This is a genomic window from Nocardia sp. NPDC004573, assembly GCF_053602135.1.
Window position 1 is genome coordinate 113,313 of record NZ_JBSGDA010000007.1, and the last position, 113,624, is coordinate 226,936.

Genomic DNA, 113,624 nt, shown 5'->3' on the forward strand with positions numbered 1-113,624 from the left:
CAACTGCTGCCCGCCCTGGTGCGCGCGGGCTCGGTGCGCGGCTCGGATGTCGCCCGGCAACTCGGGATCCCGGCGCCGCGGCTGTCGCATCTGTTCACCGAGCAGATGGGAATCCCGTTGCGCCGCTACATCCTCTGGCTGCGATTGCACATCGCACGCACCCGCGCGCTGGCCGGTGACGATCTCACGGCAGCCGCACATGCGGCAGGTTTCTCCGACGGGGCCGACCTGACCCGCACCTGCCGCCGGACCTTCGGGTTACCGCCCTCGGTACTGAGCCGCACGGTCCAGTCGGTGCAAGGCGCGTAGTCCGTCCGACGCGCGGTTCACCCCGCCGGATGGGACTCCACGTAGTACTCCGCCGAGATCGTCTTCAGTACCTGCCGCACCCCCACCGGCGCCCACGCCGCGGTCGGATCGTGCCGCACGACCGGGTCGGTCAGCTCGACGACGCGACCGTGGGTCTCCAGCGCGAAGCCGTCCGCCGCGCGAATGTTCTTGACCCAGTCGACATCACGGCCGTACGTCAGCGCGATCCGGTAGGCGCCGTCCTGTTCGAAGACCATCACCGGTGTGCGGTAGGACCGTCCCGACTTCCTGCCCTTGTGCAGCACGATGCCGAAGCCGGGCGCGCGCCCCGCGACCAGGCCCGCGGTCGGATTGGTGACATGCCGGTTGAACTTCGCCAGTGCGTGCGGAAGCACCATGGGCGGCGATCCTCTCTCCCTGTGGCGTGCGGTGTTCACGTTACTCTCGATCCATGTCCGCTCCCCCGCAGCACGGGTCGCCCCACGCCGGAGATCCGGGGGCGGAACTGATCGCGGTCTACGATCCGGCGGGCAACCCGGTGGGCGCGGCCGAGCGGGCCACGGTCTATCGCGACGGATTGTGGCACGCCAGTGCCGGTGTTCTCCTGCGGTCCGGGGACGGCCTGCGCGTTTACGTGCACCGCCGCACCGATACCAAACTCGTTTTCGCGAGGATGCACGACTGTCTGGCCGGTGGTGTGGTCGCGCCCGGCGAAGCGCCGCGCGAGACAGCGCTGCGGGAGGTCGCCGAAGAACTGGGCGTCATTCCGGACCCTGCCGATCTCCCACCGCAACCACGGGCGAGGGTCTCTTGGGACGGCGAATGGAACGGCCTGCCGATGCGCTGCCACCTGTTCGCGTACGAATTGCGCTACGACGGGCCGGTGCGCCACCAACCCGACGAGATCGCCGAGGGCTGGTGGTGGACCGATGCCGAGTTGCTTGCGCACCTGGCCGACCCGGACTGGCCATTCGTCCCGGATACCCGCCTGCTAGTCACCGACCTGCTGGCCGGTGCCGGTTACCCGGGGGACGGATGACCACGATCAACTGGACGACGCGGACGATCCGGCCCAAGCGGCGAACGCGCCGGGATTGCGCGTCTGCAACAGCACCCGGCCGGGGCCGGTGAAGTCGAAGACGAAGCCCTCACCGGACTTCAAGGACTGGATCGACCGGCCCGAGACTGCCCGCCGGATGCCGAAATTCATCGTCAGGTCATAGGCGACGACGTGCCCGGTGTCGATCGTGATCGGCTCTCCCGGCTGCAGGTCGATCACATCGATCGCACCGAATACGCCCACCACGATCTCGCCCTCGCCGTGCGCGCGCAGACCGAACCCGCCCTCGCCGCCGAACAGATTGGCGAAGCCGCCCCATTTGCTCTCCACCTGCACGCCGTGCGAATTGGCGATCCAGCCCCCGCGGCTGATGAAGAACGGCCGATCCGGGGTGATCTGCAGGTTGAGCACATCGCCGGGAAGCGCGGGCGCCACATCGACCCACCCGCCCTGCGGCGGCGCGGTGAAGGTCGAGACGAAGAACGATTCCCCCGCCAGCACCGACCGCTTCAACCCGGCCAGGATGCCGCCTTCGGCCTTGGCCTGCAACATGACTCCCGCCGAGTGCGCCACCATGGCGCCGCTCTCGACCCGCATCGGCTCGCCGCCGGCGAGAAAACACCGCGCGATGGCGGCGGCCGGGCTGTGGCGCAGTTGTACCTTCATGCCCGCCGACCCTACCGCCGAGTCCGGCTCGGTGGGATCGGCCGTTGGGCGGCGGTCAGAGCAGATCGCGCAGAGCGGCCTCGTCGCGGGCCACCACTGCTCCGCCGTCGGCGGTGAGCACGATCGGCCGCTGGATCAGTGCCGGATGTTCGACCAGCGCGTCGATCCAGCGGTCCCGGTCCGTGTCGGTCCGCGGCCAGTTCGCCATCCCGAGGTCCTTGGCGACCTGCTCACCGGTGCGGGTGATGTCCCACGGTTCGGCCTCCAGCCGCCGCAACACCTCCCGCAACTCGTCGGCCGTCGGCGGTTGGTCCAGATACTTCCGCACGGTGTAGCCGACACCGGCCTCGTTCAGGAAAGCCGTGGCGTTGCGGCTCTTGCTGCACCGCGGGTTGTGCCAGATCTCTGTCTGTCCGGAAGTCATGCACGCAGGGTACCGAGGCCGCGCGCCGCGCCCGTCCGGTGCCCGTTGGCGGATCTCGGACGTCGTACCGCACGGCGCGACGCGAACTCCGATACTGGGAGCATGAGTGAGCACGCGTCGTCCGAAAACCCTTACGGCACACCGACCACGTCCGGCCCCGAACCCATCCCGTCGTATCAGGCCGTGATGAACGGAGTCGTGCGCACCCTGCTGCGGGTGCCCGGCCTGTCCGGCGTCGTCGGCAAGCGGCTGATGATCCTGCACGTCGTCGGGCGCAAGTCGGGGAAGATCTACGACGTACCGCTGGCCTACACCAGGCACGGCGACAATCTGCTGATCGGCACCGCCCTGCGGCCGTGGGTGAAGAACCTGCGGGCGGGCGCTCCTGTGCAGGCGTCCTTCGGCGGCAAGCCGCGCACCTTCGACCCGGTCGTACACACCACCGAGGCCGATGTGCTGCGGCTCTACGAGATCGTCGCGCGGGACAACAAGCAGAACGCGAAGTACAACGGCATCGGCTTCACCGCCGACGGCGCACCCTCGAAGGCCGACATCTACCAGACCTGGCAGCAGGGCGGCGTCGTGGTGGAGCTGACGCCGCACTGAGCGGGTGTCAGCTCGTCCGGACGTAGCCGTCGGCGACGTCGAGCACTTCGTCGACGATTTCCAGACCGGTCCGCAGTTCGTCGGCGGTCGTGGTCAGCGGCGGTGCGATCTGGAAGCGGTTGCCCGCGTTGAACGGCCACAGCCCGCGCGCCTTGGCGGCCGCGGTGACCGCGAGCATCGGTTCGGCGTCCGTGCCTGTCGCCGCGAACGGGATCAGCGGTTCTCTGCTGCGCTGATCCCGGACCAGTTCCAGCGCCCAGAAGAAGCCCCTGCCCCGCACCTCACCGACGCTCGGATGCCGGCCAGCCAGCTCCCGCAACCCTTTTCCGAGCACATCGGCGCCCACCGACCGCACGTGATCGAGGATGCCCTCCCGCTCGAACACCGCGATCGACGCGACGCCCGCGGCGCAGGCCAGGGGGTGCCCCGCGTAGGTGAGACCGCCCGGATACGCCACGTGGTCATAGCGCTGGGCGATGCGTTCGGCCATCAGCACGCCGCCGAGCGGGACATAGCCGGAGTTCACCCCTTTGGCGAAGGTGATGATGTCCGGCTCGACGCCGTAGGCCTGCACCGCGAACCATTCGCCCACCCGGCCGAACCCGACCATCACCTCGTCGGCGATGTAGACGATGCCGAACTCGTCGCACAGCGCTCGCACGCCCGCGAGGTAGCCGGGCGGCGGGACCAGCACACCATTGGTGCCGACCACGGTCTCGAGGATCAGCCCCGCGATGTGCTGCGGCCCCTCCAGCTCGATCACCTGCCGCAGGTGCGCCAGCGCGGCGGCTGTCTCTTCCTCCGGACCGGCCGTGCCCCACGGCGACCGATACGGGTAGGGCCCGAAGAACCGGACCACGTCGACGTTGGTGGGTTCCGCGCCCCACCGCCGCGGTTCCCCGGTCAGGCCGATCGCGACACCGGTGCCGCCGTGGTAGGAGCGGTAGGCCGCCAGCATTTTCGTGCGCCCGGTGTAGCTGCGCGCCAACCGCACCGCGTGCTCCACGGCCTCCGCGCCACCCGTGGTGAACAGGATGCGATTCAGCTCGCCGGGAGCCCGCTCGACGATCAGCCGCGCCAGTTCGCTGCGCACGTCGTTGCCGACCGTCGGCGAGATGGTCGCCAACCGCTGCGCCTGCGCGACGATCGCGGCGACGATGTCCGGGTGCTGATGGCCGATGTTGACGTTGACCAGCTGGGAGGAGAAGTCGAGGTAGCGCTTGCCCGCGTCGTCCCAGAAGTAGGAGCCGAACGCGCCGGTGATCGGAGCCGGGTGCAACTCGGCCTGCGCGCTCCAGGGGTAGAAGACGTGGTCGACCACGCTAGACACCCCCTTCGGTCGGCTGGGTCGCGGTCAGGAGGGGATCGAGACGAGGCAGCACCGATTCACCGTACGCCTCCAGCGTCGCGATTTTCGCGTCGTGCTGGAGGTAGAGGGCGAATTGGTCGACGCCGAGCCCCGCCAGCTCGCGTAAGCGGATCAATTGATCGTCGGGCGTGCCCAGCAGACAGAAGCGGTCCACGATCGCATCGGGCACGAATTCGGCGTGCACATTGCCCGCGCGTCCGTGCTGGCTGTAGTCGTAGCCGCGCCTGCCTGCGATGTAGTCGGTGAGAGCCGCCGGAATCTCGCTGTGCGTGCCGTATTTCGCGACGATCTCCGCCACGTGATTGCCGACCATCCCACCGAACCATCGGCACTGCTGCCGTGCGTGCACCAGCGCCGCGTCCGTTCCGTCGGTGACATAGGCGGGTGCGGCGACGCAGATCCGCACCGCTGCCGGGTCCCGGCCCGCGCGCTCGGCGGCCGTGCGCACCCGCGCGATGGTCCAGGCGGTGATGTCCGGGTCGGCCAGTTGGAGGATGAATCCGTCCGCAACCGCACCGGTCAGGTCGAGAGCACGCGGCCCGTAGCCCGCTACCCATACCTCCAGCCGCGAGTCGGCCGCCCACGGCAGCCGGACCACGGTGTCGTCTATCCGCGCGCCGCGCCCGTTGCCCAGTTCCCGGATCACCTCCACCGCTTGCCGCAGCGTAGCCAGAGTGGCGGGCTTGCCGCCCTGCGTGCGGACAGCCGAGTCGCCGCGGCCGATCCCGCACACCGTGCGGTTGCCGAACATCTCGTTGAGCGTGGCGAAAGCCGAGGCGGTCACCGTCCAGTCCCGGGTGGCCGGGTTGGTCACCATCGGACCGACCATCACCTTGCGGGTAGCGGCCAGGATCTGGCTGTAGATGACGTAGGGCTCCTGCCAGAGCAGATGCGAGTCGAAGGTCCAGACGTGAGAGAACCCGTAGGTCTCCGCGAGCCTGGCCAGTTCGATCACCCGCGCGGCCGGGGGCGTGCATTGCAGCACCAGACCGATGTCCATGCGCCACTCTCCGTTCGAGGATGCGGATGCGTCGTCAGATCAGGTTCTGTGAGAGTTCACGCTTGACGAACCGGCCGTGCCCGGCATGCCCCAGATAGACGCCGTCGTCGACGACCACCCGGCCCCGGGACAGCACCGTGTCGACATGCCCGTCTATCTCGAATCCTTCGTAGGCCGAGTAGTCCATATTCATGTGATGGGTCTTGCCGACACCGATGCTGGTGTGGCCGTCCGGGTCGTAGACAACGATGTCGGCGTCCGCCCCCGGGCTGATCACCCCTTTGCGGGGATACATGCCGAACATCCGGGCTGGGGTGGTGCAGCACGCGTCGACCCAGCGTTCCAGCGGGATCCGGCCGGATCGGACGCCCTGAAAGATCAGGTCCATCCGATGCTCGACGCCGCCGATACCGTTGGGAATCTTGCTGAAATCCCCGAGACCCAATGCTTTCTGGTCCTTCATGCAGAACGGGCAGTGGTCGGTGCCGACCGTCGTGACATCGCCGGTGCGCAGGTAGCGCCACAGCTCCTCCTGATGTCCCTCGGCCTTCGCCCGCAGCGGCGTCGAGCACACCCATTTCGCGCCCTCGAAACCCGGTGCGCCCAACTGGTCTTCGAGCGAGAGGTACAGGTATTGGGGACACGTCTCGCCGAATACGTTGCGTCCCGCGTCGCGGGCGGCGGCGATCCGGGCCAGCGCCTGCTTGGCCGACACGTGCACGATGTACAGCGGCACACCGGTCAGCTCGGCCAGCATGATCGCGCGGTGGGTGGCCTCCTCCTCCAGCTGCCACGGTCTGGTCGTGCCGTGGAAATACGGCGCGGTCTCCCCACGCGCGAGCGCCTGCTCGACCAGCACGTCGATGGCGATCCCGTTCTCGGCGTGCATCATCAGCAGCGCGCCCAGATCCGCCGCGGACTGCATGGCGCGCAGGATCTGCCCGTCGGTGGAGTAGAAGACACCGGGGTAGGCCATGAAGAGTTTGAAGCTGGTGACGCCCTCGGCCACCAATTCGCTCATGCCTTTCAGGGATTCGTCGTCGACCGCCCCGATGATCTGATGGAAGCCGTAGTCGATCGCGCACTGTCCGGCGGCCTTCGCATGCCAGGCGGCCAGGGTGTCCTGGACCCGCTCCCCGGGCCGCTGGACGACGAAGTCGACGATGGTGGTGGTGCCGCCCCACGCGGCCGCGCGGGTGCCGGTCTCGAAAGTGTCGGAGGCTTCGGTCCCGCCGAAGGGCATCTGCATGTGGGTGTGGCCGTCCACGCCGCCGGGGATCACGTATCTGCCGGTCGCGTCGAGCACCCGATCTGCGGAGGCGGCGAGGTCCGCACCCAGCGCGGCGGAGCCCGGCTGGAGGACGGCGACAATGGTCTCGCCGTCGATGAGCACATCGAGCAGCTGCGATCCGGTGGCGGAGACGACCGTGCCGCCGTGGATGAATGTGCGCGCCATCGTCGTTCTCCCCGGTCTCAGGGGGCCACCAGTGGCCCGTAGGCGTCCGGCCTGCGATCGCGGTAGAAGGCCCAGCGGTCGCGCACCACCTTGATCAAATCCATGTCCAGGTCGCGGACGACCAGTTCCGGGTCGGTGTCGGAGGCGACCTCCCCGACGAACTGTCCTTCGGGGTCGACGAAATAGCTCGTGCCGTAGAAGTCGTCGTCGCCGTACTCTTCGGCGCCGACCCGGTTGATGGCGCCGATGAAATACTCGTTGGCCACCGCGGCTGCCGGTTGCTCCAGTCTCCAGAGATAACCGGACAGGCCTCGCGACGTGGCCGACGGGTTGAACACGATCTCCGCCCCGGCGAGCGCCAGCGCCCGCCAGCCCTCCGGAAAGTGCCGGTCGTAGCAGATGTACACGCCGACCTTGCCGACCGCCGTATCGAACACCGGCCAGCCGAGGTTGCCCGGCCGGAAGTAGAACTTCTCCCAGAATCCGTGCACGTGCGGCAGATGATGTTTACGGTATTTGCCGAGATAACTGCCGTCGGCGTCGATCACCGCGGCCGTGTTGTACAGCAGGCCCGGCTGTTCCTGCTCGTACACCGGCAGGACCATCACCAGGCGCAATTCCTTCGCCAGTGCGGCGAACCGCTCTGTCGTCGGGCCCGGGACCGACTCGGCGTAGCCGTAGAACTCCGCATCCTGCCGCTGACAGAAATAGGGCGCATAGAACAGCTCTTGGAAACAGATCACCGCGGCCCCCTCCGCCGCGGCCCGGCGCGCGTAGGCCTCGTGCACCTTCAGCATCGACTCTTTTTCGCCGGTCCAGTTCGTTTGGACCAGCGCCGCTCGAACGATTCCCATGCTTTGTTATACGTCACCGGGGACAGTTCTGTCGTGCGACGGGATTTCGGAAACGTTTTCGTAGCCGCTCGGCACATCGGACGCACTCGACCCGACGGCGACAGCGGCGATCAGGTCGCGTCACCGCTGCCCGTTTGGCGGGCCTCGATCGCGGCGCACCGCATCAAGTCGCTCAAACCATCCCGGCGAAGCACTACGCATCGCGACGGGCATGGGCAATCGGGCCGTACTCCCCCGCCGGATCGGACGAGATGGAATGATTCGCGCTGCATCGTCCGGTGCGCAACCCCGAGTGAAGGAGATTTTCAGCGGTGAGCAGCGAAGTGCAAGCGCGAGAACTCGTCAACGGCCGGCGCGCGGGGCGCCGGGGCGTACCGTGGCGATCGCTGCGGATCCTCGGGGTCCTCGCCGTCGGTGTGACGTTGGTGGCGTCTGCGGCGGGTGTCGTCTCGGCGGCCCCGGCGGCGGCCGGCTGCGGCGCACCGGCCGCTGGTCAGCCGAACGGCAAACAATGGCCCGCCGAACCAGGCATGAGCATCGACACCAACGCCGGATACACGGCGACGCTGGCCACCAATTGCGGCGCCGTCACCATCGCCTTGGACGCGGCCCGGGCGCCGCGCACGGTCAACTCCTTCGTGTTCTTGGCCGGGGAACAGTACTTCGACCACACCAAGTGCCACCGGATCACCACCGAAGGCATCTACGTGCTGCAGTGCGGCGACCCGACCGCGACCGGCATGGGCGGCCCCGGCTACCAGTTCCCCGACGAGAACCTGGCGGGCGCGACCTATCCGGCCGGCACGATCGCGATGGCGAACGCCGGTCCCGGCACCAACGGCAGTCAGTTCTTCGTCGTCTACCGCGACGCGCCGCTGCCGCCGAGCTACACCCCGTTCGGGCGGGTCACCGCGGGCATGGACGTGCTGACGTCCATCGCCGCCGCGGGCGTCAAGGACGGCTCGTCCGATGGCGAGCCGACCGCGGGCGTGGTACTCGATTCCGTCTCCACCGGGCGCAACTGAATCCGTCGCGGTGGCGGTGCCGCTGCGGCCCCGCCACCGCCGACTCGGCGCGCCGTCAGGACACCCCGGCGCGCCGCCGCAGCACCAGCGCCAAGACCGGTTCGACGAACCGGCTGGCGATCGGGCCGAGCACCGCCATCAGCAGCACATACGTGGTGGCCAGCGCGGCGAATTCCGCGGGAACCGCGCCCGCCGCGACGGCGAGTCCCGCGATGACGATCGAGAACTCGCCGTGGGCGACCAAGGCGGTGCCCGCGCGTGCCCGGCCCAAGCGGCCTGCACCGGCCCGCTTGGCCGCCCACCATCCGGTGGCGATCTTGCTGGCGGTGGTGACCAGCGCCAGCAGGCACGCCCAGCCCAGCACCGGCGGGATGCTCGCCGGATCGGTGCTCAAGCCGAACAGCACGAAGAACAGCGCGGCGAACAGATCCCGCAGCGGCTCCAGGAGCTTGGTCGCGTTGTGCGCGGTCGAGTCGGAGATGGCGATGCCCAGCAGGAACGCGCCGACCGCGGCGGACACCTGAACCGCCGAGGCCGCGCCCGCCACCAGCAAGGCGGAACCGAGCAGCTTCAACAGGAAGATCTCGCGGTCGGAACTGTCGACGATCGCCGAGACGTAGCGGCCGTAGCGCAGTGCGACGATCAGCACGACGGTGACCGCCACCAAGGCGATGGCCAGCGTCTTCAGCCCGGCCAGGAAGCCGACACCGGCCAGCACCGCGGTCAGGACCGGCAGGTATCCGGCCATCACCAGGTCCTCGAACACCAGGATGGACAGGATCACCGGCGTTTCGCGGTTGCCGAGCCTGCCCAGATCATTGAGCACCTTCGCGACGATGCCCGAGGACGAGATATAGGTGACCCCGGCCATGGCGATGGCGCCGGTGAACCCCCAGCCGAGCCCCAGCGCGACGAGCACGCCCGGCGTCGCGTTGAGCACGATGTCCACGACACCCGCGGCCCACGACCGGCGCATGCCCGTGACCAATTCCGGCGCGCTGTATTCCAGGCCGAGCAGCAACAGCAGCAGCACGACGCCGATTTCGCTGGCGAGGTGGATGAAGTCGTCCACTTGCCGCAGCTCGACCAGGCCGCCGGTGCCGAAGACCAGTCCGCCGATCAGGTACAGCGGAATGGGCGACATGCCGATGCGCGCGGCGATCCGCCCGAGCAGGCCGAGGCCGAAAAATACCGCGCCCAGCTGGATCAGCGCGAGCGCGGTCTCATGTGCCACCATGCCGCTCAGCCGTCTAACAGGATCTTGGCGGCGGCCTCGAGGCCCTCCGCGGTGCCGACGACGACGAGGACGTCTCCGGCGGTGAAGGTGAAGTCCGGCCCCGGCGAGGGAATCGGCTGCCCGCTGCGCACCACGGCGACGATGGAGGCCTTCGTCCGGGTACGCATCTGGGTCTCCCCCAGCCTGCGCCCGTCGAACCGAGACCGGTCCGGGATGGACAATTGACGGGTGGTCAAACCGGTGAACGCCCGGTGCTCCTCACGGAGTTGTTCGACCAGTTGCGGCGCACCTAGCAGACTGGCCAGCACGGCCGCCTCCTTGCCCGTCAGCGGTACCTGTTCGGTCTCGTCGGGGTCGTCGGATTTGCTCACGATGAGGTCCATCGTGCCGTCGCGGTGGTCGATCACGCCGATCCGGCGTCGGCCAGTGGTCAGCGGGAAGTCCTTACGCACACCGATACCGGGCAGGGGTGTCACCTCAACGTTCACGCCTCCACCCTAACGACCGGCGGCAGCAGCCCGGTCGACAGGCGACCGATTTGCCCGAATTCCCGGGTCGTTTCCGCACCCCATCGCCGCCGTGCGAGTTGGACCGGCGTTCCCCGTGCGTGATAAGAGAGATGACGTGTCCCGTACATCGCCCCGTCGCCCAGCCGTTGCCTTCCGTTCCCGCAGCGACCGCGCCATGCGGGTCCGGTGACAGTCGCCCGAGCGGTGCATCGATTCCTCGCACCGGGTGCGATCGCCCCCGCGGCAGCGCCGCCGCGGCCGGCCGGAGCGTACCGGCGCGACCTGGACGGCCTGCGTGGCGTGGCGATCGCGCTGGTCGTGGCGTTCCATATCTGGTTCGGCCGGGTGTCGGGCGGCGTGGACGTGTTCCTGGTGCTGTCCGGCTTCTTCTTCACCGGCTCACTGCTGCGCGGCGCGGAGTCCGCGGGCACGGTCCGCATCGCGCACACCGCGCGCAGGCTCGCCCGCAGACTGCTCCCCGCACTGGTGACGCTCCTCTCCGCCGTTGTCGCGGCGACCGTGCTGCTGCGCCCGTTCACCCAATGGGACGAGATGGCCGCGCAGACCCTGGCATCGCTGCTGTACTACCAGAACTGGTACCTGGCGCTGTCCTGGTCGGACTACCTGGCCGCCGATCCGTCGGTGAGCCCGCTCCAGCATCTGTGGTCGATGGCGGTGCAGTCGCAGTTCTACCTCCTGGCGCTGCTCGGCGTGGCGTCGGCAGCGGGCCTGTGCCGGCGTTTCGCGCGCCCCGGGGCGCTGCGTCCCGTGTCGGCCGTCGCGCTGGCCGCGGGCGCCGCGGCCTCCTTCTGCTACGCCGCGCACGGCGCCGCGGTCCATCAGGGCTGGAATTACTACGACAGTTTCGCCCGTGCCTGGGAACTGCTGGCCGGAGCGCTGCTTGCGGTCGTGGCGCCCTGGCTGTCCCCGCCGCGCGCCGTCCGGGTCGCGGCGGCCGTGCTCGGCGCCGTCGCGGTCCTCACCTGCGGGTGGTGGATCGACGGCGCCGACCGATTTCCCGGTCCGGCGGCTCTGGTGCCGGTCGGCGCGGCGCTGGCGTTGATCGTCTCGGGCGCCGGCCTGCCCGCCGACCGGCAACCGCTGCCCAATCGGCTGCTCGGCGCGCCGGCCGCGGTGCGGCTCGGCGAACTGTCCTACGCGCTGTACCTGTGGCATTGGCCGATCCTGATCTTCGTGCTGGCGCGGACCGGAGCCGCGACCGCAGGACTGGGGGTCGGCCTGGGCGTCATCGCGGCGTCGCTGGCGCTCGCCCACCTGACGAACCGTTTCATCGAGGAGCCGCTGCGGATGCGGTCCGGCCGTCCGACCCCGCGGACGCCTGCCCGCGCCGCGCGCACCGGCCGGGTGGTCGCGGCGCTCGGCATCGCGGTGCTCGCGGCGTCGGTGGGCGAGCGGGTGGTCACCGGAGCGAATCCGCCTCGGGCGGTGGCGTCGCTGGACTCGATGCGTTATCCCGGTGCGGAGGCGCTGGTCGGCGGCGCGAGCACGCCCGAGGCCGCGATGCGTCCGTCCGTGTACGAAGCGCCCGCGGATGCCGCCTACCCGTCGCGCGACGGTTGCATCGCGGACTGGGACACCCGCGACGTCGTCACCTGCACCTACGGGGACGCGGGGGCGCAGCGCACCGTCGCGGTGGTGGGCAGTTCGCATGCCGAGCACTGGGTGCCCGCCCTCGATCTGCTCGCCCGTGAGCACGCGTTCCGGGTCGAGGTCTATCTGAAGATGGGCTGCCCGCTGACCGTGGCGGCGGAACCGATGTACAAGGGCGAGGCCAACCCGGATTGCCGTGACTGGTCCGTGGAGGTGATCGACCGCTTGGGCGTCGAACGCCCGGAGTGGGTCTTCACCACGGCGACCCGTCCGCGCGACGGCGCGGGCGACGAGACACCGGCCGACTATCTGGACGTCTGGACCCGGCTGTCCGACCGCGGCCTCAACGTGCTCGCCATCCGCGACACGCCATGGCTGCGCCGCGACGGCGTGCGGTACCGGGCCATCGATTGCCTCGCCCAACAGGGCGATCGGATCAGTTGCGGAATGCCGCGCGCGGAGGCGCTGGACGTGGTCAACCCGGCACTGGAGTTCGCCGCCGCGTTCCCCAACGTATTCCCGTTGGATCTATCCGACGCGCTGTGCGAACGCGACGTATGCGCGGTCGCGGAGGGCAACGTCCTGATCTATCACGACGAGCACCACCTCACCGCCAGCTATTCACGCTCGCTCGCGCCGGAGCTCGGCAGGCACTTGTCGCCGATCCTGGGCTGGTGGTGAACCGCGGCATCAGTTCAGCCGCAGCATGTCCGGCCAGGATCGCGACCACGGCGCACGTGGTCGCGCGCAGCGCCAGATGGTGACGCCACGGGTGACACCGGGATATCCGAGCCGGGCGTCGACCTGCCCCGCCGCGGTGACCTCGACGCAGTGCACGCGCACGTCGGCCTCGGCGCCGCCCACCCAGAGCACTGTCGTGGCCGTATCGGGCGGGGTGCCGAAGTAGCCGAAACCACGATTCGGACTGTAGACGGCGGGCAGTCCGTACTCGGCCCGATGGACGTCCAAAGCGCTTGCCTGCCAATATGAATCGGTGATCACCACAGCGGACGATCGCTCCGGCTCCGGCAACGCACGGTAGGCCGCCGCTGTCCCCGCCGCGAGTTCCGACCAGCCGAATCGCCCATAAAGCGCGATCTCCAAGCCTGCCTGAGCCTGCGTGTCGACCGGCTCGACCGCGGACTCCGGGCGCAGTGGCAGGGAAAACGTCACCAGGGCGACGGACAGCGCGAGCAACGGCACGGTGATGATCGTGCGCGAGCGACGCCGGTTCTCCGTCCACCGCACCGCCCCCGCCGCGATCAGCACTCCGTAGCAGCCCGCCGCGTAGTACGGACGTCCGTTCGTCGCGATGAAGACCACGACCAGCACTATCGGCAGCAGCGCGAGGAACCGGTAGGGCCGCCAGGACTCCGCCCGCCACAGCGTCCACACTCCGTAGACCAGCAGCAGACCGCCGATCAGACCGGCGGCGGCGAGCGCCAGCGGCAGCCAGACGGAGCGACCGCCGATCGTGGCCTGCTCGGCGGCGACCGCCCCACCAAGGCGCAGTTGCGGCCACCCGTGCGCCGCCTGCCACGCCAGTCCGGGCGCGGAGGTCAGCACGACTACGGCGCCGCCGCACCACAGTGCGGGGCGGCGCAGCAGCTCACGCGGTCCGTAGACCGCCACCCCGATCGCGAGGGCGATCCAGAAGAACGGGATCAGCCACTTGACCTGCATGTCGACCGCGGTGACCAGCGCAGCCGCCACCAGCAGGCCGTCGTGGCGGGTGCGCACCCAGCGGACCACCAGCCAGCTCACCACCACCCAGAGTGCGGTATCGATCGTGTTGGTGGCCAGTTGGTCGCCTTGTACCAGCAGGAACGGCGAGGTGGCGTAGGCCGCCGCGGCCAGCACCTGGGCCGCGCGGCCACCACCGAACTCCCTGGCGATCGAGGCGGTGATCACCACCGCGGCCACGGTGGCGAGCACAGCCGGAAGTCGGAGCGCCACCAGGGAGCCCGGGGCGAGCAGATCCATCATCCGGGCGATCGCCGGCAGCACCGGCCCCTGATCGGCATAGCCGACGGTGAGTCTGCGCCCCGCGGCAACGAAATACAGCTCGTCACCGAAGAATCCATACCGCCCGATCGAGACCAGCAGCGCCAGCGCGCCGAGCGCCGCCACCGCGCCCACTCCGCCGAGGGCGAACGGAGGCAGTGGTTCGCCGGGATCCACCTGCCGCCGTATGCGATTCAGCACTTCAGTCATGCTCGCCCGCCTTGCGCGTCGCCGTGTCGAACAACCTGCACAGATGCGCCGAGTAGGCGTCCATCGCGAAGTCCGGCTCCCGCACGGCGCGTCCCGCCGCGCCGTCGATGGCGTCGCGGATCGACTTGGCCATCAACAGTGGATCGAACTCGCCGAACTCCCCGGTGCGCTGCCCGTCGGTCATGATGTCGACCAGCGGCGCGATGATGTCGCGCTCCCCGTCGGCGGAAGCGAATTTCGGGTTGCCCTCCGCGTCGCGCAGATTCGTCACGACCTCCACCAGCGCGGCCACGTAAGTCGTATTCGCTTCGATGAAGCCGAGGTTCGATGCGAGATAGGCCAGCAGGCTCTCGCGCGCGCCGACCGCCGCAGCCACTCGTGGCGCGATGTACTCCGCCGCCGAGACGTACAGCTGGACCACCAGCTGCGTCATCAGGTCGTCCTTGCCCTCGAAGTGGTAGGAGATGACTCCTTTGGAGATACCCGCGTGCTCGGCGATCCGTGCCAGCGAGGCATTGGCGTACCCGACTCGAGAGATCACCTCCACCGCCGCGGCGATGATCTGCCGTCGCCGCGCCTCTTCGATGAACGACCTGCGTTGTCCGGTTGTACTATTTTCTGGCCGCATGGACAAATGCTAGCACGAGCGGACTAGGCTGATTCAGCGCGCGGCGGCCCGAGCCGCGTCGAACGGCGCACGGTCGAAGATGATCCGGACATACGTGATCCGTCCGTCGACCACCTTGTGCCACTCCGCGCCGGGCGCGTTCGGAATCGGAACGGTCACCGTGTCGTACATCAGCAGCGCGGTGCGGTCGTCACCGAACGAGGCGAGCAAGGTCGAATCGGTGACGATCCGGCTGAACGGTTCGAGGAAATCGCGGAACGCCGCGGCTCCGGCGATCCGCCCGGCGGGGGCGTCGCAGACGATGTCGTCGGCGACGTAGGTCATGGCGTCGTCGAAATCGTGACCGGTCCAGGCGCGATAGAACGCGAGCGAAGTCCGCAGAGCGATGGGTTCGGACATGGTGTCTCCTTCCGGTGAGCATCGGCGCTTCGCCGTGCTGTAGGTAGTGACACCGGGAACGGGCCCGATGGAACGCTCGACGGCGAACTGGCACCATCGACGGCGTGCAGCAGACGACCCTGGAACGGGCACGCGCGGGCGACGAGTCGGCGTTTCGGGTCCTCACCGACCCCTACCGGCGCGAGTTGGAACTGCACTGCTACCGCCTGCTCGGTTCGATGACCGATGCCGAGGACATGGTGCAGGAGACCTTGCTGGCGGCTTGGCGCGGACTGCCCGGCTTCCGGCAACGGTCGTCGCTGCGCTCGTGGCTGTACCGCATCGCCACCAACCGGTGCCTCAACGCGCTGCGGGACGCCCGTCGTCGCGTGCCGACCGAGCCGGTGCCGCCGTTCTCGCCGCCCGAACCCACCCGCCGGGACGAAGTGCGCTGGTTGCAGCCATACCCCGACAGCAAGCTCGACATTGCCGATCCCGCGCCCGGCCCGGAGGCCCGCTACGCGGCCACCGAAGCGGTCGAGTTGGCCTTCGTCATGGGGTTGCAGCGGCTACCGCCGCGCCAAGCCGCGATCCTGGTGCTGCGCGACGTCCTCGGCTTCCCCGTCGCCGAGGTGGCCGACATCCTCGGCGTCACGCCCACCATGGTCAAGGGACACCTGCAACGCGCACGAGCGTCGCTCGACCGGCATCGGGGTCGGACGTTTCCGCACCGGGCCGCTCCCGAAGAACGTGCTCTCGCAAGCCGTTTCGCCGCAGCGTACCTCTCCGGCGACGTCGAAGGCGTGATCGCGCTGCTCACCGACGACGCGTGGCTTTCGATGCCGCCCGCGCCACACGAGTACCACGGTCCGGCCGCGATCGCGGAATTCCTGTCCGCTTCCTTCACCTACAGTGGCGAGCGACGCCTCCACTTGGTGCCGACGGGAGCCAACGGCCTGCCCGCGTTCGGCGCCTACCTCGACGACGCGGTGCGCCCGGTCGCGACTCCGGCCGGCCTGATCGTGCTCACACCAGCGGGCGACCGCATCGGCAGGATCACCCGTTTCCACCTCGACGCTCTCTATCCGCGGTTCGGCCTGCCCGACCGGCTGCCGGACGGCCCGCAGCCCGCGTGACCGGCGCGAGGCGGCGGCGACTTCGCTGTTGCACGAACAGTGAAGGGCCGCGCCTCCGTAGAGACGCGGCCCTGCGTGGTCCGGCGGAACCTTACAGGTACTGACCGGTGTTCGACTCGGTGTCGATGGCGCGGCTGGCACTGGCGTTCTTGCCGGTGACCAGCGTGCGGATGTAGACGATCCGCTCGCCCTTCTTACCCGAGATGCGCGCCCAGTCATCCGGATTCGTGGTGTTGGGCAAGTCCTCGTTCTCGGAGAACTCGTCGACGATCGAATCGTAGAGATGCTGGATCCGCAGACCCGGATTGCCGGTGTCGAGCACCGCCTTGATGGCGTACTTCTTCGAGCGGTCCACGATGTTCTGGATCATGGCGCCGGAGTTGAAGTCCTTGAAGTACAGAACCTCTTTGTCACCGTTGGCGTAGGTGACCTCCAGGAAGCGGTTGTCCTCGCTCTCGGCGTACATCCGGTCGACGACCCGTTCGATCATCGCGCGGATGCACAGGCCCTTGTCGCCGCCGAACTCGGCCAGATCGTCGTCGTGCAGCGGCAGCTGCTCGGTGAGGTACTTCGAGAAGATGTCCTGCGCCGACTCCGCGTCGGGACGCTCGATCTTGATCTTCACGTCCAAGCGGCCCGGCCGCAGGATCGCCGGATCGATCATGTCCTCACGGTTGGAGGCGCCGATCACGATGACGTTCTCCAAGCCCTCGACGCCATCGATCTCCGACAGCAGCTGGGGCACCACGGTGGTCTCCACGTCGGAGGAGACACCCGAGCCGCGGGTGCGGAAGATCGAGTCCATCTCGTCGAAGAACACGATCACCGGCGTGCCCTCGGACGCCTTCTCACGCGCCCGCTGGAAGATGATCCGGATGTGGCGCTCGGTCTCGCCCACGAACTTGTTGAGCAGCTCGGGACCCTTGATGTTCAGGAAGTACGACTTGGCTTCCTTGGCATCCTCACCGCGCGCCTCGGCGATCTTCTTGGCCAGCGAGTTGGCCACCGCCTTGGCGATCAGCGTCTTGCCGCAACCGGGCGGACCGTAGAGCAGCACGCCCTTCGGCGGGCGCAGCGCGTACTCGCGGAACAGGTCCTTGTGCAGGAACGGCAGCTCCACCGCGTCGCGGATCTGCTCGATCTGCCTGCCGAGACCGCCGATGTCGCTGTAGTCGACGTCGGGCACCTCTTCCAGCACCAGGTCCTCGACCTCGGCCTTGGGGATGCGCTCGAAGGCGAAACCGGCCTTCGAGTCCACCAGCAGCGAGTCGCCCGGCCGCAACTTGCGAATGGGGGAATCAGGGTCGTCCAGGTCGTCCATCTCGGCGACCTTCGCCAGCGGGCCGGCCAGCCACACCACGCGCTCCTCGTCGGCATGGCCGACGACCAGGGCGCGACGTCCGTCATCGAGGATCTCCCGGAGGGTGCCGATCTCGCCGACCGCGTCGTAGTGCCCTGCCTCGACGACTGTGAGCGCCTCGTTGAGGCGGACGGTCTGACCGTATTCGAGCGTCGAGGTCTCGATGTTCGGTGAACACGTCAACCGCATCTTGCGACCCGAAGTGAACACGTCGACCGTCTGATCGTCGTACACACCGATCAGGATGCCGTATCCGCTCGGCGGCTGACCCAGCCGATCGACCTCCTCACGCAGCGCCACCAACTGCTGGCGCGCTTCCTTGAGGGTGTCCATCAGCTTCGTGTTGCGAATGGTCAGCGAATCGATGCGGGCTTCCAATTCCCGTGTGCGATCTGGCGAGTCGGCGAGTTGCCTTCGGAGTGCAGCCGCCTCGGCGCGTACCGCCTCGAGCTCTCTCCAGGCCGCCGAATCCGAATTCTCGATGGGGCTCATGTGCTGCTCCTCCCAGTCCCGGTCTATCAACGCTACCGGGCGCGACCCGTTCTCGCTTTCCGACATGGTTTCGTGGTGATCACATCTGGGCCGCGATCGGCGGCCGGACCACCATGTTAGCCTGCCCTAACCCGACCCTGGCGAGCCCGCTCGCCGCCCGAGCCGAAAGGTTGCCGACCATGCTCCTTCCCGCGAGAACCCTGCGTGTTTCCCTTGCCACCGCCGCCGCGGCGGTGGCCATCTCCGGCGCACTGGCGGCCTGCGGCTCCGACGACGACTCCGCTACCGCTGCGACGACCTCGGCCACCACCAGCGCCGCCGCCTCGGTTACCCACGATCACGGCGACCATGCGACCGCCGCGCCGACCGCCGAGAACTTGCAGGCGATGCTGGGCAAGCTCGCCGATCCGAATGTACCAACCGCGGAGAAGTCCGCGCTGATCGTCAACGGTGAGCAGCGCACCGCGAACATCGACCAGATGAACAAGGGCCTGCAGGGCTACACGCTCACCTTCACCGTCGCCGACCTCACCGTCCAGGGCAATACCGCGAACGCGCAGGTGACCATCACCTCCCCGCACGGCGCGGCGCCCGCCGTGCCGCTGAGCTGGGAGAACGTCGACGGCACCTGGAAGCTGTCGGACGCCGCCGGCTGCCTGCTGCTCGGCTTCGCGCAGGCGCCCTGCGTCCCGGCCTGAGCGCGCCGAGCGGCTCGCACCCGCCCCGGCCGCGCTCAGCCCTTCGACGGCCTGCGCTGCGGCTTGGGCGTGACGGTGCCCTCGGCGAGCCTGCGGGCGCTGACCAGGAAGGCGGTGTGACCTTGCATGCGATGTTCGGGCCGCACGGCGAGGCCGACGACATGCCACGGGCGCACCAGCGACTCCCACGATCGCGGCTCGGTCCAGCACTCCTGCTCGCGCAGCGCTTCGACCACCTTCGACAACTGCGTGACGGTGGCGACGTAGACGATCAGCACGCCGCCAGGCACCAGCGCCTCGGACACGACCGGGAGCGCGTCCCACGGCGCGAGCATGTCCAGCACGGCACGATCCACCGGCTCTCCGGTGTAACCGGCGACATCGCCGACAGTCAGCGACCAGTTCGCAGGTCGTTCACCGAAGAACGTCTCCACGTTGCGGACCGCGTGCTCGGCGTGGTCGGCGCGGATCTCGTAGGACACGACCTGCCCCTGCGGCCCGACCGCCCGCAGCAGCGAGCAGGTCAGCGCGCCGGATCCCGCGCCGGCTTCGAGCACGCGCGCGCCGGGGAACATGTCACCCTCGTGCACGATCTGCGCGGCGTCCTTGGGATAGATCACCGCCGCGCCGCGCGGCATGGACAGCACGTAGTCGATCAGCAGCGGACGCAGCGCGAGGTAGGGCGTGCCGTTGGTGGAGTGCACCACGCTGCCCTCGTCGGCGCCGATCAGGCTGTCATGCTTGATCCCGCCACGATGGGTGTGGAACTCCTTGCCCGGCTCCAAGACCACCGTGTACAGGCGCCCTTTGGCATCGGTCAGCTGCACCCGGTCACCGATGGTGAATGGCCCGGTCCGTCTGGCCGTCATGAATCTCCGTTCCGCTGGTTGGAATCCGTGCTGTCGCGCACCGGCGTGTCGGTGCCGCGGGATAGCCTGCCAGGTATGTGCTCGCCCGTGTCCACGCCCCCTGCCGACGGCGCGCGCGCCCCGGAGCTCGCCGCGACCGCGAGCCGCGCCCGGCCCGCGCTGTCGCCTTCCCGGGCAACGGATTTCAAGCAGTGCCCGCTGAAATATCGGTTCCGTGCGATCGATCGGATACCGGAGCGGCCATCAATACACGCGGTGCGCGGCACGGTGGTGCACGCGGTGCTCGAGGACCTCTACGGGCTGCCCGCCGCGGAGCGGGTGCCCGAGCGCGCCGACGCCCTGGTGCCGTCGGCGTGGGCGCGGGTACGGGGCGAGCAGCCGGAGGTGGCGGAGCTGATCGCCGGCGAGCGGCTCGACGCGTTCCTCGGCGAGGTGCGCGCGCTGGTGCGCCGCTACTACCGGCTGGAGGACCCCACCCGGTTCGACCCGGAATCTCGCGAAGCGCGGGTGGAGGTCGAACTGGACGACGGCGCGCTGCTGCGCGGGTTCGTCGACCGGATCGACGTCGCACCGAGCGGCGCCCTGCGCGTCGTGGACTACAAGACCGGCCGTGTGCCGGGGCTCACGCAAGAGACCACAGCGCTGTTCCAGTTGAAGTTCTACGCCTTGGTGGTCCTGCGCACCCGCGGGCTCGTGCCCGCCCAGCTGCGGCTGCTCTACTTGGCCGACGAGCAGATCCTCACCTACGCCCCCGACGAACAGGAGTTGCTGCGCTTCGAGCGCACGCTCTCGGCCCTGTGGGCGGCGATCCGCGAGGCAGGCCGGACGGGGGACTTCCCACCGAACCCCAGCCGGATGTGCTCGTACTGCGACTACAAGCCGTTGTGCCCGGCGTACGGCGGCACGCCGCCGCCCTACCCCGGCTGGCCGAGCGGCGACGCGGCCGAATCCCCGGACGAAACCCTGGCCGAAGCCGTATCGGACTGACGGGCCGTGGCCTCGCGCGGCCACCAGGAAGTCCATGCCCGGCGGCCCGATCCCGGCGTCCAGGATCGGGCGGCACCGAATGCCGGTTTCGGCCGCCCGTCGGCGAGCGGCAGCCTCAGACGGTGAAATTCTGGAACAACAGCACCGAAAGTCCGAGGCCGACAGCGAGATTCACCACCGCCGCCGAGCCGAACACCAGGACCGGTCGCCAGCCGGCTTCCCGTAGCCCGCGCAGCGAGAACTCCAAACCGATCGAGACGAACGCGAAGATCAGGAACCAGGTGCGCAGATCGTTGACGATCGCGATGTGTGCGGCGCCGGACTTCTTGCCCGCCGACTGCAGGTACAGCGTGCCGATGATCGAGGCGGCGACGAAGCCGAGCACGAACTTCGGGAATCGCTCCCAGAACTGCCGGGCCGACGGCCGCGCCGCTCCCGGTGTCCGCTCGACGCGCAGCGTGAAGTAGGCGGTCAGCGCGATCGCGACGACACCGATCAGGGCGTTCTGCGTGGTCTTGACGATGGTGGCGATCTGCAGCGCCTTCTCCCCCGCGATCGCGCCGGACGCCGCGACCGCCGCGGTGGTGTCGATGTTGCCGCCGATCCAGGCCCCCGCGACCGCGTCCGGCAACCCGAGCACCCCGGCCAGCCAGGGCAGCAGGAAGATCGAGGGCAGCGCGAAGACGATCACCAGCGAGGCCGCGTAGGCGATCTGCTCGCGCCGGGCCTGCACCGCGCCCGCCGCGGCGATCGCCGCGCTGACGCCGCAGATCGACACCGCCGAGGACAGCAGCGCGCGCAGTTTGTCGTCCAGCCCCAGGCGCCCGCCCAGCCACCAGGTGAAGCCGAACACGGCCGTGATCAACAGCAGTGCTTGCAGGATCGACGGGCCCGCCGCGGTGACCAGGATCTTCAGATTGATCGACGCGCCGAGCAGCACCACGCCGGTCTTGATGAAGAACTCGGTGCGGAACCCAGCCGAAAGCCGTTCGCGCAGAGCTAGTTTGGTCAGCACCACATTGCCGATCAACCCGAGCGCGATGGCGTACACCGGGAATTCGATCGACTTGGCGACCCGCTGGAACGGAGTGTCCACCGACCACCGCGGGACGTGCGTTTCGAAGTACCGCGTGAGAGCCCCGAGCACGATCACGACGGCGATACCGGCCGCGGCGGCACCGGCGGTCGGACGGGATATCGCTTGCAGCGCCTCGGTTTCCGAGGAGGGAACCTCGGCGCGCCCCGTCCCGGTCCTGCTCTCGGTCAGGGCGTTCGGTTCGTTCGCCGCTGCGGCGCCGGTCTCGGCCATCACGGCACCAGCCAGTCCGGAATCACGCCGAGCAGGACCAGCGCGATCAGGATCAGCCCGGCGATCGCCGCCAGCCAATCCTCGTTCCAAGTGAACGTGCTGCCCGACTGTTCCTCGGGTGGTGACTGTGACACGGGGGCTCCTTGCGTTCCTCATCGAGAGGCCGCACGGTAGCAACACCCGGTCACAGCGCACACCGATTGCGCTCAGCGTGAACGGATCAAGCGAATCGAACGAACCCGGCGTTCAGAATGCGCGGCAGGAGCGAATGTCGGTGGCCAGGATCGCTTTCGCACCCAGGTCGGCCAGCTTGTCCATCAGCTCGTTGCTCTGCTTGCGCGGCACCAGTGCCCGCACGGCCACCCAGCCGGTATCGGCCAGCGGCGCCACCGTGGGCGACTCCAAGCCGGGGGTGATGACGAACGCCTCGTCGAGCAGGTCCTTCGGGCAGTCGTAGTCCAGCATGACGTACTGCTGGGCGAAGACGACACCCTGGACCCGGGCGACGAGCTGGTTGCGCGCCCGGTCGCCCTGATCGGCGTCTTTTCGCTCGACCAGCACCCCCTCGGAATCGCACAGCGATTCACCGAAGGCCACCAGATTGTGCTGGCGCAGCGTGCGCCCCGAGCCGACGACATCGGCGATGGCGTCGGCGACGCCGAGCTGGATGGAGATCTCCACCGCGCCGTCGAGACGGATCACCTCGGCCTCGATGCCCCGGTGGCGCAGGTCGTTCAGCACCAGGTTCGGGTAGGAGGTGGCGATCCGCTTGTCGTAGAGGTCCTCCACCTTCCACTCCCGCCCGGCCGGGGCGGCGTAGCGGAAGGTGGAGCGGCCGAACCCGAGGGCGAGGCGTTCCTGCACCGGGGCGCCGGAATCCCACGCCAGATCACGCCCGGTGATGCCGAGATCGAGTTCCCCCGAGCCGACGTAGATCGCGATGTCCTTGGGTCGCAGGAAGAAGAACTCGACCTGGTTGGCCGGGTCGAGGACGGTCAGGTCACGGGAATCGGTGCGCTTGCGGTAGCCCGCCTCGGAGAGGATCGAGACGGCGGATTCGGAGAGGGCGCCTTTGTTGGGGACTGCGACGCGCAGCATGGGAAAGTCCTTTCGGGAGGAGATACCGGGTGTCGGACGGCCGTCACAGATGTCGGTACACGTCCTCGAGCTTCAGCCCACGACCCACCATCAGCACCTGCACCCAGTACAGCAGCTGGGAGATCTCCTCGGCGAGCGACTCGTCGCTCTCGTGTTCGGCGGCCAGCCACACCTCACCGGCCTCCTCGAGCACCTTCTTACCCTGGGTATGCACGCCTGCGTCCAGCGCGGCAACGGTTCCGGACCCCTCGGGGCGGTTGACCGCACGATCCTGGAGCTCGGCGAACAGGGATTCGAAGTTCTTCACGATGAGCCATTGTTTCAGACCCGGATGCGGGCCCGTTGCTCCGGCCCACGATGGCGCGGAACGGCGTCCGCCCGGCTCTCCCGCACCCGGCAGGGGCGGAAGAACCGGGCGGAGGGCGCCTAGTTCCCGGCGAGCAACGCTCGCAGATCGGCGACCGCCGTACGGAGGTGGTCGGCGAACGCGTACATCTGGGCGGCGACCGGCTTCGGGGTGGCCAGGTAGAGATTCCAGCGGTCCGGGAGCAGGACGTAGGCGATGCCGATGCAGCGGGAGCTGGTGGAGCCGAAACCGAAGTAGCGGATGTTGACCGACGGCGCCGAACTGGTGCTCAGGTAATCGTCGCGCATGATCGTCCAGCCCGGGCTGTCGTAGAGCGGGATGGGGTCGGTGACGCCCAGTTCCGCGCCGCGCCTGCGCTGGATCCACTGCAGCTCCCACAGGTGCTGTTCGGGCGCGTCTCCGGCCTGACACTGCTTGGCCCGTTCCACGTGCGCCGCCGCGGCCGTCCGCGCCGCGGCCAGCTTCGTGTCGACGTCGGCGTCCGGGTCCTGCATCGCGTCCACGAAGGCGATCATCTCCGGGGTGACCACCCGCATGGCCTCGGTGCGGCCGTTGCGGTACTGCCTGGTCGCGATGGACTCGTAGGTGGCGCCGGTGAGCCCCTTGCTGCGCCGGTGGGCCAGCTGGTAGCTCAGCTGGGCGAAGGCGTCCGGCGAGATGCCCAGCTGCTTGGCCGCGGCGGTGCCGAAGTCCGGGAACGAAACCGTCTGGGTGGCGTTCTCGGCGGCATAGCGGGCGAAGGCGGCGCCGGCCGCGGCGATGTCGCCGCGTTGCGCCTCGTCCAGCACGAACTCGATCGGCTCGACCGAGGGCAGTCCCTGCGCCTGAGCGCCGGAGCGGGCGGCGTGAGCGGGCACCGTCGTCTCCAGCAGGGTGTCCACGAACGAGAGGATGGTGGTGCCGTCGAGTCCGCAGTGTTCGACGTTGATGCCCGCCTGCCCGTCACCGAAGACGATGAACGAGACCGACTTGTCGAACCACCGGTTGGCGCTGTCGCCGTGCAGCAGCTCGTCGCAGGCGTGCTGCTCGTCGCGCGGAGCGAAGTCCTCGAGACAGACGGCGAACAGCGCGGTCTCGATGGCGTCCAGCGCGGCGGCGTTCGCGGGCTCGGCCAGCAGCCGCTGCCTGCTCTCCGCCCATTCCGCACGAGCCTTGGTGGTGAGGTGCCCCACCGCGGTGTCGGTGCGGGCCGGGCGTGCGCCCGCCTTGAGCACCGCGCGCAATCCGTCGGCGAGATCCTCCGGCGAGTACGGCGCTCCGTTCGGGCCGACGACGTCCATCCGGAACGGGCTGCCGTGGAAGAACACCACGATGTGCCGGGCCTGCGAGGGACCCGGCCATTCCGCGCTGTAGGGGACCCGCACCGTGTCCTGCTCCACGCCGGGGATCCTGGTCTCGGAGAACAGGTACTTGTTCTGCCACATGGACAGCTGCTGCCCCCGCTGGGTCACCGGCGGGACGGCCTCCTGGTCCAGCGCCAGCTTGTAGTCGACGGCCGCGGAGATGATGCCCGCGGCGCGGTCCACCTGCGTGGCGGCGGTGGAGGCGGCCAGCGGCGTGTCGTCCCGGAACAGGAAGAAGAAGTTCGCGTTCAGCGCGATCCGGTCCCGCCTGCCCAGGTAGCGCGACGGCCAGAACAGGTCCAGCCAGCTGCCGACGCCGGGCGTCGCGTCGTATTCCGCGAGCGCCGCGTGCAGCGTGCGCCCCGGCCCGTCGGGTCGCAGCAGGTCCTCGACCGCCGCCCGGGTGGCGGCGAGTTCGTCGGCGGTCAGCAGCGGCTCGCACCACTGCAGGAATCGGCCACAGCTGTCCTCCAGCGTCGGCAGGGGCACCCGGGGTAGGTGGTCGTCGGCGGCGAAGGTGCGTTCGGTCAATGCGAGTCCTCGGTGTCGGCGTGATGTTTCGGCAGCGGCCTGGACACATACAGGGTCGCATACAGCCATCCCCGATCTTCCCGGCCGGTCGTGTCGATTCCCTTGGCGGACAGGGTGTTCAGCACCTGCGCCTGTTCGGCCGCGGAGGCGAACCTGCGTTGCTCGTACAACCCTGGCGCCTGCTCGGTCCGGTAGCCGAGCGCGGCGAGTTCCGCCTCGATCGGTGCGAAGTCGAACATGCGCAGTACGAAGTGTGCCATCCACGGCCGCCTGCGCGGGTGCGCCGTGGCCACGCGCGTCAAGGTCTTCTCGGTGACGTAGCCGACGCAGCCGGTGGAGACGACCAGATCGGCGGTCGCCAGCAGGGCGCGCTGCTCGTCGGTCGGTTCGCCGGACTCCAGGTCGGCGTGCACCACACCGTGCAGGAGCCCGGCCTCCCGCGCGTAGTCGAGGGCGGGGCGGGAGGCGTCCATACCCAGGAAGCGGACGTCGTCGGCCGCGGTCCCCGCCGTGGCCCGGGCGCGGTCGCGCCGGATCAGTCCGGCCCGATCGATGTCGGTGACGGCGTAATGCCCGGCCAGTTCGCCGATCGTGGTGTCGAAACGCAACAGCGCGGCGTTCACGCCGTAGGAACAGCCGATGTCGAGCACCGTCGGCACGCTGACCCGCGCGGAGGCGCGGAATTCCCGAATCTGCTGCTGGAAGAACGGTTTTGCCAGTTCCGGAATGCGGTAGTCCAGTTCGGACATGCGCGTGTAGTACGCCCGCGGATCGGGGCGGTCGTAGATGTCGTCGAAAGACGCTTTCCCGGTCGTGTGTAACGGCACTGGCACTGTCGGTCCTCTCGGGTCGAGCTCGGTCAGTCGAGCCGTTCGGCTCAGTCGAGCAGTCGATCGCCCCGGACGGCGTCGGCCGCGGCGGCTAGATGGTCGGGGAGCACGCGGCCGAACAATTGCCGGGTCCGCTCCACCGTGCCGACCATTCCGGGACGATCGGTGTAGGCGAAAATGGCCGAATGGCGCTGACGCGCACCGCTGACGGGTGAGACGCGGTGCAACGAGAAGCGACCCTGGAACAGCTGCAGGTCGCCCGGACGCAGTTCGAGCCGTTGGACGAAACGCTCGCCGGTACCGGTGAGCACGGCGCGGACGTCGTCGAGGTGTTCCGCCTCGGGTGTGCGGATGTTGGGGCAGTACTCGAAGACGCCACCGTCCTCGGCGGGCTGGGTCAGCATCGAGACGGTGAATTCGTTGGTGTCGAAATGCCAGGGATGCGACATACCCGGCGCGACGACGTTGAGGCACAGTCCGGCGAGAGGATCGGCGAACTCGTGCAATTCGGTCAAACCGAAACAGTCGGCGACGAACCGCTGGAACAGCTCGTCGGTGTACAGGCGGTGGATCAGCGCGTCGGCGGGGATGCGGTCGCGGGGCACGAAGGCGTTGCCGCGCTCCAGCACGATCCGGCCCGGGTGGTCTTCCGGCAGGTCCGCGTCCAGCGGGATGTTGTAGGCGTTGACCTGCTCGACCTCGTAGTGCGCGTGCGGGGCCATCCGCTCCCCCTGCGCCCGAAGGGTGTCGGTCAGCTCGGGGCGGATGAAACCACGCAGCACCGTGCATCCGGTGTCGGCCAGTTCCGCGCGGGCGCGCCGCACCGTATCGCGCAGCGCCGGCCCTTCCGGATCCACCAGGGGATACCGTGCGGTATCTACGATTTCGCCGAGGACGCCCAACGCTGCCATGGCGTCATTTTGGTGGAGCGCTCGCCGACACGCCCGGGATTCGGCGAGATTGCCGGTGATCACAGTCACACCTACCATCTGCGCGCACTCCCGTTGCGGGACAGTAACTCTCGTCCCGGCGGAGCACGGCGGCCGCGCGCGCCGCGGTCGCCAGGCCACTCAATCGCGTAGGCGTAGCGCCTGTTCCAGATCCGCGGCGGTCAGCCCGACGAGTGAATCACGGAACACCCGTCCCGGCGCGTCCGGCACGGGAATCTCGCACGGGACGACCACCAGTGCGCAGCCCGCCGCCTGCGCCGCACGGGCACCGGTGGGCGAGTCCTCCACCGCCACGCAGTGTTCCGGAGCGAGCCCGAGCAACTCGGCGGCGCGCAGATAGACATCCGGCTCCGGCTTGCCGTGCGCCACCTCGTCGCCGCAGACCGAGACGTCGAAGAAGTCGCGCCCCAGGGTGTCGAGACCGAACTCCGTGAGCGACCGCTTGGTATTGGTGACGAGCGCACTGGACAGACCCGCGGCGCGGACCATGGCCAGCGCGTCCTTCGCGCCCGGCCGCCACGGAATGGGGCCGGTCATCAATTCGGTCACCCGTCGTTCCAGGAACTCCCCCGCTGCCCGCAGCGAGGCGGGCGTCGGCTCGATGCCCAGGCCGGTGAACATGATGCGCAGGGCGTTCGGGCCCGATGCCCCGATCAGGGCGTGCCGGATCGCGTCGGTCATCTCGTGACCGTGCTCGCGCGCCAACTCCCGCACCGCCACGTCCCAGAGTTTCTCCGAGTCGAGCAGCGTGCCGTCCATGTCCCAGAGCACCCCAGCCAGTCGCGCTGTCACGTTTCGGTCCTTCTCCTAGATCGCGTCCATGTCCTCGGCAGTGCTCGGCGTGCCCGCGATCACCGGCCGAGACGCCCGCACGAACCGTATCGCCGGACGGAGCACGCCGCTGCCCCACCCAGCCGAGGCGGCCGGATCCAACGGCCCACGCCGGAGCCCATCGCGCCGGGCGGGGCGAGGTCGCCCAGCAGGCGACCATGCTGCCGCGCCGGACGCGTGCGGCCGAGACTGCGCCTGAACGCACCGCCGCGGACCGGGCGGAAGCGAACGGCGACTACGTGCCCGACGCTGCTATCTGCAGCTTGGCGCTGTCGCCGACGACCTCGATCCAGCGGTTCTCGGAGGTCGTCGTCCCGTTCTTCAAGATATAGGTGAGCGCGACCACCGCCCGGTTACCGCCGTTCTGCGTGACCGAGCCGACGCTCACCGAACGGATGGTGCCCCAGAATTTCACATAGGAGTCGTAGCCGGTCTGCGCCTGGTATCCGGGCGCCAGCTGCGTCCAGGCGCCGGACACGTTGGTGGGCAGCATGCCGTAGTAGCCCTGGATGAACGCGGCGATCCGGTCGGAGGTCGGCGGCCCGGACGGCGTCGTCGTCGCCGTGGTGGCCGGCCCGGTGGTGGTCGGGGCAGGGCTCGACGTGGTGGGCTGAGGCGTGGTGCTGAGCGGCGGCGGGGTGGTGCTCGGGGCGGGATTCGTCGTCTGCGCCGGAGGGGTGGTTCCCGGGGCGGGCGGGGGCGGCGGAGCACCCGCCGACGTGGGCGCGGGCCCCGGCACCGGCCCGGACGTGGGCGCGGGCGATGCGGCGGAGGTTTGCGCCGGAGCTTGGCCGGGAGCTTGCGCCGGAGCCTGCCGCGGCTCGGCTCCGGCCGCGTCGCCCGGTGACGGCGCGTTCTCGGGCGCCACAGCGGCCGGAGGTACGGCCGACGAGGTCGGCGCGGCTCCGCCCTCGCCGTCCGCTCCGGCCAGCATCGCGATGATGCCGACCAGGATCAGCACCCCGACGACCGCGGCGACTTCCACGGCGATCAGCCGGCCTCGCTGCCGGCCACGCAGCACGCCCGGCAAGGTCGCCGCCATCCCGGCCCGACGCGGCGCCGGCGTGACCGGTTGCGGCACGGACGGACCCGACTCCGCGGGTACGACCGCGGTCACTCCGGTGTCGCCCGGCTGCTCCGGCGAGAGCACAGCGGGGTGGTTCGGCAGCACGGTGGTCGCGGCGGCAGCCGTGGCGGGTGCGGGAATCACTTTGGTCACCGCCGCGGGCAACTGCGGATCCCGGCCCGCGGCAACGGCTTCCAGGAGCGTTCTCGCCTCCCGCATGGTCGGGCGGTCGGCGACGGCCGGAGCGAGCAGGTACATCAGTACCGGCCCCAGCGAAGCCGCGGCCTCGGGCGGCGGGATCTCGCCTCGCGCGACCGAATGCAGTAAGGCCAGCGGGTTGTCCCCCTCGCCGAACGGCGGGGTGCCCTGCACTGCCGCGTACAGCGTCGAACCGAGGGCGAAGACGTCGGAAGCCGGTTCGGGATCCTCGCCGCGAGCCACCTCCGGCGACAGATAGGCCGGCGTCCCGGCGAGAAATCCGGTGGCCGTGACCGTTACGTCGCCGACCGCGCGAGAGATGCCGAAGTCGGTGATCTTGACCGTGCCGTCGTCGGCGACGAGCAGGTTCGCCGGCTTCACGTCCCGGTGCATGATGCCCGCGTCGTGTGCGGCCGCCAGGGCGCTCGCCGCCTGCGCGCCGATCCGGGCGACCTCGAGCGGCGGCAGGGTGCGAGCGCCCGACAGTTTGGCCGCCAGGCTCGGCGCGTCCAGATACTCCATGACCAGCCAGGGCTGGCCGTCCTCCTCCGCCACGTCGAACACGGTGATGGCGTTCGGATGATGCAGGCGCGCGGCGATCCGCCCCTCCCGCATGGCACGCCGTTTCGCCTCCACCGCCGCGGACCCGGTCAGTCCGGGACCCAGGAGCACCTGTTTGACCGCGACGGTGCGCTGCAACCGCTCGTCGGTCGCCCGCCAGACCACGCCCATGGCGCCGGTGCCGATCGGATCCGTGAGCCGATACCGTCCCGCGATCAATCGATCCGCCGTCATGGTGGTGTGCCTCTCCTACTTACGCGCCTAGCCGTTTCGCACTCCACGCGCAAGCCCGGAAAGACTCCGAAGGCGTACGCGCCGAGGTGCTTCGCACCACTGAGCAGGGACGCGAACGCATCCGCCGACTGCCCCGGATGCAGTTACAACGCCTTCGACAATGGCACATCTACCCGACAGACATCCACCTCCCGGCACGGGGATGGTCGATCGCCCAGGTAAACCGCGCGCGCCCACCCCTGGGACGCGCCGCCGAACGCGCCGAGGCCAGCGCGCCACGACATCCGGGCAGGTAGCAAAGGCCCTTGGCGCGACAGCATTTCGCTATGGTTCGTCGGCCACCAGTATTCGTTGCCCGACCGCGACGCCACGCTACGTTCGCGGCGGACCACGCACGGACGCAAAGGCGAGAACTGCGCCGCCGTCCGCCGGACTACCCGCGGCCATGCGATCGGCGAGGTGAACGTGGCGCGCCACATCCCCACTGCTACGCGTTGAAGTACTTCGCCTCCGGATGCACCAGGACGAAGGCATCCGTCGACTGTTCCGGATGCAGCTGCAACTCTTCCGACAGCGTGACGCCGATGCGGTCGGCCTCGAGGAGATCGACCAGCTTGGCGCGATCCTCCAACTCGGGGCAGGCGCCGTAACCGAAGGAGTAGCGTGCGCCGCGATAGCCGAGTTTGAAGTAGTCCAGCACGTCCGCCGGGTCCGAGTCGGCGACCGCGTGGCCGTCGAGGACGAGTTCCTCGCGGATGCGGCGGTGCCAGTACTCGGCCAGCGCCTCGGTGAGCTGGACGCCGATGCCGTGCACCTCGAGGTAGTCGCGGTAGCTGTCGCCCGCGAACAGCTCGTTGGCGAAATCGGCGATCGGCTGACCCATGGTGACCAGCTGGAACGGCAGGACGTCGACCTGACCGGCCGTTCGGGCGTACGCCCGCGAGCGGATGAAGTCGGCGATGCACAGGAACCGGTCGCGCTGCTGACGCGGGAAGGTGAACCGATACCGTTCCGGCGCGTCGGGTTCCGGCTCGGTGAGCACGATGACATCGTCGCCTTCGGACACCGCGGGAAAATAGCCGTATACGACCGCGGCGTGCTGCAGGACGCCTTCCGTGCTCAGCCGGTCCAGCCAGGCGCGCAGGCGCGGCCTGCCCTCGGCCTCCACCAGTTCCTCGTAGCTGGGCCCGTCACCACCGCGCTGCCCACGCAGACCCCACTGCCCGAGGAACAGGGCCCGCTCGTCCAGCAGACCCGAGTATTCGTGCAGCGCGAGACCTTTCACTACGCGGGTGCCCCAGAACGGCGGCACCGGCACCGGCAGCTCGGCCGCGACGTCGGAGCGTTCGGGCACCACGACGGGCACCTCGGCCGCCCGGCGCTCCGCGGCGATCCGCTTGGAGCGCTCGTGCCGCGCTCGGCGCTCGGCGGCCTTCTCCCGCTCGGCGACGGCCTCCGGGCTGTCCGGGTCGAGTTCGCCACCGCGCTTGCGGGTCATGATGTCGTCCATCAGCCGCAGGCCCTCGAACGCGTCTCGCGCGTAATGCACGTCGCCCTCGTACACCGCGGTCAGGTCGTTCTCCACGTACGACCGGGTGAGGGCCGCGCCGCCGAGCAGCACCGGGAACTGCTCGGCCACGCCCTTGGCGTTGAGCTCCTCGAGGTTCTCCTTCATCACCACGGTCGACTTCACCAGCAGGCCGGACATGCCGATGACGTCGGCCTTCTTGTCCACCGCCGCGTCCAGGATGGTGGCGATCGGCTGCTTGATGCCGAGATTGACCACCTCGTAGCCGTTGTTCGACAGGATGATGTCCACCAGGTTCTTGCCGATGTCGTGCACGTCGCCCTTCACGGTGGCCAGCACGATGCGGCCCTTGCCGCTGTCGTCGGTGGCCTCCATGTGCGGCTCGAGGTAGGCGACGGCGGCCTTCATCACCTCGGCGGACTGCAGCACGAACGGCAGCTGCATCTGGCCGGACCCGAAGAGCTCACCGACCGTCTTCATCCCCGCCAGCAGAGTCTCGTTGATGATCTGCAGCGGCGGCACCTCGGTCATGGCCGCGTCCAGGTCGGCCTCCATGCCCGCTCGCTCGCCGTCGACGATCCGCCGCTCCAGCCGCTCGAACAGTGGCAGCGCGGCCAGCTCCTCCGCCCGCGACTCCTTCGACGAGGACGTGGACACGCCTTCGAACAGCTCCATCAGCTTCTGCAGCGGGTCATAGCCCTCGGCGCGGCGGTCGTACACCAGGTCCAGCGCGGCCTCGCGCTGCTCGTCCGGGATCCGGCTGATCGGCAGGATCTTGGAGGCGTGCACGATCGCGGAATCCAGGCCGGCCTCCACGCATTCGTGCATGAAGACCGAGTTGAGCACCTGGCGGGCCGCGGGATTGAGGCCGAAGGAGATGTTGGACAGGCCCAAGGTGGTCTGCACGCGCGGATGGCGGCGCTTGAGCTCGCGGATCGCCTCGATGGTCTCCAGACCGTCGCGGCGGGACTCCTCTTGACCGGTGCCCAGGGTGAAGGTGAGCGTGTCGATGATGATGTCGCTCTCCGACAGCCCCCAGTTGCCGGTGATGTCGGCGATCAGCCGCTCGGCGATTTCGACCTTCTTCGCCGCCGTGCGGGCCTGGCCCTCCTCGTCGATGGTCAGCGCGACCACCGCGGCGCCGTGCTCGGCGACCAGCCGCATGGTCTGCTGGAACCGCGAATCGGGGCCCGCGCCGTCCTCGTAGTTGACCGAGTTGACCGCGCACCGCCCGCCGAGGTGTTCCAGCCCGGCCTGCAGCACCGGGGCCTCGGTGGAGTCGAGCATGATCGGCAGCGTCGAGGCGGTGGCCAGCCGTCCGGCCAGCTCCGCCATGTCGCGGGTGCCGTCCCGGCCGACGTAGTCGACGCACAGGTCGAGCATGTGCGCGCCGTCGCGGGTCTGGTCCTTGGCGATGTCCAGGCACTTCTGCCAGTCCCCGGCCAGCATGGCCTCCCGGAACGCCTTGGAACCGTTGGCGTTCGTCCGCTCGCCGATCATCAGGACCGAGGCGTCCTGGTCGAACGGCACCGCGGTGTACATGCTGGACACGCTGGGCTCGTGCACCGGCGCGCGCCGCTCGGCGATCGGCGGCAGGGTCGGCTCGACCTCGCGCACCGCGGCGGTGACCTGGCGGATGTGCTCCGGCGTGGTCCCGCAGCAGCCGCCCACCAGGGCCAGCCCGAACTCGGTGACGAACCCGCGCAGGGCGACGGCCAGCTCCTCGGGGGTGAGCGGGTACACCGCCCCGTCGGCTCCCAGCACCGGCAGCCCGGCGTTCGGCATCACCGAGACCGGCACCTGCGCGTGCCGCGACAGGTGGCGCAGGTGCTCGCTCATCTCGTCCGGACCGGTCGCGCAATTCAGGCCGATCATGTCGATGCCGAGCGGCTCCAGCGCGGTGAGCGCCGCGCCGATCTCGCTGCCGACCAGCATGGTGCCGGTGGTCTCCACCGTGACGTGCGTGATGATCGGGATCCGGCGGCCCAGCTTCGCCATCGCGCGGCGGCTTCCGGTCACCGCCGCCTTCACCTGCAACAGGTCCTGGCAGGTTTCGATGAGAATGGCGTCGGCGCCGCCGTCGAGCATGCCGAGGGCTGCCTCGGTGTAGGCGTCGCGCAGCGCGGCGAACGCGGCGTGACCGAGCGTGGGCAGCTTGGTGCCGGGACCCATCGAGCCGAGGACGTACCGTGGCGTACCGTCGGCGGCCGGGCCCATCTCGTCGGCGACCTCGCGGGCCAGCCGGGTACCCCGCTCGGAGAGGTCGCGGATCCGGTCGGCGATGTCGTAGTCGGCAAGGTTGGGCAGGTTGCAGCCGAAGGTGTTGGTCTCGACCGCGTCGGCGCCCGCCTCGAAATAGGCGCGGTGGATACCACGCAGAACGTCGGGACGGGTGTCGTTGAGGATCTCGTTACAGCCCTCCAGCCCGCGGAAATCGTCCAGGGTCAGATCAGCCGCTTGCAGCATGGTGCCCATCGCACCGTCGCCGATGACGACACGGCGGCGCAGCGTGTCGAGTAGCGTGGTGTCGAACTCGGCGGGGATGGACGCAGACATGCGCTCCAGCGTAGTGGGCGGGGTGGACGTTCCAGGCCACCGCGTCGAGGCTCGGTGTCCTGGGCCACACGCCCGGCCCGGCGCCGCCGCCGGCACGCGGAAACACGCCACCCGGTCCGGCCGTCAGAGGACACGCCATATCGCCACACACCGTAGGCTGACCGAGTGAACGCCAGTGAAACTCCCGATCCGGAACTGCCGACGTTGCGGGATCCGGTACTGGTCGCCGCCTTCGAGGGGTGGAACGACGCCGGTGACGCGGCCAGCGGCGCCGTCGAGCATCTGGAACTGATCTGGGACGCCGAGCCGTTGGCCGAACTCGACTCCGAGGACTACTACGACTATCAGGTCAACCGGCCGACGGTGCGTCAGGTGGACGGGGTGACCAGGGAAATCCAGTGGCCGTCGACGATGTTGTCGGTCTGCTCGCCGCCCGGCAGCGACCGCGACGTGGTGCTGCTGCGCGGCATCGAACCGAACATGCGCTGGCGCAGTTTCTGCGGCGACCTGCTGGAGTTCATCGAGCAACTCGGGGTGCAGACGGTCGTGATCCTCGGCGCCCTGCTCGCGGACACCCCGCACACCAGGCCGGTGCCGGTGACCGGCTCGGCCTACAGCAAGGAGGCGGCCGAGCGGTTCAACCTGGAGCAGACCCGCTACGAGGGACCGACCGGCATCACCGGCGTGCTACAGGACCAGTGCGTGAAGGCGGGCGTCCCGGCGGTGTCGTTCTGGGCCGCGGTCCCGCACTATGTCTCCCAGCCGCCGAATCCGAAGGCGACCATCGCGCTGCTGCACCGGGTCGAGGACGTGCTCGACATCGAGGTGCCGCTGGGTGAGCTGCCCAAGCAGGCCGAGGATTGGGAGACCGCGGTCAACGAGATGACCGTGGGCGACGAGGAGATCAGCGAGTACGTGCGCTCGCTGGAGGAGCGCGGGGACGCGGCGGTCGACGTCAACGAGGCGATGGCCAAGATCGATGGCGACGCCATCGCAGCCGAATTCGAGAAGTACCTGCGCAGGCGGGGTCCGGGCAGCTTCGGTCTCTGATCGGTTGCGCGACGGGGCGTTCGGTGCGGGCGCCCGCCCGCCGCCGGGTTCGCCGAAAGTTCGCCGGGGGGCACCTCAGGGCCGTCCAAAGGCCGCCTCCTACACTTTCGCCGGTGACCGTCCATCCGATCGTCGAGCGTCTGCGCACCTTCGACGAGCGGATCGCCGTCCATTGCCCCGACCTTGCGGGCGCGGACGGCGGTGCCGGGTGCGCGCCCGGCCGGCAGGTGACCTACGCTCGGCTTGCGGCGCTCGTCGAGGCTTACGCGACCGAGCTGGGCCCGGCCCGGCGCCTTGTCGCGCTCGCCGCGCGCAATGATCTCGCCTCGCTCGTCGCGTATCTCGGAGCGCTCAGTGCCGGGTGCGTCGTCTTGCTCGCCGAGCGGATCACTGCGGAGTTGCGGGATACTTATGACCCGGACATTGTCATCGAAGACGGCCGCGCCCGCGTGGTCCGGGAACGCTCGGCGCATCGTCTGCATCCGGATCTCGCGCTGCTGCTGAGCACGTCGGGGTCGACCGGGTCGCCGAAGCTGGTCCGGCTCTCCGCGGAGAACCTGCGGTCGAACGCCGCCGCCATCGCCGACTACCTGGCCATCGGGCCGGACGACTGCGCGGCCACCACCTTGCCGATGTTCTACTGCTACGGGCTGTCGGTGGTGCACAGTCACCTGGTGCGCGGAGCGAGCCTCCTGCTCACCGACCGGTCGGTACTCGACGTGGAATTCTGGCAGGCCTTCCGGGACTGCCGGGCAACGTCTTTCGCCGCGGTGCCCTACACCATCGATCTCCTGGACCGGATCGGTTTCGCCCGCAAGCCCCTGCCGCACCTGCGCTACATCACGCAAGCGGGCGGCAGGCTCGCTCCGGAGCGGGTGCGCGAATTCGCCGAGCTCGGCCGGGAACGCGGCTGGGACTTCGTGGTGATGTATGGCCAGACCGAGGCCACCGCCCGGATGGCGTATCTGCCCCCACATCTGGCGAGCGCGCATCCCGACTGTATCGGGATCCCCATTCCCGGTGGCGAATTCACCCTCGAGCCGGTCGAGGATGCCGGCGACGAAGAGGACGAACCGCGCGAACTGGTCTATCACGGGCCCAATGTGATGATGGGCTACGCGAAGTCGGCGGGGGATCTCGCCCTCGGCCGTACGCTCGGGGCACTGCGCACCGGCGACCTGGCCCGGCGCACACCGGAGGGCCTGTATCGGGTGGTCGGCAGGCGCAGCCGGTTCGCCAAGATCTTCGGATTGCGCATCGACCTGGAACGGCTCGAATCCGGGCTGGCGGAGGCCGGATTCACGGCTTGTTGTGCCGACGACGACGCGCATCTGATCATCGCGGTGGAGAACCCCCGGCCGGATCCGACCGAGCACGCCGCGCAGCTGTCCGGTCTGCCCGCCGCCGCGGTTCGAGTCCACGCGGTCGAACGGATGCCTCGGCTACCCAATGGCAAACCCGACTACCCCGCTATCCGCCGCCTGGCCGGGCCCGCGGCGCAAGGACGTGACATCCGCGCTCTCTACGCCGCCACCCTCGGCATCGACCCCGCGCGGATCCACGCGGACAGCACCTTCGTCGATCTCGGCGGTAACTCGCTCACCTACGTGACCACCGCGGCGCGACTGGAGCGGGCACTCGGCGGCCTCCCCGCCGACTGGCCGAACACGCCCGTAGCGGATCTGGAGCGGACACCCGGGAGCCGCAGGCGCTTCGGACGGACGCTCGACACCGCGACACTGCTACGCGCTGTCGGCATCGTGCTCATCGTGAGCGCGCACGCGGGAGTGTTCGTGCGGTGGGGGGCGGCACACGTGCTGCTCGGGGTGGCCGGATTCAACTTCGCGCGGTTCGCCGTGACCGCGGCGCCACCCGCCAAGCGATGGCGGCACACACTGCGCGCCGTGGGATTCATCGCGGTGCCGACGGCGCTCTGGGTGGCGCTGACACTGCCGTTCAGCGACTACTACGGTTGGCAGAATGTCCTGTTGCTGAACAAGATCCTCGGCCCGCACGACAGCGCCACCGCCGGGCACCTGTGGTTTCTCGAGGTGCTCCTGTACTTCATGCTGGTCGCGGCGCTGCTGATCCGGATCCCCGCGGTGGACCGGTGGCAACGCGCCGAGCCGTTCCGGTTCGCGATGGCGCTGGTCGCGCTGACCCTCGTTTTCCGATACCAGGCGTTCGGTCTGTATTCGGCGAAGGACATCCCGTTCTCTCCGCTGGCGGTCTGGCTCTTCGCGCTCGGCTGGGCGGCGGCGAAGGCGACGTCGATGTGGCAGCGGATGACGGTGAGTGCCGTCGTACTGATCGCGGTGCCTGGTTATTTCGGCGTTCCCGAGCGGGAACGACTGATCATGGCGGGTTTGCTCGCACTGGTGTGGTTGTCCGCGGTCCGGGCCCCCGCTGTCGTCGCCGTCTGCGCGGCGGTGCTGGCAGACGGTTCCCTGTTCGTCTATCTGCTGCACTGGCAGGTGTACCCGCTGTTCGAACAGCACCGGCTCGCGGGGCTGCTCGCTTCCCTGGCAGCGGGTGTGATCGCGACCGGTGCGGCGACCTGGCTGCGACGGTGGGGATCGGTGCGGTACCGGACATTCCGGTCGCGGCGGTCAGCTCTCCACGGTCCACACCCGCGCCGCCGCGTCCTGAGCCAATTTGGCGATCAGGATGTCGCGCGGAATCGTCTGACCGGCAAAGTGATCGAGTGAGGGAACCACCACATGATGCGCGTCGGCGCGCTTGAGTTCCGCCGTGAGCTCGGCGAAAGCCGTCCCGTCACCGCCGGTCGATTCATGGAACGTTGCGGCGAAGCACAGCCCTTCCTCGCGGGCGAGGCTGCTCATCGCGGCCTCGAGCTCTTTGCTATGGCCATCGGCCAGATCGTCACGCAAGTATCCATAGATCAACGCTTCCACCCGAACCTCCGTTGGATTGGGATCGCTGTTCTCTTATGTGGATCCACCCGTTTTACGGGGTATTTGCGCTTCGTGCAAGAGCAGATGTACTTGCAACTGCTCTTACAGGAGGGGTTGGCAAACATCTGGCGCCATGTCCAGGATGCACAACGCGGCGGCCCGAATGTAGCTGGCAACACACGGACATCTGCCTGCCCTCTTAGGGCCACCAAACGTTAACTGGTGCGATACTACAGACGTGGCCGCTACCGACGATCGACCCGTCTGGGCTGTCCGAATGCGTTCCGAGCGTGACGCGAGGGGGTGGTCGCAAGCCGACGCTGTTCGCGTGATGCGTGGAAAGTCTTCGCACAACCTGCCGACCGACAGTACGCTCCTACGCAACTGGCGCCGTTGGGAATCGGGCGAATCACGCCCCGACGATTTCTACGCGCCCATCATCGCCGCGACCTTCGACACGGTGGCCGCGGCGTTCTTCCCGAAGGCGAGACCCAACCGGGACGACGAATTGCTCTCGGCGACGGGCATGGATACGCTCGAGTTCCTCGGGCGACTGCGCATGTCCGACGTGTCCTCGGTGACGCTGGAGGCCATCCGCATCACCGCCGAGCGCCTGTGCTGCGAATACTCCTACGCCGACCCGCACGACCTGCACGCCGAGGGCACGGCCTGGCTGCGCAGGATCACATCGTTGCTGGATGGTCGCCTGACCCTCGCACAACACCGCGAAATCCTCGTTCTCGCTGGATGGGTCGCTTTGCTGGTTGGTTGCGTGGATTACGATCTCGGCCGGCGCACCGCCGCGGAGGCGACTCGCCGCGCCGCACAATCGCTGGCGCGCGAGGCGGAGCATCTCGAGATCGCCGCGTGGGCAGCGGAAATGACCGCGTGGTTCGCGCTGACCCAGGGCAACTACCGCGGCGTCATCGAGACCGTGCAGCCGACGCTGGAAGTAAGCCAGCACCTGCGCGTCGGCGTTCAGCTCGCCGCCCAACGCGCCAAAGCCTGGGCCAGACTGGGTGACCCACGGGAGGTTGATGCCGCCCTCGACGACGGCCGAGCTATCTTGGAGCGACTCGAACATCCGGCGAATCTGGACAACCATTTCGTCATCGACGCGAACAAGTTCGACTTCTACGCGATGGACTGCTGCCGGGTGGCGGGCGAGGATCGGCTCGCCGAAACCTACGCGCGCGAGGTGATCCGCAACGCCACCCGCCCCGACGGCACGGTCCGCAACCCGATGCGCGTCTCCGAGGCGCACCTGACGCTGGCCGTGGTCGCGGTGCGCGACCGTGACCTGGAACTGGCGGTGGCCGAGGGCAAGCGCGCGTTCGCGGGCAGCAGGCGGTCGCTGCCGTCGCTGATGTGGATCGCGGGCGAAGTCGCGCGCGAGATCATCGAGCGATTCCCCGGCGACCCACGCACCCGCGCGTATCTGGACCAGATGCGTGCGTTGTCCGTCGAGTGAGCCGCACCGCTGCGCAGCCGCGGCGAATGGTGACGAACCGGACCCGGCCACGCCGAACAGCGGAACATCGTGCAGGTGGCGATCGGCCCGCTACTACCCTGTTCCCGGTGACCGACTCCGATGACGGCTGTGCCGACACCCCCTGGGACGACCGGCTGCGGCTGTTCTCTTTCGCCACCGCCGAGCGGCGCGCGGACTACCTCCGGGTGCTGCGGGCGTTCGACAGTGCGCGAGCGGCGTACGTGGTGCTGCTGCACGCCGACGACGTCGCGGAGTGGATCGAACGCCACGGGAGCCTGCTGCGCGGGCCGGATTCGACTATTTCGGACCGACCGGTCGCAATGGCCGGGGATGCGAAGCGCACCACGGAATCACGCACGCTTCCTACCGGTTCGCGTGAGGACGAGCGATGGAAGCAGGAAACCGGTGCGCCGGAACTGCCCCGGGATGGAACCGACCCAGCCGCCGCACGCCTGACCGCGGCCGAGATCGGTCCGCTGCTCGACCAACTGCACCACTGGGGGGTGCTGGAACGCAGTTACGACGGAACCCGCGCCGCGACACTGGCCGAATACCGCAACCGGCACTACGTATACCAGTTCTCCCAGGCAGGATTCCAGGCATACCGGGCGGTCGCCGGTGTGCTCAGCGCGCGCCTCGACGACGCCTCGCTGTCGCGCCTCGTGCTGCCGGAGTTGCTGGCCGATCTGCACACCCTGGCCGAGGCCAATCGGGCGGGCGACGCCGAACGCGTCTACCGCACACTGCGTCGTCTCGACACCGCCCTGTCCGACCTGGCCGCCCGCGCGGCGCACTTCTATCTGGGGCTCGGCGACCTGGTGCGCACCACCGAGATCACCCCGGAATCGTTTCTCGCGCACAAGGACGCGCTGCTGGCGCACATGCGGGAGTTCAGCCTGGACCTGGCCCGATTCACCCCGCGGCTGGCGGCGGCGATCGCCGAGATCGAGGAAACCGGAGCCGACGACCTGATCGTCCGGGCGGCGCGCTGCGACGAACGAGTGCTGCTGAGCATCGAGGAACGCCGCGCCGATTGGCAGGCCAGATGGGACGGACTGCGGACCTGGTTCGTGGCGTCCGCCGGTGTGGCGGACGGCCCGACGGAGGCCGAGCGGCTGCGCGAGGCCACCATGAGCGCCATCGCCGCGGTGCTCTCGCTGCTGCGGCGGGTCACCGAGACACGACGCGGCGGGGTCAGCCGGGAATCGGCGCTGCGGCATCTGGCCGGTTGGTTCACCGCGGCGCCGACCGTGGACAGCGCCCACGCGCTGTTCGACGCCGTGTTCGGGCTGGGCAAACCACGGCACCTGGCGATGGAGCACCCGGACGCCGACGTGATTCCGGCGATCCGGTCCTGGTGGGACGCACCGCCGTTGGAGATCTCCCGCACGCTGGCCGAGACCGGGCGTCCGCCTTCGGCCGGTGCGCCCGCCCGCATCCACCGCAACGACGCCGGTATCCGGCGCCTGCGCGAGGCCCAGTTGGACGCACAGCGGGCCCGCGCCGAGGCCGCCAGGTCGCTGGCCGCGGGGGACGTGCACGAACGGGTCCTGGACGACCGGGAGACAGAAGTGCTGCTGCGGCTGCTGGACGCCGCGTCCACCGCGTGGGTTCCGGTGCGCGGCCGGGTGGCGGGCACCACCGGCTCCGACAGCGGCGTCACCCTCACGGTGTCCGAACACGACGGCCCGACGGTGGTGCGCACAACCCGGGGGCTGCTGCGCTTGAACAACCGGACACTGAAGATCGAGCAGACGACCAAAGCACGGTCGCACCCGCGCGGGGAGCGCCGCTGATGCACGGACGCACCATCGATGCGCTCGCGCTCGACAACTATCAACGCGCCGCGCGGGTCGTCCTGGCCAACCACCTGGTGACCCGCAGCTACCCGGACCGGATCGCACTGCCGCTGATCCGGCGCTGGGCCACCGAGTTGCGCGAGGACCTCGCCGAATTGTTCGGCTACCGGCTCGAAGTCACCGAGACCACCGCGCGGGTCTTCCCGGTGCTCGACCACCTGGACTCGGGCAGGCCCGCGCGCACCGCCGCCGAGCGCGTCTTCGACCGCCGCCGCTATGCCTATCTCGCCCTCGCGCTCGCCGCGCTGGGACGCGCGGGAGACCAGATCACGCTCTCCGAGCTGGCCGAACAGGTCGCCGCCTACGCGAGCCGGGTGGACGGACTCGAACTCGCCACCGACCGGGCCGCCGACCGCGACGCCTTCGTCGACGCGGTGGGCTGGCTGACCCTACGCGGCGCGCTCACCTTGGCCGACGGCGACGCGGGCGGCTGGGCCAGTGATCCGGAAGCCGGTGAGGCGCTCTACGACATCGACCGGCCGGTGGTCTTCGCACTGTTCCGGCCGCCACGGGCGCTGCAGCATCTGCACAGCGTGCGGGGTCTGCTGACCGAAGACGCCACGGTTGCCGGTCTTTCGGCGCACACGACCGGCACCGCCGGGATCGCGCGCCGGGTGCGCAGGGCGCTGGTCGAACAACCGGTGGTCTACGCCGAGGATCTCGCGCCGGAGGAGCGGCCTGTCCTCGCCCAGGAGCGGGTGGTGGCGGAGGTGGAGCTGTTCACCGGATTGCGCGCCGAACGCCGGGCGGAGGGCGTCGCGCTGATCGACACCTCGGGGCGGCTGTCGGACGTCCGCTTCCCCGGGACCGGCACGCTCGCGCAGGTCGCCCTGCTACTGGCCGGCGAGATCGCCGACCGGGTAGTGGATATCGACCACCCGCTGCCGCGGCGCACCGGCGCGGCGGACCACGGCGAGGCACTGGCCGCCCAGCTCGACGAAGCCATCCCCGAATCCACCGTGTTCACCCCGCTCGCGGAATCCGGCGCACCGGATGCACTTGCCTGCGACGTCGATCCGCCGGAGGACCCGCGGGCCCAGGAGGATTTGCCGGCTTCGCCCGGCTATCCGCTGATCGACCGGACTTGGCTGCGCGAGACGGTCCAGGCGCTGGCCGACCGTTACGGTACGACGTTCGCCGCGCAGTGGCAGGCCGACGTCGCGCGCCTCACCACCGAGGTGGTGGCATTGCTGGAGCGGCTGAGCCTGGTCCGCGTGGTGGACGACGGGCTGCTCGTGCTGCCCGCGTTGGCCCGCTACCGTGGCGCGGTCGTCACGGTACGCAGCAAGCGGGCCGCGGAACTGTTCGTCACGGCGGCCGACACCTACGGGCCCGACGGCACCGGTACGGAAGGGAACTGACGGATGTCGCTCATTCACGGCGGAGTGCGGTTCACCCCGACCCGCGCCGGGATCGTCAACCTATGGGATTACCGCGACCAGGAGTTCTGTTTCGCCGACGGCAGATTGGTCCTGCGCGGACCGAACGGGTCGGGCAAGACGAAGGCGCTGGAAGTGCTGTTCCCCTTCGTCTTGGACGGACGGATCGAGCCGCGCAGGCTCAACCCGTTCGCCGGCGAGGAACGCACGATGAAGTCGAACCTGCTCTACCGCAAGCAGGACTCGGCCTACTCCTATGTCTGGATGGAGTTCGCGCGCGGCCGCTGGGAGGACCCCGAGACGGTCACCGTCGGCATCGGTATGCGCGCCACTCGATCCTCGGACAAGGTGACCCGCTGGTATTTCGTCGCCGACGGCCGGGTCGGTGTGGACTTCTCGTTGATCGGACCGGACGACCGTCCGTTCACCCGCAAACAGCTCGCCGAGCAGATCGGCACCGATTCGATCGTCGACCGGCCCCTCGACTACCGCAACGCCATCGACGCGCGCATGTTCGGTCTCGGGTCGCAGCGCTATGACCAGCTGATCAATCTGATTCTCACGCTTCGCCGTCCGCAGTTGGCCAAGAACCTGGACCCGCGCGGCCTGTCGCAGGCGCTCGCCGACGGCCTGCGCCCGCTCGACGAGCAGCTGATCCTGGACGCCGCCCGCTCGTTCAGCGACATGGAGGAGGTCGGTCGCACCCTGGAGGGCCTGGTGCACGCCGACACGGCGACGCGGGCGTTCGTCGCGGTGTATCGCAAATATCTCGCCGTGCAGGCGAAGACGGACGTCGACCAGGTGCGCGCGCGGCTCGATGCGGTCACCCACGCGAGTACCGCGCTGTTCGCCGCGACCGCCCTGCGCGAGCGCAGGGAGACCGAGCGCACCGCCGCCGAGGCCAGGGCCGAGGAAGCCGACCGCGCCTACGAGCAAGCCCTCACCGACCGGGAGAACCTCCAGCGTTCCAGCGCCTACGAGGGCAAACAGCAGCTCGACGACCTGGCCGACGCGGTGCGGCGCCTGGAGACCTCGGCGGGCGTGCACGCCGACAAGGCGCTCAAGTCCCGCCAGACCCTGGACCAGCGGACCCAGGAGGCCGAGCGCGCGCGCACCGCGGTGCGCACCGCCGCCGCCGCGCTCGCTCGTGGTGAGGACGACCTGCGCGCCGCGGCCGAGGAGGCGGGAATCGCCTGGACGCCGCTTCCGGAGGCGACACGGGCCGAGCAGCTCACCACCGCCGTGCGCGGGCACGCCGAGGAACGCGACGCCGACGTGCGCGCGGTCCGCAAGGCGGTCGCCGCGGTGGAGACCGCTGCCGCCGAACGCACCAGGGCCGAGCGGCTGGCCGAGCGCGCGCGGGAACTGCGCGACGCGGCCGCCGCGGAAGTCGCGCACGCCGAAGCGGCGGTCGCCTTGACCCGCTCCGAGGTCACGGCCGCGTTGCGGACCTGGTGGGACGAGCACCGCGAGATCTACTCCCCCGTACGCGCCGGATTGTTCGAGGCGTTGAGTTCGGCACTGGACGAGACGGATTCGGATGCCGCATCGGTCGTCGAAGTCCTGGCCGAGCGCGCCGAACCCCTGCTCGACGAGGTCCGTACCCGCCGTCAGGAGGCACGAGCCCGCGTCGCCGCGGCCACGGCGCGCCACGATGAGCTGACCACCGAACTGGAACGCGTCACCACCCGCCGGGACGACGCGCCACCGGAATTCGCGGGCCGCTCCGGCCGGACCGGCAACCGGCCCGGTGCCGCGCTGTGGCGGCTGGTGCGTTTCGCGGACGACGTGCCGCCCGAGGCCGCGGCGGGCATCGAGGCCGCGCTGCACGCCGCGAACCTGCTGGACGCCTGGGTCTGCCCGAACGGCGAGTTGCCGAGCGACTACGACTCCGATCAGTTCCTGGTGCCGCTGCCCGCATCGGACCGCCCGACCGGTCGCACGCTCGCCGACGTGCTCGTCGTAGAAGACGATTCGGACACCCTGACGGTGCCGCGGCAGGTCGTCGCCGACGTGCTCGCCTCCGTCGCCCTGCGCGAGGGCGCGGGTGAGCCCGGCGACGTGGTGACGATCGGAACGAACGGCGCGTTCCGGCAAGGCGTGCAGATCGGCAGGCACCGCAAGACCGACGCCGAGTTCATCGGCGCCACCGCGCGTGCCAGGCGACGCGAGATCCGCTCGGCCGAGCTGACCGCCGCCGCGGCCGCCGCGGACGAGGACCGGCGCGCCGCCGAACAGCAGGAAGCCGCCGCCACCGCCGAACTCGCGCGAATCTCCGCCGCGGCCAGAACACTTCCGCGCCCGACCGCGGTGAGCACGGCCTTGCGTGCGGTGTCGGAGGCCGCGGGCGTGCTTCGCTCGCGCGCGGAGGCGGCCGCCCACGCCGAGCGCGACCTCGACCGAGCGGTCGCGGAACTGTCCGCCGCGGAGAAGAAACTGCGCGCGGCCGCCGCCGCCCATCGCACACCGCGCACGGCCCGCGAGCTCGACGCCCTCGCCGCCGCCATCCGGCACTTCGAGAACACCGGAACGGGACTGCTGCGGCTGCGCGGCGACCACGAACGCGAACGGGAACGCGCACGCGAGGCCGAGGACCGTTCGACCGAGGCCGCCGACCTTGCCGAGGCGTTCGCGGAAGAAGCCGAGGCCGCGCGCACCGGCTATCAGGAACAACTGCGCAAGCTGGAGACCTTGCGGGAGGCCCTCGGCGCGGGTGCGGCCGACGTCGACCGCGAATTGGAACGGGCACGGCAGCGGATCGAGGCGACCAAGGCCGAGCAGAAAGCCGCGCGCAAGGCCGCCAACCAGGCCATCGAGGCGGTCGGTGACGCCGAGGCCGCCTACCGCACCGCGCACGAGTCCCTCGCCACCGCGCTCACCGAAGTGCTGGCGGAGGTGAAATCCCTTGCGCCGTATGCTCGGCCGGATCTGCTCACGCTGCTCGGCGCGCCCGCCGACGGACGCTGGCCCAGCAGCGAGGCCGCGTGGTCGACGCCCGAGCAATTGCTGTACCGGATAGCGACGGCCGGGCCGCAGGCGCAGGCGCGGGTGCTGCCCGACGAAGTCGCCGCGCTGTTCGACAGTCTCGCCGCGGCCACGTCGTCGGTGCGCGCAGGCGAGGCGACCCGCAAGTCCACGCGCTCGGCGGTGACCGCGGCGTTGCAGGAATTCGATGCCGCGCTCGCCGCTTCGGGCCGCGATTACCGGTTGCAATGGGACGCCGCCGACGGCCTCACCGTCGTCCAGGTGCACGACGAGCACGGCGTCTCCGCGCTGGCCGACTTCGCCGGCCGCATCGACGCCGCTCGCCGTGACCAGGAATTGCTGCTCACCGACGCCGAGCGGCGCATCCTGGAAGACGCGCTGTTGACCGGTCTGGCCCAGCAGATCCACGAACGCACCAGCGACGCCCGCGATCTCATCGGCCGGATGGGCGCGGAGATGAAGCAGCGCCGGATGTCCTCGGGCAACACCATCGGCGTGCACTGGGTGCTGGCCGACAGCTTGTCCGACGCGGCGCGGGCGATGTGCAAGCTGCTCGACCGGGATGCCTCGGCACTGACGGCGGAGGACCTGGCGGCGATCCGGGCGCATTTCGCGTCCGAGATCCGCGCGGCGCGGGCCGCGCACCCGGAACGCTCCTACCCCGAGATCCTGGCCGCGACGCTGGACTACCGCAGCTGGCGGGTGTTCTCGTTCACCTTGATCTCCGCCGACGGCAGCGAGGACAAGCTCACCGTGGCCAGGCACAGCGCGCTGTCGGGCGGGGAGCAGTCGGTCTCGCTGCACCTGCCGCTGTTCGCCGCGGCCCACGTCATGCTCGATTCGGCCGACCCGCAGGCCCCGCGCCTGCTCGCGCTGGACGAGGCGTTCGCGGGCGTCGACGACAACGGCCGCAGCGAATTGCTCGGTTTGAGCGTGCAATTCGACCTTGACTTGTTCATGACCGGCTACGACCTGTGGATCACCTATCCGCATGTCCCGGCGTGCGCGCACTACGACCTGGCGCACTCGGCGGCCGAGAACACCGTCAGCGCGACACTGCTGGTGTGGGACAGCGGGGACCTGCTCGCCGAACACGACGGAACGGATCTCACCGCCGCGCTCGGGTCCCCCGATCGTCGCCGGGTCCCCAGCACGATCGAGGGCGGCCTGGAACTCACGCCGATGACCTAGCCGGCCGGCTCATCCCGGAGCATCGCGTCGAGCAAGGTGTCCAGCGAACCGGCGGTGGATCAGCGCACGCTCGCGTCCGGGGTCATCGGCGGACAGTTCGTGCCCGGCACGGTGGCCAGCTCGAAATGCCACCACTCGTTCTGGAACATCCGGCACAGGCCCCATCGGTAACCGTTCGCCTCCAGCCACCGTGCGCCCTGCTGCGGACCGACATCGATCGCGTCGCCGGAGACGTGGGTGGACTCCTCCGGCGGCAGCACCCAGCGGCGCGCGTCCTCGGGGCCGTAGGTCGCCACGCCGTCCTCCCACAGCGCCTGCTGCTCGGCAGGCGTCCGATATCCGGACGTGATGGACAAGGGCACCCCCTGGGCGTGCGCCTCCCGCTCGGCCAGGGTGTACGCCAACGCCAGCTTGGGATCGAGCCCCTCGGTTCCCGTCGCCGAGCCCACCGACTCCCGCTGCTCGACGGCGACGGCGGTGTCGGCCTGCGCCTGCCCCGCCCACGCCCCGGTCGCGACCAGCGCCGGAAGCACCGCCACCGATAGCCCGACCGCCACCCGACTCCGCACGAAATTCCCGAGCACCATGCGCCGATGCTATCGTCCACGGTCTCCTATGCCGCATATGCCCCGATCGGAGGCATACGAGGAGGTCTTCCACGGTGCGGGACCGCGCCCGCTTCGACTCTCCGTTCGAAGCTCGGCTCTCCGCCCCCGCGGCCCCCGATGCGGCTCGCCTGCTCCACGCGGCCCACCTTCGTTCCACAGGAGAGACCGTCGATCATGTGGACAACATTCAGCGAATTCCACAGAGAACTCCACAACTTGGGATAATGCAGATCTGATATGCCCGTTATGTACCCAATTACGGTGCAATAGCTAACTTTTCGACAGCCGTGGAAAACCGACTGTCCACAATCTATTCCAGTGTTGTGGATCACAACTCGAGCCTCGTGGCTACCACTACCGAAATGCCGGAATCGACGGGGCTTTCGAACCCTTTGCGGCGATTTCCTGATGCACCGATCGCCGAGTTCGCCCGAAATGGAGCGGATTCGGCCGCCCCCGGAACGCGAACCACGCCGGGTCCCATACGGACCGCGGGCGGCTGCCGGCTCATGCCGTCAGCCGCCCGCAGATCGCGCGGTCGATATTCAGAAGATCGGGCGCCCCGGACGAACCGGCCCGATCACGCGGACGGTTGGCCGTCCGGGTTGCTCGGCGGCAACGACGCCGCGGCAACCCGTACGCCACGGCGGTGAATGGATTCCGCCGCTTGCTTGTTGCGCGCGATCCGCTCCAGGATCTCGCCGTCGTGCGCTCGTGCGTAGGCGAGCGCCAGCCTGATCTTGCTCGTGTTCAGGTCCGACTTCGCGCTGAGGGCGGCGATCCGGCGTTCCACGGGTCCGTCCAGTTCCCGCAGGCGCGCAACGACTTCCCAGACCTCCGGTCCGGCAGACAGCGCCGCTCGGCGATCGTGCAGCGGACCGCGGAACACGATCCCGGGGTGATCGAGTTGATCGACGCCTTCGCGAATGAGCCGATCGAGCAGTGCGGTGCTGCTGGTGCCCTCCCGGGCAGCGCGATCGGCCAGCCGGAGGGCGGCCGACTCGGTGATACACAACGCCGTCGGTACTGGCCTGGACGTGCTCATAGCTCTCCTCGACCTGCATCGGTGCCGAATCAACGATGTACTTCGCCAAGCCTGCCCGCTGCGACGACGCCGAGAACCCGGTGATCGGCAGGACATCGGTGTGTCCGCGTCCTGCCGCATGCCGGTCGAGGGTGAGTCAGACGCGCTCTTTGGAGCGGGTGCGCACGCGCAGCGCGATCGGCTTCTGCGTCTCGGCGAAGAAGTCGTTGCCCTTGTCGTCGACGACGATGAACGCCGGGAAGTCCTCGACCTCGATCTTCCAGACGGCTTCCATGCCCAGTTCGGGGTACTCGAGCACCTCGACGGACTTGATGCAGTCCAGTGCCAGCCGGGCGGCCGGTCCGCCGATCGAACCGAGGTAGAAGCCGCCGTGCTCCTTGCACGCCTTGGTGACCTGCGCGGACCGATTGCCCTTGGCGAGCATGACGAACGAGCCGCCCGCGGCCTGGAACTGGTCGACATAGGAATCCATCCGGCCCGCGGTGGTCGGGCCGAAGGAACCGGACGCGTAACCTTCCGGCGTCTTGGCCGGGCCCGCGTAGTAGACGGCCATGTCGCGCAGGTAGTCCGGCATCGGCTCGCCCGCGTCCAGCCGCTCCTTGATCTTGGCGTGCGCGATGTCCCGTGCGACGACCAGCGGACCGCTCAGCGAAAGCCTGGTCTTCACCGGATATTTGGACAATTCGGCGCGGATCTCGTCCATCGGGCGGTTGAGGTCGACGCGCACGACGTCGCCGCCCAGAATGGCGTCGGTCTGCTCGGGCAGGTACTGCGCGGGCTCGCGCTCGAGTTGTTCCAGGAACACGCCCTCGGCGGTGATCTTGGCCAGGGCCTGCCGGTCCGCCGAGCAGGACACGGCGATGGCGACCGGGCAGCTGGCGCCGTGCCGGGGCAGGCGCACCACCCGCACGTCGTGGCAGAAGTACTTGCCGCCGAACTGCGCACCGATGCCGAAGGACTGGGTCAGCTCGAAGACCTTTTCCTCCAGCTCCAGATCACGGAAGGCGTGTGCGGACAGCGATCCCTCGGTGGGCAGATTGTCCAGGTAATGCGCGGACGCGTATTTCGCCGTCTTCAGGGCGAACTCGGCGCTGGTGCCGCCGATGACGACCGCGAGGTGGTACGGCGGGCAGGCCGCGGTACCGAGCGAGCGAATCTTCTCGTCCAGGAACTCCAGCATGCGCGTGGGGTTCAGGATGGCCTTGGTCTCCTGGTACAGGAACGACTTGTTCGCCGAGCCGCCGCCCTTGGCCATGAACAGGAACTTGTAGGCGGGGTTCGCCGGATCGCCCGCGGTGGAGTACAGCTCGACCTGCGCGGGCAGGTTGGAGCCGGTGTTCTTCTCCTCCCACATGGTGATCGGCGCCAGCTGCGAGTACCGCAGATTCAGCTTGGTGTAGGCGTCGAACACACCGCGGCTGATCCATTCCGCGTCGTCGACGCCGGTGAGTACGCCCTCGGACTTCTTGCCCATCACGATCGCCGTACCCGTGTCCTGGCACATCGGCAGGACGCCGCCGGCGGAGATGTTGACGTTCTTGAGCAGATCGAGCGCGACGAAGCGATCGTTTCCGCTGGACTCCGGGTCGTCGATGATCTTGCGCAACTGCCCCAGATGCGCCGGGCGCAGGAAGTGACTGATGTCGTGCATCGCCGTTTCGGTGAGCAGCCGCAACGCTTCCGGCTCGACCTGCAGGAAAGTGCGCCCGTTGTGCTCGAACGTGCTGACGCCTTCGGTCGTCAGCAGCCGATAGGGGGTCTCGTCCGCGCCGATCGGCAGCAGGTCTGAATAGCGGAAGTCCGGCGCGGTCACCAGTCGCACTCCTTTGGGTGGGCCCGAGCGCCGCGAACGGCCGGGCTGGTCACGAGCAGAGCGAGCCTAGCCACCACCGCCTGGGCCACTCCGGGTTAGGCAACCCTATCCCGGACAGTTGCCCGGGAAAGGTTGCACGTTCAACCCCGGTGATGCTACCTCTCATGGAGACACGTCAGAGTTTGGAGCGCTATCGTGACCGATCCCCCTTGGCTCGATGACGTCGAGATGCGCGCCTGGCTGGGTTTCGTGCGCACCCGCGACCTCATCGCCGCGGCGGTCGGGCGGGACTCCACCAAGGAGTCCAACCTCACCTACGTCGAATACTCGGTGCTGGCCTATCTGGCCGAGGCGCCCGATCACCGGCTCACCTTCGCCGACCTCGCGGCCAAGCTGGAATGGTCGCAGAGCAGGTTGTCCCACCAGATCACCCGGATGGAGAAACGGGAGCTGGTCGTCCGCGAGCCGATCCCCGACGACGCCCGCCGCACCGCCGCCAAGCTCACTCCGCGCGGCGCCGACGTCCTGACCGGCGCCGCGCCCGCGCACGTGCAGAGCGTGCGCAAGCACATGATCGACATCCTCGATCGCCAGCAGCTGGTCGCCTTGGCCGACATCTACGACACCTTGCTCGCGCACCACCGCCGGGCGGCGGCCGAAAGTTGACCGTTCAGGCGGGCGTAGCCGCGTGATCGGCGGGCGCGCTTGCCGCGGCGGGCGTTTCCGGCAGCCCGAGCGCTCGCTCGAACCCGGCGGGCACCACCACGTCCGAGCGGTCCAGATCGGTGACGCGTGTCTTGCGCAAACCCAGCAGCGCCGAGTCGATGCCGCCGCGCAGGACGTCCAGCACGTTCTCCACGCCGGCCTGCCCGTTCGCGGCCAGCCCCCAGAGGTAGGCGCGCCCGATCAGCACCGCCCGCGCGCCCAGCGCCACGGCCTTCACCACGTCGCTGCCGCGCCGGATGCCACCGTCGAGCAGCACCTCGATCTGCGAGCCCACCGCGTCCGCCAGCACCGGCAGCGCCCGGATCGCGGCGGGGGTGCCGTCGAGATTGTTGCCACCGTGGTTGGACACCGAGATCCCCGCCACACCCGCGTCGACGGCGCGCAGCGCGTCGTCCACCCGCATGACGCCCTTGAGCAGCACCGGACCTTCCCACTGCTCGCAGATCCACCGCACATCCGCCCAGTCCGGCGGGGGCGTGCCCATCCATTCGCCGTAGGCGCCGAAGAAGCCCGGCGCGGGCGCGTCACCGACGGCCATGTTCGGCGCGGTCAGGTCCGGGATGCTGCCCGATCGCACGTACGTCGCCAACCAGCGCGGACGCGCCAGGGTCTGCGGCGCGAACTTCAGCATGGTGCGCAGATCCAGCTTCTCCGGGATGACCGGGCTGCCCCAGTCCCGCCCGTGCGAGAACGACCAGTCCAGCGTCAGGATCAAACCGACCGCACCCGCGTCCTTCGCCCGCCGCATCCGCTGCAGGATCTCGTCCTTGCCGCCGCACCAGTACAACTGGAAGAACGTCGCCGGGTTGGCCGCGATCACCTCTTCGATCGGCTTGCTGGCGAACGAACTCAGGCCCATCGCGATGCCGCGCGCCGCGGCTGCCCGGGCGACGGCCACCTCGCCGTCGGGGTGCACCGCCTGCACACCGGTCGGCGAGATCAGCACCGGCATCGAAAGATGCTGTCCCAGTACGGTCGTCGACTGGTCACGCGCGCCGATCGGCCCGGCCACGTGCGGCGCGAAACCCAGTTCGGTGAACGCCCGCTGGTTGTCCTCGATGGTCTGGCCGCGCTCCGAGCCGGCGATCAACGCTCCGTACACCGATTTCGGCAGCCGCTTCTTCGCCCGCCGCTGCGCTTCGGCGACGGTCTCGAACCACGGGTTCATGTTCCGGTCCTTTCCGGGGGATTCTCCGGCCACCAGAGCCGGGTTCGGTCGATCAGGTCGGTGCTCAGGTGCGCGAGCAGGGCCGCGCCCTCGGCGGCGGTCGCGCCCGCCGGGTCGCCGAGCACGCCGTTGGCGCTCACCGCGCGTACTCCGCCGCGACGCAGCAGCGGCAGCAGTTCGGCCAATGGGCGGGTGTCCCCCGCTGCGGCACGGTCGTCGCGTACGCGCGCGGGCGCCAGCGCCAGTTGCAGCGCCGTCTCCGACCGGCCCGCGTGCGGGTCGCCGTCGAAGCGCGGCAAGAACAGCCGCACGTCGCGTGACTCGGCGCGCAGCAGTTCCGTCGCCCGGCGCAACGCTTCGATGTTGCCGCCGTGCCAGTTGACCAGCAGGACGCGGTCGAAGGTGTCGGTCGCGGAGCGGCACAGCTCGACCACCAGCAGTTCCAGCGCCGCCTGCCCGATCGACAGCGTGCCGGGGAAGCCGGCGTGCTCGCCGCTGGCGCCGTACGGGATCGCGGGGCCGACGAGCACGTCCGCGCGCGCGGCGGCCAGCCGGGCGCACAGCGCCGCGGCGACGTCGGTGTCGGTGGACAGCGGCAGATGCGGGCCATGCTGCTCGGTCGCCCCGACCGCCACGGCGAGGATCGCACCCGCGGCGGCGCGCGCGCCCGCCTCGGGCCAGGTGAGATCCGCCAACATGTCGCGAGATTATCGTCAGTCACTGACATAATCAATAGTTCCGGTGGGCGAGCACAATCGAACGATGCTGGAGAACCGGCCCACGCGCGGCCGCCCACGAGGCACCACCAAGCGCGAACTCGAAGTGATCGCCATGCGGCTGTTCAGTGAACAGGGCTTCGACGAGACCACCGTCGAGCAGATCGCGGCCGCCGCGGGCATCAGCGGACGCACCTTCTTCCGGTACTTCCCCACCAAGGCGGAGGTGCTGTGGTGGCAGTTCGACGACGAGGTCGCCGCCCTGCGCGCCGCGTTCGCGACGGTGCCGGACGACGTGCCGATGATGACCGCCGTGCGCCGAATCGTAGTGAGCGCCAACCAATATCGTGCCGAAGACGTTCCGGAACTGCGCACCCGTATGCAACTGGTCGCCACCGTCCCCGCGCTCGCCGCCACCGCCGGTGCGCACTACGACGCCTGGGAGCGCGCCGTGAGCGCGTTCGCGGCGAGCCGGCTCGGCGAACCGGAGGACGGGCTCATCCCGCTCGCCGTCGGACGGACCACGCTGGCGGCGGCGCGCGCCGCGTTCGACGCCTGGCTGGCCCGTGCCGACGCCGACCTCACCGTGTATTTGGACGAGGCGCTCGCAGCGCTGGAACGCGGGTTCGCTACGGTGCCGTAAGGCCCGTCACACTCGAACATCCGGCGAACAAGCGGTAGGTTTCGCCGGTGACGCGGGTGGGGTATGACTAGGCTCGGAATCGGCTAGCGCCGAATGCACGAAGATCCCGACTAACCCGTCGAAAGGGGCAGGAGTTTCCATGTCCGAGGTGTCCATGAGCCTTTCGGCGGATTCCCTGACCGCGGGACCGGTCGACAACCTGCTCCCGCAGCTGGTCGAGCACCTGCGCCAGAACCGCACCGCGCTGCGTGAGGAATGGGCCCGGCGCATCACCGACGCGCAATTGCTGACCGCGATGACGCCCGAAGAAATCTTCTCCGAGGCCACCTCGGTCTACGACAACTACGTCGAGGTGCTCGAGACCGGTAGCGTCGAGGCGCTGCAGGCCTACGCGCGCGACCTGTCCGAGCGCATCATTCCGCGTGGCGTCGAGACCGACGAGGTGCTCGGCATCGTGCTGCTGCTGCGCGACGTGCTGGCCCGGTCGCTGTTCGAGAAGTACCAGGCGGACTTCGAACTGCTCAACGCGGTGCTCGACGCCTACGAACCGGCCGCCAACCGCATCGCCAACACCGTGGGCGTGTCCTTCGTCCAGGAGCGCGAGCGCGTCATCCGCCAGCAGCAGGAAGCGATCCGCGAGCTGTCCACCCCGGTGCTCCAGGTGCGTGAGCAGCTGCTGATCCTTCCCATCATCGGCGTGCTGGACAGCCAGCGCGCCCGCCAGCTCACCGAGCAGCTGCTGCGCGCGATCCGGGCCAACCGCGCGAAGGTGGTCGTCATCGACATCACCGGTGTGCCGCAGATCGACTCCACCGTCGCCAACCACTTGGTGCAGACCGTCGACGCGTCCGGGCTGATGGGCGCGAACGTGATCATCACCGGCTTGTCCTCGGAGATCGCGCTCACCCTGGTCACCATCGGTTTGGATCTGTCGAAGATGAACGCGGTCGGCGACCTGCAAGGCGGTATCGAGGAGGCGGAACGGCTGCTGGGCTACGAGGTTTCCCGCGTCACCGAACGGGTGACCGAACGCGACGGCCGCTGATCAGGCGCATCACATGCCGGTTCCGATTCTCAAACAGGGGACATATCTCATCGCGTCGGTGCAGTCCGCGCTGACCGATGCCGATACCGAACGCCTACAGGACGACCTGATGAAACAGGTCAGCAAGTATCGGGCCCACGGCATCATCGTCGATGTCACCGCCATCGACGTGATGGATTCGTTCGCCGCGAGATCGTTGCGTACCATCGCGCACATGACGCAGCTGCGCGGCGCCGAAACGGTGATCGTCGGTCTGCAACCGGAAGTCGCGTTCGCCATGGTGCAGCTCGGGCTCACCTTCGAGGACATGCACACCGCCCTCGATCTGGAAGAGGGACTCGCCTGGTTGGACCGCAAGATCCCAGCCCGTCGCCAGCGAGACGGTCGTGACAGTGGCCGCTGAGAACGTGGTGATCGCGGTCAGGGTGTCCGGGGACATCGTGACCGCACGTCAAGCCGGACGCGAACTGGCAGCAAAACTCGGATTCACCCTGACCGACCGCACGATGATCTCGACGGCGATCTCCGAGATCGCCCGCAACATCACCAGTTACGCGGGCAGCGGCGAGATCCGCCTGCTCGTCGACGACCGGGAGGGTCGGCAAGCCCTGGTGGTGCAGGCCGAGGATCAGGGGCCCGGCATCCTCGACATCGCCAGGGCGCTGGAGGACGGCTATTCCACCGGACGCGGGCTCGGCCTCGGTCTCCCCGGTGCCCGGCGATTGATGGACCGGCTGACCGTGGATTCGGCGCCGGGCCGCGGCACGCTGGTGGAAATGTGGAAGTGGGTGCCGAACGGTGCATGAGGACGGGCTCATCGGCCGGATCGAGTGGGCGGTGGCCGGTCGTGCACTGCCTGGTCAACAGGTCTCCGGTGACCGCGGCGTCGTCCTCGACGCCGGCGGCGGCACCGTTCTGTTCGCGGTCCTGGATGGGCTCGGCCACGGCGCCGCCGCGGCGGACGCGGCCGATCGCGCCGCGCGGGTGCTGTCGGAGAACCGCGCCGAACCGCTGGACGTGCTGATGGTGCTGTGCCACCGCGCGATGGCCGACACCCGGGGAGCGGCGATCTCGCTCGCCCTGTTCGACGAGGGCGACACGGTGCGCTGGCTCGGGGTCGGCAATGTCGAGTCCCAGGTGCTGACCGCGGGCCCCGCGGGTCTGCGGGTGCACGCGACCGTCCTGCTGACCGCGGGCATCGTCGGCTATCGGCTCCCGGCCACGCTTCAGCCGCAGTCCATCGCGGTCCGTCCCGGCGACCTGCTGCTGATGTCCACCGACGGCATCGTCACCGAATCCACCAGCGACATCGACCTTTCCAAGTCCACCGCCGACATCACCGCCGAGATGCTCGCCCGGCACGCCAAGGACACCGACGACGCGCTGGTGCTCGCCGCGCGGCACCGCGGTGCGAGAGGGGCGGCCAGATGAGCGCCCTGCTGGCCGACTTCCTCGACGACTACGCCGATGCGCTACGGCGGCACGTCGCTTCGCCCACCCAGGCCGGCCTCGCCGAGGGGTACGAACTGGGCAGGCGTGCCCTGGTCGAAGGCATCAGCCTGCTCGATCTCACCGAGAACCACTTCCGGGTCGTGCAGGACGTGGAGGAACGGCGGCAGCAGGACAGTTCCGCCGAGGGCGGCGAATCCCGGTCCCGCCTGCCGGAGACCGCGCTGGAATTCCTGTTGCAGACCCTCGTTCCGCTGGACATCGCCACCCGTGGCTACCTCGACGGCACCCGCCGCTACGAACAGCAGCGTTCCCGCGCCGACGACCTCGCCGGACGCGACGCCTTCCGGACCGCGCTGGTGGAATCGCTGCAGGACGGCTTCTTCGTCGCCGACGCGCAGGGCACCATCATCGAGGTCAACACCGCCTTCGGCGCGTTGACCGGCTACGGCGCCGCGGGCCTCCCCTACGCGCTGCCGCATCCGTGGTCGAGCCCGGAGGGTCCGCGCTATCCCGACCTGGGCACCGAGGCGCAGCGCTTCGTCATCCCGATCCGCCACCGCGACGGCCGCAACGTGTGGCTCGCGGTGAGCACCAGCGCGCTGATCAAGCCGGAGGGCAACGAGCGGATCTTCGTCGGCACGCTCCGCGATATCACCGCCGAACACGATGCGCAGGCGCGTGACCAGGCCGCCTCCCGCCTCGCCACCGCTGTCGGTGCGGCCACCAGTGTGGTGGAAGTCCTCGCCGTCGGGCTCGACGAGGTGCGCCGCACGGTGGGGGCGGAGACCGCGGTGGTGGCCGTGTGGCCGAGCCGCAACGCCGTGCCGGAGGTGTACGTCTCCGGGGTGGGCGCCGACGGCGCGTCGCACGACGGCGCCGCGTCCCTCGACGACCGGTCGCGCGCGCTGCTGGATCGGGCCAGGCGCAGGCCACCGCGCAGCCTGCTCGCCATTCCGGACGGCGCCGAGAGCTCCGAGGGCATCGTCGCGCCGCTCGGCGAGACCGGCGACGCGGCGATGTGGTTGCGCTTCGCCGCGCCGCGGGCGATCAGCGCCGCGGACTGGACGCTGTTCTCCCTGTTGATCGGCCATCTCAGTCTCGCCGTTCAGCGGGCCCGCAACTTCGACCAGGCCCGCGCCACCTCGCTGACCCTGCAGCGCGCCATGCTCGGCCCGATCGATCTGCCGCCGCGTTTCTCGGTGCACTACGAACCCGCGCTGCCGCCGCTGGAGATCGGCGGCGACTGGTACGACGTGGTGCCGCTGCGCGACGGCACCATCGGCGTGGTGGTCGGCGACTGCGTCGGGCGTGGTCTGTCCGCCGCGGTGGTGATGGGCCAGTTGCGCACCGCCGCCCGTGCGCTGCTGCTGCGCGGTGCTGGGCCGGCGCAGTTGCTCGCCGAACTCGACACCGTCGCCGCGCGCATCCCCGGCGCCATGTGCACCACGGTCTGCGCCGCCGTGCTGGACCCGGTGCGCGGACTGGTCCGCTACAGCAACGCCGGTCACATGCCACCGATCCTCGCCGACGTCGGCAAGACCGGCCGGATGCTGGAAGGCGGACGCGCGGTGCCGCTGGCGACCTTCGATACGCCGCGCCGGCCGGAGGCCACCACGGCGCTGACGCCGGGTTCCACTCTGGTGCTGTTCACCGACGGCTTGGTCGAACAGCGCGGCGTCGACATCGACGAAGGATTCGCCAAGATCGCCGCCGTCCTGGCCGAGACCTCGGGGCGGCTGCCGCGCGAGGTGGCCGACGCGGTGCTCTCGCGGCTTCGGCCGGATGCGGGCTACGACGACGACGTGGCCATGGTGGTCTACCGCCAGCCGCCCGCGCCGCTGCGGCTGGACGTGCCCGCGCGCGCGGACGAACTCGCGGCGCTGCGGCGCACGCTGAAGGGGTGGCTGGCCGCCGCGGCGGTGCCGCACGATCTGGCCGCCGATCTGGTCGCCGCGGCCAACGAGGCGTGCAGCAACAGCATCGAGCACGCCTACCGCAACGACGACAACGGCCGGGTGCGGATGTCGGCCACCTGCGACATCGACACCGTCGTCATCGTGGTCACCGACACCGGCGACTGGAAGCCACGGGCGTCCGATCCCGGCTATCGTGGCCGTGGCATCGACATGATGCGCGCGCTGACCGAGCAACTCGACATCGACAACTCGGAAGCGGGTACGACCGTGCGCATGTCGGTGACACTGCCCGCGATCACGTTCCCGGTGGCCAATCCGTTGCGCGGGACGAACCGCCGCGTGGCCGGCTGATGACTCGTGCCGCAGTGATCGGAGCGACCGACCGGACCCCGTAGATCCGGAATTGCATACCGCGATATGGCATTCCGGATTCCGCCCATTCGCTGACGATCAGGCAGAATGCACCGTCGAATCTACTGTCCGGGTGGACATAGCAGCCATAGAGACGCGGCACGATGTCCGGCCCGCCCGGTGCCCAGAAAGACCCTTTCACGGGACGGTAGGTCGGGGCCGTGCGCCAGTTGTCGGTGATTCTCGCGGCGACTTTGACGAAAGCGCCGTAAGCCCCGGCGTCGAAGCCGGACATCACCCAATTCCCCTGAACCCGCCGCAATCCGATTTCGCCGAGCTTTGTGCCGTCGGCCAGGATGCCGAAACGTGGATCGCTGCCGGGATCGCGGCCCCATCCCCAGTCCCAGCCGTTCCACCCCCATCCCTGCCAGGCCGCCGGATCGGTGAGCGCCGTATGACTTTCCCGCACCCGCCACAGCAGCATGTTCTTGTTGCGGGCGAGTCCGCCGGTGGAGATGACGTAAACGAAGCCGTCGCCGCCGCGTTCCCAGGAAATCATGGTGCGTTTTCCACCGTAGGCGCTGGTCGACCACCGGACTGCGGTGTCGGTCCAGCTCTCGCCGTTGTCGTCGGAGTAACGGATCTCGCACCAGCGCTCGTTCGCCAATCCCTGGGTGACCATCACCCACAGATAGATTCGGCCGCCGATGGTGAGGGCGTCACAAGGCAGGATCGTGGAGTACTCCGGGTTGTCGTGCACATAATCCCAGAGTTGTCGAGCGCCCCGCGCGGCCGAGCCGAATTCGATCGGCACCGACATGTCGTGGGTACTGCTGCGCAGCAGCATCGGGGAACGCCAATTCGGGCCACCCACTCTCGGTTCGGTTCCGGAGAACGTGTCACCGAGCAGGTATCCGATTTCTCCACTCGGCATTCGGAAGGGGATGAACAGATCCGAGCCGCCGATGTCGGCCATGGGGAGCGGGTTCAAATTCTTGATCTTGGGCATCGCCGGATCCTGTCGATTCTCGGAGCGTCGCTTACCAGATCGGCTCGTAGGGATCACCGCGAAGTGCGGAGAAGTTGCTCGTCCAGTATCAGGCGACGATGGCTGTGCCGTTGCTGGTTCCGGTGAACGAAGGCAGGTGAAAATGCGGAAACCGACTGCACAGCTTGTGTTTCGGCAGCTGAGCGGGCTGGATTCCTGGATACGACCGGTGCCCGAGAGTCGATGCCGAGTGCGGCATCGGATGTGCACGATGTTCGCCGCTGACGCTCCCTCGCGACGATGCGATCACATAGCCGTCTTCATCTTCCGGCGCGTATCGGCCGGGGCGGTGTCATCGCATCCGGCGGAGCATACGGATTACGGCGCTGTCGATGATCGCCCGCTCCGCATCGGCCGACTCGGCTCGCCTCGCGCGCCGCAGTGCCGCGGCGACGGTCGTGCCGTTCTCGAATGCCGTCACGACCCGTGGGTCGACATAGGAGGCCTGGGCGACCGCGGGGGTATTGCCGAGAGCGGCGGCGACCTCGTCCATGACTTCCCGCACCGCGGTCCTGCGCGCCCGGCGTGCGGGTGGGCGTTCGATCGAACCGAACGCGGCAGCCGCGAGGACGGTGGCCTGCCAGGTGCGCAGATCTTTGACGCTGCACTCGCAGGCGGCTAGTTCGCGGAAGCGCGAGTTGATGTCGTCGGCGCGCAGTTCGCCGTAACGGCTACCGTACCGGTACACCAAGAACCGATCGGAATCCGCTTTGCTGCGCAGCAGCAATCGAACCGCTTTGGCGAGCAGCGGATCTCGGACGCTCACGCGGCGCCGGATGCCGCCCTTGGCGAGATAGTCGAAAAGCATGCGATCCCCGGACACCTCGACCTGCTCGCGTAGCAGCGTCGCGACGCCCCGGGTGCCGTGCTCCTCGGCGTACTCCTCGCCTCCGACCCGGAACACTCCGCGATCGACCAAGTCTACCGCCACCGCCTCCACCCGCCGCCGGGCGAGGCCACGCAACGCGAGGTCTTCCCGCACCTGGGCGCGGATCTCCGGCAAGCGCCCGGCCAGGGCCAGGACCCGGTCGAACTTCTCCTCGTCGCGCTCTTTGCGCCACTGTTCGTGGTACAGGTACTGACGCCGCCCCGCGGCGTCGACGCCGACGGCCTGGATGTGGCCGTTGTCGTGTGGGCAGATCCACACCTTGCGCCAGGCCGGTGGGATCGCCAGCCCGCGGATGCGCTCCAACGTCTCCTCGTGCACGGGTGCGCCCTGCGGGGTGCGGTAACTGAATCCGCGCCCGCGCCGGACGCGCTCGACTCCGCCGTCGTACGGTCGGCTACGGCGCAGTCGCATTCAGTCACCGCCGGTGACCGCGGTCCGGTCCCCACGCGGTCGCTCGTGTTCTGTCCTCACATCAGATAGCTGCCCCGTCCGGCACCGGTGAAACAACCCGAGCCGCCAGGACCCGGCAGTTCGGCCTGGCGGCGCGCTGGGCGAGAGTTCACCGGCGAGCTATTTGGCCGGCGGGACGAAGGGCTGATTGATCGTGGTGAAGTACTGCACCAGCGCGGCGACGGCCACGGGTGCGGTGACGAAGAGCTGACCGGCGAGCGTGCCCAGTGCGCCCACGGCCAGGATGCCGCCCAGGCAGCCGACGGCGGCGGCCGGGATGAACGGCCCGAACATGCCGACGATCGTCGCGGCGGCGACCGTGGCGCCTGCGATGCCGCCCAGCACGCAACCGACCAGGCCGCCGCCGAGCCCGCCGACGACGGTGCCGATCGCGGCGCCGCTGGCGATGGTGTCCTTGAGCCGGGTGAAGGCCGCGACTTCACGCTCGTACGGCGTTCGCCAATGCGCCGAGTCTTCGAACGGCAGAGCGACCGGGCGGTACTGGGCGTGGGCGATGTCGAAGCGTGGTGTGAGCGTCGCCGTTCGGCCGCTGATATCGGCCGCGATGGGGAAGACGAAGTCGTCGACCCGGAACTCGAGGGGCGTGCCCGCGAGTACGGTGCCGTCGGTCGCCTCGATCGCGAATATCCCGTTCTCGGCCCGCATCGAGCCCGAGTCGATCCGGACGACGACGTGCTCGGCGGAGGTGGTGGCGGTGTAGTTGACGACTTGGGCACCGGCATCCTGCGGTGCGGCGCCCGCGTTGCCGGCCGAGATGCCGGTCAGCGCGACAGCGAGCGTCGATATCGTGGCGATCTTGCGCAGATTCATGTCTTCGGAAACCTTGACCTTCGTTGTGTCGCTGTCAGTCCTGGCGCACGGTGCCGAGCACGGCCCCGCTGGTCGCGTCGATCGTCACCTCGTGCTCCACGCCGTCGGGTGTCCGGAGTTCGACATCCCACACCGTCGTCCTTCCCTCGTCGTCGAGTTCGGCGGAGACCACGGTGCTCCCCGGCACGGCTTCGCGCGCTTTGTCGCCGGCTTGCTCCCTGCCGATCGCGGGCGCCGCGGTGAGGGCCCACTCGTGGTCCGGTACGGCGGCGGCGACGGCCTGCCGGGCGGGCGATTGCGGACTCGCGGCAGCGTACAGCGCCACGGGGCCACCGACGAGGAGCGCGGCGGCAACGGCGCCCGCGAGCAGTCCGCGCCGACCGGACAGGCTACGGCGAAGAGTGGCTTTCATAGCGAACCTCCTGTGGGAATTGTGATCTCGAAGCTGAAGATCACCTTCGCAGCAGGGGGCTTAAGGCAGCCTGAAGGCGCCTGAAATCCGCTTCAGGAATGGCGAATTGCGATTTCTCCCGCCATTGCCGGGCCGCGGGAGTTAAGGTCGGTCACGGGTCGGGGGTTTCCGGGGGTTTTCGCATCGTCTCCGTCGGTCAGTCCCGACGCTGCCCGCGTCGGCCGTGCCCGCTGCTCGGTTGTCGCCGAGGCGCGAGGGTGGGTGTGCTCGATCCCCTCCGACTGCACCCACCTTCCCGGATCGCTGCGAGCGGCGTCGGTCGGTAGTGGCCCGACGATCAAGTGGCGTCGAGCCCGATACGCCGGGCGAGAAGGGAGATTCGGTATGCGAAGTGTTCGAGGACTCCCCCGATCTGCGCATGGCCGGACGGATATTCGGCGATGCCGGCTGATCGGCATCGGCGGCGCGCGAAATCATTCGGCGACGAACTCCGCCTCGCGCTCCACCGCCTCGATGGCCGGTCGCGGCACCCGAATCGGACCCGGCGTGTAGGTGATCGCGCGCAGCGCGCCGGTGTAGCGGAATGTACCGCGGCGTTCCCGCAGGTCCCAGGACACCGGGCCGCGGGCGTCGACGCCGACGGAGATCCCGGTCCACGGTGACATGCCGACCAGCTGCACCTGATCGAGCAGCCGCGCGAGGGGCGCGCCGTCGACCTCGAGAGTGAAATCCCATCGCAGCCGGGGTCGCACGATCGCGCGCACGGTGATCTGCCGCGCGCCGGCCGGGAGGGGTGATGTGGTGACGCTGTCGTAGCGGCCGTAGCTGTTGAGTACGAAGGTCGCCCGGCCGTCCTCGACGGAGAGGACATAACCACCCAGCGGATCACCGTGTGCGACCAGAACCCCTTCGTCACCGGAGGCGTAACCGGCGAGTTCCGCCTCGATGGCGAAGTCCCGGTAGGCGATCAGTCGCTGCGAGCGATACCGTTCCAGGGTCGGCGTGCCGGGCAGCAGCCGGACGGGAGCCGAGAAGCGTTCTTCTCCTGGCCGCCGCCGTGCCAGATGTTCGCGGGTCAGCAGCGGAAACACGGTGTTCGCCCAGGCGGATTCGTCCCATGCGGCGGCCAGTTCCGCGACCTTCTCCGGGAACCGCTCGGCGAGGTCGTGTAGCTCCGTCGGATCGGTGCGGACGTCGAACAACTGCCACTTCGGCTCGTCGATGTCGGTCCCCGGCTCGTACAGCGACAGCAGCTTCCATCCGTCGCGATAGAAGCCCCGGTTGCCGACCATCTCCGAGTACTGCTCGATGTGCTCGGACTCCGCCCGCGGATCACGCAGCGTCCGCACCGCCGAGACGCCGTCGAAATCCTTGGCCGGCAGCCCGTTGCGCACACTCGGCCGCCGCAATCCGGCCAGCTCCAGCAATGTCGGCGCGAGATCGGTGACGTAGGTGTACTCGTGGCGGATACCGTCGTCGCCCTCGCCGCGCGGCAGCCCCTCGGGCCAAGAGATCACGAATGGCACGCGCACACCACCTGCGAAAGTTTGGCCTTTGTAGAAACGGAACGGCGTATTCGATGCCTGGCCCCACCCGCGCGGATAGTGCACGCCCAGCTTCGCGGTGCCGATCAACTCCTCGTCGTGCGGGACGTCGCCGATCCAATCCGGATCCGTGATGTGGGCGAATTCCGCGAAATAGGTGCGGGTGCCCTCCGGCCCGCCCTCGGCGGTGCCGCCGTTGTCCGAGGTGAACACCACGATGGTGTTGTCGAGTTCGCCGAGTTGCTCGAGCGTGTCGACGATGCGCCCCAGGCTCTGGTCGATGCTGTCCACCATGCCCGCGTACACCTCCATGTACCGGGCGAAGCGGCGCTGCTGCGCGGGAGTCAGCGAATCCCACTCCGCGGCCTCGTAACCGGGTTCGGTGTTGCGGGGTTTCTGCTGCGTACCGGCGGGGAAGAGGCCCTGGGCGAGTTGCGCGGCGAACCGGCTGCGCCGCAGTTCGTCCCATCCCTTCGCGTAGCGACCGCGGTACTTGGCCAGGTCCGCGGGTTTCGCCTGCAGGGGGCCGTGCATGGCCACGTGGGCGAAGTACAGGAAGAACGGTTTGGCTGCGTCGTGCGCGCGGAGATCCTTGATGTAGGCGATGGCCTTGTCGGTCAGGTCGTCGGTGAGGTAATACCCCGGCGGATACTCCTCGATGTCGACGACCGAGGAGTCCGAGATCAGCTGATTCGGATAGTAGAAAGAGTTCAGCCCCTCGAGCGAGCCGTAGTAGCGGTCGAACCCACGCTGAGTCGGCCAGCAATCCCGAGGTGCGGCGGGGTTCATCGTGGCGTCGCGCACGAGGTGCCACTTGCCGACCGCGTAGGTGGCGTAACCATTGCCGCGCAAGATTTCCGGCAGGGTCAGCACATCGTCCGCGAGTTCCAGGCGCAGACCGGGATAGCCTGGGTCGGCGTTGGCGACGAAGCCGAACCCGGCGCGGTGGGCATTGATCCCGGTGAGCAGCGATGCCCGCGACGGCGAGCACAGCGGGGTCGTGTGGTAGTTGGTCAGCCGAAGTCCGTCGGCGGCCAGCCGGTCCAGCGTCGGCGTCTCGATCTCCGAGCCGAACGGGCCGATGTCGCTGTATCCCATGTCGTCGATCAGCACCACGACGATGTTCGGAGCACCCTCGGGGGCGGTGGGCGGGAAGCGCCAATCCGGCGTCGAATCGGCCGTGGTGCGACCGACGGAGCCGCCGAAGTCCTCGTAGCCGCGAGCATGGGGTGGAACAGGCATCTGTGCAGTCAAGCCAGCCGATCCCCTGCTCACTACTCTTTCGCGCACCCTGCGCCGAACGAGTGACCGGGTGATCCGGTGTCGCTACCGTCGCGGGCGAACCTTGCCGCCGCGCACCCCGGTCGGCGCGGTTGCGTCCCGGCGCTCGTGCAACGCGTCCACCAAGTCGGCGACATCCGCCATATCCGGCGGGTAGCCAGGGAAATAGCAGCACACCTCCTCGATGCCGACGCCGAAGCGGGTGGCGATCTGTGTCGCGCACTCTTCCGGAGTCCCGACCACTCCGATCATGCGGACCATCTCGTCGGTGACCAACGCCCGCATCTCGGCGAAGCCGCCCGCCTTCAACGCGTTGAGCCGGGAGTGCACCTGCGCCCATCCCTCGACCTCGGGAACCGGACGATACGCGGGGGTCGACCCGTAGAACGCGATCAGGGCGCCCACCCCACCGATCGCGGCAGACAGCGCTTCCTCGGTGCGTCCGAGTGCGACCATGACCTGAGCGATCACCGGGAAATCGTCCGCGGTCCGGCCGGAACGGCGCAGACCGTCGGTGAGCGCGGGCAGCGTGCGCTCGGTGAAGTGGCGAGCGCTGTCGAACGGCATCACCAGCAGCCCATCGGCGACCTCGGCGGCCTTGCGGGTCATCACCGGTCCGAGCGCGCGCCCATCGGCACCGGCGGTGGCCCGAACGGGTTCGGGCCGGGATCGAAAGTGGGCGGCATCAGGGTGTGTGTGAAGTACTCCGTCGGCCCCTCGGTGCGTCACGCCTTCCGCGACACGACCCATCGTATGGACAGCACTCCGTGCACTTGTCCAGTACGACCGGATTCCGCTCGTGCGTCCCGCGAATTCGCTGCACGGTCCGGCACTTCGGATGATTACGGCCCCCGGGTCGGCCGCACCTGCCCCGAAGTACTGGTTCGCCCCTCGGCAGCCGGGCCGGGGCCGAGGGCGAGCCGTGACGCGACGTTGATCGGAGCGCGAACTCACAGGCCGAGAACCCGGTTTTCGTGGACCGTGACCACGACCACGATGTCGCCATAGGGAGCCGCACCCATGGCCAATCGGTGGGTCAGCCGCGCCAAGCCGACCCGTTTGCCATATTTGACCTGCATACCGGTTCGCACCTGGTCGAACAGCGCCCCGGTCCGCAGCAATTCGGCGGTGCCTTGATGCTGTCGCGACCCGAGGGCCGGCTCGCCCCGCCAGTCCGCGGCTTGCACGATGACCCGGCGGTCGCCCTCCAGATGCCGAGCTTCGCTCGAATGTGACGAGATCCGGAAGGCCAGACGCCCGTGACCGACCGGCAACACCAGGTGCGGCACGGTGTTCCAGTATCCGCCGGCCTGCGGCTGCGGATATGTCACCAGAACTGTGCCGGCGTCCCACCACAGCATCCCCGGGTGCCATTCGCTGGGACGGTCCGGTACGGCGAGACCGCGGTGCGCCGCCGCGCGTGTACTGTCGTGCAGCGGGGTGTGACCGTGGACTCCGCCACCGAGCGGCGAAACACCGTGCGCGGGGTATGTCATTGCGTGGAACCTCCAGGCCAGTTGCTACTTCAGGGATTACCGATTCGATCTCCGTACTGCGATCGGCGCTGCGGCGCCGCGGATCCGGCAGCTGGGTGCACACCCGGATGCCGTTTTCTCGGGAGGAAATCTAACTAAGTTGTCATAGATTTTGTGTACCACCGGGCTCATACCGGTGCAAGGACATGGTCGTGTCGCCGCGCAATGGAGAGCGAATCGTCACGCTCCGCGCCCGGCCGGGGAGGCGCGGCGACCGTCCGGCTGCGCAAGGCGTGCGCGCACCGCGTTCGCGGCCGCGAACAGCACGCCGAAGCCGATCAGGATCGAACCGCGCAACCACACCTCCGCGTCGATCCGGGTGAACAGGAACAGGCAGGAGACCAGACCCAGCCACGGCGCCACGACGGGCACGCGGAAATGTTCCCCTTCGTGCGGCTCCCGCCGCAGGATCAACACCGACACGTTGACCGCCGCGAAGACGACCAGCAACAACAGCACCAACGTCTCGGCCAGTGCGGCCACCTCACCGGTCAGTGCGAGCAGCAACGACACGACCGTTGTCACCACGATCGCCACCCACGGCGTCCGGCGGCCCGGCAAGACCCGGCTCAGCACCCGCGGCAGCAGTCCCTCGCGAGCCATGCCGTAGGCCAACCGCGAGGACATGATCCCGGTCAGCAGGGCTCCGTTCGCCACGGCGACCAAGGCGACCACCGCGAACAACTCGTCCGGAACGCCTCCGGCCGAGCGCACTACTTCCAGGAGCGGACCGCTCGAGTTCGCCAGCCGCTCGGTGGGCACCACCGCACCGGCCACCGACCCGATGAGCAGATACACGCCACCGGCGGTGAGCAGCGCCGCGAAGAGCGCGCGCGGATAGGACCTGCGCGGCTCGGTGACTTCCTCCGCCAGATTCACCGAGGTCTCGAACCCGACGAAGGAGTAGAAGGCCAAGACGGCGCCCGCGAGGGTCGCGCCGACAACGCCGTGCTCCGCCGTCCCCACCTCGGTGAGCCGGCCCGGGTCGGCGTCTCCCCGGAAGATCACCCACGCTCCGAGCCCGATCACGACGACGAGCCCGCCGACTTCGACCAGTGTCGCGGCCACGTTGGCGCGCAGCGACTCCTTGATCCCGTAGACGTTGAGCAATGCCAGCGTGGTGAGGAACACCACGACAACGACCGCGGTCGGCAACGTCACCAAGGCGCGTAGGTAGTCCGCGGCGAAAGCCCTGCTCAGCGCCGCTACCGACACGACACCGGCGGCGAGCATGCAGAAACCGACGAGCGATCCGGCCGCGGGCCCGAGCGCACGGCTCGCGTAGTGGGCCGAGCCGCCTGTCTTGGGGTACTTGGTCGCCAACTCGGCATAGGAGCCTGCGGTGAGGCAGGCGAGACCGAGCGCCACCAGCAGCGGCAACCAGACCGCGCCGCCCGACTCCCCCGCGATGGAGCCGACCAGCACATAGATGCCCGCGCCCAGGATGTCACCGAGGATGAAGAAATACAGCAGGGGCGTGCTCACGGCCCGTCGCAGAGAATCCACCACGAAGCGGCGGATACCCGCGTGATCGGCGCCGAAGCTGTCGGCGACCGCACCCCCGGTTGCGATCATCCTCACGTCGGTGCCGGGGCGATCGCCCGCACGGCACCGTGAGAGAAGTAACGGCCGAGTCCGACGGTGAAGACGAGAATCCCGTAGACCGAGCGCTCCACCGAAGCGGTGAACAGCGACCGGGGCCGCAGATACCGGGATGCGAAGATCCAGGCGCACACCGTCGGCGACGACCGAAAACCAACTGCCGAAGACGATGTGCGCGAAGCCGAAGGGGCCCGCTGGGTAGCCTCGGGGCGACGCCGCGGACACCGCTCCCCGCCGCGATGTTCGCAGCGGGAGTGCGGGAGCGGCTCGGTGAGGCGGTTCACGGCCACCGGTGCGGTGATGGCGCATACCGGCCCGGCGGCGGGGAATGCAGAGGCCGTGAACGACAACGCGCCATCGGGACCGGCGCCCACGGTCCCACTCTCGAAGCGGACCGGACGTTTCCAGTTCTGGTTCGCCGATCAACGCTGGGAATGGTCGCACGAGGTCGCGGCCGTGCATGGTTACGCGCCGGGCGAGGTGACGCCGACGACGGAGTTGCTGTTGGCGCACAAACATCCCGACGATCGAGCCGAGGTCGCCGACACCCTGGCCACGACGGTGCGGACCGGGCTGCCTTTCAGCGGCCGCCATCGCATCATCGATACCGAAGGGGTGGTGCACCACGTGCTGGTGGTGAGCGACCAGATGCGTGATTCCACCGGGGCGGTGGTCGGCACGGCGGGCTTCTATATCGATGTCACCGATACCGTCGATGAGGAGCGCCAGGAAACCATCGATGAGACGCTGCCGGAAATGGTCGCTGCGCGTGAGGTGATCGAGCAGGCGAAGGGCGCTTTGATGCTGGTGTACGGAATCTCGGCCGATCAAGCTTTTCGTGTGCTGATTTGGCGCTCGCAAGAAACGAACACGAAATTGCGTGTCTTGGCCGAGGAATTGGTGGCGGCACTGACCGATTTCGGCGGCGCCGGAGTGCACACGCGCACCCGCTTCGACCACGTACTGCTCACCTTGCACGAACGTCGCCGTTGACCGGCCACGCCGGTCTGTTATCCCGCGACCACGGTGACCGCGACGAAGCGGACGACGTGTGAAGTGGACCGCGGCGGGTAGATCGAAGCCACAAGAAAGGGGTTTGCCATGGCACGCGAGAAAGACAGGGACGAGAAGACCGACGAGCCCAAGGGAGGCAGGCCGGGCCCGACCGATCAAGACCGCCACGGCGGAATGGCGACCCGGGAGATAGCTCCCGAACTGACCACCGACGAGGCGCAGGAACCACCGGACTGATTCGTTCGGCCACTCCTCCGGCACGGGAACGGGCGGTCATACCAGACACGATGACGGCGGCTCGACAGCGTTGGGGCCATCACCCGCGCACGCCCGGAGCACCCGAAGACCACAGGAACCAACCGAGCCCCGAACCGGTCTGCATCGGTTCGGGGCTCGCTCGGGGGTATTCGTGCCTGTCCACCGATCGCTCGGTAGCTTGACAAGACGAATGTACCGGGTGGCGCGCGAAATCGCCAAATCCCAGTCCCGCAGTGGCCGAACGGTATAGCGAGCAACTGCTCAGATCAGGTTTTTCTGCTTCCGGATGCGCCGTCGCAGGTCGACCATCAGCGCGTGCGATCCGCCATGACGAACGAAGCGCGGAATGAAGCGGTTGACGAAGGAGACGAACACGAAAAGATGCTCGAAACGCCGCTGGTCGGCGGCGGTCCACTCGACCCGGAGTTGTTCCCGGAAGATCGGGGCCAGGAATCCGATGGTGAGGAATCGCAGCAGGTTCCGGAAAGGCAGCCGCAGGTACCAGTGGATCATACGAAGCTCGAGCAAGGCTTCGAGGTAGCCTCGGACGTAGTCGTCCAGCACGACCTGCCCGCAGGCGGCGTTCCAATATTCGTCGAATTCGGCTCGGGTGGCGGGCCACATGTCCTCGGTGACCTGCAGGGTGGTGCCCAGTGTGGACGAGGAGGTGTAGAACGCCTCGGCCTGCGCGTCGTTCATTCTTCCGTGCAGCAGCTGATAGGTGTCTTCGAATCCGATGTACAGGCAGGCGGCGACCCACAATTGGAGATTGCGGTCGAAGGCGTTGTACTTGACCGGGGCGCCCGGGGCCGAATGCACCTGCCGGTGCGCCACATTCACCGCCTCGCGATATGCCTTGCGCTCATCGTCGGTGCCGAGGATGGCGACCGCGAGATATTGCGTGGTGGTACGCGCGCGTTTCCACGGATGCTTCATCAGCGAGCCCGATTCCACCTTGCTTTCGGCCACACCGTAACCGACGCCGGGCCGGGCCATCTGCATGACCACGTTCGCCGCGGCGCCGGCGAACGACCAGAAATCCAGCGCGTCGGTCAGTTCGATCGGCCGCTTGGTGAACGGCCGATGCGTGACGCTGATACCGATGCGGGTGCGATCCTTGGTCAGCGGCACTTCGTGGCCGGGCTCGGGTTGATGAGCGACTGCGGTCATCGGGATGTCCTTCCATCTGCGTGCACACGTCGAACGACGGGGCGAATCAGCCGGGTCGACGCCAGCCGGACGCCGCCTTCTCCGGAGTCTCCCGCGTTCGATGACCGGGTGGACCACCTCGGATTTATGTTAATGCCTATTCTAGTCAAATTGCCGAGTTGGGCAAGGCATTTTCATGACTTTACACCGCATAAGGCTTGATATCGACCGTAAGATGTTGTTTACAATTCTTTCTAGTTGGCGTTGGTGGCGGCCTGCCCCGCAGAGCATCCGGCGACACGACGAACGATCAGTCCGATCCACGCCCCGGAAGTAGAAGACGCGAGGCGGGCAGCGCGGTCACGCCATGCCGAACGCCGGGCGAACCGCATACGCGCTCAGGGCTGCGCGGGCAACGTCAACGGTGAGTTCACCTTGTTCACCAGCCACCGGTCCCCGACCTTCTCCAAGCGCATCACCATCGACAGCTGCCCCGGCGCGGGCTTGCCCTTGGTGCCGAGACTGGTGATGGTCTGGCCGATGACCACGATCGCTTCGGCGGAGTGCTCGTCACCGGCGCGGATCGCGCATTGCACGTCGCGCGCGGCCGAGGTGACCTGCCCCTCCCCGAGCACGGCACGCAGCTCGGTGCTGGTGGACTCGAACTGTTTCTTCCAGTCGCCGGTGGCGCCGTCACCGACAGCGGCGAAGTACGCGTCGAGGTTCTTCGAGTCGTAGTTCGCCAGAATGGGCGCGTAGCGGCAGGCCGCGGTGCGTGCATCCTCGTGGGCCGCCAGCAGATCCTCGCTGTTGGCGTTCTGCGCATACCAGTAACCGGCCGACGCCACCGATACGCCCACAAGGACCGCTGCCGCCGAGCGCAGCACGATCGGCGCGGGGCGTCCGATCGGCAGGCGGCGCAGCCTTTCAGACCAGCCGGGGATTCTCACGGCTTCGGAGCCGGCGGTCACGCCGGGATCCGCACCGCCGTCCCCGTCCCCGTCCACGGGCGCCGGGGCGCCGGAGCCGGCTTGCACCGGGACGGTCTGCTCTTCCGGTCGTGTTGCGGACGAGTCGGTTTCAGCGGCCGGATCGACGTCTTCACTCTTCATCGGAATCTCCTAGTTGCCGGGGACCGGGCGAGACAGCTCATCGCCACCGACGCCCGGAGGTCGGGTGGACCCGTTGTCCGGGATGTCGGGGCGCGGCGCATTCGCCGAACCGCGCACCTGCAGAGCTGGATCGTTGGTGACGCAGTAGTTGTAGAGCCGGACCCGGGTGTCGGTCATCTTGTCCGTAGGCACCAGCGGGATGGTGTCGTATTCACAGGTGGGCCGCGGCCAGATGTCGACCAGTGTGTGGAAGGCGTCGTCGTGGGCGGGTATCCCCAGCGCCTGCGACCCGACCCGCAATGCCGGGAACAGCGCCGCGATCGCCGGTGCGCGCAGCTTGGCGGCCTTGGTGATGGCGACGAAGTTCGTGACCAGGTTGGTCAGCGGGTCTTCGGTGCGGGACACGAAGCCGCCGAGGGTGCGGAGCTGGACCCGCCCTTCGTCCAGGAGATGACGGAGTTCCCGGTCCGCCGCGGTCAGCTGCTCGAACAACACCCCGCCGGTGCGGGTGAGTGTCGCGAGGTCCGGCTGTGCGTGCGATGTCGTCTCCGCGATCACTCCGAGGTTCTCGATCAGTTGCCGTGTCTGGGGAAGCAAGTCACTCAGCCCGGCCATGGCGCGGCTGATGCCCGACACCATGTTCCGCAGCTGGTCCGGGCCGCCGGCCAGGGCCTTGTCGAGTTCGTCGACGATGACGTTCAACCGGTCCGGGTTCAGGCCCCCGATGAAGCCGCTGAGGTTGGTCAGCACCGACTGCACCGTGACCGGGACGGTGGTCTGGGACCGTTCCACCAGCGCCCCGTCGGTGAGGTAGGGACCGGTGTCGGAATTCGGACGGAAGTCGAGATATTGCTCGCCCGCTGCCGACAACCGGCCCACGGCGACCGTCCCGCCCACCGGGATCTTCGCCGACGAGTCGATCTCGGCGACGGCCGCGACGCCGCTGCCCGCCACCTTCACTTCGCGGACCTTGCCCACCCGGGTACCCCGGAATGTGACGTCGTTGCCCGCCGACAGTCCGCCCGAGGACTGGAGCTCCACCGTCACCGAGTAATTGGTGGGCAAGGGATTGATGCGCAGGACTTCGGCTCCGAGATAGGCCGCGCCGACGATCAGCACGACGACCAATCCGAAGTTCGCGACCACGATGCGGCGGCGCACCAGCCATTGCCACAGCGGAGGATTCACCGGTCCCCTCCTTGCTGCTGGGGTTGCTGCGGTTGCTGGGGCGGACTGGTGACCCGGCCGATCACCTTCTCGATGACCTGCGCCAAGCTGCCGACGAACGCGGGCACGTCACCGAGTTCGGGCGGCCTGCTGCCGCTGGGATCGGTCAAGGCGCCGACGCTGAGGTAGGACACCGTCGCCGCGACGGCCAGGGTGGGGCCGTCCAGGCTCGCCATCAGCCCGGGGTAAATGGTGTGCAGACCGTTCAACGTCCCGCCCAGGTCGTCGCCCATGCGGGTGAAGCCCGCCATCAACCGCTGGATGCTGTCGAACAGGCTGACCGCCTGCGGCCCGGTCGTCTCGGTGAAATCACCGAGTGCGGTCATCGTGGTCGCGACCTTGTCGAGCAGGTCGACGATGGACTGGTTGTTCTCGGCCAACAGCGCCAGCAGCGCCGGAAAGGTGTCCGCGGCGTCGCCGAGTTCGGCTTTGCGCCGGGCCAATTCGCCGGTCAGCACGTTGAGGCCGGTCAGCACGTTGTCGATGTCGCCGGTGCGCTGGTTGAGCGCGGCGATGACTTGGGTGAGCTCGCTGAGCAGGTGTGCCAGTTGCGGCGCGCGCCCGGCGAACATCGAATCGAGTTCGGAGGTGATCTTCGCGGCCTGATTGATGCCACCGCCGTTGATCAGCATCGAGACCGACATCATCAGCTGCTCGACGGACGCGGCGGCCGACGTGTGCTCGGTGTCGATGACGTCCCCCGCGCGCAGATTCACTGCGCCCGGTGCGGTCGCGGGCAAGGTCATCGCCACGAAGATGTCTCCCAGCGGCGTCGCCTGGCGCAGTTCCGCGGTGGTGCCCCGGGGCAACTGGATGTCTTCCCTGATCAGCATGTCCACTTCCGCGATGAAGTTGGTCGTGCTGATCGCGGTGACGACGCCGATATCGGTGCCGCCGATCTTCACGTGCGCGTGATCGGGCAGATTGAGCGCGTCACGGAAGGCCGCGCGGATGGTGTAGCCGGGGGCTCCGATGCCGGGTTTCGGCATCGGCAGATTCGCCACCGTCACACTGCAGCCGGTCGCGGTGCTCATCGCCGCGACCAGCGCGGCCGCCACCGTCGTGCGCCGAAGCGCTTTCGTGCCGGTCATTTCGTGATCCCCAGTAGTGCCGCGGTCAGACCGAAGTCGGGCCCGAAATCCTGCGGTTTCCCGGTGCGGCAACCATCGAGGCGCATCTGGATGCGTTCGCAGAACTGCGACACGACCTCGTTGTCGAGCAGGACCTTGTCGGTGAGCGCGTGCAGCCGCAGCGCTTGATGTTCCCGGCTGACGGCGTTGGACAGGTTCTCGAACAGCAGCGGCCCGACGTCGACGATCTCGGTGAGGCCGCGGGAGTTGGCCCGCATCTGTTCGGTGATGGTCGTGAATCGCTCCAGCGCGCCCGCGAGCTGATCGGAGTTCTCGCCGACCAGCGTGCCGGTATTGGTGACGAACTGGTCCAGCTGCTGCAGCACCGCTTGCAGGCCGGGCGCCTGGTCACCCATCAGTTGCACCAATTCGGTGAGGCGGCCGCTGAAATCGCGCACCGTCTGGTCGTTCTGGGCGATGATCTGGGTGATCTCGTTGAGTTCGATGATGGTGTTCGAGATCTGGTCCTTGTTGGCGAGAGTCACTTCGAAGGCCGAGGACAAGGCGTCCAATGTCGCGCGCAGCCGGTCGCCGTTGCCGTCCAGCAGCGGGAACAGCACGCGGCTGGCCATCGGCCCGTTCTGGTCGTCGCCTTTGAGCGCGGCTCCGAGCTGGTCGAAATTCTCCAGAATGCGGTCGAGTTCGACCGGTGTCCGCGTCCTGGACAGCGGAATGTGCATTCCGTCGGTGAGAACGGGCCCGTCGCCGCTGTAGGCGGGGGCGAGTTCGACATGGCGGTTGGTGATCAGCTGCGGCGACACCAGGGCGGCGACCGCATCGGCCGGGACCTTGGTCCCCTTCTCCAAGCTCATGGTGACCTGGACGTAACTGCCCTTGGCCGCCACGGTGTCGACCTGGCCGACCGGGACGCCCAGCACCGCCACCTCGTTGCCCGCGTAGAGCCCCGCGACGTTCTCGAAATCGGCGCTGATGCGAATGTGCTCGCCGAGGTACTGCCGCGGCAGCGCGGTCAGGCTGTCGGGCACGAGCGCGCAGCTCGCGGTGACCAGCGCGGCCACGATCAGGCCGCCGACCTGCGCGAATCGTCGTGTTCTCATCAGTTGCACCCCTGTACGGCTCGGGCGGAACACAGCCAGTTGTCCGGGATGAACCAGGGCGCCCACACGTCGCCGTACGGCCCGTTGCCGACGGCGTTGTTGAACTGCCGCAACGCGATCGGCATGCTCTCGTAGAGCCGGTCCAGATTGTCGCGATTCTTCTGCAAACCCTCCGACATGGTGTTCAGATCGTGGATCAACGGCGCGAGCCGACCGTTGTTCTCCACTCCCATCTCCTGTAGCAGTCGCGACAGGGCCGCGACGTTGTCGAGCAGCTGCTGCAGCAGATCCTGCCGCTGCCGCACCGCGTTGCCGATCGCTTCGCCGCGGGTCAGCAACAGCAGCACGCTGTTCTGATTGTCGGAGACGAGCCGGGATACCTGATCCATGCTCTTCAGCAGCGCGTCCACCTCGTCCCGGCGATCGGTGACCACTTCGGCGAGCGCGCCGATGCTGTCGAGCGCCTGGACCGCCAGCTGCGGGGAATCCCCCAGCTGCTGGTCGACCAGATCCAGCGCTTGGCGCAGTTTCTGCGGGTCGAGGCGTTCGATGCGTTCGAAGGAGTTCTTGTACTTCGGGTCCTGGATGACCTTGCTCAGGTTGTACGGCACCGAGGTGTTCTCCAGCCGGATGCGGTTGCCCGGCAGTCCCTTGCCGTCGCCGGGGGCGAGGTCGACGTGCAATCGGCCGAGGATCGTCGACATCTCGATCGCGGCACGCGCGTCCGCGCCCAAGCGAAGATCGCGCCGAACCTTCAGATCCACCAGGACTTTGGTGCCCTCGAGGCGCACGGAGTGCACCTCGCCGACTTCGATCCCGGAGACGTCCACCGTCGCGCCGGGACGGAGACCGGCCGCTTGGGCGAATTCGGCGTGAATCGTCTTGTCGCCCAGACGTGCCTGGGTCAGGACACTCGAACCGATCAGCAGAGCCGCCACCGAGGCGGCCGCGGTCATGCCGAGCCGCAGGTACCGATTCCGCAGGAAGCCCAGGGTCGGAAGGCGCCCGATCACCGGCACACCTCCGAGTGCGAATTGCCGCCCACCTGGGAGAACAATCCCGGCGGCAACACCACGCCCCACAACGACACGTCCAGGCTGCACAGGTACGCGTTTCCGTAGGCGCCGTTGCTGGTGAAGCGGGCGACGCCGTTGAGGACGGCGGGCAGTTCGACCGCGGCCCGATCCAGGGACGCGCCGTTGAGCAGCAGCAACGCGACGCCCGTGGTGGCGTCGTGCTGCGCCCCCGCCAGGCCCGGCTTGACCTGCATGATCAACCGGGTCAGCGAGTCGGTCGTGTCGGCCACCCGGTCGACCGAGTGCTTCAAGCTCTCTCCTTGCGAGTAGAGGGCCTCCACCAGCGCCCTGGCCTGCGTGATCAACGTTTCCAGCTCGCCGCTGCGGTGAGCCAGACCGCTGACCACCGAGCTGAGATTGCCCAGTACCTCCCCCAGGATCTCGTCGCGCTGCCCGAAGGTGCCCGCGAGCTCGGAGGCTTGCACGATGAGGCTGCGCAGGGACACCTGATTGCCCTGCAGCGCCTGGATCAACGTCTCCGACAGCGAATTGACCTGATCCGGCTGCAGCACGCTGAACAGCGGTTCGAATCCGGACAGCAACGCGGACACGTCGAACGACGGCTCGGTGCGCTCCAGGGGGATCTGCGAACCGGCTTCGACGACGGCGCCCGCCTCCTTGCCCGGCGCCAGGGCGATATAGCGCTGGCCGATCAGGTTCTGGTAGCGCACCAGCGCCTTCGTCGTCGTGGTGAGATGCTGGCGTTCGTCGATCCGGAAATCGACCCTGGCCCGGTAGCCGTCGGTGAAATCGATCTCGTCCACGCGTCCGACCCGCACGCCCGCCATCCGCACGTCGTCCCCGACCCGCAGGCCGAGCACATCGGAGAAGATCGCCGAATAGCGGTGGGTGTCCCCGTCGACCGACCGTTGCAGCGTGGACCAGATCGTGAAGGTGAGCGCGACCGCCACCACCGCGAAGAAGCTGAAGCCCGCCAGCGCCTTTCCCGATTTCATTCGCCCCGCCCTTCGTCGTGGGCGGACACGGTGACCGATCCGCCCGCCAGTACCGGACTCAACAGCAGGTACTGCGCCACGGTGGGTCTCGTTCCCACGATCGCCGCGACGGCATCGGATCCGCGCAGCGCGATCGGCTGGACCTCGGCGCCGGGGTTCTTCGGGCCGGGCTCCGCCGGCGCGACGGCGTCCGGCGTCGGCGCAAGGCCGGGGACGGCCGGCAGGCCCGGGATGAAGGGAAGACCCGGAATCGCCGGTAGCCCAGGAAGCACCAGGCCCATCGCACCGAGGGGTGTGGGCGCCGCCGGTACCGGCGGCGGTCCTGCCGCGTCGAGCCACTTCGGCATCAGTTGCGGCGGATAGTTCTGCTCCGGAGCCACCTCGGGCACCGTGGCGCCGCCGCACCTAGGGCCGTATTGATCGCCGTAGTGCGGGCAGTCCTTCGCCGTGTACTGCTGGAACGGCGTGAACGACACGTCCATCTTCCACACCATCTGTTCGGCCGGTCCGTAGCGGAACGTCGTGGCCAGCCGTTGCAGCGCCACGTTCAGGTTCGCGGCCGTGTAGGGGATGGCATCCGGGTCTTCGGCCAGACCACCGAACAGATCGTCCAGCCCGGCGACGAGGAACTTCCCCGCGTCCGGATTGCGGGCGAACAGGGCGTTGACCGTATCGACCGTGGCGTTCCCGGTGGCCAGCAGATCGATGAGTTTCGCTCGTCGTTCGGCCAGGGTGCGCGCCGTGGTCACCGACTCCGACAGCACCCCGACCAGCTCCGGCGCCGACTGGCTCAGCGCGATCGAGGCCCGCCCCAGATCGCCGAGCAGCGTGTCGACACCGGGTGTCCCCCGAATCTCCGTCAGCCAGACGTCCAGGCGCTCCACCGTCGAGCCGGGCGCGCGGGCAGCGGGATCCAGCGCCGCCGCCAGGGTGGCCAGCACCCGGCCCAATTTCTCGGGCTGGATGTTGTCGAGCACGTTGCGCAGGACGTTCAACGTGGTCTGCAACGCCACCGTCTCGCTGCCGGTGTCCTCCGGGATGGTCGCACCGGCGCGCAGGGTCGTCGCTTCCGGCCCGTTGTCGACGAGTTCGATCGCGGTGACGCCGAACAGATTGTTCGGGATCACCCGGGCGGTCACGTTCACCGGAATGGTCGAGGCCACCTCCGGTCTCAAGTCCACGTGCGCTTCCTGGCGGGCGCCGCGCGCCACCACGTCCACCGCGGCCACCCGGCCCACGACCATGCCGCGGAACTTGACGTCCGCCCGTCCGGGCAAGCCGTCGCCGGTGCCGGTGAGCACGACGGTCACCGGGACCTTGTCCTCGAAATAGCCGGTGTAGCGCAGCGCCAGCAGGTACAGCAGCACCGCGATCGTGGTCAGCACGGCAAGCCCGGCGAAGGTCGACTGCCTGGCGCTCGGTCCACGGCCACTGGGGTCAAGAATCATCGTCGGCCCTACCCCGAAATCCGGAATCCGGGATCGATGCCCCAGATGCTCAGGGTCAGAAAGAGATTCGCGAAGACCATCACGACGATCACCATCTTGATGGCACGCCCGGCCGCGACTCCGACGCCTTCCGGGCCACCGGTGGCGACATAGCCGTAGTAGCACTGGATGAACGTCGAGAGCATTACGAACACCACGACTTTGAGCAAAGAGAAGAAGACGTCCGTGCCGACCAGGAACTGGAAGAAGTAGTGGTCGTAGGTGCCCGCCGCCGTTCCGCCCAGGAACAGCACCGTGATCTCGGTGGTCAGATACGCGGTGGCGAGGCCGATGCTGTACAGCGGGATGATCGTCAGGGTCGAGACGATCATGCGCGTGCTGATCAGGTACGGAAGCGGGCGGATGGCGATGGACTCCAGCGCGTCGATCTCCTCGGAGATCCGCATCGCGCCCAGTTGCGCGGTGAACCGGCAACCCGCCTGGATCGCGAATGCCAAAGTCGCCAGGATCGGAGCGAGTTCCCTGGTGGTGGCGAATCCGGAGATCGCGCCGGTGAGCGGAGACATCGTGAGGAGGTTCAGCGCCGTGAACGACTCCATCCCGACGATGATGCCGCCGAACGCGCACAAGATGACGACGACGCCGATAGTGCCGCCGCCGACGATGAGCGAGCCGTTGCCCCAGCCGACGTCGGCCGTCAACCGCGCCACCTCACGGCGGTAATGCCGCAGCACGAACGGGATGGCGCCGAGAGCCTGGAAGAACGTGATGGCCTGATGCCCGAGGCGCTGGTTGGCGTGCACCGGCGCCAGCGCGGTTTTTCCGACACTGCGCAGCGGCTTCAGCGCCGGAGGTGTGTAGGTGCTCGCCATCTTCACACCACCTTCGCCGGGAACACGGTGTTGTACAGCTGGGTGAGGATGATGTTGGTGGCGAACAACATCAGCGCGGAACTGACCACCGCCGAGTTGACCGCGTTCGCCACACCGCCCGGGCCACCGTGCGCGTGCAAGCCGATGTCACAGGCGATCACCGCGGTGAGCACGCCGAAGATCGCGGCCTTGACCAAGGCGATGAGCAGGTCGTTCGCCACCGCGAAGGAGGCGAACGAGCTGATGAACGAGCCCGGCGTCCCGGATTGCGCGTACACGTTGAACATGTACGCGGTCGCGAATCCGACGAAGACGACGAAACCGCAGAGCAAGACGCTCACCAGCACCGCCGCCGCCAGCCGCGGCGCGACCAGGCGGCGCACCGGATCGACGCCCATCACCATCATCGCGTCGATCTCTTCCCGGATGGTCCGCGATCCCAGATCGGCGCAGATCGCCGACCCGACCGCACCGGCCACCATCAACGCCGACACCAAGGGCGCACCCTGGCGGATGATGCCCAATCCCGCCACCGCGCCGATGAATGTCGTCGCGCCCACTTGGTTCACCAGAGCGCCGACCTGAATGGAGACCACGACGGCGATCGGAATGGCCACGAACACGGTCGGCGCTGCCGACACGTTCGCCATGAACGCGCACTGCTTGATGAACTCCTGATAGGGAAAGCGCCCCCGCACCAGCGAGACGACGAGTTGGACGATCGCTTCGCGGCCCAAAGTGACCTGCCGGCCGAGGGTTTCCAGTGACCGCTGGGGGTGGCGCCGCCACAACCCCGAAGCGCCGGCGATCATCTTCTCGACTTCGCCCGGTTCCGGTGTCGGTTGCTTGTCGGCCGGCGTTCGCAGCGAGGCAGTCACTGGTGGCCGTTCCTTTCGATTTCTCGTCCGCCGCGCCGGCGGCCGCCCCTTCGATGGCGCGGAGCGTGTGCAGTGTTGCACACCTCACAGACGTCATACAAGAGACAAGTGATTGACAATTATTTCGCTTTAGCGAAGCGGCGAGCCTCGCCTCGACCTCAGCGATCCCTCCGTTTACCCGTGTTGAAGTGCTCATATGGGTCAATAGGCAGGTCGACACCGCTAGACAATCGAGCTCATGATGCAGACATGTAACTCACTATTCCGATCCTCATGAACCTGTTGCGAGACGGTCAGGCGAGAGCTTCCAGCCACCGTTGCAGCAACACCACGAGCGCGACGAGCCCCGCACACCCGGCCAGGAACAGACTCAGCACAGCCACCCACAACCCGGCACGAAGTACGGGATTCACGTTCATCTGCCCACCGAGGATCTTGACCACGATCACGAGAACGTCGATGAGCCACACCAGCGCCATCATCAGGTCATGCACACGTTCGAGAAGGTGAGCACCGGCCAGCACACGATCGATCCCAGGAACGAGATCACCAGATCGATGCCGTGCATGTCGCGCAGATGACCGGTGTGCGTGAGGGTCCAGACCACCCCGGCCAGCCCGTAGGGAACGCCGATGATGACGAGGGTGCCGAGGAACTCGGAGACCGTCATCTCATAACCGAGTATTCGGTCGAGTCTCTTGAGCATGCGTCGATGCATCCTTTCGCTTCGATCCACGCGCCGCGTATCGATCGGCACCCGCGCCGGGCAGGCGCCCAGCCGCACGGGTCTGCCGAGGGAATCCGAGCGATATGTTAGTCACTATTCTCCCAAGAATGGAAGACTTCTCGGCGAACACATCCTGAACCACGCAATATGAGCAGGAGATCGACTCATCGCGTCGAGGTATTCACCGTGTCATGTTGACGGCTATTCTCACGTAGATCTCATGGCAACCGGTCACCCGACTATCCCCGTCTTCCCGCCCTCGCCGACCGCACCCGGAGCTGGTTCGCGAACCGTCACAACCGTTGCGAGACCGATCCGGCCGCCAACCCCGCTATGGCTCGATTGGCAGCGCAGTCCTTGCCCGGCGCTTCCTCTCCGGCGTGGGACCGCCTCGCCCGACTCGTGCAGGGCTGACTTGCGCCGTTCGCCGCGGGATGTGCCGCAGACCCACGATCGAGGTCCCGGTCCGTGCGGTGGCCGCTAGGCTGACGCCAGCCCAGGCGAGCGTTTCCGGTTCGGCGCCGGTGGCCGGGTGCGGAAGCAGTGAGGTATGCGCGATGCGGAAAAGTCGGTGGGCAAGGACGATTGCGGCCGTCGTGTGCGGAATCGGGCTGTCGGCGGGCTCGTCGGTGAGCGCGGCGGCGGACCCGCTCGACGACGTCGGCGTCGTCTGGTTGTGCCGACCGGATCGACCCGATGATCCGTGCCGAGTGAGCTCGGCGACGACAGTGCGGCGGGCCGGGCAACCCGATGCGCGCGAAGACCCCGCTGTCCCCACGGATTCCGGCGTGGACTGCTTCTATGTCTACCCGACGGCGTCCTTGGAGCCGACGCCCAACTCCGGCACCGCGGTGACGCCGGAAGTGCGGGCCGTCGCCGAACAGCAGGCCGCCCGATTCTCGCAAGTGTGTCAGGTCTTCGCGCCGGTGTATCGGCAGCGGACCCTGACCGCGTTGGCGGCCGAGCGGATGTACACCCCCGAGCAGCGCGCGGAGATGGCGCGAATCGCCTACGGGGACGTGCTGCGGGCGTGGCGTCAGTTCCTCGCGGAGCGCGAGAGCGGAAGGCCGGTCGTGCTGATCGGGCATTCGCAGGGTGCGCGCATGCTGCGCCAATTGATCCGGGAGGAGATCGAACCGCAGCAGGCGGTGCGCGACCGGATCCTGTCGGCGATCCTGCTCGGCGGCAATGTGGTGGTGCCCAGAGACGGCGACGTCGGCGGCGACTTCCGGTATCTGCCGCTGTGCCGCAGCCGGCTGCAGACGCGATGCGTGCTCGCGTGGCAGACTTTCGGCGCGACCCCGCCGCCGGACAGCCGATTCGGCCGCAACCCGGCGACCCCCGAACCGCTGCCGCGGCCGTACGGTCCGGACTACAAGATCGCCTGCACCAACCCTGCTTCGCTGGACCGCAACGAAGCGCGCGTCGCGGCGACCGTACTTCGTACGGGCCCCGTGCCCAGTCCGCTGGGCGTCGAAGTGGCGCTGCGCCGAGGACCGTCCGCCGTCGCCGCCCCGACCCCATGGCTGATTCCCGCCGAGCGGTACCGGCTCCAGTGCGTGCGCGACGGGGGTGTGACGGCACTGATGGCGACGCCGGAACCGGGCAGCCCGCAGCTGTATCCCGTCCCGGATGCCACGTGGGGCCTGCACTTGACCGACGTGGAGATCGCACTGGGCGATCTCGTGCGCATCGTGGCATCCCAGAGCAGCGTCCATCGGGCAGCGCACCGCTGAACCGAGCGATACCCCTGCGATCCGAGCAGCCCGGAATGCGGGTGGGTCTACCGCGGGCCCCTGGTGTGCAGGTAGAGATCGCGCAGCAGGCAGACCTCGGACAGGTGGTGGATCAGCTCACGGTGGATGTGCAGCACCAGATCGGCCATCGGCGCCTCGGGGAAGGGCTCCTTCGGTCCGATCGGGACACGGAGTCCGTCCTCGCCGAGCCCCCGCACTCCGGCCAGCCAGGCGTCGAGCTGCCCCTCCAGCTGTTCCAGCGCGGTGGCCGCGTCACCGGCGTATTCCCAGGTCTCGTACGACGCGACGGGCCCGCCGAAGTGGGCCGCGTTGCGCGCGGCCAGCACGCCGACGATGACGTGACCGAGCCGCCAGGCGATCGTGGTGAACGGCGCGGGCACCGGCGTCGGGAAGGCGTAATCGATCGTGAATTTCCCCGACCCGGCCTGCATCTGCGCCGTCGAGCTGCCGCGCGGCCGCACGCTCCATGTGTCCGGCACGGGCTCCCAGAAGTACTCGTCGTCGGTGAGGCCGCGCAGCCGGTCCCGCAGCTGACGGTTCCAGTGCGCCTCCCACTGCTCGCGCAGCGTCCTGTTCCAGTCGAGCTGGTCTGTGTCCATGCCGTCACCCTGACATACCGAGCGGACAGAATCGGTCCGCTATTTCTGGCAGGCTGACGACATGGGCGCAGCGGGCGGCGAGGAGCGGGGCACCACCGAACGGGTGCTGACCCTGCTCGGGCTGCTCCAGCAACGCCAGGTCTGGACCGGTCCCGAACTCGCCGAACGGCTCGGCGTCACCGCGCGTACGGTACGCCGTGATGTCGAGCGCCTGCGCGCTCTCGGTTATCCCGTGCACGCCTGTCAAGGCGTCGGCGGCGGCTACCACCTCGGCCCCGGGCAGGACCTGCCGCCCCTGCTGCTCGACGACGAGGAGGCGATCGTCACCGCGGTCTCGCTGCTGGTGGGCGCGGGTGGTGCGGTCGCGGGCGCAGGCGACGCCGCACTCCGGGCGCTGGCCAAACTGGACCGGGTACTGCCCATCCGCTTGCGGCACGAAGTGCACGCCCTCTCCGGCTCGGTGGAGTCCTTCGGCGCGGGACGAACCCCGGTCGATCCCGATGTCCTCATGACGCTGGCCAGAGCCTGCCGCGACGAGGTCGAGGCCGGCTTCGGCTACCCCGCGGGGAGCACGGTGCGACCGCGGCGAGTCGAGCCCTACCGTCTGGTCGCCTCCGACCGGCGCTGGTATCTGCTGGCCTTCGATCTCGATCGCGACGATTGGCGCAGCTTCCGCGTCGACCGGATGACCGACGTGTCGGCCAGGACGTGGCGCTTCCGCCCACGCACGGCGCCCGAGGCGGCGGCGTACGTGCAGGAGGGTGTGGCGAGCCGGGTCTATCCGAACCGGGCCCGCTTCCTGGTGCACGCTTCCGCCGACACGGTGCGCGCGCAGATCCCCGCCTCGGCCGCCGTCGTACGACCGCGAGGCGGTGACCGATGCGAGGTCCTCAGCGGCGCCGCCGACAGCCTCGACTTCGTACTCATGCACATGGCGCTGCTGGGGCACGACTTCGAGATACTCGAACCTCCCGAACTCGGGCCGCGCAGTCGCGCGCTGGCACGGCGACTGCTGTCGGCCGGTGCGACGATCGCACCGTCACCGGACCTCGAGAAGTCGTGAACTCTTCATCGCCGGACGAGCGCATCCGGCTCGCCGCCGGAACTCGCCGGTGTCCCGGTACACGCGGCCGGTAAGTCCGTGCGCGGCACCGGCCGCGAGCTGTAGGCGACGCATGCCGCCGATGCCTCGTCCACGGCCGCGAAGACCATGGTGGTATCGGGATCGAAGCCGCTGTCCAGTGCGTGCAGATAGGCATGCACCGGAGCCGCGGTGTACGGGTCTCCGACGGAGGCGTCGAAACCCACGACCGACCGCGTCGGCAAGGCCAGCGCGCCCGCCAATCGGGCGCGGAATCCGGCGGCCGGATCCGGCGCCAGCAGCAGCGCCTCCCCTGCGGCGAAGCGACCGCCGTCGAGCCCTTCCTCGGCCAGACACGCACGCACAACCGCGGCCGCCGCATCCACTCGGTCCCCCGCGCCGGTGCGGACGCACATGGCGTTGCGGCCGCCGGCCCCCGCTTCGTCCAGCGCGACCCAGGCGATCGGATCGGCCGAGCCGGTGGTGTCGCGGGTGTGCAGCCGCCCGAATCCTGCTGCGGTGGGCGAAGTTCCGAGCAACAGGGCGGCGCCGCTGGCGCTGTAGGGAAAGTCGGCGACGTCACGCTCGGTCGACGGGTGGGCGTCGCCCGCGACGAGCAATGCGTACTTCACCATGCCGGTGGCGAGAAAGGCGTCGGCGGTCGCGATGGCGTGCAGCAGACCGGAGGCGCCGTGCATCAGGTCGAAGGACAGGACCGGGGTACGCCCGGGCGCATAGGACAGCCCGAGACCGATCCGCTTCTGCAGGAGCGCGGCCACCGCAGGCTCGGAGATATTGCTGTCCCGGAAGACGCCCGCGTTGATCAGCATCCCGATCTCGTCGAGGCCGACCTCCGCGCGCTCGACGCAGGTCCGCGCTGCCCGCGCGGCCAGTTCGAGGTAGCTGCCGGTGTCGAGATCGCGGTTCGTCGCGGCCGCGACGATCGTCGTCGCCATGCTCATGCCTCCAAACGCGAGACGGTGGCGGCCAGATACCCCGAGACGATGCCCGATGCCGCCGGGATCATGAGGATCTTCGATCCGCGCGGGATCTTCTGTTGGGCGAGGTGCTCGTGCAGGACCAGGAAGTGGGAGGTCGAGGCGGTGTTGCCGTAGTCGCGCAGGACGTTGAGCGCTTGTGGCATCGGCGTGCCGAAATGCCGTTCGGTCAGGTCCGAGATGTACTCGATGGCGGGCGCGCTGAACTGGTGGTGGATCCAGTAGTCGTATTTCTCGCTCTCCCAGGTCCGTCCGGTCTCGGCGAGGAAGTCGGCCATGCGGTTGATGCCCTGCCGGTAGCGGGCTTCGTTCTGCATCGCCCGGTTGTCGGTGTACATCGCGATCCCGCCGGTACGGTCGCTGGGCATGCCGAGGCAGTGCTCGGCCCCGTCGGCCGCGGTCATCAGCTCGACGTAGTGCAGTTCGTCGTTGTCGTCGCCACGGTCATCGAGCACGACCGCGACCGCCGCGTCCCCCACCGTCAGCGCCGCGAACTGCGGGTCGTAGGGCTCGCTGATCTCGCGCAGCGCTGTCTCGGCGATCGGCGTGATCTGCTCGCCGCTGACCACCATGCCGTTGCGCACGGCACCGGCCTTGATCATGCGGTCGAGCACCATCACGCCGGTGATCATCCCGGCGCAGGCGTTGGAGACGTCGAAGTGCCTGGCCGCCTTCGTGCCGATCGCGTTACCCAGCATGAGCGCGAAAGACGGTGCGTAACAGAAGATTCCTGCGCCGCGGGTGCGCGTGATGGAGGCCGATATGACGACGTCCAGCTCGTCGGCCCGGTAGCCGGAATGCCGCAGGCAGTCCTCGATCGCGCGCAACGCCAGCTCGAACGACGATTCGTACCGGTCCGGATTCGAGTCGTACACCCGCCGATTCTCGATGCCGGTGATGCGCTGCAGATCGAGTGATCTCGGCACCGCCAGCGCGGCGATCAGATCTTCGGTGGAGCGGGCGGTCGTCGGCGTGTACGCGCCGATCGACTCGAAACGAGTACGAAGCATGGTCCCCTGCTTTCCGCTTCAGTCGGCGACGATGGTCGTGTGGTGCGCCGCGGCTACGCTGTCGCGGGTCCTGTGTGCGCCCTACCCGGTCAGCCCGACCAGACCGGCGCTGACCTCACACAGCTGCTGTCCGAGTGCGTCGTCCTGCGCCAGACGCGACGGGGTCTTGACGCGGTTCTTCTGGAAGTAGCAGCCGCTGACCTCGGCGACTTCGGGATCGGTGGCCAAGTACGTCAGCGCCCGGCCGCCGTCCGCGGCGGAGATCATGAACAGCCGCTTGGCGAGCGCTACGAAAGGTCGGCCGAACCACGGCATGGCATCCCAGATTCCGGTCGCCACGGCGCCCGGATGGAAGGCGTTGACCGTTACTCCGGTTCCTTCCAGACGCCGTGCCAGTGCCCGGGCGTAGAGGACATTCGCCAGTTTGGAGCGGCTGTAGGCCTTCTCTCCCGAATACCCCTGCCGGAACTGCACATCGGTGAGATCCATGGTGGCGCCGAACTGCATCACCGACGAGGTGAACACGATGCGCGACGGGGCGCTGCGCACCATCAGATCCGTCAGCAGTTCGGTGAGCAGGAATCCACCGAGGTGGTTGACCGCGAACGTGGCCTCGATGCCGTCCACGGTCTCCGTCCGGGTCTCGTGGTAACCGCCGGCGTTGTTGGCCAGCACGTCCAACCGGTCGTACCCGGCCAGCACCTCCTTCGCCAGCTGCCGGACCGAGGCCTGCGACGCGAAGTCGCACTCCAGGGTGTCCACCCCCGCCGCCCCCGCGCACCGCACCAGCTCCGCCGCCTCGGCGAGCTTCCGCGGATTGCGTCCGACCAGGACGAGCCGGTTGCCCTGCGCCGCCAGCTGCCGAGCCGATTCGAGACCGATACCCGATGTCGCCCCCGTGATCAGGATTGTCCGCACAGCCGAACACCCTGCCACAGAAGTTTCCTCGCAGATTGCTGACACGAGCCACCCGGACCGAGATTTCCCCTGTTCGAGCAGGCGTAACCCGAGCTACGGAGGGCGGGGATACCCAGCGAGGATCAGGAGCCGCTACCGCTCGAGCCTCGATCTGGCAATCTTCGGGCCACTCTCGCCGAGGCGCTCGTACCGCGGACGGCGCGACACCCGCACCGGCCGGCGAGGCGGGATCCGCCCCCACGTGAGCGGCGTCATCCGGTACACCGCGCGTGCCGCGACCTCCGCTCGGTTCACGTCCCGGAGGTATTGTTCGAGTCTGTGAACACTACGAGGTTGCGGATTCTTGGCTATTTGTGTGGGGTGGTGGGGTGACCAATACTTCCGGAGACGCGTATCCCCTCGCGGACACGATGACCACCACGGTCGCGGCGCACGACGGCGCGACTGTGCTGACGGTGGCCGGCGAGGTCGACCTGGCGACCGCCCCTGCGCTGGAGAACGCGATCGATGCCATCCTCAGCGGCAAACCCGCGGCGCTGATCATCGACCTCACCTCGGTGAGCTTCCTCGCCTCGGCGGGCATGGCGACGCTCGTGGCGGCCCACCAGCGCGCGGGCTCGACCACCGCGATCGCCGTCGTGGCCGAGGGCCCGGCGACCAGCAGGCAGCTGAAGATGACCAGCTTGGATCAGGTGTTCGCGCTGCATTCGACGCTGGACGCCGCGCTGGCGGCGCTCCGCCAGAGATGACCCGTGCCGCTGCCGCCGTCGCACCCGCCGACGGCGGCAGCGCCGTGTCTCACACCAGTTCGCGCAGCTGTTCGATCAGCTTGACGCGCTCGGCGGCGGTCGCCGCCATCGGCACCACGTTCAGCACCGTGACGCCCGCTTCGCGGAAGGCCGCGATCCGCTCCTTGACGTAGCCGGCCGGCCCGACCAGGGAGATGTCCCGGACGAGCTGGTCCGGCACCGCTTTGGTCGCGGCCTCCTTCTCGCCCGCCAGGTACAGCTCCTGGATGCGATCGGCCTCGGCGCCGTAGCCGTACTTCGTGGCCAGGGTGTGGTAGAAGTTCTTGCCTTTGGCGCCCATGCCGCCGATGTACAACGCCAGATGCGGCTTCACGAACTCCAGCAGCGGTTCGACGTTGTCCCCGATGGCCAGGGCCGGGCCCGCGTACACGTCCAAGTCGCCGAGGGCGGGGTCGCGCTTGGCGAGCCCGGCGGCGAGCGAGTCCGCCCACACGTCGTTCGCCTTCTCGGGCAGGAAGAAGATCGGCTGCCAGCCCTCCGCGATCTCGGCGGCCAGTTCCACGTTCTTCGGTCCGAGCGCGGCAAGCAAGACCGGGATCCGCTCGCGCACCGGGTGATTGATCAGCTTCAGCGGCTTGCCCAGGCCGGTGCCCTGCCCGGCGGGCAGTGGGATCTGGTAGTACTTGCCCTGGTACTCCAGGCGCTCGCGCCGCCAGACCTTCCGGCAGATCTCCACCAGTTCCCGGGTGCGGCCGATCGGCGCGTCGTAGGGCACGCCGTGGAAGCCCTCGATCACCTGCGGACCCGACGCGCCCAGCCCGAGCACGTAGCGTCCGTCGGAGACGAAGTCCAGGCCCGCCGCGGTCATGGCGGTCAGGCTCGGGGTGCGCGTGTAGAGCTGCAGGATGCCGGAGGCCAGCTGCAGGCGCGTGGTCTTGGCGGCCAGGTAGCCGAGCGCGCTCACCGCGTCGAACGAGTACGCCTCGGGCACGAACACGATGTCCAGGCCCGCCCGCTCGAGGTCGGCGACTTCGGTCGCCGCCTCTTTGAAGCCCCCCGAGTAGTTGATGCTCAATCCGATCCGCATGGCACTCAACATAACGGCGGGTACGTTCGGGGCGCGCACCGGCCACCTGGGGAACGCCCCGGCACGGCATGGTCGCGGCCAGGTGCCGGGCGCCACGGGGTAGCGTCTACTCGTAGTCCTCCTCGCCGATGAACGAAAGGCAACATCCTCGTGTCGCAGCCCAGCTCGTCGTCCACGGAAACTGCGCCGTCCTTCGGCGGGGCCGCCCTGGCGCAGTACCTGAGCGATCTGGCCGCCAAGATTCCCGCACCCGGCGGCGGTGCGGTGGCCGCGCTGCACGCCGCCCAGGCCGCCGCGCTCGTCGCGATGGTCGCGCGTTACACCACTCGCGCCAAGGATGCCGAGAACCGGCCGGTCGTCGATCGGATCATCGAGGCCGCAGACGCGGCCCGCGAGCGCGCTCTCGCGCTGGCCGACGCCGACGCCGCCGCGTTCACGGCCGTCGGCGCCGCCTACAAGCTGCCCAAGGACACTCCGGAGGAGCTCGCCGCCCGCACCGCGGCGATCAATGCCGCGCTGATCGAGGCCGCCCGCGTGCCCGCCGCCGTCGTCGACGAGGCGGACGAGGTGCTGTCGCTGGCCACGGAGCTGTTCCCGATCGGGAATCCGAACGTCGTCACCGACATCGGCGCGGCCGCCGACGCCTGCCGAGCCGCCGCGACCAGCTCGCAGCTCAACATCGAGATCAACGTGGCCTCGCTGCCCGCCGCCGAGGGTGGCCGGTTCGCCGCGGTGCTGCTGCGGATCGACGGTCTCACCGCGCGAGCGGACGCTCTGCACGCCGACGTCGTGCACGCCCTTCGGCGCTGACCACGCCTCACTCCGAGCGCGGACGGCGCGTTCAGGCGGGCGGCTCCCAGGCGACCAGCACGATCTTGCCGCGCACCCGCCCCGCTTCGCTGAGCTCGTGCGCCTTCGCCGCTTCCGGAAGCGGCAGGATCCGATCGATCGTCACGCGCAGCCGACCGCGTTCGACCATTGTGGTGATCTCGCGCAGTGACGCCCCGGACGGCTCGACGTAGAACCGCTCGTAACGGGGGTCTGCTTCCGCGTCCGAGCCCTGGGTGTCGATCAGCCGGCCGTCGGGACGCAACACCGCGAGCGAGCGGGAACCGTAGGCGCCGCCGACCAGGTCGAGCACGATATCCACGTCGCGGACCGCGGCGGCGAAATCCGTTGCGGTGTAGTCGATGACCTCGTCGGCCCCGAGCTCGCGCAGATACTCGTGGTTGACCGCGCGCGCAGTGCCGATCACGTACGCCCCGCGATGCCGGGCTATCTGTACCGCCAGATGTCCGACGCCGCCCGCGGCCGCGTGCACCAGCACCCGCTGCCCGGCGCCGAGCGCGGCCAGTGCCTGCCACGCGGTGAGCGCCGCCGTCGGCAGCGCGGCGGCGTGGACGAGGTCGACGTTCCTCGGCTTCGGCGCCAGCGTCTGCGCTGGCGCCACGACGTATTCCGCGTTCGCGCCGCCGAACACCATGCCGTACACCGGATCACCCACCGCGAAGCGGTCGGCGCCGGGCCCGAGTTCGGCTACGACGCCCGACACGTCGAGCCCGAGCGTCAGCGGTGGATCGCCCAACTGTCCGAGCAGCCCGGCGCGCACTTTCCAGTCGGCGGCGTTGACGCTGGTCGCGGCGACCCGGACCAGCACCTCCCCTGGACCGGGCCGTGGCCGATCCACCTCGACCACTTGGAGCACTTCCGGGCCACCGAACGCGTATTGCGTGATTGCGAGCATGCACCGATTCTCAGCAGCGATGGTATCTTTCGGAAAGAAGGCACCTTCTTGATACCGAGGTTCCCAATGGATACTGCCTGCGCACCGCCCGTGGCCGACGGCCTGGTAGACAACTACCTCCACCACTGCCCCGCACGAGAAGTACTGACCGTCCTCGCCGACAAGTGGGTGATGCTGGTACTCGCCGTGCTGCGGGACCACGACCGGCCGATCCGGTTCAACGAGTTGCGCCGCCGCCTGGACGGCATCACGCAGAAGATGCTCACCCGGACACTGCGCGACCTGGAACGGGAGGGCATGGTGCGCCGCGCGGTCTATCCCACGGTGCCGCCCCGAGTGGAGTACTCGCTCACCGAAATGGGCGCGAGCATCGGCGCGATCACCCACGCCATGGGCGTGTGGGCCGTCGAGAACCAGGACCGGATCGTCACCGCCCGAGCGGCATTCGACGCGCGTGCGGCGGCCGCACCGCAACCGCTGCCCACCGAACTCGCACACTGACCGAATTGTCCGGCTCCACCGGCCGCGAGCCGAGTGGAGCGTCCCCGTTTCGGCCGTATCCGGCTGGGTAAGCGATCTGTGGTGGGCGTGTCCCCGATCGCAAACGGACCGCGGACCGGTTCGCTTCGAGTGGCCGAGTTGATCATGGGGACTTAAACTGTTTCCTGCCTACCACACCATTTCGAAGGGGTGGACGCCATGAGGAGCGCCATTCGGTATCTGTTCCTCGCGACCGTGATCGTGGCACTGGCCGCGTTCGGGTCGGGCGCGGCGGCAGCGACGATGATCGGAAAGCCATCGACGCCTCGAGCGGCGTCGATCGGACCGTCGAACGGCCAGGTGGTGGGCGTGGCTCATCCCGTGACCATTCGCTTCACCGCACCTGTCACCGACCGCGCCCGGACGGAACAATCCATCGACATCAGATCGACCCGCCCGTTGCCGGGCACGTTCGCGTGGACCGACGACCGCGAAGCGGTGTGGACGCCGTCCGGGTTCCTGCCCGCCGACGCCACCATCCTCGTATCGGTCGGCGGCACGCGCACGGAATTTCGCACCAACGCAGGCGTTTTCGGCGAGGCGGACATGTCGGCGCACACGTTCACGCTGACCGTCGGCGGCACGGTCGTCCGGACGATGCCCGCCTCGATGGGCAAACCGGGATACGAGACGCCGACCGGCACCTATCCGGTGCTGGAGAAGTTCCGTTCCGTCGTGTTCGACTCCCGCACCATCGGCATTCCGCTGAGCTCGCCCGAGGGCTACATCATCAACGGCGAGTTCGCCGAACGACTCACGTGGGGCGGCGTTTTCATCCACTCGGCCCCGTGGTCGGTGGATCAGCAGGGTTATGCGAATGTGAGCCACGGCTGCATCAACCTCGCGCCCGATGACGCCGAATGGGTCTATCGCACGATCGGCATCGGCGACCCGGTCGTCACGCACTGGTGAGCGGCGCCCTCCCGCGGGTAGTGTCGGCAGACGTACTCGAGGGGAGGGCCGTCGTTGCGCGAGTTCCCGATCCCGCCACCGCGTGACGCGCAGGCAGCCGAGTTCCAGAACCTCTGGGGTGCTTGGGCATTGGTCACGCCCGTCGATGTCGCCGAGATCCTCGGCGACATCGACGCTCCGTGGTGGATCGCGGGCGGCTGGGCGATCGATGCCTGGACCGGCACCCGGCGCGAGCACAGTGACGTCGACGCGTCGATGTTCCGCAGCCATCTGCCCGTTCTGCGCGCCGCTGCGCGCGGCCGCCTGCATATCTGGGCGGCGGGCTCGGACGGCATCCGCCCTGTCGACGACCGCTTGCCCGATTTGCCCGCAAGCGCCGATGGCGTCTGGCTGCGGGCCGATGCCCGCTCCCCATGGCTGATCGATATCCTGCTGAATCCCGATCGGCACGGACAATGGGTCAACCGGCGGGATCCCACCATGGTCGCGCCGCTCGACGAGGTCACCTGGATCGCGGGCGACGGCATCCGCTACCTCAAGCCGGAATTCGTACTGATCTTCAAGGCCAAGCAGGGCCGGCCGAAAGACCGCGTGGACCTGGAGCGAACCTGGCCGGAGTTGAACGCCGCCCAGCGCGCGGCGGTGCGGAATTACGTGTCCGGCCACTATCCCGAGCACGAATGGCTTCCGCTCGTTCGGTGATGCGCGCCGACGGTATCCGAGCGATGGGAACCGCCGAGATGGACGTCACGATCTGCGCGTGCGAACACTTCTCGAACCGCGTCCGCGCTCGACCGTTCGGCACATCCCCGGGTAGCTTGGTCCCGATCGGCGGAGGCCGCGAGCCGGAGTGCGACCGCGCGGCGCGTCACACGTGCGCCGGATCGACGCATCGGCCGGCGCACTCCGGGCCACGGCACGGCTCAATTGCGCACGCGGCCGGGCGTTCCGGCGTCGTGGCGATGCGGTTAATCTGACGGGGACCTGACGAAGGGTGGGGCGATGGATCGACCGGAGATGAGCGCGCGACCCGGCTATGACCGGGGCGATCCGTACAGCGCCGGGGGGCCGGGGCAGGCGCCTGCCGGTGAGGAGTACCGCGGTGAGTGGGCCGCATGGGTGGACCGGCAGCCCGCCGAGGCCCCAGCCGCCGAACCCGAGTACACGCCGCAGCCCGATCCGGACGGGTACGAGGATCGATTCGCGGGACTGATCGACCGCTCCCCCGCGCCGCGCGCGAGGCGGCGGTGGGCGGTACCCGTGCTGGGGACGCTCGGCGTCGTCGCGCTTGGCTTCGCAGCCGTCATGCAATTCGGGATCGGCGGCTCCGACCAGCAACCCGCCGCGCCGGCCCCGTCCGCCCCGGCCGCCGCCCCCGCGGCACCGGCCGCGCAGTGCCCGGCCGAACGGGTCGGCAACCGGATCCAGGGGAATGGCGCGGGCGGTTTCGATTCCGGTCCGGCGGTGATCCTCGCCTTCCAGTACGCCTACTACGTGGACCGGTCCGGCGAGCACGTCCGTGCCACCACCACCGCGGATGCCGCCGTCCAGGCCGCCGACGCCATCCAGCGCGGCATCGACAGCATCCCCTCGGGCACCACCCACTGCGTGGCGATCACTCCTGGCGCGTTCGCGGGCCAGTACCTCGTGGTGGTGACCGAATATCGGCCCGGGCAGCAACCGGTCACCTACAACCCGCAGATCGTCACCACCACCAAGGACGGCAGCCGCACGCTCATCAGCGCCATCGCCCGCGGGTGAGGCCGCTCTTCGCCGGAACCTGCGCAGAGAGCGATCAGTCGGTTTCGGCCGCGGTGACGACGTGGCGCATGAGCAGGGCCGTGGTGACCGGGCCCACGCCGCCGGGGACCGGGCTGAGTCCGGCGGCCTTGCCGCGCACCGACTCCGCCTCGACATCACCGACGATCTTGCCGTCGGGGGCCTCGTTGGTGCCGACGTCGATGACCACCGCGCCCTCCCGCACGTGCTTGCCGGAGATCAGGCCGATGCGGCCCGCCGCGGCGACGACGATGTCCGCGGTGGCGGTGACGGCGGCGAGGTCGGCCGTGCGGGAGTGGCACACCGTGACCGTCGCGTCCTTCGCCAGCAGCAGCTGGGCGAGCGGCTTCCCGACGACGTTCGAGCGGCCGACGACCGCGACGTGGCGGCCGGCCAGCGGGATCTCGTGATGTTCGAGCAGTTCCACCACGGCCTCGGAGGTGGCGGGGACGAAACCGTCCAGCCCGGCCGCCAGCAGGCCGAGCGACAACGGGCTGACGCCGTCCACGTCCTTCGACGCGACGATCGCCGAACTCACGTCGTCGAGCGTGACACCCGCCGGGAGGGGCGTCTGCAGCATGATCGCGTCGGTCGCCGGATCCGCGCCGCGCGCGGTGAGCTCGTCGCGAATCTCCGCCACGCTCGCTTCGGGGCCGAGATCGACCGTGTCGCAAGCGATGCCGAGTCGTTCGGCCGTTTTGCGCAGCGAGTTCACATACCAGGCGCTCGCTGGGTCGTCGTTCGCCACGACCAAGGCAAGGCGCGCAGCGGCACCGCCGTCGGTGAGCGCGGCGGCGCGGGCCTTGGTGTCGGCGTTGATGGCGGCGGCGAGTTCCTTGCCGGACAGCGAAACGGTATCCACGTTGACACAGCCTAACGGGCCCGGCCGCGCACACCCGGCCCCAACCCGTCCCGAATCGCGCACACGTGAAGCAACCCGTTCGCGGGTTGCCGGGTAGCCGGGACATTCGGCCGTATCGTGATTGCTGCTTGCCCCAGCTGACTGCTAGCACGTGCCATCCCGTTCCACGGCGGAAAGGTGACGACTGTAGTGATGATCTCGAGGCATTGGAAACTTCTCGTCGCGGCGTCGTTCGCCGCGTTCTCGCTCACCGGGCTCGCCGGAGTCCCCGCGTACGCGGCGCCGGAAACGGACGCGCTGTACAACTCCGCCCAGCGCCACTTCGCCGACGGCGACGACGCCGCAGGCCGCGCCGACCTGCGCAACCTGATCGGAGCAGACCCCGCGGACGCCGAAGCGCTGGCCTTGCAGGCGATCTGGTCCGACTACGCCGGTGACCTGCCCGCGCTGGTGGACGCCATGGCACGGCTGCACGTGGTCGATCCGGGCCTGGCGCAGGGCACCGACAACGTGCTCGGCGCCATCCGCGCGGCGGTGGGCACCCTGCCGAACCCGTTGCCCGCGCTGGCCGGCCCGCAGACCGGCATCGTCGTGCTCGGCTACGGCCTGCTCCCGGACGGGGCGCTGCGCCCCGAACTGGTGAACCGGCTCACCGCGGCCTGGTTGCAGTCGATCGCCGCGCCGCTGTCGCCGATCGTCGTCACCGGCGGGAATCCGCAGAACGGGATCACCGAAGCCGAGGCCATGCGGGACTGGCTGGTGGCGCACGCCGTGCCGCCCACGCGCATCCACGTGGAGAGCCGCGCGGGCTCGACCGTGCAGAATGCCCTGTTCAGCACCAGGCTGCTGCGCGATGTCGGGGCGACCAGCGCGATCGTGGTCACCTCCCCCAACCACATCCGCCGTGCCGTCGCCGATTTCATCGTCGCGGGCACCAGGGTCGTCGGCGCGACGACCTCACTCGAGCAGCTGGTCGCGCAACTCCCACCGCCCGGCCGGGCGGGCCAGCGCGGCATCTATCTCGACGCGACCCGGACTTTCCAGCTCAGCACGGCGCGCTGACCTCGCCCGACGCCGCCGGTCCCGGCCACCCGGGAAATTCATTGGCGGCATCCATCGTGCGCACGGCAGGATGGCCCGGTGACCCCACCCGCGAGTACCGATGTGGTGGCCCTGCTGCGGGCGGCGGGCTGCGTGTTCGCCGAGGACGAGGGGCGGCTGCTGGCGGCCGCCGCCGCGGAGACCGGCGTGGCCCTCGATGCGCTCGTCGCCCAGCGCGTCGCGGGCAGCCCGCTCGAGCACCTGCTCGGCTGGGCGGAATTCCACGGGCTGCGCGTCGCGGTGGCCCCCGGCGTCTTCGTACCGCGGCAGCGCACCGCGTTCCTCGTCGATCAGGCGGTCGAGTCGATCCGCGAACGCACCGGGCATCCGGTGGTGGTCGATCTGTGTTGCGGCTGCGGCGCGCTCGGCCTGGCGACGGCGCGAACCGCCGCCGACGAAGGTCGTGCGGTCACGCTGGCGGCCGCCGACATCGATCCGATCGCGGTGGAGTGCGCCCGCCGCAACCTCACCCCGCTCGGCGCGCCGGTCTACCAAGGGGATCTGTTCGATCCCTTGCCTGCGGAATTGCGCGGCTGCATCGACATCTTGCTCTGCAACACCCCCTACGTGCCCTCGGAGATGATCGCGCGGATGCCGCCGGAGGCCCGCGACCACGAACCGCGCACCGCTCTCGACGGCGGCCCGGACGGCCTGGACGTCTTCCGGCGTGTGGCTGCCGAAGCGGCCGAGTGGCTGTCCCCGGGGGGACATCTTTTCGTCGAAGTCGGCGAGGACCAGGCCCCGATCGCGCTCGCCGTGCTGGCGGAGCACGGTCTCGCAGGCCGGGTCGCGGCATCCGCCGAGCACTACGCGACCGTGGTCATCGGCACCCGCCCACGCTGACGGGCGCGCCGCTTCGCTCGGCCCGCTCGCAGGGTCCGTATGGCGCTCTACTTCTTGCGGCCGGTGAACTGATCCATCGAGTGGTAGACGCCGACCGTGTCGAGGAACAGGTCACGCAACTTGATCGGCAGCAGGCCGGAGATCGCCTTGTTCAAACGCGACGTCCAAGGCAGCACCACCAGCGGTGTGCCGTTCTTCATCTCACGCCAGGAAGTGTCGATCACCTTGTCCTGTTCGAGGATCGGGGTGAACAGGAATCCTTTCGCGCCTTCGAACATCCCGGTATTGATGTAGGTCGGGCAGACCGTGGTGACCTTCACGTGCTCGTGACCGGCCTGCTCCAGTTCGATGCGCACCGAGTCCGACCAGCCCAGCGCCGCCCACTTCGACGCGGCGTAGACGCTCATGCGCGGGTTGGACACCAGGCCCGCCGACGACGCGATCGTGAGCACCCGCGCCTCGGTGGCCCCGGCGACCATGGCGGGCAGGAACTCCAGCGTGACGTACATCGGGGCGAGCGAGTTGATCGCCATCGTCTTGTCGATGTCGGCGCGGTCCCCCGTCTCCCAGAAGTAGTTGTTGCCGCGCACGATGCCCGCGTTGTTGACCAGGATGTCGATGCCGCCGACCTGCTCGCGCACGCTCGCCGCCGCCTCGGTGATCGCCTCGGGCGAGGCCACGTCGACCACGTGGTGGTGCACGGCGCTGCCCCGGCCGGCCAGCTCGGCGGCGGTCTCCTTCAGCACGGCCTCGTTGATGTCCCACAGCACCACCGCCGCGGCGCCTTCGTCCACCGCGCGCTCGGCGAACAGCTTGCCCAAGCCCATCGCGGCTCCCGTGACCAGGACCCTCTTGCCCGCCACCGTGTCCAGTTTCATCCGTACCGCTTCCTGATCCGTGAGTCGTGCGAGTTACTTCTGCCGGAGCGCTTTCATGACGCCGAAGTACAGCGTCATCGTCTTGGCCCAGAGCGCTTCGGACATGCCGGGCAGCGGCGCGATCGGCAACACCCGCTGCACCGCGATGGTCTGGGTGTCGATGTACTTGAGCAGGCCTTCGGGACCGTGCCTGCGTCCGGTGCCGGAGATGCCGAGCCCGCCGGACGGCGCGTCGGCGCTGCCCCAGGCGGCGATGAAGCCCTCGTTGACGTTCACCGAGCCCGCCTGGATCCGCGCCGCCACCGCGCGGCCGCGGGCGGTGTCCTTGGTCCAGACGCTGGCGTTCAAGCCGTAGGCGGTGTCGTTGGCCTGCTCGACGGCTTCGTCGTCGCTGCTCACGCGATAGATCGAGACCACGGGGCCGAAGGTCTCCTCACGGTGCACCGTCATGCCCGGCCGCACCCCGGCCAGCACGGTGGGTTCGTAGAAGTACGGTCCGAGGTCCGGACGCGCGCGACCGCCCGCCAGAACCTTCGCGCCCTTGGCGACCGCGTCGTTCACGTGCGCCACCACGGTGTCCAGCTGACGCCGGAAGGTCAGCGACCCCATGTCGCTGTCGTAGTCCAGCCCGCCGCCGAGCCGGATGGCTTCGACGTGCCCGACGAATTCGGTGACGAAGCGGTCGTAGACGCTGTCGTGCACGTAGATCCGCTCCATCGACTCGCACAGCTGCCCGGCCGAGGCGAAGCAGGCGCGGATGGCGATCTTGGCGGCGCGCGAGACGTCGGCGTCGGCCAGCACCAGCAGCGGATTCTTGCCACCGAGTTCGAGCGAGTAGCCGATCAGCCGCTCCCCGGCCTGCTGGGCGATGGTCCGCCCGGTCGCGCTGGAACCGGTGTAGTCGACATAGTCGGCGCGGGCGATCACCTCGCCGCCGATCACCGAACCGCGGCCCAGCACCGCTTGCCACAGCCCGCGCGGCAATCCGGCGCGCACGGCGGCGTCGATCGCCCACAACGCGGTGAGGGCGGTCTGGTTGTCCGGTCGCGCCACCACCGCGTTGCCCGCGACGAGGGCGGGTAGCGCGTCGGAGGCGGCCAGGGCCAGCGGATAGTTCCACGGCGAGATCACCGCGACCACGCCCTTGGGCCGGTGCCGCACGTCGACCTGGGTGAGCACGGGCAGCACCCCGCGCGGCTTGCGCGTGGCCAGCAGCCGGCCGGCCACCGAGGCGTAGTACCTGGCGTTCACGGCCACGTCGCCGACTTCGTCGAAGGCGTGCGCCCGAGCCTTGCCGGTCTCGGTCTGCACGATGTCGAGGATGGTGTCCTGCTCGGCCAGCACGATGTCGTGGAAGCGGCGCAGCACCGCCACCCGCTCCCGCACCGGACGCGCCGCCCACCGGCGCTGCGCCTCGCGCGCGGTGGCGAACGCGGTCTCGATGTCGTCGGTGGAGGACTGCGGCAGGTCGGTGATCTTCGCACCGGTCGCGGGCGCGAACACCTCGACCGCGGGGGCCCCGCCCGCGACGGCGTGCGCGAGCAACGACTGCACCAGCGACGAGGGCAGCGCGTCGGCGGTGGCCGGTGGGGAGGCGGTCGTCATGGTCGGCCCTCTCGAGGACGATGGCCGCGCCGCGCGCGCCCAATTAAATGAACAGTGGTGTTAGATTAATGTCTATGTCACTGCTCGTGTCAAGCTGTTCGTCGTGGCGCACAGAACCCTCGGGGGCCGCGTTGTGAGGCGGCACCATGCAGGCTGAGCCGACGGCCGCGCGGCGTGGCAGACCGCCCCAGACGCAGGAACAGGCCGAGGAGGTTCGCGCCCGGATCGTGCTCGCGACCGCGGAAGTGTTCACCCGCACCGGTTCCCGCGGACTGAGCGTCGCGCAGATCATCGAGCAGGCTGGGTTGGCCCGGCCCACCTTCTACCGCTATTTCGCGAACGCGAACGAACCCCTGCTGGCCGTGCTCGACAGCTCCAACGACGGGTTGGTCGGCGGCATCCGCGCGGCGCTGACCGGGACCGACGAACCGGTCGAGCTGGGCATCCGGCTGATCGACGCGTACCTGGACTGGGCTCGCGGGCACGGCCCCATGCTGCGGCCGTTGTTCGCCGAGCTGCACGATCCGGGCTCGCCGGTGTCGGCCTACCGGGAGCGCGCGCTCGACGACATCCGCGACCTGGTGCGCGAGACGTTCGCCGAACTGGGCCGTCCGGTGCCGAGCCCGCTCGACCTGGACGCCGCGCTACACCTGTGCGAGTACGTGGTCTACCGGATCTCCGCGGGTACCGCCCCCGGAGCCGAACCGGACGCGGACACCGTCGCCGCGGCACGTCTGACCATGATCCGGGTGCTGCTCACGACGCTCGGCACCAGGATGGACGTGGAGTACGCGTTGACGTTGCCCACGATCTTTCCCGCCGAGCCGTGAACCGGGCCCGCCCGCGTCAGCGCGGCACGGGCGTGACGGGATGCCTGTCGCGGACCCGCTGTTCGACCCGGTGGATCAGGTCGTGCACGCGCGGGTCGCGTGCCAGCCTGCTGTCCAGCACCACGTTGACGACGCCGCGGAACAACGCGTAGGGCTCCCATTGCGGCGGCGCGATGGTGCGCGCCGCGCGGCGGGCGATGCCGTCCGCGATGGATTCCGCCGCGTCGCGCACGGTGATGCGCAGATTGAGCGGCCAGGGCAGCAACGCGCCGAGGTCGGCGCCCAGCTCGTCCTCGTCGAGAGTGCCGTGGGTCATCGCGGTGTCGACGATGCCGAAGTACGCCACGCCCGCCGTCGCGCCGACCGCGGCCAGCTCCACCCGCAACGCCCGCCCGAATTGCTCGACGGCGGCCTTGCTCACCATGTAGGGCGAACCGGCCATGCCCGGCGCGAACGCGGCCGCGGAGGAGACCACGACGACGTGCCCTTTCGCGGCGACGATGTCGTCCAGCGCGGGATGCACGGTGTTGAACACGCCGGTCACGTTGATGCCGATCACCCGGTCGAAGTCCCCGGGGTTCATCGTCCGGATGGTCGCGGGCTCGGGCACCACGCCCGCGTTGGCCACGACGACATCGATCCGCCCGAAACGTTCGCGCACGCGGGAGATGGCTTCCCGCATGCCGATTCGATCGGAGACGTCCGCGCGCACGACCAGCGCGCGCTCCCCCATCGAACGTCCGACGGCCGCGGCGGCGGCCTCGTCGATGTCGATGAGCGCCACCGAAGCGCCGGAGGCATAGAGCTTCTCGGCCAGCGCCCGGCCGATGCCGGTGCCCGCGCCGGTGATCACGACCGCCCGGTCGCGGACGTCGAGGCGGTTCTCCGCGGGCGGGGACAGCAACTGCCGCAGCAGGTCGGCGACCACGGCGTTCACCCCGCTCGCAGCCGGTAGGACTCCGGGTCGAAACGGCTTGTTCGACGGCGGTATTCGAAACTCCAGTTCGGATACAGGCCCGCGTTGCCGCCGTCGGCGGTCTGGTAGTAGCTGCGACACCCGCCGGTCAGCCAGGCGGTGTCGCGGCTGCGCTCGGTCACCTCGTCGAGGAAGGCGCGTTGCGCCTCCTCGCGCACATCGATCCGCTGGATGTTCTGCGCACGCATGGTGGTCACGGCATCGACGATATAGCGCACCTGCGCCTCGATCATATAGATGGCGGACTGATTGCCCGCCGCTCCGAACGGTCCCAGCGTGCAGAAGAAGTTCGGGAAGCCCGTCATGGCCGCACCGAGGTAGCTGCTGGGCCGCTGCCGGTACATGTCGCCGATCGAGCGCCCGCCCATCCCGTACACGCGGTCGAAAACGGCGGGCGGAACGCCGAATCCGGTGCCCCAGATGATCGTGTCCACGGGATGCTCCGCGCCGTCGGCGGTGACGATCGAGCGGGCGCGGATCTCCTGGATTCCCGCGGTCACCACCTCGACGTTCGGCCGGGTCAGCGCCGGGTAGTACGCGTCGGAGAAGATCGCCCGCTTGCAGCCGATCACATAATCCGGGGTGAGTTTGCGGCGCAGCTCCGGATCGCGGACCTGGCGCAGCAGTTGCAGCCTGCCCAGCGCCTCGTACGGATGCCGGAATCGCTTGTCCACGAAGCCGACCAGGCCGAACCCTTCGATGCCGGTGTAGTACAGGCCGCGGATGGCCTTGCCGAGCGCGGGCACCCGGCGCAGCAGCGCGCGCTCCGCGGGCAGCGTGCGCCGATCCAGCCGCGACACGATCCACGGCGCCGAACGCTGGAATACCGTCAGCTCGCCCACCACCGGCTGGATCTCGGGGATGAACTGCACGGCGGAGGCGCCCGTACCGATCACCGCGACGCGCTCGCCGGTGAGATCGTGCTCATGGTCCCAGTGCAGCGAATGGAATTGCGTTCCTTCGAAGGTTTCCGCGCCCGGCACCCGCGGGATCTGGGCCTCGCTGAACGGCCCGACGGCGGAAACGAGCACGTCCGCGGTCAGATCACCGCGACCGGTGTGAAGCCGCCACAGCGTGGCCGCGTCGTCCCAGCGCGCCTCGAGCAACTCGGCCCCGAACCGCATGTGCCGCACCACGTCGTTGCGCACCGCGACCGACCGGAGATAATCGAGAATCTCCTGCTGCGTGCCGTAGGTGCGCGACCAATTCGGATTGGGCGCGAAGGAATACGAATACAGATGCGAGGGCACATCGCAGGCGCAGCCCGGATAGGTGTTCGCCCGCCAGGTGCCACCGAGATCACCCGCGCGCTCGAGCAGCAGGAAATCGTGGATCCCCGCCTCGCGCAGCGATACCGCCAGTCCGATCCCGGCTATACCCGCACCGATCACGGCGATCGGCACGTGCTCCGGATCCGCAGCTTCGGTCATGTCTTCCTCCCACCCGCGGGCGCCGTTGCCCGCCGAGTTCACAGATCCAATTCGAGTTCGCCGCCGCGCGCCCGGGAGACGCAGGTCAGCATCGCCTCCGCGCGCTCGGATTCGAGCAGCGACCGGTCCCGGTGGTCCACCGGGCCGGCGAGCACCCGGGTCTTGCAGGTGCCGCAGAATCCCTGCTGACAGGAATAGGTCACGCCGGGCAGCACCCGCCGGATCGCGCTGAGCGCGGACTCGTCGGCGGCGACCTCCACGTCGAACCCACTGCGATGCAGCCTGATCCGGAACGGCTCGCCGTCCCGCACGGGCAGCGGCGAGAACCGCTCGGTGTGCAGCGAGGCCGTCGGCTCGTGCAGGGCGAGCACCGCACGCGCGGCCTCGGCCAGCGGCGGCGGCCCGCAGACGTACACCGCCGCGCCGGGCGGCGTCTGCTCGAAGATCATCCGCGCGTCGGGTACGCCGAACTCGTCATCCGGCCGCACCACCACGTCACCGCCGGTGTAGCGGGCCAAGTCGTACAAGAACGGCATGCGCGAGCGGGCCCGGCCCAGGTACATCAGCCGCCACGGCACTCCGGCGCGCTCGGCCGCGGCGACCATGGGCAGGATCGGGGTGATCCCGATACCGCCCGCGACGAACAGGTAGCACGGCGCCGCGACGAAGGGGAACGCGTTGCGCGGACCGCGTACGCCGAGCCGGTCACCCACCCGCAGATCCCGATGGATCTCCGCGGAGCCGCCCTCGCCGTCGGCGATGAGGCGCACTGCGATGCGATAGAACCCACGGTCGGCGGGATCGTTGGTGAGCGAATACTGACGCTGGCGACCCGAGGGCAAGAAGACGTCCAGGTGCGCGCCGGGCGTCCACGCCGGCAGCGGACCGCCCTCCGGGTGGCGCAGCCACAAGCTGACCACCCCGTCGGCCTCGTGCCCGATCCGGTCGACCACCACCTCGAAGTCGTAGCCGCTGCGCCGTACCGGACGGGGCCGTGAAAGCAGCCGCGCGGCTTCGCCTTCGACGAACAGGCGCTTGTAGGCGTCGGCCGCCGAGCCGATCAACCGCAGCGCGGCGCCGGGCTCGAACCGCTCCCCGACGGCGGTCACGCCTTCGCCGCCCGTGCCGCGGGCGACTGGGCGAGGTAGCGCAGCGCGTTGTCCATCGGGCCGAGCTGCGAGGGGTGGAAGCCCGGTCGCAGATAGCGCGGGATCTCGGTGAGGAAGGTGGTGAAGCTCGGTACCACACCGCGTACCGACGCGCTGGCCAGCTGGAGCGGCCAGAATCGTCCCTTGTGCTTCGACGGGTCCTTGTGGAACAGATAGCCGCCGGAGATGACGAACAGCACGAGCAAGCCCCCGCTCGCGATGAGCGCCTGCCTCGCCTTGCGGGCGTATCCGCCGTCGACGTGCATGTACGCGTCGTAGACGACGCTGCGGTGCTCGACCTCCTCGGCGCCGTGCCAGCGGATCAGGTCGAGCATCGCCGGATGCATGCCCTTGGCTTCGAGTTTGTCGTTGGTCAGCAGCCACTCGCCGATCACCGCGGTGTAGTGCTCCATGCCCGCGAACAGCGCCAGCCGCTCGCACAGCCACTCCCGCTTGGCCCGCCCGCTCAGTCCGTGGTCGCCGAGGACCCGGTCGACCAGCCAGGTCACGCGGTCGACCATCGGTCCGACGTCGAGACCGAGCCGCTGCAGTTGCTCGCGCGCCTTCTCGTGCGAACTGGCGTGCATGGATTCCTGGCCGACGAAGCCGCGGACTTCTTCGCGTAGCCGCTCGTCCTCGATCAGCGGTAGCGCTTCGGCCAGCGCCTGCGCCATCGCGCGCTCGCCTTCGGGCAGCACCAGGTGCATCACATTGATTATGTGGGTGGCCATCGCCTCGCCGGGGATGTAATGCATCGGCACCGTGGCGAAGTCGAACTCCACGGCTCGCGCGTTGATGGCGTGAGTCTGGTCGGCATATGCGGCAGAGCCCATCTCGCACCCCTCGTAGTCGATCGGTGTCTTCGCAATGTATTGGTGACATCACATGCTGTCAACATCACATGATGTCAATTCGATCGCTATGAGAGGATGGCGCCATGGACGAAGCCGACGGGTCGATTCCGGGCATGCGCCGCTGGCGCGGGCAATCCCCCGCCGATCGCGTCGCCGCCCGCCGGGAGCAGTTGATCGAGGCGTGCACGGAGCTGATGTCGTCCGTCGGCGCCGCCGAGACGTCCATGCGCGGAGTCTGCCGCCAGGCCGGACTGACCGAGCGATACTTCTACGAGAGCTTCCAGAACCTGGACACGCTGCTGACGACGGTACTGGACACGGTGGTCCTCGGCGCGCGCGACCGACTGCTCGACGAGTTGCCCAACGCGCCCATCGAACGAGACGCGATGTTCCGCCACATGGTCGCCGTCTTCAGCGACTATCTGCTGGAGGATCGCCGCCGCGGGCGGATCATGTTCATCGAGTCGCAGGCCACTCCGGTGCTGATGCCACGCGCCAACGAACTCATCGGCTTGTTCACCGCGCCGATCGCGCTGACCATCAGCGCGGGCGACTACACCCAACCGGTCCCCGACGAGCACGACTACGCGCTGAACGCCAGCGCCATCTTCGGCGCGCTGGCCTACCTCTATCGCCCCTGGCTCGACGGCGAGATCCCGGTATCGCGGGAACGTTTCGACGCGCACGCCGCCGACGTCATCGAGCGGATCGCCACGGCGCGCTCGTCGCTGAGCACCGAGGCCTAGTCGCGGGCGCCTGCTCGAACCGCATGACCCGGTCCGCGATCCGGCCGTAACGCAAGGTGACCAGATCGCGCAGTAGTTCATGCGCAGTCGCCACGGCGCCCGATCACCCTTGCACCGGAAACAGGTTCGCGGCGCGCCGACCAGAGGTTATCGGCGTCGACCATTCCGCGCCGACCACCCGATGGCGGAAGCGGATCCCGCGCTCGATGCCGTCTTCCGCCGCGGTCTCGCGCAGACAGGCGAGGATGTCATCTCCCTGGGCGATCAACTCCTCGCCCAGCCACGGCTCGAACCGGTAGCCGAGGGTGTACATATCGGAGTCGGAGCGAATGCCGGGGTAGCGGAGCAGGTCCCACCTACCGCCCAGGGCGGCCCGGCTCTCCAGGAGCAGGTAGGTCCGCTGGGGCAACGACCGGCTCAGATGACAGGCCGCGCCGATGCCCGAGAGACCGGCGCCGACGATGAGGACGTCGACATGCTCCACACCGGTCGCCACAACCTCTTCCTTCGATCGCCGACGAACGTCCGGGCACACCGCAGGCGCTGCACCCGCCTGCACTGAGCCTGTCGGGCCAGGTAAAAGGTTCGAGACACGCATCGGAGACGAGCCATCCTGGTTGCGTGTTCCCTTACGCCGCAACAGTGTTCGTCCAGCGCACAGGAGGGACACAGGCGCGATACCGACCGGTCACACGCTCCCCGAGCGTAGTGAACTCACTCACATCCACCGAGGGAGCCGCCCCGGCGACCACTCAGGAATTGCCACCATCCGGCAATAGCCGATCGGTTGCAGTTCCGAAAGCGTCGCATTCGCCCCCCGGACCCCTCCACCCGGCCGGGAACCCGAAAAGCGGCGACAAACCGAAACGGGGAATCACATCGCAATACTGCGAACGCCATAGCCAGCCGATCACCAGTTGGTGATACCTCACGAAACAGGTACTTCCGGAGGTGATTTCCGTCTCAGGCGCACAGCCCGCAAGCGCCATAGCCATTTGTTGTTACTGTCGGGTAGTGTTCAATGCACCGACGATCAGAGTCGATCCGGAACCGTATCTCTCAACGATTTCAGGAGCGCTCGTGTCTCCCCATTCTCGTTTCGAAGCCATCGGCGCATATCTGCCCTCGAATGTGGTTACCACCGAGGAGTTGCTGTCCCGAATGAAGGAGCCCCCTTCGTTCGATCTGGAGAAAATCACCGGCGTCCACGAGCGCCGGGTACGCGACACTCGACCGGAAAGTTACGAAGACTCGTTCACGCTGGCCATGAAGGCTGTCGAGGACTGTCTGTCCAGGTCACAGTACGGTCCAGAAGATATTGACGTGATCATCTCCACCTCGATCTCGCGAGGCAAGCATGGCACCCGCATGTATATGGAGCCTTCGTTCGCGATGTCGATAAGCCGTCTCATCGGCGCTAAGAACGCCATTGCGTTCGATATTTCCAACGCATGCGCCGGAATGCTCACCGGCACCTACATCCTGGACCGGATGATCCGATCCGGAGCTGTCCGGAACGGACTCGTGGTCAGTGGCGAGGCGATTACCGAAATTGCCGACACCGCGGTCCGTGAGATTTCCGAGAAATACGATCCGCAGTTCGCGGCGCTGACCGTCGGCGACTCCGGATGTGCGATCGTGCTGGACGAGGCCATCGATGAAAACGATGTCATCCACTACATCGAGATGATGACCGCCGCGGAATACTCGCACCTGTGCCTCGGCATGCCGAGCGACAAATCCCAGGGCGTCGCGATGTACACCGACAACCGCAGGATGCACAACGAGGACCGCTTCCTGCTCGGCACCAATACCCAGCGCAAATTCCTCGAGGCGCGGGGCAAGACCTTCGCCGACGAGAAGTTCGACTACGTCATCCATCACCAGTTCGGCGCCGCCGCCATTCCGTGGATGAACGCCATCGCCGAACGGGAGTTCGGCAGCCCGATGCCGCCGGATCTGCGGGTCATCGAGAAGTACGGAAACACTTCCACCACTTCGCATTTCATCGTCCTGCACGATCAGCTCAGCGAGCAGAACATTCCCGCGGGGTCGAAGCTGCTGCTGGTACCCGCTGCCTCCGGCATCGTCACCGGGTTCGTGTCCACCACCATCTCGTCGCTGAAAGTCTGAGGTCGGTCATGAGCGTGCGCATCAAGTCCACCGCCATCAGCCGGTCCGACGACACCTACAGCATCGTCGAGCACACCGCCCGCGCCGCCAGGCAGAGTCTGGAGCGCGCCGGAATCCGTTCCGATCAGGTAGGCCTACTGATCAACACGGGCATCTTCCGCGACTCGAATACCGTCGAACCGGCGGTGTCGGCGCTGATCCAGAAGGCGGCCGGGATCGGCTTGGAATACGCCAAAGACGACCCGAGGACCTTCTCGTTCGATCTGATGAACGGGGCGGTCAGTGTCCTCAACGCGGTCCAGGTGGCCACCTCGGTCCTGGAGACCGGTAGCGCCGAGCACGTGCTGATCGTGTCCGGCGACACTCATCCGTCGATGACCCGCTCGGTCGCCGACGACGAGTTCCCCTACTCCACCTGCGGCGCGGCGCTGCTGCTCGAGCGCACCGACGAACCGGAAGGCTTCGGCACGGTGCATACCGTGAAGGGCGAGGGCACGCCGGCGGTCGAGGGATATCTCGACATCTCGACGATGGGCGCCCGCGGCCGCGATCTGATCACCGTGGAGCGGGAGCCCGGTTTCGAGGACCGCCTGCTGGAGGTGGCTTTCGACGCAGCGCGCCAAGCGCTCGCCGGGTCGGACCACGCCGCGCTGAGCGAGATCGCGTTGATCGCGTCGACGCCGAGCCCGGAGTTCCCGAAGAAGCTGGCCGCCGCCCTAGGCATCGACCAGCGTTCGGTCCGCGTTCCGGATCTGCGGGATGGCGACCCGCACACCGCGGCGCTCACCGCGGCGTACGACTCGGCGATCACGGACGATGGCCTCGCCGAGTACCGGCAGGTGCTGTTCGTCGCGGCGGGCGCGGGTCCGGCGGCCGCGGCGGTGCTGTACCGGTTGCCCGTGTTCGCCGGGGCGCCTGCGTGACAACGGGAACATACCGGCAGGCCATCGATCGGTTTCGTGCGGTCGTCCGCACCGATCCCAACCGTGTGGCGGTTCGCTACGCGCACGGGGTCGACCCCGATGGCCTGCCGGCCTACCGGCATCTCACGTATCGCGAACTGGGTCTGTGGTCGGAAACGATCGCTGGACGACTGTCCGCGGCGGGTGTCGGCTCCGGAACGCGCACGATCGTGCTGGTGCTACCGAGCCCGGAGCTGTACGCGATCATGTTCGGGCTGCTCCAGATCGGGGCGGTGCCGGTGGTGATCGACCCGGGCATGGGCGTGCGGAAGATGTTGCGCTGCCTGCGCGCCGTGGATGCCGAGGCGTTCATCGGCATCCCGCAGGCGCACGCGCTGCGGGTGCTGTTCCGGCCCAGTCTCCGCACTGTCCGTACCGCGGTCACGGTCGGCAGACGGTGGTTCTGGCGGGGCGAATCGCTGCGGGCATGGGGCCGGACACCGACGGGTCCGGTCCGGCCCCGCCGCCCGGCCACCGACGAGGACCTGTCGCTGATCGCGTTCACCACCGGCAGCACGGGACCGGCCAAAGCCGTGCAGATGACGTACGGAAACCTGGCCGCGATGGTGGACCAGGTGCACATGGCGCGCGGGGAGATCACGCCGGAGGCCTCGCTGATCACCCTTCCCCTGGTCGGCGTGCTCGACCTGCTGCTCGGCTCGCGATGTGTGCTGCCGCCGCTGATCCCGAGCAAGGTCGGCGCGACCGATCCCGCGCACGTGGTCGACGCGATCCAGAAGTTCGGCGTGCGAACCATGTTCGCCTCCCCCGCCGTGCTGATCCCGCTGCTCGAGCACCTGCGTGCGCACCCGGTCGCGCTGACCTCGCTGGAGAGTATCTATTCCGGCGGGGCTCCGGTACCGGACTGGTGCATCGCGGGACTGCGCGAGGTGCTCGACGAGGACACGAAGGTCGTCACCGGGTACGGATCCACCGAAGCACTGCCGATGTCCACCATCGAATCCCGCGAACTGCTGGACGGACCTGTCGAGCGGGCACACCACGGCGAGGGCACCTGCGTCGGCAGGCCCGCCTACCAGGTGCAGGCGCGGATCGTGGCGATCACCGACGAGTCGATTCCGACCATGGCTCGGGCCGAGGAACTGGCCGGTGAGCTGGAAACCACCCGCGGCATCGGCGAACTCGTCGTCGCGGGGCCGAACGTCAGCACCAGGTACTACTGGCCGGAGCAGGCGAACACGCTGGGCAAGATCGTCGACGGCGATCGGATCTGGCACCGCACCGGCGATCTCGCGTGGATCGATGAGCAGGGCCGGATCTGGTTCTGCGGACGCAAGAGCCAGCGAGTGATCACCGCGCACGGACCGATGTTCACCGTTCAGGTCGAGCAGGTGTTCAACGTCGTCGCGGGCGTGGCCCGTACCGCTCTGGTCGGGGTCGGCCCACGTGGGGCGCAGCGGCCGGTGCTCTGCGTCGAAGTGGAGCCGGGCGCCGACCCGGACATTGTCGAACCCGCGCTGCGGGCCCACGGCGCACGGTTCGACCTCACCAGGACGATCGCCGACTTCCTGGTCCATCCGTCCTTCCCGGTCGATATCCGGCACAACGCCAAGATCGGGCGCGAACGACTCGCGGTGTGGGCCGCCGAACGGCTCGGAACGGACGCATAACAAATGAAAACGATCGTATTTCGGGCGATTCCCGTCATCGGGTGGCTGTATTTGGCCGGCGGAGCGCTGGCCGCGGCAACCGACCGTGTCCCGGACAGCCGGCTTCTGCGCACGGTGTGGTGGATCGACGCGTTCCTCAGCATCGTTGTGCACGCGGCCCAGATTCCGGCGGCGCTGCGTGCCGCCGAGGGCTCGGGCCGCGACCGGTGGGAGACCGCGGTGTTGACGCAGATCTTCGGCTTGACCTGGTGGCGGACCCAGCCCGGCAAGGAGAGAGTGCAATGAGCAAAATACTGGTAACCGGCGCGTCCGGGTTTCTGGGCGGGGCGCTGGTGCGCAGGCTCGTACGCGACGGCGAGCACGACGTGTCGATCCTGGTGCGCCGCACCAGCAACCTGGCCGACCTGCGCGACGACATCGACAAGATCGAGCTGATCTACGGCGATCTGACCGACCCCGCCTCGCTCGAGGAGGCGACCCGCGGCGTCGACATCGTGTTCCACAGCGCGGCGCGGGTGGACGAGCGTGGCACCAGGGAACAGTTCTGGAACGAGAACGTCCGGGCCACCGAACGGCTGCTCGATGCGGCCCGCCGAGGCGGAGCAGGACGGTTCGTGTTCATCTCCAGCCCGAGCGCGATGATGGACTACTACGGCGGCGACCAGGTCGACGTCGATGAATCGGTGCCGTATCCGCGGCGCTACCTGAACCTGTACTCGGAGACCAAGGCCGCGGCCGAACGAGCCGTCCTGGCCGCCGACGGCCCGGGATTCCGCACCTGTGCCCTGCGCCCACGGGCGATCTGGGGCGCGGGCGACCGGTCCGGTCCGATCGTGCGGATGCTCGGCCGCGCCGGTATGGGGAAGTTGCCGGACCTGTCCTTCGGACGCACCGTCTACGCCTCGCTCTGCCACGTCGACAACATCGTCGACGCCTGTGTGAAGGCGGCGGGCTCGGACGCGGTGGGCGGCAAGGCGTATTTCGTCGCCGATGCCGAGAAGACGGATGTCTGGGGCTTCCTCGGTGAGGTCGCCACCCGGCTCGGATACCGGCCCCCGACCCGGAAACCCAACCCCACGGTGATCAACGCTGCGGTCCGGGTCGTCGAGACGATTTGGCGCATCCCCGCCGTCGCGACCCGCTGGTCGCCTCCGCTGTCGCGCTATGCCGTCGCGCTGCTGTCCCGCAGCGCCACCTACGACACCACCGCCGCCACAAGAGATTTCGGCTACCGGCCGGTCGTGGACCGCGACCGCGGACTGGCCGACCTCCTGGCGTGGCTGGAAACCCAGGGCGGAGCGGTCGAGCTCACCCGGAATCTGCGCTGAACACCCCACCGGTATCGGAGGCCAGCATGAGCAACGCCACCGTCTTCCGCAGGAAGATCACCCCGACCGAACGTCTGTACTTCTTCACGCGCGCGGTGACTCCACCGTTCGTCATGCACTTGGCCGTCCACGGCGACGGCAGCCTGGATCCGGCGGCGTTGCAGCGGGCCGTCGACGTGGCTTCGGCGGCCAACCCCGGTGCGCGCTTGGTCCGCGACGGCGACGACTGGGTGGACTGCGGTCTGGCCGCCACCGTGCGCCATGTGCCCGGCTGGTCGCTGAACTACGCCGCGCTGGAGAACGACGCGGTGCTGAACACACCTATCGGTCCCACGCCGGACCGCACCACCGAAGTGCTGCTGCTCACCGGCGAACAGACCACCATCGTGTTCCGCGCCTTCCACGGCGTGATGGACGGGATGGGCCTGCGCCTGTGGGTCGACGACGTCTTCCGCGTGCTGCGCGGATACCCGCCGCTCGGCGCAGCCGATCCCATCGCCGACGCCGAACTCGTGGCCCGGATCGGCGCGCCGGGTAAACCGACGCTGGTGCTACCCGCCTTCAAGGCGGCGACCGGGCGCGGACGCCAGAACCGGGCTGCCCCGCGCTGGCTGCTGCGCCACCGATCGATCAACGCGACCGGTAAGGGCATCGTCGCACGGGTGGCGGCGATTCTGGCCGCGGAGTCTGGAGCGAAGTCGCGCTTCATGATTCCGGTCGACCTCCGCAGGCACGACCCCGTCCTGCGCTCCACCGCCAACCTGGCCCTGCCGCTGTTCCTCGACGTCACCCCCGGTGAGAACTGGGAGACGATCAGCGGCCGGATGCGCGGCGGGCTGCGGGAGCGCAAGGAGCTGAACCAACTCGACAATGGCCGACTGTCGAAATTCCCACCCGGCGTGATCCGCGGGGTCCTGCGGACGAGCAACTGGCTCGGGGCACGACTGAACCGGAACATGGTGTCGGCCATCGTCTCCCACATGGGCGCGTTCGATCTGGACGAGATGGCGCTGCCGGGCTGGACACCCACCGACGTGCGGCTGCTGCCTCAGCACAGCGGCGCGATGCCGCTGCTGTTCGTCATGGCCGAAGTGGGCGGGAGGCTGGAGCTGACCGTCTCCTGCCGCAACGGCGCTGGTATCGAGGTCCGGTTGGAGGCGCTGCTGGACAAGATCACCGCGCGGCTGGAGGCCGAGCTCGCGGCGCCCGAGGTGGTCGCGCGATGACCGGCCCGATTCGCGTCGTCCTCGCCCGGCCCCGCATCGTGCTCGCGGTCGTGGCCGGAGTGATGCTGCTGGCCGGGTTGCTCGGCCTCGGAGCGTCCGACAAGGTCACCGCAGCCGGATTCGTTGATCCCGGAAGCGAGTCGGCGCGGGTGGACGAGTTGGTGACCGAGCACTTCGGCCCGCAGAATCCCGACGTGGTCGTGCGGTACACCGCACCCGAGGGACAGACGGTCGACGACATCGGCCCCCGCGTTCAAGAGACGCTGGCCCGTATCGACCCGGCCATGCTGCAACGACCCATCGAGACCTATTGGAACGCCGGTCTCGCGCGTAGGCAGTTCCTGCGGTCGGCGGACAATCGGCACGCTCTGGCGGTGGTGTACCTCGCCGGTGACGCCAATCAGCGCGTCAGCGCGTATCCGGACATCGAGCCCCAGCTCCGGGTTCCGGGTATCGCCACCGATCTGTCCGGCTACAGCGCGATCTCCACCGAGATCAACGAGCAGTCCCGCAGTGATCTGATCCGGGCCGAATCCCTCTCGCTGCCACTGACCTTGGTGATCCTGGTGGCGGTGTTCGGCGGACTCGTCGCCGCGTCCTTCCCGGTGGTGGTCGGCGGACTGACGGTGCTCGGCGCCATGGGCGCGATCCGCGTGCTGGCCGAGGTCACCGAGGTGAGCACATTCGCGGTGAACGTCGCCTCGCTGCTCGGGCTGGGCATGGCCATCGACTACGGGCTGTTCCTGGTCACCCGCT

Annotated in this window: 105 protein-coding genes and 1 pseudogene (2 of these 106 cut by a window edge); 42 read left to right on the forward strand and 64 right to left on the reverse strand. The window is 68.8% G+C overall.

Annotated elements, in window-relative coordinates; all coding sequences use genetic code 11:
• A protein-coding gene (locus ACWEKR_RS13890; protein WP_452354770.1) for a helix-turn-helix domain-containing protein crosses the window boundary here: on the forward strand, positions 1-309 show its 3' portion. Its footprint begins 489 nt before the window's first position; 309 of the gene's 798 nt are visible here — the last part of the coding sequence; the start codon falls outside the window, past its left edge; the stop codon is at positions 307-309.
• Between the two features lie 17 nt (positions 310-326).
• On the opposite strand, the gene ACWEKR_RS13895 is transcribed toward ACWEKR_RS13890, so the two are convergent.
• Positions 327-707: a nitroreductase family deazaflavin-dependent oxidoreductase gene (locus tag ACWEKR_RS13895; RefSeq protein ID WP_452354771.1), complete on the reverse strand. Its 381-nt coding sequence runs from the start codon at positions 705-707 to the stop codon at positions 327-329.
• A gap of 53 nt (positions 708-760) precedes the next feature.
• On the opposite strand from ACWEKR_RS13895, the gene ACWEKR_RS13900 reads away from it, so the two are divergent.
• Positions 761-1,348: an NUDIX hydrolase gene (locus tag ACWEKR_RS13900; protein WP_452354772.1), complete on the forward strand. Its 588-nt coding sequence runs from the start codon at positions 761-763 to the stop codon at positions 1,346-1,348.
• Between the two features lie 6 nt (positions 1,349-1,354).
• Here ACWEKR_RS13900 and ACWEKR_RS13905 read toward each other — a convergent pair whose 3' ends face one another.
• Together ACWEKR_RS13905 and ACWEKR_RS13910 are read right to left on the reverse strand one after the other, a co-directional pair.
• Positions 1,355-2,035, reverse strand: a complete 681-nt coding sequence (locus ACWEKR_RS13905) for a TIGR00266 family protein (RefSeq protein WP_195090379.1) — start codon at positions 2,033-2,035, stop codon at positions 1,355-1,357.
• A 55-nt stretch (positions 2,036-2,090) separates the two neighbouring features.
• Positions 2,091-2,459, reverse strand: coding sequence for an arsenate reductase family protein (locus tag ACWEKR_RS13910; RefSeq protein ID WP_452354773.1), 369 nt, complete (start codon positions 2,457-2,459; stop codon positions 2,091-2,093).
• 102 nt (positions 2,460-2,561) lie between these two features.
• Between ACWEKR_RS13910 and ACWEKR_RS13915 the strand changes: the two genes are divergently transcribed.
• A complete protein-coding gene (locus ACWEKR_RS13915) occupies positions 2,562-3,065 on the forward strand; it encodes a nitroreductase/quinone reductase family protein (protein ID WP_452354774.1) in 504 nt (167 codons plus the stop codon).
• A 7-nt stretch (positions 3,066-3,072) separates the two neighbouring features.
• Here ACWEKR_RS13915 and ACWEKR_RS13920 read toward each other — a convergent pair whose 3' ends face one another.
• From ACWEKR_RS13920 to ACWEKR_RS13935, 4 genes are read right to left on the reverse strand one after another with little or no spacing between them, the layout of a single operon-like run.
• Positions 3,073-4,386: an aminotransferase class III-fold pyridoxal phosphate-dependent enzyme gene (locus ACWEKR_RS13920; RefSeq protein WP_452354775.1), complete on the reverse strand. Its 1,314-nt coding sequence runs from the start codon at positions 4,384-4,386 to the stop codon at positions 3,073-3,075.
• Position 4,387: 1 nt separating this feature from the next.
• Positions 4,388-5,434 carry a TIGR03842 family LLM class F420-dependent oxidoreductase gene (locus tag ACWEKR_RS13925; protein ID WP_452354776.1) on the reverse strand — a complete coding sequence of 349 codons (1,047 nt, stop codon included), beginning with the start codon at positions 5,432-5,434 and terminating at the stop codon, positions 4,388-4,390.
• Between the two features lie 34 nt (positions 5,435-5,468).
• On the reverse strand, positions 5,469-6,890 hold the full coding sequence (gene hydA, locus ACWEKR_RS13930) for a dihydropyrimidinase (RefSeq protein ID WP_452354777.1): 1,422 nt from the start codon (positions 6,888-6,890) through the stop codon (positions 5,469-5,471).
• Between the two features lie 17 nt (positions 6,891-6,907).
• On the reverse strand, positions 6,908-7,744 hold the full coding sequence (locus ACWEKR_RS13935) for a nitrilase-related carbon-nitrogen hydrolase (protein ID WP_452354778.1): 837 nt from the start codon (positions 7,742-7,744) through the stop codon (positions 6,908-6,910).
• 311 nt (positions 7,745-8,055) lie between these two features.
• Here ACWEKR_RS13935 and ACWEKR_RS13940 point away from each other — a divergent pair, with 311 nt between their 5' ends.
• Positions 8,056-8,769 (forward strand): peptidylprolyl isomerase, encoded by a 714-nt coding sequence (locus tag ACWEKR_RS13940; protein WP_324198368.1) that lies wholly within the window; start codon positions 8,056-8,058, stop codon positions 8,767-8,769.
• Positions 8,770-8,824: 55 nt separating this feature from the next.
• Here the strand turns inward: ACWEKR_RS13940 and ACWEKR_RS13945 are convergent, their stop codons facing one another.
• Both ACWEKR_RS13945 and ACWEKR_RS13950 read right to left on the reverse strand, forming a co-directional pair.
• Positions 8,825-10,006, reverse strand: coding sequence for a cation:proton antiporter (locus tag ACWEKR_RS13945; protein WP_195083352.1), 1,182 nt, complete (start codon positions 10,004-10,006; stop codon positions 8,825-8,827).
• A gap of 5 nt (positions 10,007-10,011) precedes the next feature.
• Positions 10,012-10,494 (reverse strand): cation:proton antiporter regulatory subunit, encoded by a 483-nt coding sequence (locus ACWEKR_RS13950; RefSeq protein WP_452354779.1) that lies wholly within the window; start codon positions 10,492-10,494, stop codon positions 10,012-10,014.
• A 207-nt stretch (positions 10,495-10,701) separates the two neighbouring features.
• Here ACWEKR_RS13950 and ACWEKR_RS13955 point away from each other — a divergent pair, with 207 nt between their 5' ends.
• Positions 10,702-12,807 (forward strand): acyltransferase family protein, encoded by a 2,106-nt coding sequence (locus ACWEKR_RS13955; RefSeq protein ID WP_452354780.1) that lies wholly within the window; start codon positions 10,702-10,704, stop codon positions 12,805-12,807.
• A gap of 9 nt (positions 12,808-12,816) precedes the next feature.
• Here ACWEKR_RS13955 and ACWEKR_RS13960 read toward each other — a convergent pair whose 3' ends face one another.
• The 3 genes from ACWEKR_RS13960 to ACWEKR_RS13970 are packed head-to-tail and all read right to left on the reverse strand — an operon-like array spanning position 12,817 to position 15,367.
• Positions 12,817-14,340 carry a glycosyltransferase family 39 protein gene (locus tag ACWEKR_RS13960; RefSeq protein ID WP_452354781.1) on the reverse strand — a complete coding sequence of 508 codons (1,524 nt, stop codon included), beginning with the start codon at positions 14,338-14,340 and terminating at the stop codon, positions 12,817-12,819.
• Positions 14,333-14,968 (reverse strand): TetR/AcrR family transcriptional regulator, encoded by a 636-nt coding sequence (locus ACWEKR_RS13965; RefSeq protein ID WP_452354782.1) that lies wholly within the window; start codon positions 14,966-14,968, stop codon positions 14,333-14,335. The genes ACWEKR_RS13960 and ACWEKR_RS13965 overlap by 8 nt, the downstream gene beginning before the upstream one ends.
• A 33-nt stretch (positions 14,969-15,001) precedes the next feature.
• Positions 15,002-15,367 (reverse strand): nuclear transport factor 2 family protein, encoded by a 366-nt coding sequence (locus ACWEKR_RS13970; RefSeq protein WP_452354783.1) that lies wholly within the window; start codon positions 15,365-15,367, stop codon positions 15,002-15,004.
• Between the two features lie 104 nt (positions 15,368-15,471).
• On the opposite strand from ACWEKR_RS13970, the gene ACWEKR_RS13975 reads away from it, so the two are divergent.
• A complete protein-coding gene (locus tag ACWEKR_RS13975; RefSeq protein ID WP_452354784.1) occupies positions 15,472-16,482 on the forward strand; it encodes an RNA polymerase subunit sigma-70 in 1,011 nt (336 codons plus the stop codon).
• Positions 16,483-16,573: 91 nt separating this feature from the next.
• On the opposite strand, the gene arc is transcribed toward ACWEKR_RS13975, so the two are convergent.
• Positions 16,574-18,334 carry a proteasome ATPase gene (gene arc / locus ACWEKR_RS13980; RefSeq protein ID WP_159844057.1) on the reverse strand — a complete coding sequence of 587 codons (1,761 nt, stop codon included), beginning with the start codon at positions 18,332-18,334 and terminating at the stop codon, positions 16,574-16,576.
• A 179-nt stretch (positions 18,335-18,513) separates the two neighbouring features.
• Here arc and ACWEKR_RS13985 point away from each other — a divergent pair, with 179 nt between their 5' ends.
• Positions 18,514-19,032 carry a hypothetical protein gene (locus ACWEKR_RS13985; RefSeq protein ID WP_452354785.1) on the forward strand — a complete coding sequence of 173 codons (519 nt, stop codon included), beginning with the start codon at positions 18,514-18,516 and terminating at the stop codon, positions 19,030-19,032.
• A gap of 35 nt (positions 19,033-19,067) precedes the next feature.
• Here ACWEKR_RS13985 and ACWEKR_RS13990 read toward each other — a convergent pair whose 3' ends face one another.
• Entirely contained in the window at positions 19,068-19,901 is an 834-nt protein-coding gene (locus ACWEKR_RS13990) for a tRNA (adenine-N1)-methyltransferase (RefSeq protein WP_452354786.1), read from the reverse strand.
• A 75-nt stretch (positions 19,902-19,976) separates the two neighbouring features.
• Here ACWEKR_RS13990 and ACWEKR_RS13995 point away from each other — a divergent pair, with 75 nt between their 5' ends.
• Positions 19,977-20,888, forward strand: coding sequence for a RecB family exonuclease (locus tag ACWEKR_RS13995; RefSeq protein ID WP_452354787.1), 912 nt, complete (start codon positions 19,977-19,979; stop codon positions 20,886-20,888).
• Between the two features lie 115 nt (positions 20,889-21,003).
• Here ACWEKR_RS13995 and ACWEKR_RS14000 read toward each other — a convergent pair whose 3' ends face one another.
• The 10 genes from ACWEKR_RS14000 to metH all read right to left on the reverse strand — a co-directional run bounded on the left by ACWEKR_RS14000 (position 21,004) and on the right by metH (position 34,290).
• Positions 21,004-22,197 carry a YeiH family protein gene (locus tag ACWEKR_RS14000; protein ID WP_452354788.1) on the reverse strand — a complete coding sequence of 398 codons (1,194 nt, stop codon included), beginning with the start codon at positions 22,195-22,197 and terminating at the stop codon, positions 21,004-21,006.
• On the reverse strand, positions 22,197-22,331 hold the full coding sequence (locus tag ACWEKR_RS14005; protein WP_255218394.1) for a hypothetical protein: 135 nt from the start codon (positions 22,329-22,331) through the stop codon (positions 22,197-22,199). The genes ACWEKR_RS14000 and ACWEKR_RS14005 overlap by 1 nt, the downstream gene beginning before the upstream one ends.
• 112 nt (positions 22,332-22,443) lie before the next feature.
• Positions 22,444-23,295 carry an ATP phosphoribosyltransferase gene (gene hisG, locus ACWEKR_RS14010; RefSeq protein ID WP_452354789.1) on the reverse strand — a complete coding sequence of 284 codons (852 nt, stop codon included), beginning with the start codon at positions 23,293-23,295 and terminating at the stop codon, positions 22,444-22,446.
• Between the two features lie 43 nt (positions 23,296-23,338).
• Positions 23,339-23,620 (reverse strand): phosphoribosyl-ATP diphosphatase, encoded by a 282-nt coding sequence (locus tag ACWEKR_RS14015; RefSeq protein ID WP_174315390.1) that lies wholly within the window; start codon positions 23,618-23,620, stop codon positions 23,339-23,341.
• 101 nt (positions 23,621-23,721) lie between these two features.
• Positions 23,722-25,536, reverse strand: a complete 1,815-nt coding sequence (locus ACWEKR_RS14020) for a choline/carnitine O-acyltransferase (protein ID WP_452354790.1) — start codon at positions 25,534-25,536, stop codon at positions 23,722-23,724.
• A complete protein-coding gene (locus ACWEKR_RS14025; protein ID WP_452354791.1) occupies positions 25,533-26,369 on the reverse strand; it encodes a class I SAM-dependent methyltransferase in 837 nt (278 codons plus the stop codon). The genes ACWEKR_RS14020 and ACWEKR_RS14025 overlap by 4 nt, the downstream gene beginning before the upstream one ends.
• A gap of 44 nt (positions 26,370-26,413) precedes the next feature.
• A complete protein-coding gene (locus tag ACWEKR_RS14030; protein WP_452354792.1) occupies positions 26,414-27,277 on the reverse strand; it encodes a HalD/BesD family halogenase in 864 nt (287 codons plus the stop codon).
• Positions 27,278-27,436: 159 nt separating this feature from the next.
• A complete protein-coding gene (locus ACWEKR_RS14035) occupies positions 27,437-28,108 on the reverse strand; it encodes an HAD family hydrolase (protein WP_452354793.1) in 672 nt (223 codons plus the stop codon).
• A gap of 274 nt (positions 28,109-28,382) precedes the next feature.
• Complete coding sequence (locus tag ACWEKR_RS14040) at positions 28,383-30,206, reverse strand: protein kinase domain-containing protein (RefSeq protein ID WP_452354794.1); 1,824 nt, start codon at positions 30,204-30,206, stop codon at positions 28,383-28,385.
• Between the two features lie 487 nt (positions 30,207-30,693).
• Positions 30,694-34,290, reverse strand: a complete 3,597-nt coding sequence (gene metH / locus ACWEKR_RS14045; RefSeq protein ID WP_452354795.1) for a methionine synthase — start codon at positions 34,288-34,290, stop codon at positions 30,694-30,696.
• 165 nt (positions 34,291-34,455) lie between these two features.
• Between metH and ACWEKR_RS14050 the strand changes: the two genes are divergently transcribed.
• A complete protein-coding gene (locus ACWEKR_RS14050; RefSeq protein ID WP_039798445.1) occupies positions 34,456-35,340 on the forward strand; it encodes a PAC2 family protein in 885 nt (294 codons plus the stop codon).
• A 113-nt stretch (positions 35,341-35,453) separates the two neighbouring features.
• Positions 35,454-38,048 (forward strand): AMP-binding protein, encoded by a 2,595-nt coding sequence (locus ACWEKR_RS14055; protein WP_452354796.1) that lies wholly within the window; start codon positions 35,454-35,456, stop codon positions 38,046-38,048.
• Here ACWEKR_RS14055 and ACWEKR_RS14060 read toward each other — a convergent pair.
• Entirely contained in the window at positions 37,950-38,255 is a 306-nt protein-coding gene (locus tag ACWEKR_RS14060; RefSeq protein ID WP_159844034.1) for a hypothetical protein, read from the reverse strand. The two genes, ACWEKR_RS14055 and ACWEKR_RS14060, sit on opposite strands and share 99 nt — an antisense overlap.
• Before the next feature lie 331 nt (positions 38,256-38,586).
• Here ACWEKR_RS14060 and ACWEKR_RS14065 point away from each other — a divergent pair, with 331 nt between their 5' ends.
• From ACWEKR_RS14065 to ACWEKR_RS14080, 4 genes are all read left to right on the forward strand, one after another.
• The gene (locus ACWEKR_RS14065) at positions 38,587-39,726 is read left to right on the forward strand and encodes an XRE family transcriptional regulator (RefSeq protein WP_452354915.1); all 1,140 of its coding nucleotides are present in this window, start codon (positions 38,587-38,589) and stop codon (positions 39,724-39,726) included.
• 107 nt (positions 39,727-39,833) lie between these two features.
• The gene (locus ACWEKR_RS14070) at positions 39,834-41,543 is read left to right on the forward strand and encodes a TIGR02677 family protein (RefSeq protein ID WP_452354797.1); all 1,710 of its coding nucleotides are present in this window, start codon (positions 39,834-39,836) and stop codon (positions 41,541-41,543) included.
• Positions 41,543-42,967, forward strand: coding sequence for a TIGR02678 family protein (locus ACWEKR_RS14075; RefSeq protein ID WP_452354798.1), 1,425 nt, complete (start codon positions 41,543-41,545; stop codon positions 42,965-42,967). Before ACWEKR_RS14070 ends, ACWEKR_RS14075 begins: the two co-directional genes overlap by 1 nt.
• Positions 42,968-42,970: 3 nt before the next feature.
• Positions 42,971-47,161, forward strand: coding sequence for a TIGR02680 family protein (locus ACWEKR_RS14080; RefSeq protein ID WP_452354799.1), 4,191 nt, complete (start codon positions 42,971-42,973; stop codon positions 47,159-47,161).
• Between the two features lie 59 nt (positions 47,162-47,220).
• Here the strand turns inward: ACWEKR_RS14080 and ACWEKR_RS14085 are convergent, their stop codons facing one another.
• From ACWEKR_RS14085 to ACWEKR_RS14095, 3 genes are all read right to left on the reverse strand, one after another.
• Complete coding sequence (locus tag ACWEKR_RS14085) at positions 47,221-47,748, reverse strand: M15 family metallopeptidase (protein ID WP_452354800.1); 528 nt, start codon at positions 47,746-47,748, stop codon at positions 47,221-47,223.
• A 601-nt stretch (positions 47,749-48,349) separates the two neighbouring features.
• The gene (locus ACWEKR_RS14090) at positions 48,350-48,814 is read right to left on the reverse strand and encodes a hypothetical protein (RefSeq protein WP_452354801.1); all 465 of its coding nucleotides are present in this window, start codon (positions 48,812-48,814) and stop codon (positions 48,350-48,352) included.
• Positions 48,815-48,950: 136 nt separating this feature from the next.
• On the reverse strand, positions 48,951-50,627 hold the full coding sequence (locus ACWEKR_RS14095) for a fumarate hydratase (protein ID WP_452354802.1): 1,677 nt from the start codon (positions 50,625-50,627) through the stop codon (positions 48,951-48,953).
• 195 nt (positions 50,628-50,822) lie between these two features.
• Here ACWEKR_RS14095 and ACWEKR_RS14100 point away from each other — a divergent pair, with 195 nt between their 5' ends.
• The gene (locus tag ACWEKR_RS14100) at positions 50,823-51,293 is read left to right on the forward strand and encodes a MarR family winged helix-turn-helix transcriptional regulator (protein WP_452354803.1); all 471 of its coding nucleotides are present in this window, start codon (positions 50,823-50,825) and stop codon (positions 51,291-51,293) included.
• A gap of 4 nt (positions 51,294-51,297) precedes the next feature.
• On the opposite strand, the gene mftD is transcribed toward ACWEKR_RS14100, so the two are convergent.
• Complete coding sequence (mftD, locus tag ACWEKR_RS14105; RefSeq protein WP_452354804.1) at positions 51,298-52,521, reverse strand: pre-mycofactocin synthase MftD; 1,224 nt, start codon at positions 52,519-52,521, stop codon at positions 51,298-51,300.
• Positions 52,518-53,219 carry a mycofactocin biosynthesis peptidyl-dipeptidase MftE gene (gene mftE / locus ACWEKR_RS14110; protein WP_452354805.1) on the reverse strand — a complete coding sequence of 234 codons (702 nt, stop codon included), beginning with the start codon at positions 53,217-53,219 and terminating at the stop codon, positions 52,518-52,520. The genes mftD and mftE overlap by 4 nt, the downstream gene beginning before the upstream one ends.
• Before the next feature lie 64 nt (positions 53,220-53,283).
• Here mftE and mftR point away from each other — a divergent pair, with 64 nt between their 5' ends.
• The 6 genes from mftR to ACWEKR_RS14140 all read left to right on the forward strand — a co-directional run bounded on the left by mftR (position 53,284) and on the right by ACWEKR_RS14140 (position 58,644).
• Complete coding sequence (mftR, locus tag ACWEKR_RS14115; RefSeq protein ID WP_159844017.1) at positions 53,284-53,880, forward strand: mycofactocin system transcriptional regulator; 597 nt, start codon at positions 53,284-53,286, stop codon at positions 53,878-53,880.
• Between the two features lie 139 nt (positions 53,881-54,019).
• Positions 54,020-54,925 (forward strand): STAS domain-containing protein, encoded by a 906-nt coding sequence (locus ACWEKR_RS14120; protein WP_063018025.1) that lies wholly within the window; start codon positions 54,020-54,022, stop codon positions 54,923-54,925.
• A 13-nt stretch (positions 54,926-54,938) separates the two neighbouring features.
• Positions 54,939-55,328: an STAS domain-containing protein gene (locus tag ACWEKR_RS14125; protein WP_039798459.1), complete on the forward strand. Its 390-nt coding sequence runs from the start codon at positions 54,939-54,941 to the stop codon at positions 55,326-55,328.
• A complete protein-coding gene (locus tag ACWEKR_RS14130) occupies positions 55,318-55,731 on the forward strand; it encodes an ATP-binding protein (protein ID WP_195083374.1) in 414 nt (137 codons plus the stop codon). Before ACWEKR_RS14125 ends, ACWEKR_RS14130 begins: the two co-directional genes overlap by 11 nt.
• On the forward strand, positions 55,724-56,356 hold the full coding sequence (locus ACWEKR_RS14135; protein ID WP_452354806.1) for a SpoIIE family protein phosphatase: 633 nt from the start codon (positions 55,724-55,726) through the stop codon (positions 56,354-56,356). The genes ACWEKR_RS14130 and ACWEKR_RS14135 overlap by 8 nt, the downstream gene beginning before the upstream one ends.
• Positions 56,353-58,644 (forward strand): SpoIIE family protein phosphatase, encoded by a 2,292-nt coding sequence (locus tag ACWEKR_RS14140; RefSeq protein WP_452354807.1) that lies wholly within the window; start codon positions 56,353-56,355, stop codon positions 58,642-58,644. Before ACWEKR_RS14135 ends, ACWEKR_RS14140 begins: the two co-directional genes overlap by 4 nt.
• Here ACWEKR_RS14140 and ACWEKR_RS14145 read toward each other — a convergent pair.
• From ACWEKR_RS14145 to ACWEKR_RS14180, 8 genes are all read right to left on the reverse strand, one after another.
• Positions 58,589-59,653, reverse strand: coding sequence for a DUF4185 domain-containing protein (locus tag ACWEKR_RS14145; protein ID WP_452354808.1), 1,065 nt, complete (start codon positions 59,651-59,653; stop codon positions 58,589-58,591). The two genes, ACWEKR_RS14140 and ACWEKR_RS14145, sit on opposite strands and share 56 nt — an antisense overlap.
• A gap of 331 nt (positions 59,654-59,984) precedes the next feature.
• Positions 59,985-60,992, reverse strand: a complete 1,008-nt coding sequence (locus ACWEKR_RS14150) for a DNA topoisomerase IB (RefSeq protein WP_452354809.1) — start codon at positions 60,990-60,992, stop codon at positions 59,985-59,987.
• Between the two features lie 159 nt (positions 60,993-61,151).
• Entirely contained in the window at positions 61,152-61,862 is a 711-nt protein-coding gene (locus ACWEKR_RS14155) for a hypothetical protein (RefSeq protein ID WP_452354810.1), read from the reverse strand.
• A 34-nt stretch (positions 61,863-61,896) separates the two neighbouring features.
• Positions 61,897-62,274: a PepSY domain-containing protein gene (locus ACWEKR_RS14160; protein ID WP_195083380.1), complete on the reverse strand. Its 378-nt coding sequence runs from the start codon at positions 62,272-62,274 to the stop codon at positions 61,897-61,899.
• A 473-nt stretch (positions 62,275-62,747) separates the two neighbouring features.
• A complete protein-coding gene (locus tag ACWEKR_RS14165) occupies positions 62,748-65,060 on the reverse strand; it encodes an arylsulfatase (protein ID WP_452354811.1) in 2,313 nt (770 codons plus the stop codon).
• Positions 65,061-65,144: 84 nt separating this feature from the next.
• Entirely contained in the window at positions 65,145-65,849 is a 705-nt protein-coding gene (locus tag ACWEKR_RS14170; RefSeq protein WP_452354812.1) for an LLM class flavin-dependent oxidoreductase, read from the reverse strand.
• Positions 65,850-66,049: 200 nt separating this feature from the next.
• The gene (locus ACWEKR_RS14175) at positions 66,050-66,595 is read right to left on the reverse strand and encodes a hypothetical protein (protein WP_452354813.1); all 546 of its coding nucleotides are present in this window, start codon (positions 66,593-66,595) and stop codon (positions 66,050-66,052) included.
• Between the two features lie 219 nt (positions 66,596-66,814).
• The gene (locus ACWEKR_RS14180) at positions 66,815-68,209 is read right to left on the reverse strand and encodes an APC family permease (protein ID WP_452354814.1); all 1,395 of its coding nucleotides are present in this window, start codon (positions 68,207-68,209) and stop codon (positions 66,815-66,817) included.
• Positions 68,210-68,536: 327 nt separating this feature from the next.
• Here ACWEKR_RS14180 and ACWEKR_RS14185 point away from each other — a divergent pair, with 327 nt between their 5' ends.
• Both ACWEKR_RS14185 and ACWEKR_RS14190 read left to right on the forward strand, forming a co-directional pair.
• A complete protein-coding gene (locus ACWEKR_RS14185; protein ID WP_452354916.1) occupies positions 68,537-69,229 on the forward strand; it encodes a PAS and ANTAR domain-containing protein in 693 nt (230 codons plus the stop codon).
• 108 nt (positions 69,230-69,337) lie between these two features.
• Positions 69,338-69,487, forward strand: coding sequence for a hypothetical protein (locus ACWEKR_RS14190; RefSeq protein WP_195083386.1), 150 nt, complete (start codon positions 69,338-69,340; stop codon positions 69,485-69,487).
• Positions 69,488-69,769: 282 nt separating this feature from the next.
• Here the strand turns inward: ACWEKR_RS14190 and ACWEKR_RS14195 are convergent, their stop codons facing one another.
• From ACWEKR_RS14195 to ACWEKR_RS14250, 12 genes are all read right to left on the reverse strand, one after another.
• Entirely contained in the window at positions 69,770-70,678 is a 909-nt protein-coding gene (locus ACWEKR_RS14195; RefSeq protein ID WP_452354815.1) for an oxygenase MpaB family protein, read from the reverse strand.
• A gap of 377 nt (positions 70,679-71,055) precedes the next feature.
• Complete coding sequence (locus ACWEKR_RS14200) at positions 71,056-71,769, reverse strand: hypothetical protein (RefSeq protein WP_452354816.1); 714 nt, start codon at positions 71,767-71,769, stop codon at positions 71,056-71,058.
• A 9-nt stretch (positions 71,770-71,778) separates the two neighbouring features.
• Positions 71,779-72,957 carry an MCE family protein gene (locus tag ACWEKR_RS14205; RefSeq protein WP_452354817.1) on the reverse strand — a complete coding sequence of 393 codons (1,179 nt, stop codon included), beginning with the start codon at positions 72,955-72,957 and terminating at the stop codon, positions 71,779-71,781.
• On the reverse strand, positions 72,954-74,087 hold the full coding sequence (locus ACWEKR_RS14210) for an MCE family protein (protein WP_452354818.1): 1,134 nt from the start codon (positions 74,085-74,087) through the stop codon (positions 72,954-72,956). The genes ACWEKR_RS14205 and ACWEKR_RS14210 overlap by 4 nt, the downstream gene beginning before the upstream one ends.
• Positions 74,084-75,184, reverse strand: a complete 1,101-nt coding sequence (locus tag ACWEKR_RS14215; RefSeq protein ID WP_452354819.1) for an MCE family protein — start codon at positions 75,182-75,184, stop codon at positions 74,084-74,086. Before ACWEKR_RS14215 ends, ACWEKR_RS14210 begins: the two co-directional genes overlap by 4 nt.
• A complete protein-coding gene (locus ACWEKR_RS14220) occupies positions 75,184-76,203 on the reverse strand; it encodes an MlaD family protein (protein ID WP_452354820.1) in 1,020 nt (339 codons plus the stop codon). The genes ACWEKR_RS14215 and ACWEKR_RS14220 overlap by 1 nt, the downstream gene beginning before the upstream one ends.
• Positions 76,194-77,216, reverse strand: coding sequence for an MlaD family protein (locus ACWEKR_RS14225; RefSeq protein WP_452354821.1), 1,023 nt, complete (start codon positions 77,214-77,216; stop codon positions 76,194-76,196). Before ACWEKR_RS14225 ends, ACWEKR_RS14220 begins: the two co-directional genes overlap by 10 nt.
• On the reverse strand, positions 77,213-78,664 hold the full coding sequence (locus tag ACWEKR_RS14230) for an MlaD family protein (protein ID WP_452354822.1): 1,452 nt from the start codon (positions 78,662-78,664) through the stop codon (positions 77,213-77,215). The genes ACWEKR_RS14225 and ACWEKR_RS14230 overlap by 4 nt, the downstream gene beginning before the upstream one ends.
• Before the next feature lie 8 nt (positions 78,665-78,672).
• Positions 78,673-79,536 (reverse strand): ABC transporter permease, encoded by an 864-nt coding sequence (locus ACWEKR_RS14235; protein ID WP_452354823.1) that lies wholly within the window; start codon positions 79,534-79,536, stop codon positions 78,673-78,675.
• Between the two features lie 2 nt (positions 79,537-79,538).
• Positions 79,539-80,348 carry an MlaE family ABC transporter permease gene (locus ACWEKR_RS14240; protein ID WP_452354917.1) on the reverse strand — a complete coding sequence of 270 codons (810 nt, stop codon included), beginning with the start codon at positions 80,346-80,348 and terminating at the stop codon, positions 79,539-79,541.
• Between the two features lie 359 nt (positions 80,349-80,707).
• The gene (locus ACWEKR_RS14245; RefSeq protein ID WP_452354824.1) at positions 80,708-80,908 is read right to left on the reverse strand and encodes a hypothetical protein; all 201 of its coding nucleotides are present in this window, start codon (positions 80,906-80,908) and stop codon (positions 80,708-80,710) included.
• On the reverse strand, positions 80,896-81,120 hold the full coding sequence (locus ACWEKR_RS14250) for a hypothetical protein (RefSeq protein ID WP_452354825.1): 225 nt from the start codon (positions 81,118-81,120) through the stop codon (positions 80,896-80,898). The genes ACWEKR_RS14245 and ACWEKR_RS14250 overlap by 13 nt, the downstream gene beginning before the upstream one ends.
• A 578-nt stretch (positions 81,121-81,698) precedes the next feature.
• Between ACWEKR_RS14250 and ACWEKR_RS14255 the strand changes: the two genes are divergently transcribed.
• On the forward strand, positions 81,699-82,877 hold the full coding sequence (locus ACWEKR_RS14255; protein ID WP_452354826.1) for a DUF3089 domain-containing protein: 1,179 nt from the start codon (positions 81,699-81,701) through the stop codon (positions 82,875-82,877).
• Positions 82,878-82,924: 47 nt separating this feature from the next.
• Here ACWEKR_RS14255 and ACWEKR_RS14260 read toward each other — a convergent pair whose 3' ends face one another.
• The gene (locus tag ACWEKR_RS14260; protein WP_452354827.1) at positions 82,925-83,497 is read right to left on the reverse strand and encodes a DinB family protein; all 573 of its coding nucleotides are present in this window, start codon (positions 83,495-83,497) and stop codon (positions 82,925-82,927) included.
• A 61-nt stretch (positions 83,498-83,558) separates the two neighbouring features.
• On the opposite strand from ACWEKR_RS14260, the gene ACWEKR_RS14265 reads away from it, so the two are divergent.
• Positions 83,559-84,560 carry a helix-turn-helix transcriptional regulator gene (locus ACWEKR_RS14265; protein WP_452354828.1) on the forward strand — a complete coding sequence of 334 codons (1,002 nt, stop codon included), beginning with the start codon at positions 83,559-83,561 and terminating at the stop codon, positions 84,558-84,560.
• Positions 84,561-84,565: 5 nt separating this feature from the next.
• On the opposite strand, the gene ACWEKR_RS14270 is transcribed toward ACWEKR_RS14265, so the two are convergent.
• The 3 genes from ACWEKR_RS14270 to ACWEKR_RS14280 all read right to left on the reverse strand — a co-directional run bounded on the left by ACWEKR_RS14270 (position 84,566) and on the right by ACWEKR_RS14280 (position 87,504).
• Positions 84,566-85,534 (reverse strand): hypothetical protein, encoded by a 969-nt coding sequence (locus ACWEKR_RS14270; protein ID WP_452354829.1) that lies wholly within the window; start codon positions 85,532-85,534, stop codon positions 84,566-84,568.
• A gap of 2 nt (positions 85,535-85,536) precedes the next feature.
• On the reverse strand, positions 85,537-86,586 hold the full coding sequence (locus ACWEKR_RS14275; RefSeq protein ID WP_452354830.1) for a 3-oxoacyl-ACP synthase III family protein: 1,050 nt from the start codon (positions 86,584-86,586) through the stop codon (positions 85,537-85,539).
• Between the two features lie 81 nt (positions 86,587-86,667).
• Positions 86,668-87,504 (reverse strand): SDR family oxidoreductase, encoded by an 837-nt coding sequence (locus ACWEKR_RS14280; protein WP_452354831.1) that lies wholly within the window; start codon positions 87,502-87,504, stop codon positions 86,668-86,670.
• A 410-nt stretch (positions 87,505-87,914) separates the two neighbouring features.
• Here ACWEKR_RS14280 and ACWEKR_RS14285 point away from each other — a divergent pair, with 410 nt between their 5' ends.
• Positions 87,915-88,253: an STAS domain-containing protein gene (locus ACWEKR_RS14285; RefSeq protein WP_063017971.1), complete on the forward strand. Its 339-nt coding sequence runs from the start codon at positions 87,915-87,917 to the stop codon at positions 88,251-88,253.
• 49 nt (positions 88,254-88,302) lie between these two features.
• Here ACWEKR_RS14285 and ACWEKR_RS14290 read toward each other — a convergent pair whose 3' ends face one another.
• The gene (locus ACWEKR_RS14290; protein WP_195083403.1) at positions 88,303-89,340 is read right to left on the reverse strand and encodes an LLM class F420-dependent oxidoreductase; all 1,038 of its coding nucleotides are present in this window, start codon (positions 89,338-89,340) and stop codon (positions 88,303-88,305) included.
• Between the two features lie 150 nt (positions 89,341-89,490).
• Between ACWEKR_RS14290 and ACWEKR_RS14295 the strand changes: the two genes are divergently transcribed.
• Positions 89,491-90,150, forward strand: coding sequence for a cyclodeaminase/cyclohydrolase family protein (locus ACWEKR_RS14295; RefSeq protein WP_452354832.1), 660 nt, complete (start codon positions 89,491-89,493; stop codon positions 90,148-90,150).
• A gap of 31 nt (positions 90,151-90,181) precedes the next feature.
• Here the strand turns inward: ACWEKR_RS14295 and ACWEKR_RS14300 are convergent, their stop codons facing one another.
• Positions 90,182-91,084, reverse strand: a complete 903-nt coding sequence (locus ACWEKR_RS14300; protein ID WP_452354833.1) for an NADP-dependent oxidoreductase — start codon at positions 91,082-91,084, stop codon at positions 90,182-90,184.
• A 66-nt stretch (positions 91,085-91,150) separates the two neighbouring features.
• Here ACWEKR_RS14300 and ACWEKR_RS14305 point away from each other — a divergent pair, with 66 nt between their 5' ends.
• From ACWEKR_RS14305 to ACWEKR_RS14320, 4 genes are all read left to right on the forward strand, one after another.
• Entirely contained in the window at positions 91,151-91,585 is a 435-nt protein-coding gene (locus ACWEKR_RS14305) for a winged helix-turn-helix transcriptional regulator (RefSeq protein WP_452354834.1), read from the forward strand.
• A gap of 198 nt (positions 91,586-91,783) precedes the next feature.
• On the forward strand, positions 91,784-92,536 hold the full coding sequence (locus tag ACWEKR_RS14310) for a L,D-transpeptidase (RefSeq protein WP_452354835.1): 753 nt from the start codon (positions 91,784-91,786) through the stop codon (positions 92,534-92,536).
• Between the two features lie 54 nt (positions 92,537-92,590).
• Positions 92,591-93,238, forward strand: a complete 648-nt coding sequence (locus tag ACWEKR_RS14315) for a nucleotidyltransferase domain-containing protein (protein WP_452354836.1) — start codon at positions 92,591-92,593, stop codon at positions 93,236-93,238.
• Positions 93,239-93,553: 315 nt separating this feature from the next.
• The gene (locus ACWEKR_RS14320; RefSeq protein ID WP_452354837.1) at positions 93,554-94,297 is read left to right on the forward strand and encodes a hypothetical protein; all 744 of its coding nucleotides are present in this window, start codon (positions 93,554-93,556) and stop codon (positions 94,295-94,297) included.
• Between the two features lie 34 nt (positions 94,298-94,331).
• On the opposite strand, the gene ACWEKR_RS14325 is transcribed toward ACWEKR_RS14320, so the two are convergent.
• Entirely contained in the window at positions 94,332-95,177 is an 846-nt protein-coding gene (locus ACWEKR_RS14325; protein WP_452354838.1) for a bifunctional 5,10-methylenetetrahydrofolate dehydrogenase/5,10-methenyltetrahydrofolate cyclohydrolase, read from the reverse strand.
• A gap of 192 nt (positions 95,178-95,369) precedes the next feature.
• Between ACWEKR_RS14325 and ACWEKR_RS14330 the strand changes: the two genes are divergently transcribed.
• On the forward strand, positions 95,370-96,239 hold the full coding sequence (locus ACWEKR_RS14330) for a YdcF family protein (RefSeq protein ID WP_452354839.1): 870 nt from the start codon (positions 95,370-95,372) through the stop codon (positions 96,237-96,239).
• 78 nt (positions 96,240-96,317) lie between these two features.
• Positions 96,318-97,121 carry a putative protein N(5)-glutamine methyltransferase gene (locus tag ACWEKR_RS14335; RefSeq protein ID WP_452354840.1) on the forward strand — a complete coding sequence of 268 codons (804 nt, stop codon included), beginning with the start codon at positions 96,318-96,320 and terminating at the stop codon, positions 97,119-97,121.
• Positions 97,122-97,168: 47 nt separating this feature from the next.
• Here ACWEKR_RS14335 and ACWEKR_RS14340 read toward each other — a convergent pair whose 3' ends face one another.
• Positions 97,169-97,999 carry an SDR family NAD(P)-dependent oxidoreductase gene (locus tag ACWEKR_RS14340; protein WP_452354841.1) on the reverse strand — a complete coding sequence of 277 codons (831 nt, stop codon included), beginning with the start codon at positions 97,997-97,999 and terminating at the stop codon, positions 97,169-97,171.
• A gap of 33 nt (positions 98,000-98,032) precedes the next feature.
• The gene (locus ACWEKR_RS14345) at positions 98,033-99,604 is read right to left on the reverse strand and encodes a succinic semialdehyde dehydrogenase (RefSeq protein ID WP_452354842.1); all 1,572 of its coding nucleotides are present in this window, start codon (positions 99,602-99,604) and stop codon (positions 98,033-98,035) included.
• 146 nt (positions 99,605-99,750) lie between these two features.
• Between ACWEKR_RS14345 and ACWEKR_RS14350 the strand changes: the two genes are divergently transcribed.
• Complete coding sequence (locus tag ACWEKR_RS14350) at positions 99,751-100,434, forward strand: TetR/AcrR family transcriptional regulator (RefSeq protein WP_452354843.1); 684 nt, start codon at positions 99,751-99,753, stop codon at positions 100,432-100,434.
• 16 nt (positions 100,435-100,450) lie between these two features.
• Here ACWEKR_RS14350 and ACWEKR_RS14355 read toward each other — a convergent pair whose 3' ends face one another.
• From ACWEKR_RS14355 to ACWEKR_RS14370, 4 genes are read right to left on the reverse strand one after another with little or no spacing between them, the layout of a single operon-like run.
• Positions 100,451-101,362, reverse strand: a complete 912-nt coding sequence (locus tag ACWEKR_RS14355; RefSeq protein ID WP_452354918.1) for a short-chain dehydrogenase/reductase — start codon at positions 101,360-101,362, stop codon at positions 100,451-100,453.
• A 5-nt stretch (positions 101,363-101,367) separates the two neighbouring features.
• The gene (locus tag ACWEKR_RS14360) at positions 101,368-102,840 is read right to left on the reverse strand and encodes a flavin-containing monooxygenase (RefSeq protein WP_452354844.1); all 1,473 of its coding nucleotides are present in this window, start codon (positions 102,838-102,840) and stop codon (positions 101,368-101,370) included.
• A 38-nt stretch (positions 102,841-102,878) separates the two neighbouring features.
• Entirely contained in the window at positions 102,879-103,949 is a 1,071-nt protein-coding gene (locus ACWEKR_RS14365; protein WP_452354845.1) for a PDR/VanB family oxidoreductase, read from the reverse strand.
• Positions 103,946-104,821 carry a metal-dependent hydrolase gene (locus tag ACWEKR_RS14370; protein ID WP_452354846.1) on the reverse strand — a complete coding sequence of 292 codons (876 nt, stop codon included), beginning with the start codon at positions 104,819-104,821 and terminating at the stop codon, positions 103,946-103,948. Before ACWEKR_RS14370 ends, ACWEKR_RS14365 begins: the two co-directional genes overlap by 4 nt.
• Before the next feature lie 104 nt (positions 104,822-104,925).
• Here ACWEKR_RS14370 and ACWEKR_RS14375 point away from each other — a divergent pair, with 104 nt between their 5' ends.
• A complete protein-coding gene (locus ACWEKR_RS14375) occupies positions 104,926-105,588 on the forward strand; it encodes a TetR/AcrR family transcriptional regulator (RefSeq protein ID WP_452354847.1) in 663 nt (220 codons plus the stop codon).
• 154 nt (positions 105,589-105,742) lie between these two features.
• Here the strand turns inward: ACWEKR_RS14375 and ACWEKR_RS14380 are convergent.
• Positions 105,743-106,084 (reverse strand): annotated as a pseudogene (locus ACWEKR_RS14380) (NAD(P)-binding protein); the annotation flags it as partial.
• A gap of 584 nt (positions 106,085-106,668) precedes the next feature.
• Between ACWEKR_RS14380 and ACWEKR_RS14385 the strand changes: the two are divergent.
• The 7 genes in view from ACWEKR_RS14385 to ACWEKR_RS14415 are tightly spaced (at most 26 nt apart) and all read left to right on the forward strand, a layout consistent with a single transcriptional unit that may run on beyond the window.
• Positions 106,669-107,721: a 3-oxoacyl-ACP synthase III family protein gene (locus ACWEKR_RS14385; RefSeq protein ID WP_452354919.1), complete on the forward strand. Its 1,053-nt coding sequence runs from the start codon at positions 106,669-106,671 to the stop codon at positions 107,719-107,721.
• Between the two features lie 8 nt (positions 107,722-107,729).
• Positions 107,730-108,644: a hypothetical protein gene (locus tag ACWEKR_RS14390; protein WP_452354848.1), complete on the forward strand. Its 915-nt coding sequence runs from the start codon at positions 107,730-107,732 to the stop codon at positions 108,642-108,644.
• A complete protein-coding gene (locus tag ACWEKR_RS14395) occupies positions 108,641-110,314 on the forward strand; it encodes a fatty acid CoA ligase family protein (protein WP_452354849.1) in 1,674 nt (557 codons plus the stop codon). Before ACWEKR_RS14390 ends, ACWEKR_RS14395 begins: the two co-directional genes overlap by 4 nt.
• A 3-nt stretch (positions 110,315-110,317) precedes the next feature.
• Positions 110,318-110,599 (forward strand): hypothetical protein, encoded by a 282-nt coding sequence (locus ACWEKR_RS14400; RefSeq protein WP_452354850.1) that lies wholly within the window; start codon positions 110,318-110,320, stop codon positions 110,597-110,599.
• Complete coding sequence (locus tag ACWEKR_RS14405) at positions 110,596-111,642, forward strand: NAD-dependent epimerase/dehydratase family protein (RefSeq protein WP_195083422.1); 1,047 nt, start codon at positions 110,596-110,598, stop codon at positions 111,640-111,642. The genes ACWEKR_RS14400 and ACWEKR_RS14405 overlap by 4 nt, the downstream gene beginning before the upstream one ends.
• A gap of 26 nt (positions 111,643-111,668) precedes the next feature.
• Entirely contained in the window at positions 111,669-112,868 is a 1,200-nt protein-coding gene (locus ACWEKR_RS14410) for a peptide synthetase (protein WP_452354851.1), read from the forward strand.
• A protein-coding gene (locus ACWEKR_RS14415) for an MMPL family transporter (RefSeq protein WP_452354852.1) crosses the window boundary here: on the forward strand, positions 112,865-113,624 show its 5' portion. Its footprint extends 1,346 nt past the window's final position; only the first 760 of its 2,106 coding nucleotides appear in the window; it begins with the start codon at positions 112,865-112,867; its stop codon lies off the right edge, out of view. Before ACWEKR_RS14410 ends, ACWEKR_RS14415 begins: the two co-directional genes overlap by 4 nt.

Excerpts from the sequence above, each read along its gene's own strand:
- ACWEKR_RS13895 (WP_452354771.1), bottom strand. The coding sequence starts at position 707 with ATGGTGCTTCCGCACGCACTGGCGAAGTTCAACCGGCATGTCACCAAT.
- ACWEKR_RS13900 (WP_452354772.1), top strand. The coding sequence starts at position 761 with ATGTCCGCTCCCCCGCAGCACGGGTCGCCCCACGCCGGAGATCCGGGG.
- ACWEKR_RS13905 (WP_195090379.1), bottom strand. The coding sequence starts at position 2,035 with ATGAAGGTACAACTGCGCCACAGCCCGGCCGCCGCCATCGCGCGGTGT.
- ACWEKR_RS13910 (WP_452354773.1), bottom strand. The coding sequence starts at position 2,459 with ATGACTTCCGGACAGACAGAGATCTGGCACAACCCGCGGTGCAGCAAG.
- ACWEKR_RS13915 (WP_452354774.1), top strand. The coding sequence starts at position 2,562 with ATGAGTGAGCACGCGTCGTCCGAAAACCCTTACGGCACACCGACCACG.
- ACWEKR_RS13925 (WP_452354776.1), bottom strand. The coding sequence starts at position 5,434 with ATGGACATCGGTCTGGTGCTGCAATGCACGCCCCCGGCCGCGCGGGTG.
- hydA (WP_452354777.1), bottom strand. The coding sequence starts at position 6,890 with ATGGCGCGCACATTCATCCACGGCGGCACGGTCGTCTCCGCCACCGGA.
- ACWEKR_RS13935 (WP_452354778.1), bottom strand. The coding sequence starts at position 7,744 with ATGGGAATCGTTCGAGCGGCGCTGGTCCAAACGAACTGGACCGGCGAA.
- ACWEKR_RS13945 (WP_195083352.1), bottom strand. The coding sequence starts at position 10,006 with ATGGTGGCACATGAGACCGCGCTCGCGCTGATCCAGCTGGGCGCGGTA.
- ACWEKR_RS13960 (WP_452354781.1), bottom strand. The coding sequence starts at position 14,340 with ATGACTGAAGTGCTGAATCGCATACGGCGGCAGGTGGATCCCGGCGAA.
- ACWEKR_RS13965 (WP_452354782.1), bottom strand. The coding sequence starts at position 14,968 with ATGCGGCCAGAAAATAGTACAACCGGACAACGCAGGTCGTTCATCGAA.
- ACWEKR_RS13970 (WP_452354783.1), bottom strand. The coding sequence starts at position 15,367 with ATGTCCGAACCCATCGCTCTGCGGACTTCGCTCGCGTTCTATCGCGCC.
- arc (WP_159844057.1), bottom strand. The coding sequence starts at position 18,334 with ATGAGCCCCATCGAGAATTCGGATTCGGCGGCCTGGAGAGAGCTCGAG.
- ACWEKR_RS13985 (WP_452354785.1), top strand. The coding sequence starts at position 18,514 with ATGCTCCTTCCCGCGAGAACCCTGCGTGTTTCCCTTGCCACCGCCGCC.
- ACWEKR_RS13990 (WP_452354786.1), bottom strand. The coding sequence starts at position 19,901 with ATGACGGCCAGACGGACCGGGCCATTCACCATCGGTGACCGGGTGCAG.
- ACWEKR_RS13995 (WP_452354787.1), top strand. The coding sequence starts at position 19,977 with ATGTGCTCGCCCGTGTCCACGCCCCCTGCCGACGGCGCGCGCGCCCCG.
- ACWEKR_RS14000 (WP_452354788.1), bottom strand. The coding sequence starts at position 22,197 with ATGGCCGAGACCGGCGCCGCAGCGGCGAACGAACCGAACGCCCTGACC.
- hisG (WP_452354789.1), bottom strand. The coding sequence starts at position 23,295 with ATGCTGCGCGTCGCAGTCCCCAACAAAGGCGCCCTCTCCGAATCCGCC.
- ACWEKR_RS14030 (WP_452354792.1), bottom strand. The coding sequence starts at position 27,277 with ATGGCAGCGTTGGGCGTCCTCGGCGAAATCGTAGATACCGCACGGTAT.
- ACWEKR_RS14040 (WP_452354794.1), bottom strand. The coding sequence starts at position 30,206 with ATGACGGCGGATCGATTGATCGCGGGACGGTATCGGCTCACGGATCCG.
- metH (WP_452354795.1), bottom strand. The coding sequence starts at position 34,290 with ATGTCTGCGTCCATCCCCGCCGAGTTCGACACCACGCTACTCGACACG.
- ACWEKR_RS14065 (WP_452354915.1), top strand. The coding sequence starts at position 38,587 with ATGCGTGGAAAGTCTTCGCACAACCTGCCGACCGACAGTACGCTCCTA.
- ACWEKR_RS14075 (WP_452354798.1), top strand. The coding sequence starts at position 41,543 with ATGCACGGACGCACCATCGATGCGCTCGCGCTCGACAACTATCAACGC.
- ACWEKR_RS14080 (WP_452354799.1), top strand. The coding sequence starts at position 42,971 with ATGTCGCTCATTCACGGCGGAGTGCGGTTCACCCCGACCCGCGCCGGG.
- ACWEKR_RS14085 (WP_452354800.1), bottom strand. The coding sequence starts at position 47,748 with ATGGTGCTCGGGAATTTCGTGCGGAGTCGGGTGGCGGTCGGGCTATCG.
- ACWEKR_RS14090 (WP_452354801.1), bottom strand. The coding sequence starts at position 48,814 with ATGAGCACGTCCAGGCCAGTACCGACGGCGTTGTGTATCACCGAGTCG.
- mftD (WP_452354804.1), bottom strand. The coding sequence starts at position 52,521 with ATGAACCCGTGGTTCGAGACCGTCGCCGAAGCGCAGCGGCGGGCGAAG.
- mftE (WP_452354805.1), bottom strand. The coding sequence starts at position 53,219 with ATGTTGGCGGATCTCACCTGGCCCGAGGCGGGCGCGCGCGCCGCCGCG.
- mftR (WP_159844017.1), top strand. The coding sequence starts at position 53,284 with ATGCTGGAGAACCGGCCCACGCGCGGCCGCCCACGAGGCACCACCAAG.
- ACWEKR_RS14120 (WP_063018025.1), top strand. The coding sequence starts at position 54,020 with ATGTCCGAGGTGTCCATGAGCCTTTCGGCGGATTCCCTGACCGCGGGA.
- ACWEKR_RS14125 (WP_039798459.1), top strand. The coding sequence starts at position 54,939 with ATGCCGGTTCCGATTCTCAAACAGGGGACATATCTCATCGCGTCGGTG.
- ACWEKR_RS14140 (WP_452354807.1), top strand. The coding sequence starts at position 56,353 with ATGAGCGCCCTGCTGGCCGACTTCCTCGACGACTACGCCGATGCGCTA.
- ACWEKR_RS14145 (WP_452354808.1), bottom strand. The coding sequence starts at position 59,653 with ATGCCCAAGATCAAGAATTTGAACCCGCTCCCCATGGCCGACATCGGC.
- ACWEKR_RS14150 (WP_452354809.1), bottom strand. The coding sequence starts at position 60,992 with ATGCGACTGCGCCGTAGCCGACCGTACGACGGCGGAGTCGAGCGCGTC.
- ACWEKR_RS14155 (WP_452354810.1), bottom strand. The coding sequence starts at position 61,862 with ATGAATCTGCGCAAGATCGCCACGATATCGACGCTCGCTGTCGCGCTG.
- ACWEKR_RS14160 (WP_195083380.1), bottom strand. The coding sequence starts at position 62,274 with ATGAAAGCCACTCTTCGCCGTAGCCTGTCCGGTCGGCGCGGACTGCTC.
- ACWEKR_RS14165 (WP_452354811.1), bottom strand. The coding sequence starts at position 65,060 with ATGCCTGTTCCACCCCATGCTCGCGGCTACGAGGACTTCGGCGGCTCC.
- ACWEKR_RS14170 (WP_452354812.1), bottom strand. The coding sequence starts at position 65,849 with ATGGGTCGTGTCGCGGAAGGCGTGACGCACCGAGGGGCCGACGGAGTA.
- ACWEKR_RS14175 (WP_452354813.1), bottom strand. The coding sequence starts at position 66,595 with ATGACATACCCCGCGCACGGTGTTTCGCCGCTCGGTGGCGGAGTCCAC.
- ACWEKR_RS14180 (WP_452354814.1), bottom strand. The coding sequence starts at position 68,209 with ATGATCGCAACCGGGGGTGCGGTCGCCGACAGCTTCGGCGCCGATCAC.
- ACWEKR_RS14185 (WP_452354916.1), top strand. The coding sequence starts at position 68,537 with ATGGCGCATACCGGCCCGGCGGCGGGGAATGCAGAGGCCGTGAACGAC.
- ACWEKR_RS14190 (WP_195083386.1), top strand. The coding sequence starts at position 69,338 with ATGGCACGCGAGAAAGACAGGGACGAGAAGACCGACGAGCCCAAGGGA.
- ACWEKR_RS14195 (WP_452354815.1), bottom strand. The coding sequence starts at position 70,678 with ATGACCGCAGTCGCTCATCAACCCGAGCCCGGCCACGAAGTGCCGCTG.
- ACWEKR_RS14200 (WP_452354816.1), bottom strand. The coding sequence starts at position 71,769 with ATGAAGAGTGAAGACGTCGATCCGGCCGCTGAAACCGACTCGTCCGCA.
- ACWEKR_RS14210 (WP_452354818.1), bottom strand. The coding sequence starts at position 74,087 with ATGACCGGCACGAAAGCGCTTCGGCGCACGACGGTGGCGGCCGCGCTG.
- ACWEKR_RS14215 (WP_452354819.1), bottom strand. The coding sequence starts at position 75,184 with ATGAGAACACGACGATTCGCGCAGGTCGGCGGCCTGATCGTGGCCGCG.
- ACWEKR_RS14225 (WP_452354821.1), bottom strand. The coding sequence starts at position 77,216 with ATGAAATCGGGAAAGGCGCTGGCGGGCTTCAGCTTCTTCGCGGTGGTG.
- ACWEKR_RS14230 (WP_452354822.1), bottom strand. The coding sequence starts at position 78,664 with ATGATTCTTGACCCCAGTGGCCGTGGACCGAGCGCCAGGCAGTCGACC.
- ACWEKR_RS14235 (WP_452354823.1), bottom strand. The coding sequence starts at position 79,536 with ATGGCGAGCACCTACACACCTCCGGCGCTGAAGCCGCTGCGCAGTGTC.
- ACWEKR_RS14240 (WP_452354917.1), bottom strand. The coding sequence starts at position 80,348 with ATGATCGCCGGCGCTTCGGGGTTGTGGCGGCGCCACCCCCAGCGGTCA.
- ACWEKR_RS14250 (WP_452354825.1), bottom strand. The coding sequence starts at position 81,120 with ATGCTCAAGAGACTCGACCGAATACTCGGTTATGAGATGACGGTCTCC.
- ACWEKR_RS14255 (WP_452354826.1), top strand. The coding sequence starts at position 81,699 with ATGCGGAAAAGTCGGTGGGCAAGGACGATTGCGGCCGTCGTGTGCGGA.
- ACWEKR_RS14260 (WP_452354827.1), bottom strand. The coding sequence starts at position 83,497 with ATGGACACAGACCAGCTCGACTGGAACAGGACGCTGCGCGAGCAGTGG.
- ACWEKR_RS14265 (WP_452354828.1), top strand. The coding sequence starts at position 83,559 with ATGGGCGCAGCGGGCGGCGAGGAGCGGGGCACCACCGAACGGGTGCTG.
- ACWEKR_RS14270 (WP_452354829.1), bottom strand. The coding sequence starts at position 85,534 with ATGGCGACGACGATCGTCGCGGCCGCGACGAACCGCGATCTCGACACC.
- ACWEKR_RS14275 (WP_452354830.1), bottom strand. The coding sequence starts at position 86,586 with ATGCTTCGTACTCGTTTCGAGTCGATCGGCGCGTACACGCCGACGACC.
- ACWEKR_RS14285 (WP_063017971.1), top strand. The coding sequence starts at position 87,915 with ATGACCACCACGGTCGCGGCGCACGACGGCGCGACTGTGCTGACGGTG.
- ACWEKR_RS14290 (WP_195083403.1), bottom strand. The coding sequence starts at position 89,340 with ATGCGGATCGGATTGAGCATCAACTACTCGGGGGGCTTCAAAGAGGCG.
- ACWEKR_RS14300 (WP_452354833.1), bottom strand. The coding sequence starts at position 91,084 with ATGCTCGCAATCACGCAATACGCGTTCGGTGGCCCGGAAGTGCTCCAA.
- ACWEKR_RS14305 (WP_452354834.1), top strand. The coding sequence starts at position 91,151 with ATGGATACTGCCTGCGCACCGCCCGTGGCCGACGGCCTGGTAGACAAC.
- ACWEKR_RS14310 (WP_452354835.1), top strand. The coding sequence starts at position 91,784 with ATGAGGAGCGCCATTCGGTATCTGTTCCTCGCGACCGTGATCGTGGCA.
- ACWEKR_RS14320 (WP_452354837.1), top strand. The coding sequence starts at position 93,554 with ATGAGCGCGCGACCCGGCTATGACCGGGGCGATCCGTACAGCGCCGGG.
- ACWEKR_RS14330 (WP_452354839.1), top strand. The coding sequence starts at position 95,370 with ATGATCTCGAGGCATTGGAAACTTCTCGTCGCGGCGTCGTTCGCCGCG.
- ACWEKR_RS14340 (WP_452354841.1), bottom strand. The coding sequence starts at position 97,999 with ATGAAACTGGACACGGTGGCGGGCAAGAGGGTCCTGGTCACGGGAGCC.
- ACWEKR_RS14345 (WP_452354842.1), bottom strand. The coding sequence starts at position 99,604 with ATGACGACCGCCTCCCCACCGGCCACCGCCGACGCGCTGCCCTCGTCG.
- ACWEKR_RS14350 (WP_452354843.1), top strand. The coding sequence starts at position 99,751 with ATGCAGGCTGAGCCGACGGCCGCGCGGCGTGGCAGACCGCCCCAGACG.
- ACWEKR_RS14360 (WP_452354844.1), bottom strand. The coding sequence starts at position 102,840 with ATGACCGAAGCTGCGGATCCGGAGCACGTGCCGATCGCCGTGATCGGT.
- ACWEKR_RS14370 (WP_452354846.1), bottom strand. The coding sequence starts at position 104,821 with ATGGGCTCTGCCGCATATGCCGACCAGACTCACGCCATCAACGCGCGA.
- ACWEKR_RS14375 (WP_452354847.1), top strand. The coding sequence starts at position 104,926 with ATGGACGAAGCCGACGGGTCGATTCCGGGCATGCGCCGCTGGCGCGGG.
- ACWEKR_RS14390 (WP_452354848.1), top strand. The coding sequence starts at position 107,730 with ATGAGCGTGCGCATCAAGTCCACCGCCATCAGCCGGTCCGACGACACC.
- ACWEKR_RS14400 (WP_452354850.1), top strand. The coding sequence starts at position 110,318 with ATGAAAACGATCGTATTTCGGGCGATTCCCGTCATCGGGTGGCTGTAT.
- ACWEKR_RS14405 (WP_195083422.1), top strand. The coding sequence starts at position 110,596 with ATGAGCAAAATACTGGTAACCGGCGCGTCCGGGTTTCTGGGCGGGGCG.
- ACWEKR_RS14410 (WP_452354851.1), top strand. The coding sequence starts at position 111,669 with ATGAGCAACGCCACCGTCTTCCGCAGGAAGATCACCCCGACCGAACGT.